107 protein-coding genes, 1 tRNA gene and 2 pseudogenes (1 of these 110 cut by a window edge) are annotated in these 115,343 nt (G+C 38.7%); 9 read left to right on the top strand and 101 right to left on the bottom strand.

Annotation, left to right across the window (positions count from 1 at the left end):
• The first annotated feature begins 52 nt into the window (after window positions 1-52).
• A tRNA-Sec gene (locus tag FIU87_RS09815) sits at window positions 53-149 on the top strand.
• Between the two features lie 75 nt (window positions 150-224).
• Window positions 225-1,478, top strand: a complete 1,254-nt coding sequence (locus FIU87_RS09810; RefSeq protein WP_172971012.1) for a M14 family metallopeptidase — start codon at window positions 225-227, stop codon at window positions 1,476-1,478.
• A 25-nt stretch (window positions 1,479-1,503) separates the two neighbouring features.
• Here FIU87_RS09810 and FIU87_RS09805 read toward each other — a convergent pair whose 3' ends face one another.
• The 9 genes from FIU87_RS09805 to FIU87_RS09765 form a co-directional block, all read right to left on the bottom strand.
• Window positions 1,504-1,863: a hypothetical protein gene (locus tag FIU87_RS09805; RefSeq protein ID WP_152444424.1), complete on the bottom strand. Its 360-nt coding sequence runs from the start codon at window positions 1,861-1,863 to the stop codon at window positions 1,504-1,506.
• 314 nt (window positions 1,864-2,177) lie between these two features.
• The gene (locus FIU87_RS09800; RefSeq protein WP_152444423.1) at window positions 2,178-2,684 is read right to left on the bottom strand and encodes a hypothetical protein; all 507 of its coding nucleotides are present in this window, start codon (window positions 2,682-2,684) and stop codon (window positions 2,178-2,180) included.
• 116 nt (window positions 2,685-2,800) lie between these two features.
• Complete coding sequence (locus tag FIU87_RS09795; RefSeq protein WP_152444422.1) at window positions 2,801-4,075, bottom strand: glutamate-5-semialdehyde dehydrogenase; 1,275 nt, start codon at window positions 4,073-4,075, stop codon at window positions 2,801-2,803.
• A 16-nt stretch (window positions 4,076-4,091) separates the two neighbouring features.
• A complete protein-coding gene (proB, locus tag FIU87_RS09790) occupies window positions 4,092-5,210 on the bottom strand; it encodes a glutamate 5-kinase (protein WP_152444421.1) in 1,119 nt (372 codons plus the stop codon).
• 33 nt (window positions 5,211-5,243) lie between these two features.
• Complete coding sequence (proC, locus tag FIU87_RS09785; protein WP_152444420.1) at window positions 5,244-6,086, bottom strand: pyrroline-5-carboxylate reductase; 843 nt, start codon at window positions 6,084-6,086, stop codon at window positions 5,244-5,246.
• A 287-nt stretch (window positions 6,087-6,373) separates the two neighbouring features.
• Complete coding sequence (locus FIU87_RS09780) at window positions 6,374-7,570, bottom strand: hypothetical protein (RefSeq protein WP_152444419.1); 1,197 nt, start codon at window positions 7,568-7,570, stop codon at window positions 6,374-6,376.
• Complete coding sequence (locus FIU87_RS09775) at window positions 7,563-8,726, bottom strand: DUF58 domain-containing protein (protein WP_152444418.1); 1,164 nt, start codon at window positions 8,724-8,726, stop codon at window positions 7,563-7,565. The genes FIU87_RS09780 and FIU87_RS09775 overlap by 8 nt, the downstream gene beginning before the upstream one ends.
• A 2-nt stretch (window positions 8,727-8,728) precedes the next feature.
• A complete protein-coding gene (locus tag FIU87_RS09770) occupies window positions 8,729-9,661 on the bottom strand; it encodes an AAA family ATPase (protein WP_152444417.1) in 933 nt (310 codons plus the stop codon).
• A gap of 143 nt (window positions 9,662-9,804) precedes the next feature.
• Window positions 9,805-10,596 carry an ATP-binding protein gene (locus tag FIU87_RS09765; protein WP_152444416.1) on the bottom strand — a complete coding sequence of 264 codons (792 nt, stop codon included), beginning with the start codon at window positions 10,594-10,596 and terminating at the stop codon, window positions 9,805-9,807.
• A 126-nt stretch (window positions 10,597-10,722) separates the two neighbouring features.
• On the opposite strand from FIU87_RS09765, the gene FIU87_RS09760 reads away from it, so the two are divergent.
• Window positions 10,723-11,148, top strand: a complete 426-nt coding sequence (locus tag FIU87_RS09760; protein ID WP_152444415.1) for a DUF2621 domain-containing protein — start codon at window positions 10,723-10,725, stop codon at window positions 11,146-11,148.
• Between the two features lie 34 nt (window positions 11,149-11,182).
• Here FIU87_RS09760 and FIU87_RS09755 read toward each other — a convergent pair whose 3' ends face one another.
• The 4 genes from FIU87_RS09755 to FIU87_RS09740 form a co-directional block, all read right to left on the bottom strand.
• The gene (locus FIU87_RS09755; RefSeq protein WP_152444414.1) at window positions 11,183-11,668 is read right to left on the bottom strand and encodes a CcdC family protein; all 486 of its coding nucleotides are present in this window, start codon (window positions 11,666-11,668) and stop codon (window positions 11,183-11,185) included.
• A 78-nt stretch (window positions 11,669-11,746) separates the two neighbouring features.
• Window positions 11,747-12,166 (bottom strand): hypothetical protein, encoded by a 420-nt coding sequence (locus FIU87_RS09750; RefSeq protein WP_152444413.1) that lies wholly within the window; start codon window positions 12,164-12,166, stop codon window positions 11,747-11,749.
• 55 nt (window positions 12,167-12,221) lie between these two features.
• Window positions 12,222-12,581 (bottom strand): response regulator, encoded by a 360-nt coding sequence (locus FIU87_RS09745; protein ID WP_152444412.1) that lies wholly within the window; start codon window positions 12,579-12,581, stop codon window positions 12,222-12,224.
• A 105-nt stretch (window positions 12,582-12,686) separates the two neighbouring features.
• Entirely contained in the window at window positions 12,687-13,397 is a 711-nt protein-coding gene (locus tag FIU87_RS09740) for a cytochrome c biogenesis CcdA family protein (RefSeq protein ID WP_152444411.1), read from the bottom strand.
• A 229-nt stretch (window positions 13,398-13,626) separates the two neighbouring features.
• On the opposite strand from FIU87_RS09740, the gene FIU87_RS09735 reads away from it, so the two are divergent.
• Complete coding sequence (locus tag FIU87_RS09735; protein WP_152444410.1) at window positions 13,627-13,788, top strand: aspartyl-phosphate phosphatase Spo0E family protein; 162 nt, start codon at window positions 13,627-13,629, stop codon at window positions 13,786-13,788.
• Between the two features lie 56 nt (window positions 13,789-13,844).
• Here the strand turns inward: FIU87_RS09735 and FIU87_RS09730 are convergent, their stop codons facing one another.
• The 7 genes from FIU87_RS09730 to FIU87_RS09700 all read right to left on the bottom strand — a co-directional run bounded on the left by FIU87_RS09730 (window position 13,845) and on the right by FIU87_RS09700 (window position 21,722).
• Entirely contained in the window at window positions 13,845-15,641 is a 1,797-nt protein-coding gene (locus tag FIU87_RS09730; protein ID WP_152444409.1) for an ABC transporter ATP-binding protein, read from the bottom strand.
• 6 nt (window positions 15,642-15,647) lie between these two features.
• Entirely contained in the window at window positions 15,648-17,396 is a 1,749-nt protein-coding gene (locus FIU87_RS09725; RefSeq protein ID WP_152444408.1) for an ABC transporter transmembrane domain-containing protein, read from the bottom strand.
• A 141-nt stretch (window positions 17,397-17,537) separates the two neighbouring features.
• Window positions 17,538-17,756: a YneF family protein gene (locus tag FIU87_RS09720; RefSeq protein WP_152446495.1), complete on the bottom strand. Its 219-nt coding sequence runs from the start codon at window positions 17,754-17,756 to the stop codon at window positions 17,538-17,540.
• A gap of 92 nt (window positions 17,757-17,848) precedes the next feature.
• Complete coding sequence (gene sirA, locus FIU87_RS09715; RefSeq protein WP_152444407.1) at window positions 17,849-18,274, bottom strand: sporulation inhibitor of replication protein SirA; 426 nt, start codon at window positions 18,272-18,274, stop codon at window positions 17,849-17,851.
• 402 nt (window positions 18,275-18,676) lie between these two features.
• Window positions 18,677-20,683, bottom strand: a complete 2,007-nt coding sequence (gene tkt, locus FIU87_RS09710) for a transketolase (RefSeq protein WP_152444406.1) — start codon at window positions 20,681-20,683, stop codon at window positions 18,677-18,679.
• An 89-nt stretch (window positions 20,684-20,772) separates the two neighbouring features.
• Window positions 20,773-21,003: a DUF896 domain-containing protein gene (locus FIU87_RS09705; protein WP_152444405.1), complete on the bottom strand. Its 231-nt coding sequence runs from the start codon at window positions 21,001-21,003 to the stop codon at window positions 20,773-20,775.
• 44 nt (window positions 21,004-21,047) lie between these two features.
• A complete protein-coding gene (locus FIU87_RS09700; protein WP_152444404.1) occupies window positions 21,048-21,722 on the bottom strand; it encodes a YneB family resolvase-like protein in 675 nt (224 codons plus the stop codon).
• A 135-nt stretch (window positions 21,723-21,857) separates the two neighbouring features.
• On the opposite strand from FIU87_RS09700, the gene lexA reads away from it, so the two are divergent.
• Window positions 21,858-22,469, top strand: coding sequence for a transcriptional repressor LexA (gene lexA, locus FIU87_RS09695; RefSeq protein ID WP_152444403.1), 612 nt, complete (start codon window positions 21,858-21,860; stop codon window positions 22,467-22,469).
• Window positions 22,470-22,650: 181 nt separating this feature from the next.
• Here lexA and FIU87_RS09690 read toward each other — a convergent pair whose 3' ends face one another.
• From FIU87_RS09690 to FIU87_RS09680, 3 genes are all read right to left on the bottom strand, one after another.
• On the bottom strand, window positions 22,651-22,899 hold the full coding sequence (locus tag FIU87_RS09690) for a phage holin (RefSeq protein ID WP_172971011.1): 249 nt from the start codon (window positions 22,897-22,899) through the stop codon (window positions 22,651-22,653).
• Between the two features lie 23 nt (window positions 22,900-22,922).
• Window positions 22,923-23,327: a hypothetical protein gene (locus FIU87_RS09685; RefSeq protein WP_152444401.1), complete on the bottom strand. Its 405-nt coding sequence runs from the start codon at window positions 23,325-23,327 to the stop codon at window positions 22,923-22,925.
• Window positions 23,328-23,483: 156 nt separating this feature from the next.
• Window positions 23,484-24,299, bottom strand: coding sequence for an N-acetylmuramoyl-L-alanine amidase (locus FIU87_RS09680; RefSeq protein WP_152444400.1), 816 nt, complete (start codon window positions 24,297-24,299; stop codon window positions 23,484-23,486).
• A gap of 301 nt (window positions 24,300-24,600) precedes the next feature.
• Between FIU87_RS09680 and FIU87_RS09675 the strand changes: the two genes are divergently transcribed.
• Window positions 24,601-24,930 (top strand): ABC transporter permease, encoded by a 330-nt coding sequence (locus FIU87_RS09675; protein WP_152444399.1) that lies wholly within the window; start codon window positions 24,601-24,603, stop codon window positions 24,928-24,930.
• Window positions 24,931-25,055: 125 nt separating this feature from the next.
• Here FIU87_RS09675 and FIU87_RS09670 read toward each other — a convergent pair whose 3' ends face one another.
• The 5 genes from FIU87_RS09670 to FIU87_RS09650 all read right to left on the bottom strand — a co-directional run bounded on the left by FIU87_RS09670 (window position 25,056) and on the right by FIU87_RS09650 (window position 29,621).
• Complete coding sequence (locus tag FIU87_RS09670) at window positions 25,056-25,865, bottom strand: alpha/beta fold hydrolase (protein WP_367643905.1); 810 nt, start codon at window positions 25,863-25,865, stop codon at window positions 25,056-25,058.
• Between the two features lie 215 nt (window positions 25,866-26,080).
• Window positions 26,081-26,743, bottom strand: a complete 663-nt coding sequence (locus FIU87_RS09665; RefSeq protein ID WP_172971010.1) for a DUF998 domain-containing protein — start codon at window positions 26,741-26,743, stop codon at window positions 26,081-26,083.
• A gap of 59 nt (window positions 26,744-26,802) precedes the next feature.
• Complete coding sequence (locus FIU87_RS09660; protein WP_152444397.1) at window positions 26,803-27,627, bottom strand: alpha/beta fold hydrolase; 825 nt, start codon at window positions 27,625-27,627, stop codon at window positions 26,803-26,805.
• A gap of 259 nt (window positions 27,628-27,886) precedes the next feature.
• Complete coding sequence (gene bla, locus FIU87_RS09655) at window positions 27,887-28,771, bottom strand: class A beta-lactamase (RefSeq protein ID WP_253905546.1); 885 nt, start codon at window positions 28,769-28,771, stop codon at window positions 27,887-27,889.
• A gap of 184 nt (window positions 28,772-28,955) precedes the next feature.
• A complete protein-coding gene (locus FIU87_RS09650) occupies window positions 28,956-29,621 on the bottom strand; it encodes a GNAT family N-acetyltransferase (protein ID WP_152444395.1) in 666 nt (221 codons plus the stop codon).
• Window positions 29,622-29,959: 338 nt separating this feature from the next.
• Here FIU87_RS09650 and FIU87_RS09645 point away from each other — a divergent pair, with 338 nt between their 5' ends.
• Window positions 29,960-30,148, top strand: coding sequence for a hypothetical protein (locus FIU87_RS09645; protein ID WP_152444394.1), 189 nt, complete (start codon window positions 29,960-29,962; stop codon window positions 30,146-30,148).
• Window positions 30,149-30,555: 407 nt separating this feature from the next.
• Here FIU87_RS09645 and glnA read toward each other — a convergent pair whose 3' ends face one another.
• The 4 genes from glnA to hflX form a co-directional block, all read right to left on the bottom strand.
• Complete coding sequence (gene glnA, locus FIU87_RS09635; protein ID WP_152444393.1) at window positions 30,556-31,890, bottom strand: type I glutamate--ammonia ligase; 1,335 nt, start codon at window positions 31,888-31,890, stop codon at window positions 30,556-30,558.
• Between the two features lie 66 nt (window positions 31,891-31,956).
• Window positions 31,957-32,349: a MerR family transcriptional regulator gene (locus tag FIU87_RS09630; protein WP_152444392.1), complete on the bottom strand. Its 393-nt coding sequence runs from the start codon at window positions 32,347-32,349 to the stop codon at window positions 31,957-31,959.
• 386 nt (window positions 32,350-32,735) lie between these two features.
• Window positions 32,736-34,004, bottom strand: a complete 1,269-nt coding sequence (locus FIU87_RS09625; protein WP_152444391.1) for a methionine gamma-lyase family protein — start codon at window positions 34,002-34,004, stop codon at window positions 32,736-32,738.
• 12 nt (window positions 34,005-34,016) lie between these two features.
• Complete coding sequence (gene hflX / locus FIU87_RS09620) at window positions 34,017-35,315, bottom strand: GTPase HflX (RefSeq protein WP_152444390.1); 1,299 nt, start codon at window positions 35,313-35,315, stop codon at window positions 34,017-34,019.
• A 128-nt stretch (window positions 35,316-35,443) separates the two neighbouring features.
• Here hflX and FIU87_RS09615 point away from each other — a divergent pair, with 128 nt between their 5' ends.
• On the top strand, window positions 35,444-36,052 hold the full coding sequence (locus FIU87_RS09615; protein WP_152444389.1) for a trimeric intracellular cation channel family protein: 609 nt from the start codon (window positions 35,444-35,446) through the stop codon (window positions 36,050-36,052).
• 158 nt (window positions 36,053-36,210) lie between these two features.
• Here FIU87_RS09615 and FIU87_RS09610 read toward each other — a convergent pair.
• Together FIU87_RS09610 and FIU87_RS09605 are read right to left on the bottom strand one after the other, a co-directional pair.
• A protein-coding gene (locus tag FIU87_RS09610; protein WP_152446459.1) for an IS1182 family transposase occupies window positions 36,211-37,568 on the bottom strand; the annotation gives its coding sequence in 2 pieces (ribosomal slippage) (window positions 36,211-36,995 and window positions 36,995-37,568; 1,359 coding nt in all).
• Between the two features lie 141 nt (window positions 37,569-37,709).
• Window positions 37,710-38,783: a glycosyltransferase family 2 protein gene (locus FIU87_RS09605; RefSeq protein ID WP_152444388.1), complete on the bottom strand. Its 1,074-nt coding sequence runs from the start codon at window positions 38,781-38,783 to the stop codon at window positions 37,710-37,712.
• A 120-nt stretch (window positions 38,784-38,903) separates the two neighbouring features.
• Between FIU87_RS09605 and FIU87_RS09600 the strand changes: the two genes are divergently transcribed.
• On the top strand, window positions 38,904-40,409 hold the full coding sequence (locus tag FIU87_RS09600; RefSeq protein ID WP_152444387.1) for a phytoene desaturase family protein: 1,506 nt from the start codon (window positions 38,904-38,906) through the stop codon (window positions 40,407-40,409).
• A gap of 42 nt (window positions 40,410-40,451) precedes the next feature.
• On the opposite strand, the gene spoVK is transcribed toward FIU87_RS09600, so the two are convergent.
• The 67 genes and pseudogenes from spoVK to FIU87_RS09260 form a co-directional block, all read right to left on the bottom strand.
• Entirely contained in the window at window positions 40,452-41,387 is a 936-nt protein-coding gene (gene spoVK, locus FIU87_RS09595) for a stage V sporulation protein K (RefSeq protein ID WP_152444386.1), read from the bottom strand.
• 287 nt (window positions 41,388-41,674) lie between these two features.
• Window positions 41,675-41,902 (bottom strand): RNA chaperone Hfq, encoded by a 228-nt coding sequence (gene hfq / locus FIU87_RS09590; RefSeq protein WP_047968550.1) that lies wholly within the window; start codon window positions 41,900-41,902, stop codon window positions 41,675-41,677.
• A gap of 30 nt (window positions 41,903-41,932) precedes the next feature.
• Window positions 41,933-42,883, bottom strand: coding sequence for a tRNA (adenosine(37)-N6)-dimethylallyltransferase MiaA (miaA, locus tag FIU87_RS09585; RefSeq protein WP_152444385.1), 951 nt, complete (start codon window positions 42,881-42,883; stop codon window positions 41,933-41,935).
• A 50-nt stretch (window positions 42,884-42,933) separates the two neighbouring features.
• Window positions 42,934-44,802 (bottom strand): DNA mismatch repair endonuclease MutL, encoded by a 1,869-nt coding sequence (mutL, locus tag FIU87_RS09580; RefSeq protein ID WP_152444384.1) that lies wholly within the window; start codon window positions 44,800-44,802, stop codon window positions 42,934-42,936.
• 18 nt (window positions 44,803-44,820) lie between these two features.
• Window positions 44,821-47,427 carry a DNA mismatch repair protein MutS gene (mutS, locus tag FIU87_RS09575; RefSeq protein ID WP_152444383.1) on the bottom strand — a complete coding sequence of 869 codons (2,607 nt, stop codon included), beginning with the start codon at window positions 47,425-47,427 and terminating at the stop codon, window positions 44,821-44,823.
• A gap of 133 nt (window positions 47,428-47,560) precedes the next feature.
• Entirely contained in the window at window positions 47,561-48,100 is a 540-nt protein-coding gene (locus FIU87_RS09570; RefSeq protein WP_152444382.1) for an outer spore coat protein CotE, read from the bottom strand.
• Between the two features lie 225 nt (window positions 48,101-48,325).
• Window positions 48,326-48,763: a YlbF/YmcA family competence regulator gene (locus tag FIU87_RS09565; RefSeq protein ID WP_152444381.1), complete on the bottom strand. Its 438-nt coding sequence runs from the start codon at window positions 48,761-48,763 to the stop codon at window positions 48,326-48,328.
• Between the two features lie 2 nt (window positions 48,764-48,765).
• Window positions 48,766-50,310 (bottom strand): tRNA (N6-isopentenyl adenosine(37)-C2)-methylthiotransferase MiaB, encoded by a 1,545-nt coding sequence (miaB, locus tag FIU87_RS09560; protein ID WP_152444380.1) that lies wholly within the window; start codon window positions 50,308-50,310, stop codon window positions 48,766-48,768.
• A 170-nt stretch (window positions 50,311-50,480) separates the two neighbouring features.
• Window positions 50,481-51,659: a glycine C-acetyltransferase gene (locus tag FIU87_RS09555; RefSeq protein WP_152444379.1), complete on the bottom strand. Its 1,179-nt coding sequence runs from the start codon at window positions 51,657-51,659 to the stop codon at window positions 50,481-50,483.
• Between the two features lie 22 nt (window positions 51,660-51,681).
• The gene (gene tdh, locus FIU87_RS09550; protein ID WP_172971008.1) at window positions 51,682-52,722 is read right to left on the bottom strand and encodes an L-threonine 3-dehydrogenase; all 1,041 of its coding nucleotides are present in this window, start codon (window positions 52,720-52,722) and stop codon (window positions 51,682-51,684) included.
• 272 nt (window positions 52,723-52,994) lie between these two features.
• Complete coding sequence (locus FIU87_RS09545; RefSeq protein ID WP_152444378.1) at window positions 52,995-53,861, bottom strand: 2-oxoacid:ferredoxin oxidoreductase subunit beta; 867 nt, start codon at window positions 53,859-53,861, stop codon at window positions 52,995-52,997.
• Window position 53,862: 1 nt separating this feature from the next.
• Window positions 53,863-55,596 carry a 2-oxoacid:acceptor oxidoreductase subunit alpha gene (locus tag FIU87_RS09540; RefSeq protein ID WP_152444377.1) on the bottom strand — a complete coding sequence of 578 codons (1,734 nt, stop codon included), beginning with the start codon at window positions 55,594-55,596 and terminating at the stop codon, window positions 53,863-53,865.
• A 228-nt stretch (window positions 55,597-55,824) separates the two neighbouring features.
• The gene (locus tag FIU87_RS09535; protein WP_152444376.1) at window positions 55,825-56,748 is read right to left on the bottom strand and encodes a dipeptidase; all 924 of its coding nucleotides are present in this window, start codon (window positions 56,746-56,748) and stop codon (window positions 55,825-55,827) included.
• Between the two features lie 289 nt (window positions 56,749-57,037).
• Window positions 57,038-57,298 carry a stage V sporulation protein SpoVS gene (spoVS, locus tag FIU87_RS09530; RefSeq protein WP_010193268.1) on the bottom strand — a complete coding sequence of 87 codons (261 nt, stop codon included), beginning with the start codon at window positions 57,296-57,298 and terminating at the stop codon, window positions 57,038-57,040.
• 150 nt (window positions 57,299-57,448) lie between these two features.
• Window positions 57,449-58,243, bottom strand: coding sequence for a TIGR00282 family metallophosphoesterase (locus tag FIU87_RS09525; protein ID WP_152446491.1), 795 nt, complete (start codon window positions 58,241-58,243; stop codon window positions 57,449-57,451).
• Between the two features lie 75 nt (window positions 58,244-58,318).
• Window positions 58,319-59,884, bottom strand: a complete 1,566-nt coding sequence (rny, locus tag FIU87_RS09520; protein WP_172971007.1) for a ribonuclease Y — start codon at window positions 59,882-59,884, stop codon at window positions 58,319-58,321.
• A gap of 356 nt (window positions 59,885-60,240) precedes the next feature.
• Window positions 60,241-61,284 (bottom strand): recombinase RecA, encoded by a 1,044-nt coding sequence (gene recA / locus FIU87_RS09515; protein ID WP_152444375.1) that lies wholly within the window; start codon window positions 61,282-61,284, stop codon window positions 60,241-60,243.
• Between the two features lie 408 nt (window positions 61,285-61,692).
• Window positions 61,693-62,937 carry a competence/damage-inducible protein A gene (locus FIU87_RS09510; protein ID WP_152444374.1) on the bottom strand — a complete coding sequence of 415 codons (1,245 nt, stop codon included), beginning with the start codon at window positions 62,935-62,937 and terminating at the stop codon, window positions 61,693-61,695.
• A 41-nt stretch (window positions 62,938-62,978) separates the two neighbouring features.
• Window positions 62,979-63,560 carry a CDP-diacylglycerol--glycerol-3-phosphate 3-phosphatidyltransferase gene (pgsA, locus tag FIU87_RS09505; RefSeq protein ID WP_152446489.1) on the bottom strand — a complete coding sequence of 194 codons (582 nt, stop codon included), beginning with the start codon at window positions 63,558-63,560 and terminating at the stop codon, window positions 62,979-62,981.
• Window positions 63,561-63,673: 113 nt separating this feature from the next.
• Window positions 63,674-64,561, bottom strand: coding sequence for a helix-turn-helix domain-containing protein (locus FIU87_RS09500; protein WP_152444373.1), 888 nt, complete (start codon window positions 64,559-64,561; stop codon window positions 63,674-63,676).
• Between the two features lie 20 nt (window positions 64,562-64,581).
• On the bottom strand, window positions 64,582-65,373 hold the full coding sequence (locus FIU87_RS09495) for a DUF3388 domain-containing protein (protein WP_152444372.1): 792 nt from the start codon (window positions 65,371-65,373) through the stop codon (window positions 64,582-64,584).
• Window positions 65,374-65,512: 139 nt separating this feature from the next.
• Window positions 65,513-65,770: a DUF3243 domain-containing protein gene (locus FIU87_RS09490; RefSeq protein ID WP_152444371.1), complete on the bottom strand. Its 258-nt coding sequence runs from the start codon at window positions 65,768-65,770 to the stop codon at window positions 65,513-65,515.
• Window positions 65,771-65,837: 67 nt separating this feature from the next.
• On the bottom strand, window positions 65,838-66,551 hold the full coding sequence (locus FIU87_RS09485) for an elongation factor P 5-aminopentanone reductase (protein ID WP_301538671.1): 714 nt from the start codon (window positions 66,549-66,551) through the stop codon (window positions 65,838-65,840).
• 65 nt (window positions 66,552-66,616) lie between these two features.
• Entirely contained in the window at window positions 66,617-67,900 is a 1,284-nt protein-coding gene (locus tag FIU87_RS09480) for an EF-P 5-aminopentanol modification-associated protein YfmH (RefSeq protein ID WP_152444369.1), read from the bottom strand.
• A gap of 3 nt (window positions 67,901-67,903) precedes the next feature.
• Window positions 67,904-69,208, bottom strand: a complete 1,305-nt coding sequence (locus tag FIU87_RS09475; RefSeq protein WP_152444368.1) for an EF-P 5-aminopentanol modification-associated protein YfmF — start codon at window positions 69,206-69,208, stop codon at window positions 67,904-67,906.
• Between the two features lie 361 nt (window positions 69,209-69,569).
• The gene (locus tag FIU87_RS09470; protein WP_152444367.1) at window positions 69,570-70,295 is read right to left on the bottom strand and encodes a GntR family transcriptional regulator; all 726 of its coding nucleotides are present in this window, start codon (window positions 70,293-70,295) and stop codon (window positions 69,570-69,572) included.
• 342 nt (window positions 70,296-70,637) lie between these two features.
• Entirely contained in the window at window positions 70,638-72,995 is a 2,358-nt protein-coding gene (locus FIU87_RS09465) for an FtsK/SpoIIIE family DNA translocase (protein ID WP_152444366.1), read from the bottom strand.
• 116 nt (window positions 72,996-73,111) lie between these two features.
• Window positions 73,112-73,324, bottom strand: a complete 213-nt coding sequence (locus FIU87_RS09460; RefSeq protein ID WP_152444365.1) for a YlzJ-like family protein — start codon at window positions 73,322-73,324, stop codon at window positions 73,112-73,114.
• Window positions 73,321-74,076 carry a ClpP family protease gene (locus FIU87_RS09455; RefSeq protein ID WP_152444364.1) on the bottom strand — a complete coding sequence of 252 codons (756 nt, stop codon included), beginning with the start codon at window positions 74,074-74,076 and terminating at the stop codon, window positions 73,321-73,323. The genes FIU87_RS09460 and FIU87_RS09455 overlap by 4 nt, the downstream gene beginning before the upstream one ends.
• A gap of 128 nt (window positions 74,077-74,204) precedes the next feature.
• A complete protein-coding gene (locus FIU87_RS09450) occupies window positions 74,205-75,869 on the bottom strand; it encodes a ribonuclease J (protein WP_152444363.1) in 1,665 nt (554 codons plus the stop codon).
• A 230-nt stretch (window positions 75,870-76,099) separates the two neighbouring features.
• The gene (gene dapA / locus FIU87_RS09445) at window positions 76,100-76,972 is read right to left on the bottom strand and encodes a 4-hydroxy-tetrahydrodipicolinate synthase (protein ID WP_152444362.1); all 873 of its coding nucleotides are present in this window, start codon (window positions 76,970-76,972) and stop codon (window positions 76,100-76,102) included.
• The gene (gene dapG, locus FIU87_RS09440; RefSeq protein ID WP_152444361.1) at window positions 76,965-78,236 is read right to left on the bottom strand and encodes an aspartate kinase; all 1,272 of its coding nucleotides are present in this window, start codon (window positions 78,234-78,236) and stop codon (window positions 76,965-76,967) included. Before dapG ends, dapA begins: the two co-directional genes overlap by 8 nt.
• 165 nt (window positions 78,237-78,401) lie before the next feature.
• A complete protein-coding gene (gene asd, locus FIU87_RS09435) occupies window positions 78,402-79,442 on the bottom strand; it encodes an aspartate-semialdehyde dehydrogenase (RefSeq protein WP_152444360.1) in 1,041 nt (346 codons plus the stop codon).
• 109 nt (window positions 79,443-79,551) lie between these two features.
• A complete protein-coding gene (locus FIU87_RS09430; protein ID WP_152444359.1) occupies window positions 79,552-80,151 on the bottom strand; it encodes a dipicolinate synthase subunit B in 600 nt (199 codons plus the stop codon).
• 2 nt (window positions 80,152-80,153) lie between these two features.
• Window positions 80,154-81,050, bottom strand: a complete 897-nt coding sequence (gene dpaA / locus FIU87_RS09425; RefSeq protein ID WP_152446488.1) for a dipicolinic acid synthetase subunit A — start codon at window positions 81,048-81,050, stop codon at window positions 80,154-80,156.
• 159 nt (window positions 81,051-81,209) lie between these two features.
• Entirely contained in the window at window positions 81,210-81,455 is a 246-nt protein-coding gene (locus FIU87_RS09420; RefSeq protein ID WP_152444358.1) for a YlmC/YmxH family sporulation protein, read from the bottom strand.
• Between the two features lie 90 nt (window positions 81,456-81,545).
• A complete protein-coding gene (locus tag FIU87_RS09415) occupies window positions 81,546-82,787 on the bottom strand; it encodes a M16 family metallopeptidase (RefSeq protein WP_152444357.1) in 1,242 nt (413 codons plus the stop codon).
• 29 nt (window positions 82,788-82,816) lie between these two features.
• Complete coding sequence (locus tag FIU87_RS09410) at window positions 82,817-83,782, bottom strand: polysaccharide deacetylase family protein (RefSeq protein ID WP_152444356.1); 966 nt, start codon at window positions 83,780-83,782, stop codon at window positions 82,817-82,819.
• 298 nt (window positions 83,783-84,080) lie between these two features.
• Complete coding sequence (pnp, locus tag FIU87_RS09405; RefSeq protein ID WP_152444355.1) at window positions 84,081-86,198, bottom strand: polyribonucleotide nucleotidyltransferase; 2,118 nt, start codon at window positions 86,196-86,198, stop codon at window positions 84,081-84,083.
• Between the two features lie 190 nt (window positions 86,199-86,388).
• Entirely contained in the window at window positions 86,389-86,658 is a 270-nt protein-coding gene (rpsO, locus tag FIU87_RS09400; RefSeq protein ID WP_152444354.1) for a 30S ribosomal protein S15, read from the bottom strand.
• Window positions 86,659-86,760: 102 nt separating this feature from the next.
• Entirely contained in the window at window positions 86,761-87,732 is a 972-nt protein-coding gene (gene ribF / locus FIU87_RS09395) for a bifunctional riboflavin kinase/FAD synthetase (protein ID WP_152444353.1), read from the bottom strand.
• A gap of 44 nt (window positions 87,733-87,776) precedes the next feature.
• Complete coding sequence (gene truB, locus FIU87_RS09390; protein WP_253905545.1) at window positions 87,777-88,691, bottom strand: tRNA pseudouridine(55) synthase TruB; 915 nt, start codon at window positions 88,689-88,691, stop codon at window positions 87,777-87,779.
• Between the two features lie 62 nt (window positions 88,692-88,753).
• On the bottom strand, window positions 88,754-89,116 hold the full coding sequence (gene rbfA, locus FIU87_RS09385; protein WP_152444352.1) for a 30S ribosome-binding factor RbfA: 363 nt from the start codon (window positions 89,114-89,116) through the stop codon (window positions 88,754-88,756).
• A gap of 14 nt (window positions 89,117-89,130) precedes the next feature.
• Window positions 89,131-89,412, bottom strand: coding sequence for a DUF503 domain-containing protein (locus tag FIU87_RS09380; protein WP_172971159.1), 282 nt, complete (start codon window positions 89,410-89,412; stop codon window positions 89,131-89,133).
• The gene (infB, locus tag FIU87_RS09375) at window positions 89,409-91,550 is read right to left on the bottom strand and encodes a translation initiation factor IF-2 (protein WP_152444350.1); all 2,142 of its coding nucleotides are present in this window, start codon (window positions 91,548-91,550) and stop codon (window positions 89,409-89,411) included. Before infB ends, FIU87_RS09380 begins: the two co-directional genes overlap by 4 nt.
• 17 nt (window positions 91,551-91,567) lie before the next feature.
• Window positions 91,568-91,867, bottom strand: coding sequence for a YlxQ family RNA-binding protein (locus tag FIU87_RS09370; RefSeq protein WP_152444349.1), 300 nt, complete (start codon window positions 91,865-91,867; stop codon window positions 91,568-91,570).
• Between the two features lie 5 nt (window positions 91,868-91,872).
• On the bottom strand, window positions 91,873-92,148 hold the full coding sequence (locus FIU87_RS09365; protein WP_152444348.1) for an RNase P modulator RnpM: 276 nt from the start codon (window positions 92,146-92,148) through the stop codon (window positions 91,873-91,875).
• A gap of 23 nt (window positions 92,149-92,171) precedes the next feature.
• The gene (gene nusA / locus FIU87_RS09360) at window positions 92,172-93,293 is read right to left on the bottom strand and encodes a transcription termination factor NusA (RefSeq protein ID WP_152444347.1); all 1,122 of its coding nucleotides are present in this window, start codon (window positions 93,291-93,293) and stop codon (window positions 92,172-92,174) included.
• Between the two features lie 86 nt (window positions 93,294-93,379).
• Complete coding sequence (rimP, locus tag FIU87_RS09355; protein WP_152446486.1) at window positions 93,380-93,850, bottom strand: ribosome maturation factor RimP; 471 nt, start codon at window positions 93,848-93,850, stop codon at window positions 93,380-93,382.
• Between the two features lie 289 nt (window positions 93,851-94,139).
• Window positions 94,140-95,543, bottom strand: a pseudogene (locus FIU87_RS09350) (PolC-type DNA polymerase III); the annotation flags it as partial.
• A 109-nt stretch (window positions 95,544-95,652) separates the two neighbouring features.
• Entirely contained in the window at window positions 95,653-97,479 is a 1,827-nt protein-coding gene (gene ltrA / locus FIU87_RS09345; protein ID WP_152444346.1) for a group II intron reverse transcriptase/maturase, read from the bottom strand.
• A 732-nt stretch (window positions 97,480-98,211) separates the two neighbouring features.
• Window positions 98,212-101,121, bottom strand: a pseudogene (locus FIU87_RS09335) (PolC-type DNA polymerase III); the annotation flags it as partial.
• Between the two features lie 294 nt (window positions 101,122-101,415).
• The gene (locus tag FIU87_RS09330; RefSeq protein ID WP_152444345.1) at window positions 101,416-103,110 is read right to left on the bottom strand and encodes a proline--tRNA ligase; all 1,695 of its coding nucleotides are present in this window, start codon (window positions 103,108-103,110) and stop codon (window positions 101,416-101,418) included.
• Between the two features lie 108 nt (window positions 103,111-103,218).
• Window positions 103,219-104,478, bottom strand: a complete 1,260-nt coding sequence (gene rseP / locus FIU87_RS09325; RefSeq protein ID WP_152444344.1) for an RIP metalloprotease RseP — start codon at window positions 104,476-104,478, stop codon at window positions 103,219-103,221.
• Between the two features lie 13 nt (window positions 104,479-104,491).
• Window positions 104,492-105,643: a 1-deoxy-D-xylulose-5-phosphate reductoisomerase gene (gene dxr, locus FIU87_RS09320; protein ID WP_152444343.1), complete on the bottom strand. Its 1,152-nt coding sequence runs from the start codon at window positions 105,641-105,643 to the stop codon at window positions 104,492-104,494.
• 38 nt (window positions 105,644-105,681) lie between these two features.
• Complete coding sequence (locus FIU87_RS09315; protein WP_152444342.1) at window positions 105,682-106,473, bottom strand: phosphatidate cytidylyltransferase; 792 nt, start codon at window positions 106,471-106,473, stop codon at window positions 105,682-105,684.
• Window positions 106,474-106,491: 18 nt separating this feature from the next.
• Entirely contained in the window at window positions 106,492-107,265 is a 774-nt protein-coding gene (locus FIU87_RS09310) for an undecaprenyl pyrophosphate synthase (protein ID WP_152444341.1), read from the bottom strand.
• Window positions 107,266-107,384: 119 nt separating this feature from the next.
• Window positions 107,385-107,942 (bottom strand): ribosome recycling factor, encoded by a 558-nt coding sequence (gene frr / locus FIU87_RS09305; RefSeq protein WP_152444340.1) that lies wholly within the window; start codon window positions 107,940-107,942, stop codon window positions 107,385-107,387.
• A 2-nt stretch (window positions 107,943-107,944) separates the two neighbouring features.
• The gene (pyrH, locus tag FIU87_RS09300; RefSeq protein ID WP_152444339.1) at window positions 107,945-108,667 is read right to left on the bottom strand and encodes a UMP kinase; all 723 of its coding nucleotides are present in this window, start codon (window positions 108,665-108,667) and stop codon (window positions 107,945-107,947) included.
• Between the two features lie 112 nt (window positions 108,668-108,779).
• Window positions 108,780-109,661, bottom strand: a complete 882-nt coding sequence (gene tsf / locus FIU87_RS09295) for a translation elongation factor Ts (protein WP_152444338.1) — start codon at window positions 109,659-109,661, stop codon at window positions 108,780-108,782.
• 105 nt (window positions 109,662-109,766) lie between these two features.
• Entirely contained in the window at window positions 109,767-110,474 is a 708-nt protein-coding gene (gene rpsB, locus FIU87_RS09290) for a 30S ribosomal protein S2 (protein ID WP_152444337.1), read from the bottom strand.
• A gap of 156 nt (window positions 110,475-110,630) precedes the next feature.
• The gene (locus tag FIU87_RS09285; protein WP_152444336.1) at window positions 110,631-111,116 is read right to left on the bottom strand and encodes a hypothetical protein; all 486 of its coding nucleotides are present in this window, start codon (window positions 111,114-111,116) and stop codon (window positions 110,631-110,633) included.
• A 21-nt stretch (window positions 111,117-111,137) separates the two neighbouring features.
• A complete protein-coding gene (locus FIU87_RS09280) occupies window positions 111,138-111,896 on the bottom strand; it encodes a FliA/WhiG family RNA polymerase sigma factor (protein WP_152444335.1) in 759 nt (252 codons plus the stop codon).
• Between the two features lie 38 nt (window positions 111,897-111,934).
• Window positions 111,935-112,435, bottom strand: coding sequence for a chemotaxis protein CheD (locus FIU87_RS09275; RefSeq protein ID WP_152444334.1), 501 nt, complete (start codon window positions 112,433-112,435; stop codon window positions 111,935-111,937).
• Window positions 112,435-113,064: a chemotaxis protein CheC gene (locus tag FIU87_RS09270; RefSeq protein WP_152444333.1), complete on the bottom strand. Its 630-nt coding sequence runs from the start codon at window positions 113,062-113,064 to the stop codon at window positions 112,435-112,437. The genes FIU87_RS09275 and FIU87_RS09270 overlap by 1 nt, the downstream gene beginning before the upstream one ends.
• Entirely contained in the window at window positions 113,054-113,518 is a 465-nt protein-coding gene (locus tag FIU87_RS09265) for a chemotaxis protein CheW (RefSeq protein ID WP_152444332.1), read from the bottom strand. The genes FIU87_RS09270 and FIU87_RS09265 overlap by 11 nt, the downstream gene beginning before the upstream one ends.
• 29 nt (window positions 113,519-113,547) lie before the next feature.
• Window positions 113,548-115,343, bottom strand: partial view of a chemotaxis protein CheA gene (locus FIU87_RS09260; protein ID WP_152444331.1) — the 3' portion only. Its footprint extends 232 nt past the window's final position; the window shows 1,796 of its 2,028 coding nt (coding positions 233-2,028); the start codon falls outside the window, past its right edge — the gene reads right to left on this strand; the stop codon is at window positions 113,548-113,550.

Raw genomic sequence — 115,343 nt, 5'->3', positions numbered from 1 at the left:
TTTCTCTTGTCTTTCTCTTTCAGTAAAAGTAAAATATAACTAGTCAATACTTGGGGCTGATTGCAATGCTGGTGCTTGTCATGGTCTTCAAAACCATTCGTGAGGCGCGTGCCGTCTCAGGTGGGTTCGATTCCCACGCAGTCCCGCCATAATTTTTCCTCACTAAAACCTCACCTCTGTATCTCATAAAGAAAAAAAGAAACGAAATACAGGAGGCTGATTCCTTGTCTGTTTTGAAAAAGAAACCCGTAAAATTCCTCTTCTTTATTTTTGTTTTCTTTCTTTTCCTTCATTTCATTCTTCCACTCATCATTCTAACGACACTTGAAACACCACCAGAAAGCTCCGATCATTTTATTAATTCCTATGAAGAATCAAAAAGCCGCTTTCTTCAATACGAAGAATCATTAACACAAACATGGAATGACGTTTCACATGAGGCCTATACAATTGAACAAGAAGCCACGATCGATCTTTGGTGGGCCAATGCAAATCAATCAAAAACGAATTTAATTGTTCTAACCTCAGGTGTACATGGTGTAGAAGGGTACGTTGGTTCGGCAATGATGGATGTCTTTTTACAGGATATATCCAGGCAATTACATGCCGAAAACACCGGAATTGTGCTCGTACATTCTATTAACCCGATCGGGATGAAAGAAATGCGCAGATATAACGAGAATAACGTAGACCTTAATAGGAATTTTATTTATGATTGGGATTCATTTGACAAAGATATGAATTCTGAATATGAGGACTTAAAAGGATTTTTACAGCCTGAAAAACCCGTTGGGAACATCGCATGGAGAGATGCAGGATTTTACGGAGAAATACTAAAGACAGTCATAACAGATGGAAGCGCAAAAATTGAAAAAGCTTTGCTAACAGGGCAATATACACAGCCTGAAGGCGTATATTATGGAGGCAATAGCGATGAGCCCTCCACCCAATATGTAAAAAAATTATTTCAAAACATTTTACAGAGTGAATACAAAAACATTATGCTTGTTGACCTTCATACCGGTTACGGGCCAAGGTATCAGATGAGCATTTTCAGCTCAGGTAAAGAAACCATGACACAGGAGGAAGCGCAAGAAGCTTTTCACTATCCGCTTGTTTTCACGCCAGACTCTGAAGAATTTTACACAACCAATGGTGATGTACCTGAATATTTTGTGCAGTTAAAAGAGGACATTGCTCCATCAAAAAACCTATTTGCAACAACCTTTGAGTTTGGAACGATGGGGGACGGATTACTCGCCTCCGTTGATTCGGTCAAAAGAACAATCATGGAAAATCAATTGGCTCAGCATGGCTCTAAAAACAAAACATCAACGAGAATTTTGAATAGCCGCTATCGTGAAATGTTCTACCCTTCGGAGCTAAAATGGAGAAACAAGGCAGTAGATGATTTTCTTCAGGCTTTTGAAGGAATCTTAAAGTACAATAAAATGATCGATGAAAAAAATGCCCAGTGAGCCCTGGGCATTTTTTCATACTTTTTTACACACGAGGTTTGCTTTCACTATCTGCTGAATTGGGATTGCGTCCAAACAATACATAGTCGGTGGAGATTGGAATGATATCGAGGATGCTATTAGTGTTCAATAGATTGTCATACAATGTTCCCCTAACAGTCACTAGTTGAGTTTTATTATAGATATCTCCGTTGAAGTTTGTTGATAATACAATTCCATTTAGAAAGGGATTTTCCTCACTTCCGTAAAAAATTGTTCTCGTTTGTCCAGGAGCTAAGGTAAAGTTTACTTCTCCAGCATAATTGGCTGGGTTTGATCCTTGACGCACAAGAAGTGTTACCTGCAAGCTCGCTGCACTACGGTTGTTAAACGTTTTTTCTGCCATTTTTACACCTCCTTTTCTAGGAGCTACTCTATACTATTCTAGTAATTCAAAATTGATAGGGTTAATATAATGGTCAAATCTATCATTTTGCAAATCTTTTTTCTAGATTATTGCTATTAACTAGGAATAGTCGGCTTTAAGACTTTTTCCAATGATTATGTAAAGTAAAATTGCCACATGTTTAACACTACCTCCACGAAAAGAGTACGACAGCAACATTGATTACGGGTATCTTAACTATAAAAAGTAGCAACAAAGTTTGTGAAAACAGCCTTTTGCAAATAGAGTTAAATAAAGAGACCTTGCACCAAAACTCACTGCAAGGTCTCTTTATTTGCTTCGTACCACGTTTGAAGATTAGATGGCCACTTTTCATTAGGGATTATTTTAGGTGTGAATCCACCCATTTCTACCAAGATACGTTCTTGATTGGTGACAATAATAAACCAATCTTCAAAAGGTGTAGCAAAAATTTTCTCGACAGATATATGGTTTGATTGGAGGAATTTTTTTATATCCTCTTCTTCCTTTGACCCTAGCGGATTAGCTTTTAGATTCTCTACATCCTCCTGTTTCGATGTTAATGAATTTAGACTGGTTTGTTTATACAGTGGATTTAGTTTTATGTAGATTAACTCCAGGTACTTAATGATTTCTGCAAGACCCAGTAGGACAAAACCAGAGATCAAAGAGGTCAAGATTGACGAAAAGAACAATGTAAAGCTTTGTGATTCTGTACCAATAATGAAAGCGATAATGATTCCTAAACTAATGACAGCTATTCCTAATATTCTAAGTGCCACTTCTATTTTATTTTGCATATTATCCCCCTTTCTATCATTAAACTTTCTACACATCGACAAGGAATTCCTTTTTTTAGCAAAAATCGTCTTTGTCTCACAAAAAAAGCCTGCCTTTAAAAGGCAAGCTTTTTTATTTATCTAATTTGTCCGTCACCAGTCATCTGGAATTTAACGGTTGTTAGGGCAGGCAATCCCATTGGTCCACGAGCATGTAGCTTTTGTGTGGAAATTCCAATTTCTGCGCCAAACCCTAATGCTCCGCCGTCAGTAAAACGAGTGGATGCATTGTGATAAACTGCTGCAGCATCGACTAATTTCATGAATCTTTCTGCAGTTTCTTTGCTTTCTGTGATAATGGATTCAGAGTGCTTTGTTCCGTACTGATCAATATGATCAATTGCCTCATCCACATCAGAAACTACTTTGATGGCGATATCTAGGCTCAAATATTCATTTGCCCAGTCTTCTTCTCCTGCAGGTTCAGCTCCTGGAAAGATTGCAACTGCTTTTTCATCACCATGAACGGTAATGTTTTGTGCTTTTAACTTATCGATTAAGGCTTCTTTGTTTTCCTTTAACCAAGCCTCATGCACAATCAGTGTTTCTGCTGCATTACACACAGCAGGACGATCGGTTTTCGCATTAACAATAATGGATAGTGCTTTCTCAACTTCAGCATCTTTATCCACATATAAGTGGCAGTTTCCAACGCCTGTTTCTAATACAGGGACCGTTGCATTTTCCACAACAGCATTGATGAGAGAGCCACCTCCACGTGGAATAAGCACATCAATATGCTCCTTCATGGTGAAAAGCTCTTGAGTAGCTTTCCGGTCCGTACTAGCAATAAATTGGACAGCTTCTTGTGGAATTGCGGTCGTTTTTAGAGCCTTATGAATGACCTCAACAATAGCTTGATTAGAGTTGATTGCAGAAGAACCACCTTTTAAAACAATGGCGTTTCCTGATTTCAATGCTAGTCCTGTTGCGTCGACTGTTACATTCGGACGAGCTTCATAAATCATGCCGATAACCCCAAGAGGAACTCTTACTTTCTCTACTTGCAGTCCATTTTCTAACGTCCAGTTAGATAAAATATCTCCAACAGGATCCTCTAACTCTGCAACCTCTCTTAAGCCATTTGCAAAGTCAGCAATGCGGTCTTCTGATAAGGCAAGACGATCCATATAAGCCTCGGTGTAGCCTTTTTCACGACCTTTTTCCAAATCTTTATTATTCGCTTCTAAAATATGAGAGACATTACCTTCTAACGTGTTGGCAACGTGTTTTAAAATATCGTTTTTTTCTGAAGTGGATAATAAGCTCACCACTTTTGCAGCTTTCTTTGCTTCAATCGCTTGTGCTTCAATCGCTTGTGCTTCAACATTTGTCTCTACTAATAAAGACATCCAATTCCTCCTTGAATTATATTCCTACTGGGATAGATGTTTCTAAATGACATACCATATTATCGTTTTTGACAACTTCTTCCGTAAACTCTTCTGGTGTGACATCATATTCTTTTAATTGCTCAGAGGAGTAGTTCACCACTCCAAGTCCGATTCTGTTGCCTTCGAAATCAAGAATTCTAACAACAGATCCTTCTTCGAAATCACCAATTACTTGGCTAATGTTTGAAGGCAATAAATGTTTTTTTCCAAGCATGGATAAATCTGCGCCTTCTGAAAGAATGACTTCTCCTTCTGGTCCGGAGTTAAAAGCAATCCATTGTTTCTTGTGATTGAGATTAATGCTCGTATCTTTTGATTCAAAGTACGTGCCTGTTGCCTGTTTTTCAACAGCTTGAAGTAAGATGTTTGGGACACCTGCTCTTCCAAGAAATGCTGGTATCCCAGAAGCCATCGCAATTTTCACTGCATCAATCTTAGATTTCATTCCGCCAGTTCCTACTGCGCTACCAGAATCTCCGGCAGCTGCCTCAATTTCTTGCGTTATCTCTTCGACTTTACGAAGTAGTGTAGCGTCTGGATCTTTTCTAGGATCTGCATCATATAGTCCGTCAATATCAGATAAAATGATTAAAAGGTCGGCATCCACTAATCCAGCCACTTTTGCTGAAAGTGTGTCGTTATCGCCAAACTTGAGTCTGTTTACCGTGACGGTGTCATTTTCATTGACGATCGGTACAATACCACGCTCTAGAAGAACATTTGCAGTATTACGCGCGTTATTGTAGCGATTTTCATCCGAAAAATCTTCTCTAGTAATTAATATTTGAGAGGCAACATAACCATTTGATAAAAACAGCTCGCTATATGCCTCCATCAGCAAGCCTTGGCCAATTGATGCTGCCGCTTGCTTTTCTGGTAAACTGGTTGGTCTATCAAGGCAGCCTAGCTTCCGATAGCCTGCTGCAACTGCTCCTGAGGATACTAATAATACCTCATAGCCTAAATCCTTCAATTGTGCCACTTCATCAACAAGACGCTCTAGCTTTCTTCTGCTGATTTCACCGTGAGAGCTTGTTAAGGAACTACTGCCAATTTTAATTACAACCCGTTTCGTATTTTTGTTCGGGGTCATTCAATCACTCCTGTTAAATCTAAGTTTGAAAGTTTACTGTAATACTAATTCTTTTTCTTTTTCCGCACTTATTTCTTTGGAACGTTCTGCTGCACCTTTAATGGCAGCTGAGATGGCTTTTCCTCCACCATTTTCACTTAACGCATCAAGGCCAGCTGCAGTTGTTCCATTTGGTGATGTTACTTTCTTGCGTAAGCTTGCTGGCTCTTCTTGTTTTTCCTGTAGCATTTTTGCAGCACCTAATATGGTTTGAGCAACCACATCACGGGTAACCTCTTCATCAAGGCCTGCTTCTTTTGCTGTTTTCTCCATGTGCTCCATTAAATAGTAGAAATATGCTGGACCGCTACCTGCAACCCCTGTAAACACATCCATTTGCTCTTCTTCAATGCTGTACACACGGCCAATTGTCTCTAGGATGACTTTTGTATCTACAATATGGTCCATGCCAACGTGTTTACCAGCTGAAATCGCAGTTGCCGATTCGCCAATCATACTAGAAGTGTTTGGCATCACTCTTATCACCGGCTGACCAGGATTCAAGCCATCCTCCATATAACCGGTTGTAATTCCGGCTAAAACGGAAAGTAATAGCTGTTTTGGTTGTAATTCATCTTTTAAAGAAGCTAATGCAACTTCTATGTCTTTCGGTTTCATGGCAAGGACGATGATATCCAACTCTTTCATATTTAGATTTGCCTTCGTTACGCCACGAATACCGTATTTATTTTCAAGTTCGATTAATCTCTCTTCATTTGATCTGTTACTAACAACAACATTTTTAGCAGGGATGATTTTACTTGCAACAATTCCTGAAATCATCGCTTCTGCCATAGATCCTGCTCCAATAAATCCAATAACTTTTTCTCTTAACATCTAATCGCCCCTCTGTCCGTTCGGTTTATAACAACGTTTATTATCGTAACATGTAGAGATTGTGATTCAAGGGGCTAGCTGCAATTAGTGTGTATGGCTCTCAGATAGTGAGTGTAAACGCTACCATTAATATCGACTTTCTTATAATTCCAACTCAAGGGGAAAAATCGTGAAATATGAGGAAATATGGCGGAATTTGATGTTTGGCATCTTCATTATCCAATTACATCAATGGATAACTGAAAAAAACAGTGGCCTTCTCGGCACACTGTTTTCTTCTACCACGATTAACTTGCTTTTTTCCATTGCTTCATGACCTCACGAATTTCCTTAGCCATGTGCTTACAAGCTTCTACTTCCTCAGGACTTAAACTCAATTCGCCATATCGAACTTTGGCATAGAGAGCAATAAAGTCTTTATTAAAGGTGGTCTCGCGTTTTATCCACTCTTCTAACGTTTCATTAGCAAATCGACCTCGATTTTTCTTAATCGCTAATTGCTCTAAATCAAACATTAACTTACGAACTTCATCTTCAGGAGGTTTTTGTCTTTTTCGAGTAGGAAACCAACTTCCTCCTATTTTAGACATTGTAGTTCGATATTGCTCTTCTGCTTGTTGCTCTGCTTTCTTTTTTATCACCTTTCGTTTGTTTAATAGAAGATAGAGAATGATTAGTGTAATAAACACAACTATTCCAATAAAGAGAGGGTTATCCATGTTTGGATCAACGTTTACTAGCTCAACCCCTTCTGTTTCACCGTCTGCTATCCCTCCTTCTTCAAGTTGTGCTTTGCTCTTTGGTGTCCAGTCATGCAAACCTAACAAGTAAAAAATGGGTCGTGAAAGAAAATTAAAAACCTGGCTCACACCTTGTCCAAAAAAGGATAAAACAAAGGTAATGACCCATTTTCCAAGAGTGGAAAAAAAGATAGCGGCTGCTAAAATACCTCCGACAACCATAGTAGTGGTTAGCATCACCCTTTTTTGCATATAAGCATTGCCTTTTAAATTCAATACAGCCGTTCCACTATATAACATCACTACTAACAGAAGCTGCATTCCAAACAGAACCATTAAAGTCAAACCGTGCGGATACTCCACTAACACCCCACCAGCATAAACAAATGGCATCCAAATGAAAGAGATGATTAATAAAACAAAGGTAGACAATGGTCTCTCCTCTACTATGTGCATAAAGCTCCTAAAGCTGATAAAAAAGCCAATAATAAGGGAAAGCCCTAAGCTATACGATGTGAGAAAGGGAAAAATTGCTAAAATAGGTCCGATAAGCATGATCGAAACATAGGTGCTTGGTAGTTTTCCTGATAGAAATTCAAAAATGAAAATCGAGATCGCAACAGGAAGTAATACACTAAGCATGGATGGTAATGTCCCTGAATCCAAATACATCAACAAAATAAAAAAGTAAAAAATGTTTACTTCAAGTAACAAATGAACCGTGTTTCGCCAGAGCTTAACCATTTGCAGCCTCCTTTCTCTCAAGTCTCTGCCAATAGCTTAGATTACAACGATCATCTAATATGTAGACGCTTGTTGAAGAAGGTAACTTCCAGCCATGCAGCCTTTCTTCGTCTGCACACAAAATAACATAAGGGGAGGTAAGTGCATGTTGATAAGCAACGCGCTCAAAACTTTTCATGCTAATGCTTATACTATTTCCCTGCAATCTTGCCAAAATAGTTAAGGCTGTTTGAAGATGCTGTTTACCACTTCCATACGGTAATTCAAAATAACTTGGTGTTCCCTTTTTCTTTATATTTATAAGGAAGGAAAACGGAATATGGTGTTTGGCTGCATGATTCAGAAGAAAGGTGACACCCTTTATTCTTTTTTCCAAATTAGCTGATCGCACATCAAACACAATTAGCCAAGAAAACTGCAAGGTTTTTTCATGCAATTTTGTCTGAAGCTGATTCATTCTTGCGGAAGCTTTCCAATGAATCTTGTTAAAAGAATCCCCGTTTACATAGTCCCTTGTCCCGACAATATTGGTGTGATCTTCAAATATGGAAGATCTTGAAGGGTATGACCCTTGATTACGTGGAAAAATCTTTTCAAGTCCATGAACAACTTGTTGCTCTGAATACACCAGGGCTTCAAACTTGGTTACATCACTCTTCTTTAAATACACTTTGCCACCATCAAGAAAATTAGCAATTTGGACTTCTATTTGGTGAAACCTTGCAATTCCTCTTGTTCTGGCAACAAAAGGCACTTCTATTTCAAGCTCACTTCTTCCCATTAAAGAGAAAGGAAGGTTAAGTTGACATACTCTTGTACGAATGTCTCCATTTTCAAACTGAATATTGTTATCCACTACTAAGTGGATTTTTCCATTAAAAATTGGAAGCCATGAATGCTGCTGAATGTTGATTTTCACCACTCCTGTTTCACCAGGAAAAACTTTGATCTTCTCCGTGACAATCGATAATTGCAGCTTTTCTCCCACTTTCTCCATATAAAAATAAGAAACAAGGAAATACATTAGATAAGCGGAACCAAGTAAAAAGAGAATTGTATGCCCGGTGAAGAAGCCGATGGCGATAATAACGAATGCACATGCTCGGAAATACACATGGTAGGAAAGGTTATCTACTTGTTGATTCCATTTTTTCATCCTTACTGTGCCGCCTCCACAGGAACAGCAATCAAGGAGAGCACTTCATTTACAATTTGTCGATTCGTTTTCTTTAAAGACCCTTCCATGGTAAGAACAATGCGATGACTTAATACATGTGGAGCCATCTTTTTCACATCTTCTGGTGTAATGAATTCTCTTCCATTAACGAAAGCTGCACCTTGGGCTGCTTTCATTAATGCTAACGTTCCCCTTGGACTTACTCCTAATTCTATTTCATCATGACTTCGAGTGGAATGAACAATTTCCAATATGTAATCTTGTAAAGTAGAAGAAACTTTCACCTGCTTCACCTGTTCCTGAAGCTCTATAATCTCTTGTTTGGACAAAAATGATCTCAATTGCTTAATCGGTTCATCTAAGCGGTATTTATTCATGATTTCCTTTTCTTCATCCTTTGTTGGATAGCCAAGGTCAATCATCATAAAAAAGCGATCCATCTGTGCTTCTGGTAATGGAAACGTTCCTTGCTGGGATTCGATTGGATTTTGGGTAGCTAACACCATAAAAGGACCAGGAATTGGGAGTGTTTCTCCGTCAATTGTGACTTGTCTTTCTTCCATGACCTCAAGCAAACTTGATTGTGTTCTTGGCGTAGCACGGTTAATTTCATCTGCTAATAGTACATTTGTCATAATAGGACCAGGACGGAGCTCAAAGCGTTGTTCTTTTGGATTGAAAAATTGAATTCCAGTCACATCACTCGGCAGAACATCAGGCGTAAATTGGATCCGCTTGAAATCTGCATCCATTGTTTTGGCGAAACTTTTTGCTAGCATTGTTTTCCCTGTGCCAGGTACACTTTCTAAAAGTACATGACCTTTATTTAAGAGCGATATAAATAATAGCTCTACCACATCATCTTTTCCTACCATAACATTTGCCATTTCTTTTTTAAGAAGTTGGATTTGCATTTCTTAAAGGCACCCCTATCTATATTTTATAAGAATAATTTTACCATTTATTCAAATGCAAAAATAGACAATTTTTTGAAAATTTGTCGACACAAATAAAAAACGCTTCTGAAAGAAGTTTTCTTTCTTAGAAGCGTTCTGTGCTATTCTTTAAACATTGTTAAATCCTTCGTTCGGAAGCTTTCTGGTGTCACGATAGAAATTAATTGATTTTGACTCATTTTGTTTTTAATACGATCTGCAATTCGCTCCCCATAACGTTTGGTCAAGTCCCCTGGGTGAATATTGGATGTGAACACAATACTCTTACCCTGTCTTTGATTAAGGATAGAATAAATCGTTTGGTCGACCCACTCGCTCACTCTTTCCACACCTAGGTCATCTAAAATTAAGACATCCACTTCCGCAATCGCCTTCATAAACTTACTTTCTGAATACCCGGAGTCACTATCCCATGATGCCACAATTGTATCCATTAGCTTTGGGACATCAAAAAACATTGCGGTAATATTGTTTTCTTTAAAGTACTTATACAGCCCAACAGCAAGATGTGTTTTACCCCGGCCCGTACGACCATAAAAATATAGGTTTTCCCTTCCAGTAAACTGATCAAAGTAATCCATCGTACTTGCCAGCGCTTCTTTCTGACTCGAATAACTTAGTTTAAAATTCTCCAACGTAGCATTCTCAAGCTCTCTTGGAATAATACAAAATTGCTCAAAGTATTTATGTTTTCTTCGCTTTTCTGCCTGTACGGTTTCTTCTGCAAGACGGCAATCGCATTCATTTTCATACTCTTGCCATTGACCTTTATTTTCCCCACCAATGATTTGCATTCGTACACGCTTTACTTCACGGTTGCACTTGGGACAAATTCTCTGAGAGAGTATTTCCGTTTTCCCCATGTTGCCAATTACTGCACCAATTTTTCTCAACGTTGCCACCTCCGTTTTTAATAAATGTTTATATGAATTAGGTTACATATTTGTTTTACTAGTGCAATTATAATAGTTTCGGGTATAATAATACAAGAATGTTAACGAGTTCGGAGGGAGTAGAACATGTTAACCGGATGGTTTTTATGGTTAATTTTATTTTGGGTTGTGACAATGGTCGGTCTTTTAGCAATTGGAGGATTCTTTATGTTCCGCAAATTTTTAAAAAGACTGCCAAAAGAAGATGGAAAGTCCGAGTTGGATTGGCAGGATTATTACTTAGAAAAAACACGCCACCTTTGGCCACAAGATTTAAAGCAATTACTCGAGGAATTGGTAGCTCCAGTACCTGAACTGTTTCGAGATATTGCCCGGCAAAAAATTGCAGGAAAAATTGGGGAACTCGCCTATAAAGAAAATGCCAATGAGATTACCCGCGAGCATGTTATTCGCGGGTATATACTAGCAACACCAAAGCGGGACCATAAGTTTCTTATCAAAAAGCTAGACAGTTTAAATATCGATCGCACACCCTATCAGCATTTATTCTAGAGAAAAACCTCGGTTTCTTATAACCGAGGTTTTTTTACATGGTAGTTTTCACAGAAGGCGAAAGCTCTCCACTTTCTAATTTCTTGTATTTAATGTACATGGCCACACGCCACGGAACAATCATACCAAATGCTAACAACCAAAACATTCCTGTTAACTCACCAATGTCGATGGAGGTACTTAAAACTAATTTTAAAATGATTCTAATTACTAAAAGCCCTAATAAGATGAAAACAAATGCTTTGGACCGTTTTAAATAAATATCATTGTCCTTCATTTCAAACTTAGAAGTTTTAATCAAGAATATCGAAAATATTGCTCCTACAGTAAGTGCCTCTATTATTTGAATAGGGGTAACCCGGAATTCTGGAAACAAAAACATTAATGCTCCTGTACTCATAAAGATAGGAGGCAGTACAATTTTCTTTACTGATGAGGGCTTTTTGGCAGCTTTCATTCGGATAACTATCACAAGTAAAGCCATACATATTGCAAAGATCGTTGATAGTGTTGTATTCACTTCTTATCATCCTCTTGTTTTCACAACTTTTAAACCCCTTACTATTATACCGAAAAACGAGAATTTTAAAAGGGAAAACTAGACTTTTTGTATCTGCTTAAGCTTATTCACTGTAAAGATAAACAAGAGAAGTACGAGAATGAGGATAGTAAAATCAGAAAATATTCCTTTTTTTACATAACTATCTATTTCAAAAAGAAGAGAAAGAAGAATAGTGATTAATGTAAAAATGATGCTAAGTGTAAAACTAATGATATAGGCACTAAGCATTACCTTACTGTATTTCGTATAATCATGATAAGTCCGGATAAACAGAAAAAGAATCATAGCAAGAATGAAATAAAAGCTCCATTCTTCCATAAATGTGGAGGAGTAGTAGCTTTTAACACCTTCTTCCATTATTAAAATACTTAAGATTTCTATTCCTGTGAATATGACAAAAACAGTAAAAAAATAAGTGATAGTAAGCCCTTCCATTATCTTAAAAATTGATTTCATATTTCCCCCTAAAAATAAATAATCGTGTACAGTAAGTATGTACACGATTGTTTACTTATCCTAAAACTCTCTTAATTGCTTCTTGCACCCTGCTCTCATCAAACGGTTTCACAATAAAATCTTTTGCCCCAGCCTCTATTGCATCCACGATTAATCGCTGCTGCCCCATAGCCGAACACATTATGATTTTTGCTTTTGGGAAGTCATTTAGGATGACCTTCACCGCATCAATTCCATTCATCTCTGGCATTGTGATATCCATCGTTACCAAATCTGGCTGTTCTTTGCGGTATAGAGCGACTGCCTCTTTCCCATTCTCTGCTTCACCGATCACAGTGTGGTTTGCTTTAGTTAAAATGTTTCCTAAAGTAAGCCTCATAAACTTTGCATCATCCACCACTAAAACCTTAGCCAACGCAGAGTCCTCCTTATGTCCTATAAAAAAGTTTTATTTTTCCTGTATTCCCAATTTTAACTTTACTCTTTTTGGACAAAGGAATCAACTAAAATATCAAACAATTTAAAATCCTTGGAATCCTCCAGTAATAGCAGTCAGCCAAATGATTATCTTTGTCAGCCAATTGAAAAACAGCATAACTCCCATAAAGATCATCGCATACCCGCCAATTTTCATGATTAACACATGGTTGCGCTTAATCCATTCCATTTTTCCTATGAAGAACGAAAGAATGAAGAATGGAACCCCAAACCCTAAGACATATGCGAGCATATAGTAAATTCCTGAGGATGGATTATTTAAAGACATTCCAATAACGGCTCCAAGAATCGGGCCAGAGCAAGGCGTCCACCCAGCTGCAAAGGCCATCCCAATTAATACCGTTCCTAAATAACCTGAAGGTCGATTTTTGAACGAAAACTTTTTATCTTGCATCAAGAATTTTGGTTGAAACACTCCTAGAATAACTAGCCCAAAAAAGATGATAAGAATGGCTCCAACCTGCCTGATTAAATCCTGGTACTGTACGAAAAAACGCCCTAAAAAGGATGTACCAAATCCTAATGCAATAAAAATAAGAGAAAAGCCGACTAAAAAGAATAATGTATGTAAAATACTTCTCTTTTGCAACATTCCTTTTTCTTCTTTTAATTCTCCAACGGATACTCCAGTAATATAGGAGAGAAAAGCCGGGTATATCGGCAAGGTACACGGAGATACAAAAGACAACACCCCTGCACCAAATGCTAAGAATAACGTGAGATCTCCAGACATAACTATCACTTCTCCTACAAAAATTATATCTTTAATAGTATCAAAAAAATGGCTGTAACAAACCGTATCTTTTTAACATTCTATGACGAAAACGTGACAGTATTCTGTAGTAATTTTTCACTAGTTTAACAATTATTAAAGTCCCATTAACTTGCAATTTTTCTTTGTATTGCCACCTAAAATTTAGTATAATAATGTTACGAATTGGAAGAAGGAAGGAATTTCAACATTGGCTACTAAACAAGAACTTATTCAACTAATTGAAAAAAAGCGAGCAGAGCTACTAGACATAGTCGCAAAATATGGATTGTCCTCTTCTAAAACGTTACAACTTAGTCAGGAGCTTGACACGCTTTTAAACCAGTATAACCATATCATTGTTCCTAAATAAAATTATACAAAAATTCGCATGAAAAAGCATGGTGAGTGTTCCTCACCATGCTTTCTTTATTGTGCTAAAACATCTTTCACTTTTTCTGTTTGCCCATTTTGAAGAAGGTACATTTTATGATATAGTCCCTCTTGATTTAAAAGCTCTTGATGATTTCCACGCTCCACAATTTCCCCTTGGTGCAAGACAAGAATTTGCTCGGCATCTTGAATTGTAGATAGTCTATGAGCAATAGCAATCGTCGTTCTTCCTTTGCGCATCCTCTCAAGAGCCGTTTGAATGGCCTCCTCTGTTTCTGTATCAATATTCGCTGTTGCTTCATCAAGCACTAGAATTTTCGGCTTGGTCGCAATCGTTCTGGCAAATGCAATAAGTTGGCGCTGTCCGCTTGAGAAAGTAGAGCCTCTTTCTACAACTAATTGTTCATACTGATCAGGAAGCTTTTGGATAAATGGGGCGGCTTGAACAAATTCAGCAGCATCTTTAATTTCCTCATCTGAAATAGCAGGATTATGCAGACGTATATTGTGATTGATGGAACCATAGAAAAGAAATGGATCCTGAAGGACAAGTCCCATTTTTGTTCGCAGTTCTTCTTCCTTACATTCTTTTAAAGAGAAATCATCAATTAATATGTCGCCTTGATTATATTCATAGAACCTCATTAACAGATTAATAATGGAGCTTTTTCCGCTTCCCGTATGGCCAACAAGTGCTACGGTCTCACCTGGATTTGCGGTAAAAGAAATATTTTTTAACACATCTCGTTTCCCGTCATAGGAGAATGTCACATTTTTAAACTCAATTTTTCCTGAAGTGACAGATGCTTCATTTGGTTTGTTTACAGCTGTCGGTGCAAGCTCTTTTTCGTCCAATAATTGAAAAACCCTTGATGCTGACACAATTGCTTGCTGATACATGGATAACCGCATCATCATTTGATTAACAGGTTCAAAAAATCTCCCTAAGTAATTGACAAAAGCATACAGTACCCCAATTTCTATCGTACTGCCTATAGACGATATGCCAAAATAACTTAACACTAAAATAAGGGACAATACATAAACAAAGTCAATCGCAGGTCTTAACAGTAAACCATCTAGCTTAATGTTTTTTACTCCTGCTTGATAATGGGCTTCGTTAATGTCTGCAAATTCTTTTCGAAGTCTGCGTTCTTGACGAAACACCTGAATGATCCCCATTCCTTGCAAAGATTCATTCAATTTCGCATTCAGCTGACTAAGCCTTTCTCGCATGTCTGCATAAAATCTCGAACTAAAATGACGATAGGTGGCCATTATCGCCAAGATAATCGGAATGATTAAAAGACAAAAGAATGCCAACTGTACATTAAGTAGAAACATAGCAATAAAAATCCCAATTAAAAATACGCCATTTTGTACAAAAGTAGAAATTACACTGACAAACATATCCTTTATCGCTTCTGTATCATTTGTAACCCTAGAAACAATACTTCCCCCAGGCGTCTTATCAAAAAACTTCAACCCAAGACTTTGTACCTTCGCAAAAATATCAATTCGCAGCTCTTGAATTATCTTTAATGAAATCTCTTGAAATTTTAATAACTGAAAGTAAGTAATGACTACTTTCGCGAGTAAAATACCAATATACAAACTTGCGAGAGTTACAATTGGGCCTGTATCCATTATTTGTGGAGTGAGATAATCATCGATAAAAATCTTTATAATTAAAGGACCCACAATTTCTCCAATGGTAGCCAGCACCAGCAGGCTAAATGCAAAAACAAATTGTTTTGTATGAGGCTTAGCATAACCAAGAAGACGTTTTAAAACGAGACGTTGTTCTTTTGCCGTAATTGTTTGGTTGTTCACTCTTCTCTAACCCCCATGCTCCACTAAAGATTCTAACTGCTGACGATGATACATGTCCTTATACCACCCAACTTCATTCATTAACTCTTCATGCGTTCCTCTTTGAACAATTTCCCCATCCTCTAGTACTAAAATAATTTGAGCGTGTTTGATTGCGCTTAATCGGTGCGAGGTAATAATCGTGGTTTTTCCTTGTCTGTTTTCTTTTAATGCATGTAAAATGCTTTCTTCTGTTTTCGCATCCACTGCTGATAAGGAATCATCTAAAATAAGAATTTCAGGATTCATCAGAAGTGCCCGTGCGATAGATAGCCTTTGCTTTTGTCCACCAGACAGAGAAACCCCTCTTTCTCCTACCATCGTTTGATAACCATCTGAAAATTGAATAATATCTTCGTGAATATTAGCGAGTTTTGCAGCCTGAATAATATCATCGAATGATGCATCAGGGACTGCAAAGGCAATATTATCGGCAATCGTTGCGGAAAATAGAAAATGATCCTGTGGAACATAGCCTATGACCTGCCTTAATGAATTTAGTGTGAGACTTTTTATAGGTATATCTCCTATACGGATATCTCCATTAACCCCATCGAATTCACGAATCAACATTTTTAACAATGTTGTTTTCCCACTTCCGGTTTTTCCAACAATACCAAGCGTTTCTCCTTGATGTAACTCAAAGTTGATATTCTTCATTAATGGCTGTTGTTCATTAGGATAGGTAAAGCCCTCTACCTGGTATCGAATGCTTCCTGTTGGAACCGTTGTGATGGAATGTTCCGTATCCTTTATGTCTACTTCTTCTTTAAGTAAGGCAGAGACACGATCATAGGAAGCACGTCCGCGCTCGACAATATTGAAAAGCCATCCAAATGCGAGCATCGGCCAGATTAGTAATCCTAAATAGGTTGTGAATGCAATTAATTCACCAATCGTCATTTCATTCAAAAGAACGTACCTTGAACCAAAAACAATCGCAAGGAAAAAGGAGATGCCGATAATCAACCCAATCGTTGGGTCAAACAGGGAGTCTATTTTCGCGACCGTTACATTCTTTTTCACTACATCCTCTGCTTGTTTTTCAAACTCCGTTATTTCTTCTTTTTCTTGGCCAAAGGTTTTAATTACTTTCACACCGTTTACACTTTCCTGTACTTTATCATTAAGAGAGGAGAATGCTGCCTGAGCTTTATGAAAGGTTTTGTGAAGTAGTGATCCATAATAACTTGTCGACAACGCCATAAACGGTAGAGGAATTAGACAAATTAAGGTAAGCTTCCAGCTGATGGTTGCCGCCATGGCGATTAATACAAATCCACCTGTCATCAAAGAATCAACGAGTGTCAATACACCAGCCCCTGCAGTTTGCTGAATGGCTTGCAGGTCATTTGTAGAATGTGCCATTAAGTCACCTACACGTTTACGTTGATAGAAGCTTTGCGACATTTTCGTGAAATGCTCATATAAATTATTTCGCAATAATCTTGACAAACGTACGGCTGGTCCAAAAATCAAGATTCTCCATAAATATCGAAACACATACACGAAAACAGCAGTACCGAGTAGTACGAGCATCAATGTAAGAATAGTACCCTCTGTAAGGGTTCCTTCGACGATATAATCGACTGTCATACCAACTATTCTGGGCGGAATTAATTCCAAAAAGGCAACAAAGGCAAGTAGAATTACACCAGGTATGTATGACCTTCTTTCCTGTTTGAAAAACCACCACAGATCCTTAAAAATACTCATTGTTTTTCCCCCGATTTATCATCTTTCTATATGTAACTATAATAGTTTAGCAAATATTCAAAAATTTAGAAAGATATTTTCTTCGTGCATAGAAAGAAAATCAAAAAGAAAAAGCACCCATTTACAGGAGTGCTCTCTCATTTATTTCATTTGTTTGCTCATCGCAGACATCATCTGATTAATTTTCTTTTGGGATGGTTTCATTCCCATTTGCATCATCATCACACGTAACATTTGCTCATTAATTGGCGGGTTTTTCTTTAGGTAAGTCATCATGTATTTACGGGCGATGAAAAATCCTAATGCTACTCCACCGATTAGGGCCAATACAATAAGCAAAATCGCAAGCCATAATTCCATCAAACATTTCCTCCTCAAAATCTAGGTCTACCCATGTAGTGTACTAAACCATATTTAATTATACAACATTTTCCGTCACATTTCTCCAACAATCAAACAAATTTTCTTTGTTTTATTGGTTGCAACCACCCATATCGTTTGGATTTAGTATCGATCGCGAGGAAATAAGGGGCTTGTTTGCGAATAACTTCAAAAAAGATCGCCTCCGCTTCAAAAGAGCCGGTGGAAATTAGTTTTAGATATTTTTCATAAATGATAAGATTTGCAGACGAATCTTCCTTTTCTACTTTATGGTGGAATGAGTGATAGTTATTCGTCAATTTAAGTGCTCTATTTAATGATTGCTGTAGTTGAATAGCAGGAATTGCTAAGGTAACATAGTCTACTTGTTGCTTTACAATGCTATGGAGTCTTTCATCTTGTTCATATTGTTGAAATAACTGAAACAATTTTATTTCATTGCCTGCATAGTGTTTCGCTATTTCTTCTTCTATTAAATAAATCATATACTCACGCATCTTGACACCTCCACATACCCTAGTCTATCTATTATAAGGGATGAAAGAGGAAAATTTTGTCTGATAGTGTAAAAAGACCTACACTTATTTTGTCAATTTTAGTCGAATGAAGAACAAAAGGGCAATGCGCCCGTTTTGCGACGTACAAACTTTGTCTAGTTGCAGCGGCTGAACGAGCCGCTTCACTTTTCGTGGCACTGAGCCGTATGAGATAAAGAAAACACGAAGAGCGGATGCTTTTTCGTGTTGCCTTATCGTAAGGAGGTGAGGGAAGTTTGCTAGTCGCTGGCGCATGGAGTGGACGCTGCTACTTTTGTTCACAGATATCCACAGACATATTTTTTATAATTTCCTAAACAACGAAAAAAGACTGCTCACCTTAGCGAGCAGTCTCGATACTTTTTACTTATCTAGCAAGGCTTTCACTCTTGCTACTACATTTTCAACAGTAAAGCCATACTCTTTCATAATTCTCTCTCCTGGAGCAGAGGCACCAAATGTGTTAATGGCTAGCACGTCCCCTTCGTCTCCAGTATAACGCTCCCAGCCTAGTGGAGTAGCCATTTCAATACCTAAGCGTTTCTTCACATCTTTTGGCAGGACGGAATTTTTGTATTCTTGGGATTGTTGCTCAAAACGATCCCATGCTGGCATGCTGACAACCGATACATGAATTCCTTCTTGTTGTAATGCTTTTTGAGCTTCCACAGCAAGTCCAACCTCAGACCCAGTAGCTAGCAATAAGGCATCGGCAATGTCTTTTCCAGACTCAGAAATGACATAGGCACCTTTTCTAACTCCTTCAAGTGCCGTTTGATCGGTTCCTTTGATTGTTGGCAGGTTTTGACGTGTTAACACTAATGCTGTTGGAGTTTTTTCTGATTCCATTGCAACCTTCCATGCTGCTGCTGTTTCGTTTCCATCTGCAGGACGAATCACAGAAAGATTTGGCATCGCACGCAAGGATGGAAGTTGTTCAATTGGCTCGTGAGTCGGGCCATCTTCTCCAACAGCAATGCTATCATGCGTAAACACAAATGTTACTGGAAGTTGCTGTAGCGCTGCAAGACGAATTGCTGGACGAAGATAGTCTGAGAATACGAAGAATGTTCCTCCATATACTTTTAAACCACCGTGTAAAGCCATCCCATTTAACGCTGCACCCATTGCAAATTCACGAACACCAAACCAAATGTTTCGTCCACTGTAATCTTCTGCAGTAAAGTCCGCTTCGTTTTTAATATTAGTTTTGTTGGAGCCCGCTAAGTCAGCAGATCCTCCAAAGAAATAAGGGACATTTTTAGCAATTGCATTTAGCACTTCACCAGAGGAAGCACGTGAAGCAAGGCTTTTTCCTTCTTCATATACAGGAAGGTCTTTATCCCAGCCTTCTGGAAGTTGACCAGCCATTGCTGATTCTAATTGATTTCCTAGTTCAGGATATTTTTCTTTATATTGTTGGAAAAGCTCGTTCCATTCTGCTTCAGCTTTTCCCCCTTTTTCCGCGACTGTTTGTTTAAAATGAGCATATACTTCTTCAGGTACATGGAAGTCACTTTCAAATGTCCATTTGTAATACTCTTTAGTAAGCTTCAGCTCATCAGAGCCAAGAGGAGCTCCGTGAACATCAGAAGTACCAGAGCGGTTAGGTGAGCCGTAACCAATCGTTGTTTTTACCTCAATTAGTGTTGGGCGGTTTACATCGCTACGGGCTTCTTCTACTGCTGCGGCAATTTCTTCAAGATTGTTTCCATCCTCTACACGAATGTATTGCCAGCCATATCCTTTGAAACGTAGCTCCACACTCTCAGAGAATGAGCGGTCTAAATCGCCATCAAGGGAAATGTCGTTGGAATCGTAAAGAACGATGAAGCGACCAAGCTTTAAGTGTGCAGCAAGGGATGCAGATTCACCAGAAATCCCTTCCATTAAGTCGCCATCACCACAAATGCTGTATGTATAGTGATTAACAAGCTCCATATCCTCTTTATTATAGGTTGCAGCTAAGTGTCTTTCTGCCATTGCCATTCCAACACCCATTGCAATACCTTGTCCAAGAGGACCAGTAGTAGCATCTACTCCAGGTGTGTGGCCAAACTCTGGGTGGCCTGGTGTTTTGCTACCCCATTGACGAAATTCTTTCAGGTCGTCCATGGAAACGTCGTACCCACCTAAATGCAGGAGACTGTAAAGTAACATCGAACCATGACCCGCAGAAAGAACAAAGCGGTCTCTGTTAAACCAATTAGGGTTGTTAGGGTTATGGTTCATAAATCTAGTCCATAACGAATAACCCATAGGTGCTGCACCCATCGGCATCCCTGGATGTCCGGAATTTGCCTTCTCAATTGCATCAATGGATAATGTACGAATTGTATTAATGGAAAGTTGATCTATCTGTTGTGTCATTTTTTCCATCCTTTCTCTTTCTCTTTATTCTCTTGGAAAGATTCTATTTTATCATAAATAGTATGTTCCAATGTTCTGAAAAATAGCGATTAATGCTTTAAATTCTTTTTGCTTTCTTTTAACTTTTCAGGAGTAACATCATTTCCCTCAGGGTCGACTATCGTTACCCCTTGCAACGTGTTTTCCATGGAAGCACGAAACGTCTTGATATACTCCTCGCGTAGCTTCTTTTGTTCTACTTCTTCTTCTTTTGTTAGCCCTGTTGTTTTTTTCTTTTTGGATAATGCATTAATTCGGGCAATCTTCTCTTTTGATAGCATGTAAATCTCCTTCTTTCTTTCAGGTGAAGATATGTTTTATCTTACTAAACGTCCTCTTTTTTTACAAGCAAACCGCTATCCATGGCTTCTTTGTATTCTCGGTAGCGCCTGTTTACTGTTGCTTTAGAAACAGAATAACCAAGACCTCTTAATGTCGCGGCTATTTCATGAAAGGTAAGTTTGTTATTTCTCAGTCTAATGATTTCTTCCACAGGGACCTCTATCTTCTCTCTACCAGGACTTTGGTGAATATTACGGAGGTTTTTTGCTGGATTGTAGCCATTATTTACTGCTCTTTTCATCCCCCTTTTTATTTTTAGGTTATGTAATTTTCTTTGATATTCTTCCACAATGGCGACAATATCCAACACCATGCTATCTGAATCTGAAAGAGACAGTTCCCCGTTGTCAGAAATCGAATAAATTTTCACTTCATGTTTCCGGAGCCAATGGAATAAAGCAATTTTCGCATTTCCCCTTCCTAGTCTTGTTTCATCCTGAATTAATAATGCATCTATTTCAGATGTAGAGATTTTTTCAATGATTTCAAAAACCCCTTCTCGTTCAAGCTCATAGCCGCTAGCTTGCTCTTCTACTATTTTTTCCACTTCAATTCCTAAAACCTTTGCTAAAGAAAGCAGTTCTTCCTTCTGTCTTTGCAATGATGTTTCCTGCGTTTCTTTTTTGGTGCTCACGCGGCAATATACGATTCCCTTCATCTTTTTACCCCCGTTACTTAAGTCACTTTCATTATTAAACGAACATATATTCTTGTCAATTATTCGAACTTATGTTTGTATCTAGTGGAAAATCATGCTATACTTGACATAATAAAAATGATAGAGGTGCGGTATATGAAACTATCAAAAAGACAACAGGACATCTTGGAGTATATAAAACAAGAAGTACAAGCAAAAGGCTATCCGCCTTCGGTTCGTGAAATTGGTGAAGCAGTTGGCCTTGCATCAAGTTCTACCGTTCATGGCCACTTAGCTAGACTAGAAAGCAAGGGATTAATACGTAGAGACCCTACAAAGCCTCGAGCGATTGAAATTATGGAGGATGAGCTAGTTCCTAAAATTTCAGCAGTCAATGTTCCTATCATAGGTAAAGTTACTGCAGGTCAGCCTATTACAGCTATTGAAAATGTGGAGGATTACTTCCCACTTCCTGACCGTTATGTCGCTCCAGATGAACAAGTGTTCATGCTTGAGGTAATGGGTGATAGTATGATCGAGGCTGGAATTTTAGATGGGGATTATGTCATTGTTCGACAGCAGCAATCTGCCAATAATGGTGATATTGTGGTTGCGATGACAGAAGAGGACGAGGCTACTGTTAAACGCTTCTTTAAAGAAAAGGATTATATCCGTTTGCAGCCAGAAAATTCTACCTTAGAACCAATTATTGTTCGCAATGTAAGTATTTTAGGTAAAGTAATTGGTGTATACCGTAATATCCATTAAAAAAGAGGTGTCAACGATCGTTGACACCTCTTTTCTTTCTTAGGAAAAAATTATGACTTTTCCCTATATTTAAGAAAAAAAAATGGGCATATATTTCATTCTCCCTCCAAGAAAAGAGCACGACAACAGGTAATATAGATATACGTAGAAACAAACTTTGGAAATACAGCTTTTGCCTAGTTTATTTGACTCTGCTTCTTGCTTTTACAGTCCAATCATTATCCTTCCACCAAGCATACAGCGCTGCCACACCAGTCCACACTGCTGTAACAAGCTCCTTTAATTCATCTTGCGTGATGGGTAGAGGTGACTTTCCATAGACCACCAACACTTGATTCACAAGCGCTAACGCGAGAAAAACAATCCGAAACCATGCACCCTTTGAAACCGGCCTTATCGTCACCTTATTTTCTTGTGAGTTCTCAGACATCTTTTCTCCCTCTTTTCCTATGTTTATCGTGGTGTTACTGGCTTTACAGAGATTGCTGTGGAAGAATTCGTCACTAAACATCCTTCTAGATCTTCTACCTTTATTAAATTTAACTGAATTGCAGCCTTTATTTTTGAATCATCAGGCTTACGAACCACTTGAATCAATTCTGTCATATTTAATTCATCTAATCGTTGCAGAGTTGGTTCATCCTTAAACTTTTCTGACTTACGCACTTGACGCTGAAGCTTAAAGCCACCCATGACAATTTCGGCTTTCTCATCCTTACCAAAGCTATTGTCAAAATAGAGATGGAACTTTTCCTTCAACTCTTCCATTTGACTCTCTAGCTCTTTTTTCTGCTTGTGGTATTCGTAATACTGTTGAATCATTTCAGCGGTAATGTTTGGTTGATGCGTCTTTGCCATGTACGCCTCCTCAATAATTGTGATAGTAAAGCATATTGTATAGATTAAGAGAATATGACAGGCATAAGAAAAAACCCTTTCGCAAGGAATGGGTTAGGAAACATTGCCCCCGTGGTCACGGAAGCATTTATGAAATTAACTTCATTTTACCCATACTTATCCGATATAGGCTTTTACTTTCGCTGCTGTCTCAAATCGATTTTCACCTGATAAAACAATAAAATTCGTTCCTTTTAATCCTGCTTGTGTACCACCTACAACGAAGATTTCTTTAGCAACTTGAGTTTCTTCTGCATTCTTCCGTGGATGAATCGGGCTTTTCAAAAACCTTGCTAAGAATTCAGCAACAGGATAATCAGCTGCTGAATTTATGACAATCGCTCGCTCTAACATAAATGGCTCCTCCTTTATTTTTGTTAAGTTATAAACCCCAACAATTGCTGCAGTGATGGCTTTAGCACAAGTCTTTCGATAGGTATCTGACTTGAGTAAAGCAAGGTCTTCTCTGTTTGTCATAAATCCACATTCCACAAGGGCTGCGGCGCGCTTAAATTCACGTAACATGTGGAAGTCTGCTTGTTTATGCCCTCGGTTGCTAGGGTGTTTGGTAAACTCCATCATTTTTCTTTGAATTTCAATGGCTAATCTATCACCATTTGGGGAGGGACCATTCCAAGAATACGTTTCAATTCCTCTAACATTATTAAAAGTTTTACCATCACCAAAAGCATTTGCATGGATGGAAACTAAAATATCTCCATCCCATTCGTTTGCTTTATTTGTTCTCTCCACTAAAGGTACATCCCGTCCATAATCATGAGTAAATAAGACTTGGACTCCTTCATAAGTTAATAGTTCTTCTCGTGTGTATTCTGCAACTTGAAAGTTGAACTGCGCCTCTCTTAGTGAGTCATCTGGTGCACGTTTTCCAGCTGTCTCAGGGTGATGCCCACCATCCAATACAATTTTCATACCATTATCACCTTCCATACAATAGTGTATTTTAACAGGAAATAAATGGTAACCATTTCACAGAAAATCAGTTTTATAGCCTAAAAGTTATTAAATAAAACGAACCCTCAACACTTTATGTAGAGGGTTCATTACCATGAGTTGATTTTAGCTAAGGCTGGATAAAGCTATGTTAACAGATGTGATCTATGCTAAACTTAGAACATCATAATTTTCCAAATTAGTAACAAAGCGGTATTCGAGTAAAGGGTAATATTGTTAAAAAAGGTTTATCCTAAAAATATCTGAAGGAGATACTTATATGAATGGCGATGGAATAATTTGGAGCGTATTATTTTTGAGTCTTATAGTGGTAAATTTCTTAGCAATAACTTTGTACAAGAAAAGGAAAATGCCTTTATGGGGGGCTGGTTTAATTATTGGAATTCTAGGTCCAATAATTGCTTTTATATCGGGTTTTGTTTTTGTGAAAATTGACCACAGTATGGGAGGAGACGGTGTAGGAGCAGCCTTTGGAGCTGCTTTCATAGGTATAGTCATCGTGAGCAACGGAATTCTCTATTTCATTATTGGTATCATTTTCTTGATTAAAAATTTCATTAAACAACGTAATTTAAACCATGGAAGATAAAAATACAAGGAGAGCAAATTTATTACTCCTTTTTAAAAATGTTTCAATTATCTGACTTTAATGAAACAAAGGAACTCCAAAACAACGGAGTTCCCTTTCTTTAAATCGATACTTCATATGAATCGTCATGATGATTCAAAAAAGAAGCTTGTCATCTCTTTGGCTAATAAGTCTGGGGCAAACATAACTGCAGAATGATCTTGACCTAAAAGAGTAAAGTATTTAGCTTGAGGCAACAATTCAACAAGGGACTTTGAAGCGGCATGAAAATATGATTCACTATTTTCTCCAACCATCACAGCTGTTGGAACCTTTACTTCCCATTTGTTAATAGGTAATGGTTTTCCTGATTGAGTCTCACCCATAATTAACCCATCATAAACAAGTGTATGAGCTATATTCTCCATTGACTTCCATGAAGGCTCTGCTTTGATAAAATTCAAAATTTCAGAAGGTATCCGAATCGCCTCACTCATAAAGTACTCAACTGCATCACTACGTTTCCCATCGCCAACCAATTTGTTCAAATGTGAAACATAATTTGGTGGAACACGTGGACGACTATCATCAATAACAAAAGGCGGTTCATACATAAATAGTTTCGTTACTTTTTCTTGAAGCTTGCTGGCTGTTTCAAGCGCTAATACGGCTCCTGAAGAACTTCCAAATAACATGCTTTTGCCACCAGCCTCATTTATTAGAACCTCGATGTCCTCCACTTCACGTTCAACAGCATACTCTGGAGAATCAGAGCTTTGACCTCTTCCACGACGATCATAATTATAAACCGTAAAATGTTTAGAAAGCTGTTCCGCTAGCTGTATAGCATCTTTATGGTCAGCTGCAGCAGATGCTACTAATACTAACGAAGGGCCAGTTCCTAGTTTTTCATAAGCTATTATAGTTCCATCTTTTGAGATTAAAGTTTTCATCATTTCCCTCCACTCATTGTGATTAGATATTCTTCCAGGCGATTAAAAGCATCCGTAAAGCCATCAACCATTCCTATTTCTTCAGCATTATTTAACTCCTCTACAGTATTGAATCGAGTAATGATCTTAAGTATAGAGCCTTCCTTTATCTTCAATCTTAACTAAAATCAGTATCGCTTCGTGATAATTTTGTCACCTGTAAGTTAAATCCCTCTGGCTCAATTGTAAGATACTTCAGTGTGCAATCTGGCGGCAAGAGCGGATACCCAGCCGAAAGCAACGATTCCAGCACACCCCATGATGATTCCGGTCCAACTGTTTATCACCATCCCTAAAAAAATCAGCAATGGCGGAAGAATTCCCGTTGCTATACAATAAATTTTCCACTTATGATGTCCTTGTGATGCAAACAGACGTGCAAAGATAATCGTTGCAACAATCAGGCAAATAAAGGAGATAAAGAAAGCCATAGAGTGGAGTGCAGCATGGACACTCATGGATGTAGGCATATTAGCAGGAGCACCTTCTGGAAAACCAAGACCGGGATCTGGGCGAAATAATCCAGCGACAATCATACCCATTCCATAAATTCCGACGAGTAAAGCTCCCCATGTGCCACCCCTACTGCCTCGTAATAACTTTTGTAACCCAATAGCCGCTAGAACTGAAAGCAACCCGGTAATAACGAAATTTGCACTTTGGATCCAGCCTAAGTCACCTAACATTAATGTACTGATAGCATGGCGTTTTATATCATATCCTGTACGTGTAAACGCTTGAACAATAGCCAATACGAAGAACAGTGGTGCAGAAACTATTCCACAAAGTAAAAGCCGTCTTATAAAACTTTCATTTTTCTTATTGATATAAGCAATCTGCATTAGTATTCTCCCTTTCTTGTTTCCCATTTTGGAATGTTTAAAGTAAAAGCATCACTCCATTACACTTCAACGTAGTGTTTGTTCTTAAAAAATGCCGAAAGCTCCGATGAAATGATTGTTGTATTCAGTTTCTTCGTATGGCCAAGTCCTTTTTTACTCAACAGTTTCGCATTGGGCAGCACTTTAACAAGTGCCTGCGCACCATGACGAAGACTTGTAGGGCTTTCGCTGCCTTCAAGCACTAGCGTCGGCATCGTGACTGAGCTCCACAATTTGGTAGGCAATGGTTTTCCATCCATATATCCATCCAACAAAGCAGCATCATAAGGAAGTGTGTGAGCAACAGCCATCAGGTTAGACCACATACCTGGCATCACGCTCATTAAGTGAACAATGAAAGAAGGTGCACCCATCCCCTTTGTCATAAAGTACTTAATGGTCTCAGCTCTGCGATTATCTTCTATCAACTTATGAACGTGCCGTTTAAAATCTTTTGGCGGCTTGTGACCCATATCATCGACAACGAATGGAGGTTCGTGTAGGGCTAATTTCGTAATGTTTGCCCCATTGGCAGCTGCCTGCAGGGCAAGAACTGCCCCCGATGACAATCCCCAAACATAAGCCTCGCCTCCTGCTTCATTAATGATTGCTTGAAGATCTTCAATCTCTCGTGTTATCGCATATTGTTGAGTGTCACCGCTATCTCCACGGCCACGGCGATCATAGTTATAAACCGTGAATTGTTCTGACAATAGATTAGCAATCTTCACTATTCCCGAAAATTTTCGGTAGCTGAACGCACCTCCCACCAGAATGAGAGGGGAGCCTTGCCCAAGTTTGTCATACACAATTCGTGTTCCGTCTTTAGAAATTACTGAGTTCATGGTATCTCTCCTTTGTTCAGATAAAATATTAGAATTGTTTAATTATCTGAAATTTACTTTCTTACTAAGACGACGAACAGATTTTGAAACAATCGACACATTCTCAAAAAAAAAAAACAAGTTTTACTTTTTTCTTCTGGATTATGTTAGTCTTAGAATTTTTGTGAATACCAATGCACCTTTTTTTCATTCTTTCTCCTATAAAACAAAAAGTCCTATACGTAAAGTACAGGACTCTGCATAAAAACTGAGAAATAAATCATTTTTCTTGCAGCTGTTTAACTGCCTCTTCTGTCGCTTTAGCAATGAGTTCATCGACATTCTCAGAGTTGGCTTTTTCATGACTAGATAGTACGACGAGGATAATGGGGGCACCATCCGGCAGCCATAAGATAGCGATATCATTGCGAATACCGTTTGCGCCTCCCGTTTTATCTCCCACTGTCCAGCCTTTAGGGACACCTGCACGAATTAAATTATCACCTGTTGTGTTCCGTTTCAGCCAATCAATTAACAGATTTCTCTTCGTCTCTGGAAGAACGCTGCCTAGTGTAAATGCTTGTAAGCTCTCAGCTAGTGCTTTAGGCGAGCTTGTATCTCTCGTTTCTCCAGGCTTTACATCATTCAGGTCCGGTTCCATTCTTTCAGGTTCTGTAACGTGATCACCCATTTTTCGAAGGGATTCCTTAAATCCTTTTGGACCTCCAATTGCTTCAAGTATAAGATTTCCTGCAGTATTATCACTGTAACGAATAGATGCATCACTTAACTCTTTTAAGGTCATCCCGTTTTCCACATGCTTCTCAGTAACTGGGTTATAGTTAACCAAATCCTCCTTCGTATACTTAATAGTTTCATTCAGTTCATCAATGGTTCTGTTCATCAGAAGTACTCCAACAGCCAGTACTTTGTGTGTAGATGCATAGGCGAAACGCTCATCGGCACGATAAGAAACCTTACGATTGCTACCCGTATCAAGTGCATATACACCAAGTTTTGCATCATATTCCTTCTCAAGTTCCTTGAAATAGATTTTTGTCTCTTGTTCCTTTTTTGGCTCTTTTTCAATCTCGTAATTTGAACAGCTCACAAGAATTAACGCGCCCACTGCCAACGTCCCTGCTATTTTCGTTAATAGTGTCATGAATCCTCCATTCATTTTTATCAACTTTAGGATTTTATGTTTTACTAGTTTATAATATTGGGAGTAAGAATTCATCGTCCAATCTGCTTGTTTACTTTGTATCCATTGACTAATTTTATCTTAGTGTGACATAGGTAATTCTACGTGTATTATGTAGAATCACAGCGAACTAATATTTTTGTACTTATATATCTTCATGTTTATTAAGTTTAAAATAATCCTCTTCTAGCATAGCTAAGCATATGTGATCTCGCCATTCCTCACCAACTTTTACGTTTTTTCTGGCGTAACCTTCCCTTACAAAACCAACCTTATCAAGTACCCTTAGAGATGCAATATTATGTGGATTGACTTCCGCAGTGACCCTATGGAAATACAACTCTTCAAAAGCTATTTTTAAAGCTGTTTTCAAGGACTTAGTCATATATCCATGTCCGTTAAATCTCTTTCCTATCATATAACCTAGAAAACAGCTTTGGAGGGGTCCTCTTACTACAGAGGTAAACTGAACTTCACCGATTAAAGTATGCGAAGAATTATCATTCAGATAAATCGCAAAATCGTACCTAATATCTTCGGAACGCTTTGCAATTAAATTGTTTATATTCTCTAGTTGTCCTTGTAAGGTGAAGAATTCTTCACTTCGTTTATATGGAGACCACTGTTGAAAATGATCTCTGTTTTCAATATGTAATTCTAATCTTTCTTCACAATCTTCCATACAAAATGGACGAACAACGATGTGCTCCAACATAAATCTCTCCTTTATATTTCTTATATCTAAAATTTTTCTTAAGGTTAGGTAAGGATGATTATCTTTCTTGTTCACTTCACATCCAAGCATATACATTTACGCCCGATTAAATCACATCTGTTCGTCCTTCCATTCGACTTCCGCTTGAAGGTTACTCTCCAAATTTTTGTGTTTGTCATTGGCGTCATTAAAACCTTTCCTCTACATGAAAAGCAACCTATTTAGTAAAATTGCTTTAGTTCAGGAAGAAAAAAGTGCTTGTCAAAACTTTTTCCTTTCCACTCTTCGCATGATTATTTAATCCAGCAGAATCAATAAGTAAATAATTTAAAAAGCTCTGTGGTACATTGTTTTCTTATTAACATTGTGAAAATTTATCATTAGTCTATAACCCAATCTTTAATACTGAATATAATGTTCAAGAGGTGGTAGATATGGAAATTGATATCATTGATGAAGGAGTCCTTCCTCTTCTTGACATAATTACAATATTATTAGTTGACGATAACCCAATTAACGGTATTGTTCTTTTAGCTCTACTAAAAATGGTAACCAAAGATAGACTGGTTAGAATTTCATTTACCTTATTGATAATAGTTTTGGGATCACTTAATTCTGAATAAAATTGTTGTTGCGTATTCTCGTGTATTAAAGTGTTACATATACGTAATGCGTACTTTTTACTTTTCCCCTTCCATATATTCTTAATTATTCTTCCTGATAGTGTCCTACCCATACTTTGAGAGATAGTCACGCAGTTTTACTAATTGAATCTGGAGAAAGTCTTGAATATGTCCAGAAAATATTAGGCCATAAAAAATGATCAAATTACGGTAGATAAGTACTCCCATATCTCAAAGAAAATTGAAGAAGATACGATGGAACTATTCAAATGTCACATGGGTTACATTCTTAGTAGTTCTATTTTTTACGGATACTTCATGGGTGTACCCATAATTCTATAATAAGCGCTTAAATATATAATATATATAAAAACCCCTGACACCAATGGTATCAGGGGTTTTTGATATTAATACATGCTCATATATTGGTCGCGTTCCCATGGGTGAACCTGGGTGCGGAACATATCCCACTCAATTTCTTTCGCTTCAATGAAGTGCTCGAGTAAGTGCTCACCTAGAGCTGCTTGAATAACTTCATCAGACTTAAGGTTCTCAAGTGCTGCAGCTAAAGTTGCAGGTAGGTCCACGATTCCAGCTGCGAGACGCTCTTGTTTGTTCATCACATAGATGTTTCTGTCAACTGGCTTTGGAGCTTCTAGTTTGTTTTTGATTCCGTCAAGACCAGCTTTTAGTAGGACAGCCATTGCAAGGTATGGGTTTGCAGCTGGATCCACACTACGTACCTCTACACGAGTAGAAATGCCACGGGATGCCGGAATACGGATTAGTGGACTACGGTTACGTGCAGACCATGCAACATAACATGGCGCTTCATAACCTGGCACTAAACGCTTGTAAGAGTTAACAGTTGGGTTTGTAACTGCTGTAAAGTTCGGTGCATGTTTAACGATACCTGCGATGAATTGACGAGCTGTCTCACTTAGCTCTAGATCTCCACTTGTATCATAGAATGCATTCTCACCATCTTTGAATAGGGATAAGTTACAGTGCATCCCAGATCCATTCACTCCGAACAAAGGTTTTGGCATGAACGTTGCATGCAATCCGTGCTTACGAGCAATCGTTTTAACCACAAGTTTAAATGTTTGGATATCATCACACGCAGTAAGTGCATCAGCGTATTTGAAATCAATTTCATGCTGACCAGGTGCAACCTCGTGGTGAGACGCTTCAATTTCAAAGCCCATTTCTTCTAGTTCTAGCACGATGTCACGACGGCAATTTTCCCCAAGGTCTGTTGGAGCTAGGTCAAAGTAACCGCCTTTATCATTCAATTCTAAAGTAGGTTCGCCTTTTTCATCTAATTTGAAGAGGAAGAACTCTGGCTCAGGTCCAAGGTTGAAATCAGAGAATCCCAAATCTTCCATTTCCTTCAGCATACGTTTTAAGTTTGCGCGTGGATCTCCGTCGAAAGGAGTGCCGTCTGGATTGTAAATATCACAGATGAAACGAGCAACTTTCCCTTTTTCAGATGTCCATGGGAATACAACGAATGTATTTAGGTCAGGGTAAAGATACATATCAGATTCTTCAATACGTACGAATCCTTCAATAGAAGATCCATCAAACATCATTTTGTTATCAAGGGCTTTTTCTAACTGACTTACAGGAATTTCTACGTTTTTGATTGTCCCCAAAATATCAGTGAATTGAAGACGGATGTACTTTACATTCTCCTCTTGAACAATACGTTTAATATCTTCTTGTGTGTACTTGGACATGCGAGTTCCTCCTCAGAATTTTAAGTATGATTGATTTTAAAATATTTCCTAAACTACTTAGAAGAATTAATGGAAAAACCTTGACATATCTCCCTGGCGGAGACTTGTTCGGTTAAATCTGCCTGCTTGCATCATTTCTGCGCGTAAAAGCTTACGCAATTCGTCATCTGAAAGCTCTGGTTTCACAACATCGGGTTGCTTTTCTGGTTCTGGTTGCTGCTTTACCGTCATTAATTGTTTAATTCCAGCTATATTAACTTTTTGTTCAATGAGATTCTTAATTTCCAGTAAGGTGTCTACATCATTGAACGAAAAAAGTCTACGGTTTCCTTCAGATCGTGCAGGGTAAATTAGTCCATTTTCTTCATAATAGCGGATTTGCCGAGCAGACAACTCCGTTAGTTGCATGACAATCCCTATTGGAAACAGGGGCATCGAACGTCTAATTTTGTCACTCACCACAAATCCTCCTTCCTCTATTACCTTGTGAAGTTATTTTCATTATATGTGATGTTAGATAATATGTCAAGGTCATGTGAGGTTTTCTAACATCAATTTTGAAAAGAAGAAAAAGGAAGCTTGTGAGAAGAGATTTTTATGTACCCATATATCTATAACCTTTCCTTTTCAAATAAAAACATGTATCTCCCTACTCATATGAATACCTCAAAAGAATCCCGTAAAATAATACAAAAAAAAAAAAAGAGGCTGGGACAAAACTTAAAAACACAAACAAAAAGACGAACAATATCAATACTAAAAAAACCGAACTGGTTTGATCAAACACTCCAACCAGTTCGGTTTTTACTTAGGCTAAAACATTTTTGCCCCAGCCTCTATAAGGATTATAGTTTCATTAGATTTTTTGTTATTAGTTGATCAACCGCTGAACAAACGGCAATTTTGACATGTGAATAAGTGAGTCCACCTTGAACATAAGCAACATATGGTGGACGTATAGGGCCATCTGCGGTCAACTCTATACTCGCTCCTTGAATAAAGGTACCTGCTGCCATAATCACATCATCTTCATAGCCAGGCATATAATTCGCATAAGGTGTGACATGAGAATTTACAGGAGAAGCATATTGAATAGCTTGGCAGAACGCAATCATTTTATCCTTGTCATCAAACTGAACGGACTGTATGAGATCGGTTCTGATAGAATCCCAGCTAGGAGACGTGTTCATGCCTAACTCTTCTAAAAACGCTGCTGTAAACATGGCTCCCTTTAAAGCTTGGCCAACCACATGAGGGGCCATGAAAAAGCCCTGATACATTTCTTGCAAACTATATAGGGACGCACCTGCTTCTGCACCAATGCCAGGTGAGGTCATTCGATACGAACATGCTTCCACTAATTCTTTTTTGCCTACAATATAGCCTCCGGTTTTCGCCAAACCACCACCAGGATTTTTAATCAATGAGCCAGCGATTAGGTCTGCTCCAACATGGCAAGGCTCAAGTTTTTCAACAAATTCTCCATAACAGTTGTCCACGAACACTACCACATCTGGCTTGATTTCCTTTACAAATCGAATCATTTCTTTTATTTCTTCGATGGTAAAAGAAGGACGTGTCGCATAGCCTTTAGAACGCTGGATACCAATCATTTTTGTACTAGAGGTAATACTATTACTTAGAGTTTCCCAATCAATTCCTTTATTGTTTTTTAGATCAATGGTTTTATAGCCGATGTTATACTCTTTCAGAGAGCCTACACCTGACCCACGAATTCCCACTATCTCTTCAAGCGTATCATAGGGCTTCCCTGTCATGTAAATGAGTTCATCTCCAGGACGGAGAACTCCAAAAAGCGCTATGGATATCGCATGAGTACCTGAAATAATTTGCGGACGAACAAGGCCTGCCTCCCCACCAAATACTTCTCCGTAGATTTTTTCTAACGCATCCCTTCCCATGTCATCATACCCATAGCCTGTTGATGGAATAAAATGAGCATCACTTACACGATGTTGTTGAAAGCTTTGCAATACCCTAAATTGGTTAGTCTCGACCAATGTGTCCACAAGCTGAAACTGCTCTTGTAATTTTCCTTCTATTTTAGATGCAACAGGCTTGATTGCTTCCCCATGCTGTAATAAATCAAACATCGTTTTTCTCCTCTACTTTTTCATTCTGCTCTCTATCTCTGAAGCTATTTTAGAACCTTCAAAATAAAAACCTTCTATTGCATAGTGCTCTCTTTCTTCATGAAAGGTTACCCTTTCAACAATCCCTTCCTGTTTGAGCATGGCAATAAGCTTTCCTTCTTCTGCAGGAACTTTGATAAAAAATGGACTCATTTCTTTCATGAGAAACTCTTCAACTTTTTTCCTAAGGGTAAGAATATCATTTTTATCTATTGCACTGATGTGTACCATTTCCTCTTGATAAGATGGTGTGAAGGCTTCTAGTACCATATCTTTTTTGTTATACACCGTTAGCATCGGAATGCCTTCCACACCAAGGTCCTTTAATAACTTCATTACTGTTTTTTCATGGTTTACATGGTCAGGACTCGAGCTGTCCACCACATGAAGTATCAAGTCTGCTTCTGTTACTTCCTCTAAAGTGGAACGGAATGCTGCAATTAATGCCGTTGGTAATTCTTGAATAAATCCTACTGTGTCTGTCAACAGGGCATGAAACCCCGAAGGAAGAGCAATCTTTCTAGTTGTCGGGTCAAGGGTTGCAAACAAGAGATTTTCCTCAAAGGTTCCCGCTTCCGTTAAACGATTAAAAATGGTGGACTTACCAGCGTTTGTATAACCAACCAACGAGATTTGAAACGCCTGGTTTCGCTTTCTTCTTTCACGGTAACGTTCACGGTGACTAACGATGGTCTCCAATTGCTTTTTGATGTCATCTATTCTTCTATTAATATGGCGACGGTCAGACTCAAGTTTTGTTTCCCCAGGTCCTCTCGTTCCAATTCCTCCACCAAGTCTTGATAATTCAATACCTTTGCCACCTAATCTTGGGAGCATATATTGCAACTGCGCCAATTCAACCTGAAGCTTTCCTTCCTTTGAGCGGGCACGCTGGGCAAAGATATCCAATATAAGCTGCGTCCGATCAATGATTCTCGCTTTTAATACTTTGGAAAGATTCCGGTTTTGACTTGGAGCTAATTCGCCATTGAAAATAATTAAATCTGGTTCCAACTCTTCCTCTAATGTAACAAGCTCCTCTAACTTACCCTTTCCAATATAGGTAGCCGGATGCAATCTTTCTCGTTTTTGGGTAATGGTGAGTACCACTTCTCCATCAGCTGTTTTTGTTAAAGAAGAGAGCTCTTCTAAGGAATATTGAAATGCATTGTCTTCCTCTTTTGATAGCTGACAGCCTACAAGAATGACGCGTTCTTTCTGTTTTTTATGTATCTCGTTCAAATTACATACCCCTTTAATAGTATTAAGCATAATTAGTTCATCTTATCATATCAAAATATTAACTTTTTCTCTAATATTTCATAGAAAACTCTTGCAAACCTGTCTACATCTTTATAAAATCAGGAAGGCTTTATTGTTTAATAGTATGGAGTGATAATATGACTTGGGAAGTGTTTAATATAATTGGCACGATTGCGTTTGCCGTTAGTGGTGCCATTGTGGCGATGGAAGAGGAATATGACATTCTTGGTGTCTATATTCTAGGCATTGTAACCGCCTTTGGAGGTGGAGCCGTACGAAATCTGCTTATAGGAGTACCCGTCTCCGCACTTTGGGAGCAAGGGGTATTGTTTCAGGTCGCTCTTTTCGCTATGACAGTGGTATTTATTTTCCCTAACAATCTGTTAAAACACTGGCGAAAATGGGGAAATTTTTTCGATGCCATTGGCCTAGCTGCCTTTGCAATTCAAGGAGCACTTTATGCCACAGGAATGAATCACCCTGTAAGCGCAATAATTGTTGCCGCCGTTTTAACAGGAAGCGGTGGAGGAATTATTCGCGACCTCCTCGCGGGAAGAAAACCGCTTGTTTTGAAATCTGAAATATATGCCGCCTGGGCAATCCTAGCAGGCCTTGCTATCGGCTTTGGACTAGCTAGTAATACGATCACGTTGTTTTTATTATTCATTTGCATCGTAACACTTCGAGTTCTTTCTTATACCTATAAATGGCGCTTACCTAACAGACCTCTAAAAGAGACGGGATAATTCAAATTCCCTTGTAATAGTAGGCGAGATAACAGAAGGGAGCATTCCCTTCTCAGCTTGTAGAGAAACCCTATGTTTTTCTCTACAAGCTTTTTTATTTTGGTGGACCATGTGATATTATCTTGCATCACACTTGAGAGAAAAAGGTTCCCACACACCTAGCCTAGCCGGGCTAGGTGTGTGGCAATCTTCTTCATGTTTTGGCAGGCTGCTGTGAGTAACACTTGTTCACTCACATTGCCTTCTCCCCTCAACCTACAGTAGCGAAGCCCATGCAGTTCTTTTGAATCTGCAAAGCTTCGCTCCACTTTTTCTTTCCTGTATTTATAAAGCATTTTTCCAGACTTAGAAAGCCTGTTTAATCGAACCTGTTCTTTATGATCTTCCCATACGTGACGGGTGACCACTTTTTGATGATTTTTGGATTGTGTACACTGATCAAGTAAAGGACAAACCTTACATTTCGAAGGATCCGATTTATACTCTCGATAGCCTTCGCGCGTGGTGGTTCGATAGGTTAAGACATCTCCGTTTGGGCAAATGTATTGATTGTTCTCTGGTTGATAGGTGAATTTCCATTTTGGAAAGAGACCTTTGATAGGGTGAAACCTTCTATGTGCGATTACTCCAAAGATGTTCCTATCCGATAATCCCTTACAAATGGGATTGGTAAGATAACCAGAGTCAAGTGCCACAGCTTCCACTTTAAATTCAAAGCGTTCCATTTGGCGGTCTATACGTGAGAGATAAGGAACAGAGTCATGAACGTTTCCAGGAGTCACAAAGGCATCAGTAATGATGTTAAATTTCATATCCGTCGTACGATGGTCAAGGTAACAGAACATTTCTTGCTTTTGATCTCGTGACATAAAGCCACAATCCGGATCCGTTAAACTTTTGCGGATTTCTTTGGTCTCTTTCACCTCCTCCCGTTCTTTTAGAGCTTTTTTCCGTTCTTTTCTCGATCCTCGCTGATAGCTTGATTTAATTCTTCTATGTATTCTCGTGTCTCTACTTCAACGGTTTTTCTTGTGAACTTATGCTTATTGGCGTTTGCTTTTAAATGGGTAGAATCCGTAAACAATACGCGTCCACCAACCATTTTGTGGTTCATGGCTTGAAGGACGATTTCATCGAATATCTCTTGGAAAATATTCGTCTTGTTAAAACGTTTGCGTCGATTCCAACTAATTGTGGAGTGGTGAGGAACAGGGTCGGTTAAACGTAATCCTAAAAACCAACGGTACGCGATGTTCATTTGAATTTCTTTTTCAAGTTGTCTTTCGGAGCGAATTCCATAAAAGTAGCCAATAAACATCATTTTGAAAAGTACGAGAGGGTCTAAAGAGGGACGTCCATTATCTTCAGAGTAGTAGGGGCGAACGCGTTCTAGGATGAAGGAAAAATCAATGTACTTATCAATTTTCCTGAGTAGATGATCTTGGGGAACGAGGTCTTCAATTGAGACAAACTCAACTTCATTTTGCGTTGTATTTCTTGTATTAAACAATAGAATCACCGCCTATATGTATTAACTATATTATAACATATTAACGCGGTAATTTGTTGAAGTTATTGAATATAAAAATGGCTGTCGAGACTTTCTCGACAGCCTGAGAAGGGAGCATTCCCTTCTGTTTTTTCTTGCATCTATATTCTAGATATCGATTTTTCTTCCCTTCCATGTAACATTTTTCTTCATAAACGTTTGAAAAAAAGAATAGATAAACAAAACAATGAAGAATAATAGATGGACAGGAAATAAGAGTGAGGTAAAAATTCCAAACCCTCCAATAACAGCAAGCGTTCTGCGTAAATGCAAAACAATCAAAAGATAGACAGCCACCCACTCAAACGCATACTCCAAATGAAAGTTAGTAACAAAAGTTACAAGCAAACTAAGCCACAAAATAGTGGCTATTAAATTTGTAATGGAAACTTTCGCAGCACCTGAAGCAAAGCTCTTACTCCACCCTTTGCAAAGAGACACAAATCCATCAGGGTACATTCTCATCGAAATGGCACCCTTGCCACTAAAACAAATTACCTTGCCCTTTTTTTGATGAATATGCATTCCAAAAGCCATATTATCCATCAGTTCATTCCAGACAGCCTTGTGCCCTCCATAGGTAAAATAATCATTCTTTCCAATTAGGAGACATGGACCGAAAGCTCCGTTCACCTTTTTCCAACCTTGAAACAAATGAAAAACTCCTAACGAGCCCATCACTACCAGATGGAAAAAAGCTGAGAATGATTCATACCATTTCTTTATAGAATGGTAAGGATGAACAGAAACAACTGTCCCACTACCCTGATACGCTGCCACTAACCTTTCAAGCCCCTCTTCTTCCACAACCGTATCAGCATCTATAAAAAGAAAAATATCTCCCTTTGCAGTATTCGCACCACTCCAGCACCCATATGACTTTCCGGCCCACTTCTTCGGTAAGTCATCTAGAATGACAAGGTTCATATCAAAAGCTCTTACTACCTCTTGTGTGTTATCCGTTGACTGATCATCCACAACAATAATCTCTTTGACTAGTTTTTTATAAGGAAGTAACGAGGAAAGCAATTTTGGAAGATTTCTCTCTTCATTTCTAGCAGGAATGATAATCGAAACTTTCTTCAAGAGAGCTACATTGGTTTGATGATTGGAAAAGGAAGGAATATAAAAAAAGAGCGCTCTTCCAAGTAAAATAGTAAATAGAGCCAAAAATAGAAACATAATTACCTCCAGGTGTGATTATTTTTTCAAAACGATTATGAAAAAAGGAAAGGAAGGGCAGAATGGAACATTATCAACAGTATAGTCATAACTTTAGATTTTCAAAAGGAGGAATATCATTTGAATAAAAAAGTTGTTGTTATTGGCGGTGGCTTAGGAGGACTCTCCGCTGCAATTAGGCTTTCGGCAGATGGGTACGATGTGAACATAGTTGAAAAAGGAGAAAGACTTGGCGGAAAGCTAAACATGCGATCTGGCAAAGGCTTTACCTTCGATACAGGACCATCCATTTTAACGATGCCCTGGGTGCTTGAGCAGCTGTTTGCAAGTACAGGGCGAAATATCCATGATTACCTAACCATTGAAAGAGTAGAGCCACAGTGGAGAACATTTTTTGAAGACGGCACGAAAATTGATGTGTCAAGTGACCTTCCTAACATGCTTCAACAAATACAAGCTCTATCTCCAAAGGACGCCAATGGCTTTTTTGAGTATTTAAATTACTGCAGTAAAATGTATGAGTATAGCATGAAAAGTTTTTACAAGAAAAGTCTTTCAGGCTTATCGGAGTTACGTGCGTTGCATAACTTAAAAGAATTAATTGGAATGGATCCGATGAAGTCAATGGATCAAATCACAAAAAAATACTTTGAGGATAAACATCTACAACAACTGTTTAACTTTATGATTATGTATATTGGCTCTTCCCCTTATCACGCTCCTGCTGTTTTATCCCAGCTAACACATGTACAGCTTGGGCTTGGCATTTACTACGTGAGGGGTGGGATGTATAAGATTGCCGAAGCAATGAAAGCTTTGTTAGAGGAAATGAACGTTGACTACCGCTTGAACACCTCCGTTCAAAAAATCATAACAAAAGACGGAAAAGCAACAGGTATTCTTTTAGAAAATGGAGAGGAAATCCTTGCAGACATTGTCGTTTCAAATCTTGAGGCAATACCGACCTATCAAATGCTACTCAATCACCATCCGCAATCTGAACATGCTGCAAAAGATTTAAAAAAGTATTCCCCAACCGTTTCTGGTCTTGTTCTGCTATTGGGGGTAAACAAGCAATACCCTGCACTTGCTCATCACAATTTCTTCTTCTCAAAAAATCAAGAAGAAGAGTTCAACACCATCTTTAATGAAGAAAAGCCTTCTCAAGATCCGACTATCTATATTGGCGTATCATCAAAATCTGACTCGTCACAAGCACCACAGGGTAAAGAGAATTTATTCGTTTTAACTCATGTTCCCCCATTAAAACCAGGCGAAACATGGGAGTCGTATAAGGATGAATATAAAAACATTGTTCTCACAAAGCTTGAGCGAATGGGACTTGAGGACTTAAGAACTTCTATTGAGTTTGAATATTGCTTTACACCAAATGACCTGCAAACTCTCTACGGTGCAAATGGAGGTTCTATTTATGGAGTGGTTACTGACAGAAAGAAAAATGGCGGCTTCAAAATTCCATGCCGAAGCAAAATTTTAACCAATCTATATTTTACAGGAGGCTCTACTCATCCTGGCGGTGGGGTACCAATGGTCACTTTATCAGGACAACTGACAGCTGATGTTATAAAAGAGGACCACCATATGGCAAAAGAGGATATCGGTTAACAAAGAGTCACCCACTTGTTGTATAGTGGGTGACTCTTTGTTTTACCATGATAGAACTAAGTCTACGGCTTCGAGCATCATTAAATCCTTTCGTTCATATTGCTCTTGAAGAAGCAATCTCATCGATTGTTTCCTAATGGTTTTCTCTAAAATATTTCGTATATAACGACCATTGCTAAATGCTGATGGCAATAGAGTATTTTTCATTTGAATGAGGTGCTCCCTTAGCTTCCACTCCGCTTCTTTACTTAATCTATATTCTCTTTCTTTAAGCATACGCATGCAAATTTCCATCAACTCTTCCACTGTATAATCAGGAAAATCTATAATAATGGGAAAGCGTGAAACCAACCCAGGATTTGTTCGCAAAAACTCCTCCATTTCCCGTTTATAACCTGCCAGAATTAAGATAAACTCATGCTGTTTATCTTCCATATGCTTAACAAGCGTATCGATGGCCTCTTTTCCAAAGTCCTTTTCGCCACCTCGCGCCAACGAATATGCCTCATCTACAAATAAAACACCACCAAGAGCTTTTTTCACTAAATCTCTTGTTTTTTGCGCAGTATGTCCAATATATTCCCCTACTAAATCCGCTCTTTCCGCTTCAATTAGATGGCCCTTTGAGAGAACATTCATTTCGCAAAACAGTTTCCCTACAAGTCTAGCTACTGTTGTTTTCCCTGTTCCAGGATTCCCTTTGAACATCATATGAAGCACTTGTCTTTCCGCTTTTAATCCAACTTCTTCCCGCTTTTTATTCACATAGATCCACGCATAGATTTCCTTCACTATTCGTTTCATTTCCTGAAGACCAACAAGTTCCCCTAGCTCCTTTTCAATATCTCGCAAAATAATATGAGTAGTGGTCTGGGAAATCTCTTCAAGAGGCTGAACATGTGTAACTTTTAACGGTTTTTTCTCTCTGTTTAGAACGATATTTATTTTCCCATTATTATTCGTTACCGATCGATCCATGAAGGCTCCACCTCATTTCCGTACCAAAATCCGACATATCTTGCTGCTTATCTTCCTCTTTTTGAATGGTTTAGTACTTCCATGCATTACATTTCGCTATTCTTCTACACGTTCTTTATTTTTTCTACAGGGTATTGACAAATATGTCAGAATATGCGCTTTCCCGAGAAATATTTCGCTATTTCTCTTTTTCCCGCAAAGAAGAAAGCTCCAATTATTATCTAAATATATGTAAAAACACTATTGATATGTTAAAGACAAAATAAAAAACCAGCTATTCGCTGGTTTTAGGCTTCCGTTTCAATTTGAACATTTTTTGATGGAGAAAAAGTAGAGATAGCATGTTTATAAATCAACTGTTGCTTCCCTTCTGTTTCAAGAAGTACAGTAAAGTTATCAAACCCTTTTATCAAGCCACGCAATTGAAATCCATTTAGCAGAAATACTGTCACACTAGTACCATCTTTTCTTAATTGATTTAGCACCTGATCTTGGATGTTGATTGTTTGCTTCATCTTTTCGTCCTCCTCTGTTCTCTATCTTTCTTACTTATTCGCTTCAAGTTGAAGCTTTCCTGCAACATATGAGAAAATTTCTGCTAACTTTTCTTTCTCATCTGCCTCTGTCATATCAAACCAGGTAACATCCATTTTATTTCGAAACCAAGTAAGTTGACGTTTTGCATACCTTCTGGAGTTTTGTTTTAAGTCCTCAATAGCTTCCTCCAATGACCGCTTTCCGTCTAAAAAGGCATAAAGCTCTTTGTATCCTATTGCCTGAATAGATTGGCATTCTCTGACGCCACTTTCATAAAGTGATGTCACTTCTTCCAGCAAGCCTTCTTTAAGCATGAGGTCTACTCTAAGGTTTATTCTTTTATACAACAATTCTCTGTCCATCGTCAAGCCAACTAGTGCAACATCGTATAAAAGGTCGGGTTGTTGTGATACTTGCACCTCTGATGGTGATTTCCCGGTTGTATAATAAACCTCTAGTGCCCTTACAACTCTACGTGTATTATTAGGATGCATTTGCTTTGCCGTTACTGGATCAATTTTTTCTAGTTCCTCATATAATGCATCTGGACCGATATCAATTGCTTTTTTCTCGAGTTCTTGTCTGATTCTCGTATCTTTCCCTTGATCTGAGAAGTGATAATCATATAGAACGGACTGAATATAAAGACCTGTTCCCCCGACGATAATGGGAATGGCACCTTTTTGGGCAATCGATTCTATTTTTTCTCTGACATCTCGTTGAAACTCAGCAACAGAGTAAGACTCCGTGGGCTCTTTAATGTCAATAAGATAGTGAGGAATTCCTTGCATCTCCTCATCAGTCACTTTAGCTGTCCCTATATTCATTTCTTTATAGATTTGCATCGAATCACCACTAATAATTTCGCCATGAAAGGTTTTGGCTAATTCAATGCTGGTTTTGGTCTTTCCTACAGCTGTTGGGCCGATGATGACAATTAGTTTTTGTTTTTCTGTCAAGCCAACTCACTCTTTCCTCATTCTTCATCACAAGTTTTCAGTATGCCCAATTACATCACCCTTTTAAACATTTTTTCCATCTCATAGGTAGTAAAATGAATAAGAATTGGTCTCCCATGCGGACAAGTAAATGGATTTTCTGACATTCTAAGGGTCTGAAGAAGTGCCATTATTTCATCTTGCCTTAAATGATGATTCGCTTTAATGGCAGCCTTACAGCTCATCATAATGGCTACTTCTTCTCTTAGCTGCGACAAGTTTACTTTCCTTTTTTCTTTTACATGTTGAATGATTTCATCGATTGTTTCTTGTTCTTTGCCTTTTGGAAACCATACAGGGTGTGATTTTATCACAAACGTTTGATGCCCGAACTCTTCTAGGAAGATACCTATTTCTTCAAAAACAGATTTATTCTCTTCTAAGAACAAATACTCCTCTAAGCTACATTCGATGGTTATTGGAACGATAAGATCTTGTACCGTTCTTTCTACCACTCCAAGCTTTTTCACATAAAACTCATAATTTATCCGCTCTTGTGCGGCATGTTGATCGATTAAATATAACCCCTGCTCATTTTGTGCAAGAATATACGTCCCATGCATTTGGCCGATAGGGTAAAGCTCAGGAATACGTGAATTCCCTTGTTGGATATGTTCCTCTACAATGATATCATCCAGCCCAACTTCAAATTCGATATCAGAATCATCAGGTTGGCCTTCATGCTGCATCATGTTTGTATGCTTCTCAAAAGGTTTCTCCAATAGGGAAACTGCCTCACTTTGTTCTTTTTCAAGTGAAGGGTAGGACGATTTCATCTCAGCAGCAGTGAAAGAATCCTGATGAAGTTTACGCTCAAATGCAAAGGATGGTTGCTCAGGTTTTCGCTCATCCACTTTCTGCGTTTGTGATAGATGATCATTTGTAGGAATCAGCGTTCTTTTGCCAAACGCCTCCTTTACACCTTCGGCAATAAGTTGATATAGTTCATCCTCCTTGCTTAATCTTACTTCAAGCTTTGCAGGATGGACATTTACATCCACAAGCAACGGGTCCATTTTCACTTCCAAAAAAGCAATAGGATATCTACCGATTGGAAGCAGGGTATGATAGCCTTCTTGTATCGCCTTCATAACCGTGTAGTTTTTTATATATCTCCCATTAATAATAGTAGATAGATAGTTTTTGGAAGCTCTAGTTATTTCTGGCATTGCAAGATATCCACTTACCTCAAAGTCTAGGGAGGAGAGTTGAATCGGAATCATCTTTTTCGCCACATTCATGCCGTAAATTGAGGCAAGCACATGCAAATGATCGCCTCTTCCATTTGTAGCAAGCATTCTTTTGCCATTATGGCTGAGACGAAAGGAAATAGAAGGGTGAGCAAGTGCTAAGCGGTTCACCAAATCAGAAATATTTCCTAGTTCCGTATGAATGGTCTTCATATATTTTAAGCGTGCAGGGGTATTGAAAAATAAATGCTGCACGACAATATCTGTTCCCTTTCGACTGCTAGAAGCTTCCTGGCTTTCTAGAATACCACCTTTAAAACGTAAATATGAGCCAGGAGAAGACCCTGTACATGTGGTCATTTCGAAAATGGAAACCGACGCAATACTTGGAAGTGCTTCGCCTCTGAAGCCAAGCGTGCGGATACGGAATAAATCATTTTCATTTTTTATTTTGCTTGTAGCATGCCGCAAAAAGGCTGTTAAGCAATCCTCTGCTTCAATTCCATCTCCATTATCAAGTACCCGTATCTTCGTTAATCCGGCTTCTTCGAGTTCTATTTCAATGATTGTGGAATTTGCATCTATTGCATTCTCCACAAGCTCTTTCACAACAGATGCAGGTCGCTCTACTACTTCACCAGCGGCAATTTTATTGGCTAAGCTCTCATCCAATTGCACTATCTTCCCCATTCTACATCCTCCTTTCTACTATTTCTTCGTTTTTAACTTCTTTTGTAATTCATACAGCACATTCATCGCTTCCAGTGGAGTGGTTTCTAGTAACTCCATCGATTTTAATTTCTCAAGTACTAGACTTTCAGATGAAGATCGTTTCTCACTTCCACTTTTCTTATCTGTTGTTTCAAAAAATGAGAGTTGCGTTAATGCATCGTCATCCTTTTCTTTTATCGTAGACGGAACCGGTGTAGGACTTTCCTGCGCATCATTTTCCAAATTATGCAAAATAACTTGTGCTCTTTTTATTAATTCTTCTGGTAAATCTGCAAGCTCTGCAACATGAATACCATAACTTTTATCTGCAGGCCCATCCTTCATCTTATGAAGAAAGACAACCTTGCCGTTTTGTTCCACCACACTTACATGAATATTTTTCAGCTTACTTAAATCCTCTGCTAGTGAAGTTAACTCATGGTAGTGTGTGGAGAACAATGTCTTGGCGCCAATTTTGTCGTGAATGTATTCAATCAACGCTTGTGCAAGAGCCATTCCATCATACGTAGAAGTACCTCGGCCTATTTCATCAAATAGAATAAGGCTGTTTTGTGTTGCATATACGATGGCATTTCTCGCTTCGAGCATTTCGACCATAAACGTACTTTGACCTGAGACGAGATCATCTGCTGCTCCAATTCTCGTGAATATTTGATCGAATATCGGAAGACTTGCTTCTTTAGCAGGTACAAAACAGCCAATCTGAGCTAGGATAGCAGTTAGAGCGACTTGGCGCATATACGTACTTTTACCGGACATATTTGGCCCAGTAATTAATAGCATCTCTTTTTCCTTGTCCATCCACGTATCATTGGGAACATATTCATTTGAATCCATTACTTTTTCCACAACAGGATGACGGCCTTCTGTTATATAAATTTTTCTTTCATCGTTGAACAACGGTCTAGTATAATGTCTGTCTTCGCTAATTGTTGCAAAGCATTGTAGGACATCCAGCTCGCTTACCGCTTTGGCTAGCTTTTGTAGGCGAGGAATAAATGCTTTTACCTCTTCTCTAAGCTTAAGAAACAGTTCATATTCAAGGGCAACAATCTTTTCTTCTGCTTCCAAAATTAGCGTTTCTTTTTCCTTTAATTCTTCGGTAATATAACGCTCCGCATTGGCAAGTGTTTGTTTTCGTTCATACCTTCCCTCTGGAAGAGCGGAAATGTTTGCTTTTGTTACTTCAATATAGTAGCCAAAAATTCGGTTATAGCCTATCTTTAACGATCGAATTCCTGTGAATTCTCGTTCCTTTTTCTCTAATTCTGCAATCCATGTCTTTCCATTCTTTCTCGCATCACGGTACTTATCAAGCTCCTCATGGAATCCATCCTTCATCATATTCCCTTCTTTTACGGAAATAGGAGGCTGCTCTATTAAGCTATCATGAAGTAAATCTGTGAGTTCAGTGCATTCATCTAACTTGTCATTGATTTGTGCAATCTCAACAGGTAATTTCTTCACCAACTCTTTTAATGCAGGAATTTGCGTTAGTGATTTTCTAAGCTGAACCAAGTCTCTTGCATTCACATTACCAAATGCCACTCTTCCTGCTAGTCTTTCAAGGTCATATACTTCCTTTAAATGCTCCCGTATATCCTGCCTTATAAAATATTCATTCATAAGCGTTTCTACAAACGAGTGCCTTAGTTCAATTTCTGAACGATTTACAAGGGGCCTGTCCACCCACTGTTTCAGCATCCTTCCGCCCATAGCGGTAACGGTTTGATCCAATAGCCATAGTAAAGATCCTTTTTTGCCTTTTGAGCGAATTGTTTCTGTTAGTTCCAAGTTTCGTTTAGAAAAAAGGTCTATTTTCATGGCACTTTCCAGCTCATAAAAACGAGCAGGCTGCAGGTGGTCAAGGCTGCGTTTTTGCGTACGCTTTAAGTAGTGCAAGAGACGTCCCACAGTGAAAAGAAGCTTTTCTTGTTCCAGGCCTTTGACAAGATCCTGATATTCGTGAGGTATGCTTGTCTCATTTTCATAAGAAGTAGTGACAACCATTCTTTCACGAACTAGTTGCAACAGTGCGGCTGGGAATTCTTCAGCAATGACCATTTCTTTTGACCCAATGGAGTATACTTCATTAACAATCTGCTGATGAACACCAGACAAAACAGTTGTGTGTACTTCTCCCGTAGTAAGGTCAGCATAAGCAAGGCCATATGTATCATCTTCAAAATATGATAAGGTGGTAAGAAAATTATTCTGTTTGTCGGTAAGGTTTTTTGCGTCCATAACGGTTCCTGGTGTAATAAGCTGAACCACTTCCCGCTTTACTACTCCTTTGGTATGTTTAGGATCCTCTACTTGTTCACAAATAGCCACCTTGTAGCCTCTATTAACCAGTTGCTCTATGTATGCTTGTGCCGAATGGTATGGAACGCCGCACATTGGAATTCTCTCTTTTCCACCACCATCACGGCTTGTTAATGTTATTTCTAATTCCTGCGATGCAGATAGGGCATCGTCAAAAAACATCTCGTAAAAATCACCAAGGCGAAAAAACAAAAAGGCATCCTGGTAATCTGCCTTTACTCGTAAATATTGCTGTATCATCGGCGTGTAAGAAGCCATGTTAATCCCCCAACTAATTCTCTATTTTGCTGCTTTATTATATCATACTTTTATTTTGGTTGCCTGAGATTGAAACGGAACAAACCTGCCCATATAAAAAAACCAGGAAGTATATACTCCCTAGTTTTCATGGTTATTCTTCGTATCCATCTACAATAAAATCAGGATTTAAATCCTCAAATTCATCCTCTTCGACATCCCAATCCCCATCGTCTGCTAAGGAATCCGGATGTACTTCTACCGTAATTTTTGTTTCACCAATAATTTCGGTTAAGAATTCGCGCTCCACTTGCACATCCACTCTTGATTCGTTACCAGCAATATTTGCTTCTAAGCAATTTGGTTGCTGTAGTACTCTTGCAATCACTTCATGATCGTCGCCGGTACTGTTTTCATCCTTATACCGTAATTTTACAACATCCTTATAAGAAACTGTTTCTGTAACAACCTCAGTCTTGGTATTATCGCTATGGGAGTACCATACGTTAATATCATAAGACCCCTTCACTTCTACCGTATCGTCCACTTTTTTCGCATCGTACTTATGGTTAATGACCCAGCATCCTAGAATGCTTGTAGGACGATGTTCGGGACTAATCGTATGTTTGGACTGTGTAAATTTTCTACCTTTACCGGTTACTGCTCTCGTGATAATTTCTCTGTATTCCGCCATTCGAGCATACACCCTCCTCATTACAATCTTCATTTCATCCTATGCGGGTTAAATGACAATTGTGTATTGTTTGAAATGACTACATAAATGATTTCTTACACATTGACGTATAGTTCATTCTATGCAGGCTTTTCTGGATATGTGCCTATTTTTTGAAAAAATCATACAAGATAAGAACCTTCTAAAAATAAAAAAACCAGCATGGATTTTCCATGCTGGGTACGATTAAGAAGAGCAACTTCCGCCATATTTTGTATTGGAAACATAAGACCCTGTTTCCCCACGGAGAACATCGCCGCCGGTAGAAACAATAATTTCATCTGTAACTGTTTTCGTAATATATGAAGAAACAAGTTGCAGAAGATCGTTTACGTCACTTTGGGAAGCTTTAAATTCTTGTACAATCGGAATCTCGTCCAATTCTTTAAGAATGTTATCTAGCTTCTCTTCTGTCTTTTTCAACGCTTCCGTTTTTCCGTAATGCTGGAAGTTTACTGCTTGCTTTTGCAAACTCTTTACACTTGCCACCATTTCTTTTACCTTTTGATTTTCATTGATTTGTGCTTCTGCACGCTTGAAGAATTCTACCTCTTCTGTACTTGCAATCATTGTCGCGAGCTCTTTTGCTCTTGACACAATCTCTTCTCTTGTATAATTAGCCATTTTTATACCTCCACTGCTTCTTCTGCAACTTCTTCAGCCAATTCGCCGTCTAGAGTCCACGTTTTAGCCTTAATCACTTTTACTTTAACAATCTTGCCAATAACAGATTTTGGTGCTCTAAAGTTAACTAGTTTACTTTTTTCTGTGTACCCTGCTAATACATCTGAGTTCTTTTTACTTTCCCCTTCTACTAGCACCTCAACTACCTTGCCTTCGTATTCTTTCAGTTTTTTCGCTGAAATTTCGTTAACAACTGCATTTAGGCGCTGCAAGCGTTCCTTTTTCACTTCCATAGGAACATTGTCTTCCATTTTCGCTGCAGGCGTACCTTCACGAGGAGAGTAGATAAACGTATAGGCCGTATCATATTCTACTTCACGATAAAGAGATAACGTTTCCTCGAACTGTTCCTCTGTTTCATTTGGGAATCCAACAATGATGTCGGTGGTTAACGTTGCGTTTGGCATCGCAGCCTTAATTTTCCCTACTAACTCGAGATAACGCTCTCTGTCATATTTTCTCGCCATAAGCTTTAATATTTCCGAGCTTCCTGACTGAACAGGAAGATGAATATGATCAAGCAGGTTACCACCCTTTGCAAGGACCTCTACAAGTCGATCATCAAAATCTCTCGGGTGACTAGTTGTAAAGCGAATACGAGGGATATCAATCTTGCTAATTTCATCCATTAAGTCACCAAGGCCATATGTTATATCCTCGAAGTCTTTTCCATACGCATTTACATTTTGTCCTAGTAAGGTGATTTCCTTATACCCTTGGGCGGCAAGGTGACGTACTTCTTGAATAATATCCTCTGGACGTCTTGAACGCTCTTTCCCACGTGTATAAGGCACAATACAGTACGTACAGAACTTATCACAGCCATACATAATGTTAACCCATGCCTTAATTTGACCTTTACGATTTTTAGGAAGGTTTTCAATAACATCCCCTTCTTTGGACCAAACCTCAATAACCATCTCTTTTGACATATAAGCCTCTTTAAGAATATGAGGAAGACGATGAATGTTATGGGTACCAAAGATCATATCCACTTGATTGTACGTTTTTAAGATTTTATTGACAACTGATTCCTCTTGAGACATACAACCGCATACGCCGATGAGCAGATTTGGATTTGATTTTTTTAATGTTTTCAAATGACCTAGCTCACCAAAAACCTTATTTTCAGCATTTTCTCTGATTGCACAGGTATTTAATAGAACAACATCGGTCTCCTGTACGTTATCTGTAATCTCATAACCTAAGCTTAAAAAGATACCTGCCATTACTTCTGTGTCATGCTCGTTCATTTGACAGCCATAGGTACGAATGTAAAACTTCTTCCCATTACCAAGACCTCTAAATTCTTCAGGAATTGCAAAGTCTTGATACGCAACATCCTCTTTGCCGCGTTTTTTTGCATCCTTTAAGGATGGAGGAGTATATACTGATTGAAAGTATTGGCTGTAATCCTTTTCGGATTTTTTGTCCGCTGGATTTCCAGTTGCTACTTGTGCGTTTTGTACTTTTTGTTTCTCGTTCATATTATAACTCCTTTCCAATAGTAGAGACGTATTTATCTATAAATCTCTACACATTATCATAGTATATAATTTTACAGCCTTTTAAACAATAATTATAGGGAAGATTACCGAAATCTCCATATTTCATAAAAAGAGAGACACTTTTGTAGTGTCTCCCTTTTAGTTATGGCTTATTGAATAATTCCTAGTTCTTTTCCGGCTTTTTCAAAAATGTCTAGCGCTTCTTGTAGCTCTTCTTTAGAATGTTGTGCTGTTACAATTGTACGAACACGTGCTAAGCCTTTTGCAACGGTTGGGAATGCAATACCTTGTGCAAATACTCCATATTCTAGTAGCTTGTCAGAGAATTTATGAGAAAGAGCCTCGTCTCCTACGATAACAGGTGTTACTGGAGTTTGGCTTTCACCAGTATTAAAGCCTAGTTCCTCTAGACCTTTCTTAAAGAACTTTGCATTATCCCAAAGTGTTTCAATTAATTCTGGTTCTTCAAGAAGAACTTGAATCGCCTCATCACAAGCCGCTGTTACTGCTGGCGGATGAGAAGTACTGAATAAGAACGGACGACCTTTATGAATAAGGTAGTCAATTAAGGAACGGGAGCTTGCTACATAGCCTCCGAGAACACCAATTGCTTTACTTAAGGTACCTACTTGAATGTGAACACGACCGTCAAGACCAAAGTGATTTACGGTACCTCGGCCGTTTTCCCCTAACACACCAGAAGCATGGGCATCGTCGACCATCACAAGCGCATCATACTTTTCTGCAAGCTCGACAATTTTATCAAGAGGAGCAATGTTACCATCCATAGAAAATACTCCATCCGTTACAATTAGGCGTTTGCGGTAATCTCCAGACTCTTTTAATGCGCGTTCTAAGTCTTCCATGTCCACATGCTTGTACACTTTTCTCGCAGCTTTCGTTAAACGAATACCATCAATAATAGAAGCATGATTTAAGGCATCGGAAATGACAACATCCTCAGGAGAAAGAATCGCTGAAAGTACTCCTTGGTTCGTTGTAAAACCAGATTGAAATACTAGTGCTGCTTCTGTGTGCTTGAACTTAGCTAGCTTTTCTTCTAATTCCTCATGCATAGAGAAGGTTCCAGCAATCGTACGAACAGAACCAGTTCCCGCTCCGTATTTTTCAACAGCTTCTAATGCTGCCCTGCGAAGGCGTGGGTGAGAAGTTAATCCTAAATAGTTGTTAGAGGAAAGCTGAATAACTTCTTTCCCATTAATGACAACCTTAGAACCTTGATCAGATTCAAGTGGAATAAGCTTTCTAAATGTACCTTGCTCTTTCATTTGATCTAATTCTTCTTGTAAGTATTCAAAACCTTTCATGAAAAACCCTCCTAATCATATGTTATGGGTGTAAAACTACTTTACCACATTGCCCTGAAATCATTAAATCGAAGCCTTTTTCAAAATCCTCAAGTGGGAAATGATGAGTAATCATTGGTTTCACGTCCACTTGACCAGACTTTAATAGACGAGACACCTGTTGCCATGTAGAGTACATTTTGCGCCCTGTGATTCCTTGGACTGTAACGCCTTTAAATACAATATCATTTGTTATATCAAGCTCAACTGGTCGAACCGGAAGACTTAATATCGATACTCGTCCTCCATTAGTCACCATTTTAAAGCCTTGATTCATCGCTACTGGATGTCCAGACATTTCACAAATAACATCCACACCATTACCTTCTGTTAATGTCATGACTTCTTCTACAGTGTTTGTTTCTTTAGCATTGATGACAGTGGTAGCACCCATTTTTGTTGCTAGATCTAAACGATATTCATTTAAATCGATTGCAATAACCTGAGAAGCTCCTGCTGCTTTTGCCACCCCAACCGCCATAATACCAATAGGGCCACAACCAATGACAGCCACTGTTTTCCCAGCAACATCACCTGCTAGTACTGTATGGACGGCATTTCCCATCGGCTCTTGAACAGATGCAACATCATAAGGCATGTCATTTGGATTTTTCCAAACATTTACCGCAGGAAGAGCGACATATTCCGCAAAGCAACCTTGTGTATCAACACCAATGATTTTCGTATCTTTACAAATGTGATAATCTCCTGTTAAGCATTGTGGGCATTTATAGCACACAATATGAGTCTCAGCTGAAACTTGATCGCCTAGCTGAACGTTTGTTACTTTGCTACCGACTTCCACAATTTCTCCAGCAAATTCATGCCCAAATGCATAAGGAGGATGGACACGGCTTTGAGACCATTCGTCCCATGTATAAATATGCACATCTGTACCACAGATAGAGGTTGCTTTTACTTTTATTAATACTTCATCTTCTTTAATTTTCGGAATATCGATCATTTGAAGTTCCGCACCATACCCACGGTGATGCTTCACCACTGCTTTCATTTTTCCATCCACAGAGAACACTCCCTCACTAAATAAAAACTTATAATCTAGTAAAAGTGTATCATCTATAAGAATTCATGTAAACAGCACTGTCCACCACGAGCGGACATTTGATTTCCTGTGATATAAAATTTATTTTTATGAAAAGTGCTTTGTTAAACTACGCTGTTGATTTCCGCAAATTGGCTCAAACAACAGCTAGAAACTCATTTTATCAACACTCTTCTTTCACACAGCCAAGAAAAAAGTCCAAGCGTTTAATAAGCGCTTGGACTTTTAGGTTATTACATAAACTCTTTTACGAGCTGATTGAATTGTTCTTCATCAAGTTCTAGGTTAGCTTTCGCTAATGGTTCTTGACTGAAGTTTGGTATAAGTTCTTGATAGGAAGGCTGTTCTTTATTTTGGTAAATCAGCCCTGTCACAAGTCCATTATGCTCCATCAACGTTTGCATAGCGGATACCTTATTATGAGGGTCATACCCTTCAATGTCAGCTAGCTTTGTCAGGTTCTCTTTAAACCAATCGTATGTGTTGACTTTGTTATAAGTCACACATGGGCTGAACACGTTGATGAGGGAAAATCCTTTATGATTAATGCCTTGTTCTATCAATGCTGTTAGATCTTTTAAGTCTGTTGAGAAACTTTGTGCAACAAAGGTTGCACCAGCTGTTAAAGCCATTTCCATCACAGATAAAGAAGATTCAATGGATCCCTGTGGTGTTGATTTTGTTTTAAAACCAACCTCACTTCGAGGGGATGTTTGACCTTTTGTTAAACCGTAAATTTGGTTATCCATGACGATATAGGTAACATCAATATTACGGCGAATCGCATGAATGGTATGTCCTAGTCCGATGGCGAATCCATCTCCGTCTCCACCAGATGCGATTACTGTAAGGTCTTTATTGGCCATTTTCACACCTTGCGCAATTGGAAGGGAACGACCATGAATTCCGTGAAATCCATAGGAATTAATGTAACCAGAAATACGACCTGAACATCCGATTCCCGAAACCACTGCAAGATTCTCAGGGTCCAATCCTACATTAGCAGCTGCACGCTGAATGGCTGCTTGTACGGAAAAGTCACCACAGCCAGGACACCAGTTTGGTTTTACATTATTACGAAAATCTTTAAACGTTGCCATCTTATAACAACTCCTTGCATTTTGAGTGGATTTCTTTCGGTAAGAACGGATCTCCGTCATACTTCAAGAGACTGCTGAACTTTTCGTGTTGACCAACATTCATTTTCATGATGTTTGACAATTGTCCAGTAGCGTTATATTCCACTACAATTACTTTTTTCGCTGCATGAACAAGAGGGGCAATATCTTCTGTTGGGAACGGGTGAATAAGACGAACCTGGGCATGGTTAGCTTTGATTCCATCTAGTTCTAGCCTTTCCATTGCTTCCTCAATGGTTCCTCGTGTAGAGTTGAATCCAACAAGCAATACGTCCGGATTTTCATGCTTTGCGTTAACATGAACAGGCGTATTAAATTGAAGATTAGTCAATTTTCGTAATCGTTTGTCCATTTGCGCCTGACGGTTTGCAGCTACCTCAGAAGGTTTACCAGTTTGCTCATGCTCTACCCCAGTTACGTGGTGTATTCCATTTTTCATACCCGGAAGCACACGAGGAGAAACGCCATCTTCTGTCACTTCATAACGTTTAAAATAAGCTTTATCATCAGTTGCTGGAATGTCTTCGGAAACAAGTTTTCCACGTCTAATTTCAATATTATTATAATCTAATGGTTCCACAGATTGTTTACCTAAGGATAATTGAAGGTCAGTTAGTAATATAACTGGAACTTGATATTCCTCAGCAATGTTAAACGCTTCAATAGTATCATAGAATGCTTCTTGAACGGTACTTGGAGCCATAACAACCTTTGGAATTTCTCCATGCGTTCCATATATCATTGCCATTAAGTCTGATTGCTCAATTTTCGTTGGCAGACCAGTACTCGGACCTCCACGCTGGGTATCAACTACCACTAATGGAGTTTCTGTCATTCCTGAAAGACCAATCGCTTCCATCATGAGCGATAGACCTGGTCCGGCAGAAGCCGTTAAGGTACGAACACCTGCATAGTTAGCCCCAATCGCCATAGTACACGCAGCAATTTCATCCTCTGTTTGGATAACGGTTCCACCAAATTTAGGAAGCTTTTTAATTAAGTATTCCATAATTTCTGATGCTGGTGTAATAGGATAGGCAGGCATAAAGCGAGATCCTGCAGCAATCGCACCAAGAGCTATTGCATCGTTTCCAATCATAAATAAACGTTTTTTACCATCCGCTTTTGCAAGCTGCATGGTTTCGACGTTTTCTCCTTGCTCTTTAATAAATTGTACACCTGCTCGGATTGCTTCCATGTTCTTTTCAACAATAGATTCGCCTTTTCGACCAAAAATTTCTTGAACTACTTCGCGAAAGGACTCTGAATCAAGATCTAAAATGGCGCTCGAAGCTCCGACTGCCACCATGTTCTTCATTAAAGATGTTCCTAGCTCTGAAGCAATTTCTGTGAAGGGAACCGAATATAGCGTTGCTTTCCCATCTTCAGGAATAGTTGGCTTAAACTTTGCATCAGCAAGAACCACTCCACCTTGACGAAGCTCGTGATAGTTTACGTCAATGGTTTCCTGGTCAAATGCTACTAATATATCAAGGTCGTCTGAAATAGAACGAACCTGCGTCGTGCTTACACGAATTTTATTGTTCGTGTGTCCTCCTTTTATCCGTGAGGAGAAATGACGGTAACCATATAAATAATACCCTAACCGGTTTAAAGCAATAGAAAAGATTTCTCCAGTACTCTCGATACCTTCCCCTTGCTGTCCTCCAACTTTCCAGGAAAGTTGTTCGATCATGTGCCTTACACCCCTTTAATCGCGTTCATTGTCAGAATATACTGTACAGGATTTATTGTAGCATTATTCCAATCAATTAACTAGAATTCTCAGTAACATTCCTTATTTCGCGCAAAATCGCAGTATATGTACTAAACGCTTCCATTGTAGTCCTATTTTTTTAAAAATACAAGCCTTTGTATAAATTATTTCTAAAAATTTGGATATCTTCCCACTGTTAATTTTTCCTTATCTTGGGTATCTAGTATAGAAATTATCAAATAAAAATCCATTCACTTCTGATTCCGAATAATGCTTTTGAAGCAAGTTAATCAGGTTTTGGAAATCTTGATAATACTGAAGTTTTTCCACGTATTGATCAATTCCGTCAAAGTCAGAACCAAACCCAATATTACTCACCGCACCAAGTGAGCATAAATGCTCTACATGCCTTAGAACATCTCCTATGTTACAGCTCTTACCTTCTGTAAGAAAGGGTGGAAAAAAGGTCACACCAATCGCAGCGTCTTTTTGAATGAGTGCTTTAATTTGTTCATCACTAAGGTTCCTAGCATTTGAGCAAAGCGATTTACAATTGGAATGAGAGGCAATAATATAGTCACCAATCTCCATAACATCCCAAAATCCTTTTACAGATAAATGGGAAACATCTGTCCATACTAAATGATGGTTGTTCTCAAGCACGACCTTTTTGCCAAAAGAGCTTAATCCAGCTCCACGTTCTTCAAGAATTCCATCAGCCACTGCGTTTCCATAATTCCAAGTAAGTCCTACAGAGGTAACACCAAGTCTATATAAGTTTCGAAGCTTCGAAATATCTGATCCTATGGCATCACAGCCTTCCAACGTTAAAATTGCCCCTATCTCCCAATCTCTTAACTTTTGGATATCTTGTTTTGAAGAGACAAGCTTTAAGCTTGGGAAACGTGCAAGAATTCTTTCATAAAAAATATCCACCATCTCTAAAGCAACATCATAAGCAGCTTCCTTTTTCACTTTCTCTGGTACATAAATGGCAAAGCATTGGACTTTCGCACTTGTCATTTTTAATCCTTCCCATGTTACTTGTAACTGCTTGTCGTCTTTAAAAGAAATGTTGGGGTTTTCCCACATTTTCCATAGCACGTCACAATGAGCATCGAAAATCCTCATATTGATTTGCCTCCTTCCTTTCATGTAAAGCTGTTTTCGTAAACTTTGTTGCTACTTCGTATAGTTAAGCATCTCGTGATAAACGTTGCTGTCGTGCTTTTTTGTGGAGGAAGTTTTAAACATGTAGCAATTTTTCTTCGAATTCTGACTGAAAAAAGTCTTGATGCCGACTTTTTCCTAGTTTATAGCAAACGATCTTTTAGAAAAGAGCTTTATGTAAAAAACATACCTTCCTATAAAATAAACAAACCTGTTTGCTTTAACAAGCAAACAGGCTTTACATCGGTAATTATCTTGGCTCCACGATGAGTTTAATTGCGGTTCGTTCTTCCCCATCAATTAATATATCTGTAAAGGCAGGAATACAAATTAAATCAACACCACTTGGAGCAACAAATCCTCTTGCAATCGCGACTGCTTTTACTGCCTGATTAAGGGCTCCTGCACCGATTGCTTGAATTTCCGCACCACCACGTTCTCTCAAAACACCTGCTAAAGCCCCTGCTACTGAGTTTGGGTTAGACTTGGCTGAAACCTTTAATATCTCCATTTCTAGCTCCTCCTTAACATTTACAATATATGGTGTAAGATCCATAGATGAATGAATGCAATAATTTCATTCCTACTATATTCAGGAGGAGAGCCATGTATTCCTAATCGCTTTCGTTAAGTGTTTAAATTTTCAAACAATTGTTCACTATCAGTCAAAATACGGGTGATCATCATTGATGATAATGGGTTTTATTTTTTTTGCTCTTCCAGTTTTCATATCGACATCTACGATTACACCGTTAAGCTGTGCTCTGCCTGTAGTAACCTCGAATCTTACTGGCAGCGCAGTCTGAAAACGTTTTAATACCGCTTCTCTTTCCACTCCTAATATCCCATCATATGGTCCTGTCATTCCAACGTCTGTCATATAGGCAGTTCCTTGTGGGAGGATACGGTAATCATTCGTTTGAACATGAGTATGTGTGCCAACAACTCCTGTTACCCTTCCATCTAAATACCAACCAATTGCTTGCTTTTCACTAGTCGCCTCTGCATGAAAATCAACAAAAATGTAGGGTGTTCGTTTCTTAGCCTCTTCTACTAATTCATCTGCTTTTGAAAAAGGACAGTCGATTGGTGGAAGGAACGTTCTTCCTTGCAGGTTGATTACAGCAAGTTCTTTTCCTTCAAATGGCAGGTAAGCAATGCCTTTTCCAGGATTAGACGCAGGAAAATTCGCTGGGCGAATCATATACTTTGCAGATTCAATAAATTCAAAGATTTCCCTGTTATCCCATGTATGATTGCCTAGTGTGACAAGATTTGCTCCAGCTTTTAAGAAACCTTGATAAATTTTTTCTGTAATCCCTTTTCCCCCTGCTGCATTTTCTCCATTAACGATTGTTACTGCTGGCCGGTATTTACTTTTTAATTTCGGAAGATACTCCTCTACCATGTTCCTCCCCGGTGAACCGACAACATCTCCAATAAATAAGATTCTCAATTTAAAAATTCCCTTCATTCTTCTTCATCTAGTTAATAGTATTACCAAAAAAAATAAAGTGGTGCAAGCACCACTTTATTTTGCGTATTCAACGGCTCTCGTTTCTCTGATTACCGTCACTTTAATGTGTCCTGGATAATCCAACTCTTCTTCGATTCGTTTTCTGATATCTCGGGCAAGACGGTGCGCTTCCAAGTCATCAATCGTATCAGGTTTAACCATGATACGCACTTCTCTTCCGGCTTGAATGGCAAAGGATTTTTCTACACCTTCATAGCTTTCAGAAATTTCTTCAAGCTTTTCAAGTCTTCTGATGTAGTTTTCCAATGTCTCACTTCTTGCTCCAGGTCTAGCAGCAGACAGCGCATCAGCAGCAGCTACTAGCACAGCAATAATCGAAGTAGGTTCTGTATCACCATGGTGGGAAGCAATACTATTGATAACAACAGGGTGCTCTTTGTATTTTGTAGCAAGCTCTACCCCAATTTCTACATGGCTTCCTTCCACTTCATGATCCACTGCTTTACCAATGTCATGCAATAAACCTGCACGTTTTGCCAGCGTTTCATCCTCTCCTAATTCAGCTGCCATTAAGCCAGCCAAGAAAGCGACCTCCATGGAGTGCTTTAAGACGTTTTGACCATAGCTTGTACGGAATTTCAAACGTCCTAAGATCTTAATAAGATCAGGATGAAGACCGTGAACACCAACTTCGAATGTCGTTTGCTCTCCCATTTCACGAATATATTCATCCACTTCACGTCTTGATTTTTCAACCATTTCCTCAATACGTGCTGGATGGATTCTTCCGTCTTGGACTAGCTTATCTAACGCGATACGAGCAGTTTCACGTCGAATTGGATCAAAGCCTGATAAAATAACTGCTTCTGGAGTATCGTCAATAATCAGATCAATACCTGTAAGCGTTTCAAGAGTACGAATGTTACGTCCTTCACGTCCAATGATTCGACCTTTCATCTCATCATTTGGTAAGTTAACGACGGATACAGTTGTTTCTGCTACATGATCTGCAGCACAACGTTGAACAGCTAAGGATAAAATCTCTCTAGCCTTTTTATCCGCATCTTCTTTTGCTCTGTTTTCACTTTCCTTTACCATCAGAGCAATATCGTGGGACAATTCACTTTCAACACGATCGAGAATAATGTTTTTCGCTTCTTCTCTCGTCAATGCTGAAATACGTTCCAGCTCTTCCTGCTGTTTACGCACCATTTCATCCACTTTGCTTTCTAATTCTTCAATATGCTGTTGTCTATCGTTTAAAGAATCTTCACGCCTTTCTAATGCTACTTCACGTTTATCAAGCGATTCATCTTTTCGATCAAGATTCTCCTCTTTTTGCATTAAACGATTTTCTTGTTTTTGCAGTTCGCTTCTACGATCTCGAATATCACGTTCTGCTTCAGTGCGCAGCTTGTGAATTTCATCCTTTGCTTCTAAAAGGGCTTCTTTTTTCAGTGATTCGGCTTCTCTTTTTGCATCTTCCACAATTTGGTCAGCCGCACTTCTTGCGCCTTGGATCTTTTGTTCGGCAATGGATTTACGAACATAAAAGCCAACAACTACACCGACGATTAGGGCAAGCAAAGCGGAGATAATGATTTGCATAGTTTCCATCATTACACCTCCTCTTGCTATGAACTTGTTCTTGCTAGATTTCATTGTCGGCATGTACATTGCCTTCATTCTTGTCAACATACAGCTCAATGGCTTTTGCTTTTTTATAGCTTTAAAATTCTAACAAAATGTAAAATATACATACTAATTGTAAATCTGTGAAAAATTATTGTCAAGCCTGTCCTAGTAAGGAGTTGGCCATTTTGGTAAAGTAATCCTATTTTTCTGGATTTTTTGAGAAAAATTACTCATAAATTCGATGCAGTGGGTGGTACATCGCTGATGATTTCAATAATTACCTTTTCAAAAATATAAAAAAAAGACCTTGTGTTTTCACAAAGTCTTTTTTTCTCCTTTATTTAGAAGTCTAACTCCGCTTGGTCATCTTGATTTTCTTCAGGTGGAGCAGTTACTTCTTTGTCTAGTCCGTGATGATCACGAATTTGCTGATGAATTTCTTTTAGTACATCCTTATTTTCTTTAAGGAATTGTTTCGCATTTTCGCGTCCTTGTCCTAATCTTTCCTCATTATAGGAATACCAAGATCCGCTCTTTTGAACGATATCTAAATCAGATGCCATGTCGATGACTTCCCCTTCTTTAGATATACCTTCTCCATACATAATATCAACTTCTGCAACTTTAAATGGAGGAGCAATTTTATTTTTCACAACTTTAATTTTTGTTTTGTTACCGACAATATCGTGGCCCTGCTTTAATTGCTCTGCACGACGTACTTCTAGGCGAACAGAAGAATAGAATTTTAGAGCGCGCCCACCAGGTGTTGTTTCAGGATTACCGAACATAACACCCACTTTTTCACGAATTTGGTTAATGAAAATCGCAATAGTTTTAGACTTATTGATGGCACCTGAAAGCTTTCTTAATGCTTGAGACATTAAACGCGCTTGAAGACCAACATGGGAGTCACCCATTTCGCCTTCAATTTCCGCTTTCGGTACTAATGCTGCTACAGAGTCGACTACGATAATATCAACTGCACCACTTCGAACAAGAGCTTCCGCTATTTCAAGTGCCTGTTCTCCAGTATCAGGCTGGGATAGTAAGAGTTCATCAATATTAACTCCTAATTTTTGAGCATATACTGGATCAAGCGCATGCTCTGCATCAATAAATGCGGCCTGTCCACCATTTTGCTGAACCTCAGCAATGGCATGGAGAGCAACCGTTGTTTTACCGGAAGATTCAGGACCATAGATTTCAATTACTCTTCCACGTGGATACCCACCAGCTCCTAATGCAACATCCAATGCTAAGGAGCCGCTTGGTACGGTTGAAATTTTTCGTTCTGCCTGTTCCCCGAGCTTCATAATAGAACCTTTACCAAATTGCTTTTCTATCTGTTTTAACGCCATATCTAATGCAGCTTTACGATCACCCACAGAATTTCCTCCTCTTTTCTATGAAACTAATGAATATGTATCAACTACTATTACTATACCTTTTTTTCGTTCGTTTGGCAACAAAAAAACGAACACCCATTCGGTTTTTTATAAAGAGATTCTTTTTCAAATTTCTTTTTTCTTATAAGAGAAAACCTTGAATTGAACTTTGTACTAGTCTCAAAACATTTTTTTGAAGTTTATTTAATAACAGGCTGTAGGTGTAAACTTTGTTGCTACTGCGTTTAAATAACACATCCGTAATAAACGTTGGTGTCGTGCTCTTTTCGTGGAAGAAGATTCTGAAAAAGTCTTAAAGCCGACTTTTTCCTAGTTTATAGCAACAATCTTTTAGAAAAGAGCTTTTAGAAAAGAGCCTATTAAAAAAATAGCTGAAACTAAGTTCAACTATTTGAAGAGTTCTTTTAATAGTAAATGGCAACCAGATTTAGCTGTTCTGTGTTTGATGGATTCTCTACTCCCTGCAAGTTGGAGCTTATGAACAATGGTCTCTTTATTGGGGAGAGCTATCCCAATAAATACGGTACCAACGGGTTGATTGTCCAGCTTCTCGGGACCAGCTACACCTGTAAAGCTAACGCCAATATCAGTTTTCATCATAGTCTTTACTGATTCGGCCATTTCCAAGGCGCATTTTCTGCTTACAGCACCTTCTTGCTCAAGCGTTTCCTTTGAAACACCAAGCACGTTTTCTTTAACATCATTTGTGTAGCATACTAAAGCACCTTTGATAACGTTGGAAGCTCCAGGAAAGCTGGTCATTTTCTCAGCAAATAAGCCTCCTGTTAAACTTTCTGCGCTTGCTAGGGTGTATTGAGACTCTTTAATATTCTGAAATAAAACAGAGTAAATAGTGTCTTCATCATATCCGAAAAGATATTCTCCAACTCTGTTTCTTATCTCACTCTCTGTCAAGTCAATCAACCTGTTTGCCTCCGCTAAAGACTGATGCTTAGCCGTAAGCCGAAGTGTTACCTCATGATCACCAGCTAGAGGAGCGATGGTTGGGTTCGTTTGCTTATCAATTAAATCTTCAATATCAGCTTCAAGCTGAGATTCACCAATACCATAGAAACGAAGTACCTTTGAGACTATTTGTTCCTTCATACCGAGTCTTTCTAATAAATAGTCTCTTGCAAATTGTAGAAACATTGGCTGCAGTTCCTTTGGTGGTCCAGGCAAAAGCATATAAGTAATGTCACTATCAAGTAACGCCATTCCTGGAGCCATACCGGTCGTGTTTGGGAGGATGGTAGAGCCATCCAAAACCAATGCCTGCTTCTTATTATTTTCACTCATGCTCCGATTTACTTTTTTGAAATAAGCCTGTATATCAGTAAGAGCGTCGTCGTCCATGGTTAGCTTTTTTCCTAGGGCATCCGCAATTGTCTCTTTAGTAAGATCATCCTTCGTTGGCCCTAGTCCCCCTGTGAAAATGAGTAAATTAGAACGATTCTGTGCGGTGAGTATTGCTTCACGCAGCCTTTTAGGGTTATCGCCAACCACCGTATGATAATATACGTCAATGCCAAGTTCAGCTAATTGTTTGGACAAAAACTGGGCGTTTGTGTTACAAATTTGACCTAGTAATAGTTCGGAGCCAACCGCAATTATCTCCGCTTTCCATGCCATTTTGTTCTCCCCTTTGTCTTTCTGTAGATAGCTATTTCTACTTATTTTGATTGAAGTATTGCATGCCTGTTTTTATAAAAATAGTCCCAACCAGAGACGATTGTAAAAATCATCGCCACCCATAATGAAATTGTGTCGAATGGAAAATTCACCAATTCAAATGGGATATTATGTAGTAATAATGCAGATACGGCGATAATCTGTGCCCAGGTTTTTATTTTCCCTAGCATATTTGCAGCAACCACTTCACCTTCCCCTGCGAGGACAAGTCGAAGCCCAGTTACGGCAAATTCCCTGCTTATGATTACGATCACAATCCATGCCGGTGCCGCTTGCAATTGAACTAATGCGATTAGAGCCGCTGATACTAGTAGCTTGTCTGCAAGTGGATCTAAAAACTTTCCAAGGTTGGTAACTAGGTTAAGCTTTCGCGCATAATAACCATCTACCCAATCTGTAATAGATGCGATAATAAAAATGATAGCAGCGGACAGATGGGTAATCGGAATAGATGCCTCTCCTATGCGAAGAATTCCAAAGTCAATAGGTGCAAGCAATAGGACCATAAAGACAGGAATTAAAAGTATTCTTGAAACCGTTATTTTGTTAGGTAAGTTCACAATTATTCCTCCAGCATTCAATATTGCTTTTTCACTATACATAAAATATATTAGTTTGTCTATTGATTGGCTATTGTTGGCTATAGTATACAAAAAAAGCCATCAACCTGATGACTTTATTGTTCTCCATTTGGTAAAAATTTAATAGTAATCTTTTGAGTGGTTTTGTCATCCTTTGGAAATGGAAACTCTAGCACTTCTCCATTTATCTTAATTTCCGTATCAGGAACCCAACCAATATTGAATGTAATCTCCTCTTGATCAGAAAAATCAAAGGATTCTGATTGGCCTTCTCCCAGCTCTTTGCTTAAAAAGGTTTCACCATCGGGATTAGTTACACCGACCCAAGTGTTACCATTTGATAAAATCTCTACTTCAAATTTGTCTGTTTCTGTTAATTCTAATGTTGCCGTTTGACCACTCTTAGAAACCTCTGTTAAGGTACCATTTTCAGGAGGGGCTTCTTCCTGTGTTTCCTCTGGTTCCTCTTCAGGAGGGGCTTCTTCTTCCTCTTCCTTTTCTTCTGGTGGGGACTCTTCTTCACTACCTTGTGCCGAATCAATCACAACGCCGCTATTGTTTCCTTCAGGCGAAGCGGAGGAATTACCGACTCCCCATTTTTGAACTAGAACATAAATAATTGCCACAATGGCAACTAAAGCAAGAAAAAGCAAAACCTTAGGAAGAAAATTAAACAGCTTATTACTTTTAGCTGGTACCTGTTTTCTTGTTTTAACCCTTGAAAGTTGTGGCATGTCGTCTTTTTCATTATTGGGGATATCATTTTTGTATTGTTCAAAAACCTCATCAGGATCTAACCCGACGGCTTCGGAATACTGTCTGATAAAGGCTCTAGCATAAAATTGACCTGGCATAATCACATAATTGCCTTCTTCTATTCCGATTAGGTACCGTTTTTGTATTTTTGTAGCAGTTTGTAAATCTTCAAGTGACATTCCCTTTTCTTCACGAGCCTGTTTTAATCTATTGCCTAATTCAGTCAATAATTACACCTTCCAACATATTAAAAATCAAATCCCCCAAAAGGGTTATCTTCAAACATATTATTTTGTTGCACTACTTCATACGTTATTTCTTCATCTTCACTATTTCGAAGCTCAATAATGTAATCAAAATCATCGAGTTTATATTCGGTATTTTGAACGAAGATATCTGGGTGCTCTACAACCTTCACTGCTGAAAGTCGCATAATTTCTCTAATAAGCTGCCAATGCTTTTCATTCGCACGCTTTGTTGAAACAATACCATCTATTATAAATAAATTGTCAACATGATATTCATCTTCAATCAATTGACTGCGAATGGTTTGCTTTAGTAACGTGCTGGATACAAACAACCAGCGTTTGTTGGCACAAACACTTGACGCAACAATGGATTCGGTTTTACCAACTCTAGGCATGCCTCTTATGCCAATAAGCTTATGACCGTCTTGTTTAAAAAGCTCTGCCATAAAATCAACCAAAAGGCCGAGTTCATCTCTGACAAAACGAAATGTTTTCTTGTCATCCGCATCTCTTTGTATATATCGTCCATGTCTTACCGCTAAACGATCTCTTAACTTTGGCTCTCTAAGCTTTGTAACAGTTATATTATCCATTGTATTTAAAATAGATTCAAGACGGACTATTTGCTCATTTGAATCGCTTAGTAAGAGCATTCCTCGCCTCGCATCTTCTACACCATTAATCGTCACGATGTTAATGGATAGCATTCCTAGCAAAGAAGCAATATCCCCGAGCAACCCTGGCCTGTTAATATGTATTTCGTATTCTAAATACCACTCTTTCTTTTCCATCAAACCCCTCCATCCCATCAAAACGTTTCGAACATTACCTTGTTACTTCTATAATAGCCAATATACCGTTAATATGAAAGTAATACTTGTCCATTCTTTTATATTTGGACAAATAAAAAAAGAGAGGATCAGGCCTCTCTTAGTGCGTTCCATCATTTTGAACTAATTTTACCATCATGTTAGCAATGGCATGCTGCTCTTCAGGGCTTGCAACTTTCCACAGATCAGCCAACACTCTTTCCTGTGGATTTTTTGCTTCCACTTCCTTGGCTAAATAATCCCCAATTTCGTATGCTAGCTGAGAAATCGCTTGATGATCCATCCCTTCATGCTCAGCATGATTTAGGCGATCTCCTAAAAAGCCTTTCCACTGTTCCCAGTTTTCAAGTACGGACATTACATTTCCTCCTTCCACATAAGTTCATCCTTTAGTATGCGAAGGGAGGAAAGTTTTATGCATCTCATTAATTCCAGCCGCCATTTACTCCTAATACTTGTCCAGTAATATAACTTGATTGCTCTGAAAGCAAAAATCCTACTGCATCTGCCACCTCTTTTGGACGCGCAAGTCTTCCCATTGGTATTTCGTTAGTTAATTCGGTCATTTCTTCGTCAGAAAAAGAATGTAGCATTTTGGTGGAAACTGCTCCTGGAGCAATGCTATTAACTCTTATGCCGTTTAACGCAACTTCTTTTGCCAATGATTTTACAAACGCGATTTGAGCTCCCTTAGTCATGGAGTAAAGCACTTCACATGCCGCTCCTTTTTCTCCCCAAATCGAGGAAATCACAATAATATTCCCGTCCTGATTTTTTATCATGTTTGGTAGTAGATACTGAACAGTTGAATATAATGATGTTATGTTAAGTTGAATCATATCATCCTTCAAAGGTTCTTCTATATCAGTCATTAGGCCATAAAAGGTAGCCCCTGCATTAAAGATCACCACATCTACTGGAGTAAACAAAGCCTCTTTTAACTTTTTGACACCATCTTTATTGCTTAAATCTGCTTGAATACTTGAGAGTCGTTCATTACCATGCTTTGCTATCAGTTTGTTGATGGAAGCAGAATCCTTATTATAGTGCAAATATGTATAATAACCTTTACTCCATACCTCATCAGCTATTTCCATGCCGATGTCTCCGCTCGCGCCGATAATTAAAGCTCTTTTCATCATGTATGTTTCTCCCCTTTTAATAAAACAGGAGGCCGGCTCCAATGAATGCCGGACCTCCTTCGTTATTTTGGCACAACCTGACACACAGCGAAAGCCTCTTTTTTAATGAACTTTTCTGCGACTACTTTGACATCATCAAGTGTGATTTTTTCTAACTGCGGTGTTACCTCAAACAAGTCCATTTCATTAAATGCATACCTTGTGAATTGATTTGCTATAAATTCTGGAGAGTTTAACGCCCGGAGAAAAGAACCGATTTTTTTCTTCTTGATGCGCTCTAACTCTTCTTCCGTTACGGCGGAAGGATCAAAGTTCAAAAGGATTTCCTTTACTTTATCTGCAAGTTCATCTGGCTTTGCTGTATCTCCGCCTAGCATAGCAAAACCAAAGCCGTTTTCTCCAGTATAATCATAGGCAAATGTTTCATCAATCAAGCCTTCTTCATATAGATTCTGATAGTGTTCGGAGCTCTTTCCAAAAAGCAAATCAAGGATGATATTGACTGTCAGCTCATGCTTTAAAAGTTCCTCTCCCTGTTTTACTGGTTCAGATTCTTTAATACCGACCATAAGTTTCGACGTATGCACATTCATTTTTAAAACTTTCTTTTCTTCCTTAACAGAAACTGGTTCCTCTTCGAATTTACGCTTAATTTCTTGCTGGGGTTCAAAGCTTTTATTGGCTTGATTTTGTTTAATAAAGGCCATCATTTCGCTTGTATCCATTGGTCCAACCACAAACAAGAGCATATTACTTGGATGATAGAAGGTTTCATAACACGTATAAAGAAGATCTTTAGTTATCTTTGAGATTGACTCCACCGTACCTGCGATATCAATTTTGACAGGATGGTGAGCAAACATACTTTCAATCAAACCAAAGTAGGCTCTCCAGTCGGCATTATCTTCATACATCGTAATTTCTTGTCCGATGATGCCTTTTTCCTTTTCGACTGTTTTTTCTGTAAAATACGGTGCTTGCACAAAATCCATTAATGTTTCTAGATTCTTTTGTACATTGGAAGTGCTCGAAAAAAGATACGCAGTCCGAGTAAAGGACGTAAAAGCGTTTGCTGAAGCACCTTGCTTGCTGAAATCCTGAAACACATCCCCATGCTCTTTTTCAAATAATTTATGCTCTAAAAAATGGGCAATCCCATCTGGTACCGTTGTGAAATCATCACTCCCTAGTGGAACAAAATGATTATCAATGGAGCCATATTTAGTCGTAAATGTAGCATAGGTTTTATGGAAGCCATCTTTTGGAAGTAAGTATACCTCCAGTCCATTATCTAACGTCTCGTGATACAATGCTTCTGATAATTGATTGAATTCAATTTTCTCCATGAATTATGCCTCCTTTCCAGTTAAGAAATAAACGGTATCCAACTCTATTTTTTCTGCTGCTGCAATTATGTCTTCTTTTGTCACCTGTTCAATGCCGTCTAAAAAGACATCTACAGGTTTATCAACTTCAGAAACTTCATTATTATATAGGATTTCAATCATGCCTCGTGCAGTATCAAGGGTTTCTAAAATTTGATTTTTTATCACAGCCTTGGTTTGAGAAATTTCATTTTCATTGAATTTCCCTTGCTTCATTGCTTCAAGTTGCTCATTTATAATCGTTACCGCTTTTTCAAAGTTAGAAAAATCTATTCCTGACATCACTAGAAGAAGTCCCTTATGACTTTCTACTCTTGATGCTGCATAGTAAGCAAGGCTTTCTTTTTCTCGCACATTCATGAATAGTTTAGAATGCGAGAAGCCACCGAATATTCCATTAAATACTTGAAGGGCAAAGTATAAGTCATCTTTAAACAAAATGTTGGTGCGGTATCCTATGTTAAGCTTACCTTGTTTAATATCCTGTTTTTCTATTACCTCATTTGGTTCATGACTCTCTCTATTGGGCTGTGTGACAGAAGACGATACCTTGTTTTCTTGACTTGGTAGCTCGAAAAATTTTTTTATATAACCATCTACTTCTTCACTATGAATATCTCCCACAACATAAAGGTGGATATCATTTGTTTTTAGAAGCTCTTGATAATACTGATACAAAGTTTCTGCTGTTATGGCATCCACTTGGTCTTTTAAGCCGTTAGCTGGAAGCCTGTATGGTTCATCTGCACACATTTCTTCGACCAGTCTTTGGCTCGCATATCGCATTTTATCGTCATAAACAGATTGAATTCGCTGTTTTAAAGCGTTTTTTTCTTTTTCCACCGTACTTTTGGCAAAAGAATTACCTTCTGTATGAGGATGTAAAAACACTTCGCTCAATAACTGGACGCCCTTTTCAAGCAAAGGGGTGGAATCCTTAAGGAATTTCTCATTGGCAATTTCGATCTTAATCGTAATGATGTGGTCTTCTCCTTTTTTACTAAGATCCACACCCAAACTTGCTCCATATAAATCATCAAGATATGCTCGAAATTGGGAGGAACGTGGGTAGGAGGCTGTTCCATTTTGCAAAACGTACGGAAGTAGAGCCCTCAACGTTATGTCCTCTTCTGATAATGGTGCCTTTACTTTGAGCACCAATGAGTTGGTTTTGAATTTGTCTGTTGGGACAGTATGTACGGTTATCCCATTTAGCATGTAGGTTCTTTCATCAACTAACTTCAAAAAAATCTCCTCCTTCACGTCCATCTTGCTTTTGTTTGCAAACCTTTAGTTAAGCGTATAACAAAAAAGATAGTACTATTCTTTCTTTATTGAACAGAAAATAGTCTTGATTCCAATATAACGTTTAAAAGGTAAGTTTTTCAAGTTGTAGCTCTTCAAACAGTTAACATAATTATATTATAATAAACTTATATTTGCGCTGTTGATTTTTGCAAAATGGCTTCCCATTTGTTAACCTCCTTGGCTACGCCTGTGAGGCCTCCAATCTATCGCTTCATTCCCGAGAAGAGTTTACGCCTTTTGCTCCAATCAACAGCTAGGATTACTACAAATTTAGGAAAGTAATCCTCAAAATAAAAAACCCACCTTTATTTGGTGGGTTTCGTTATAGACGTTTTCTTAGGACATGGAAGCTGAATTTGTCTGCACGGAAGTAGTTAAGTGAATATAGGATTGGCTCGTCATTTTGGTCATAATGCATTTGTTTTAGAACAAGCAATGCCGTTTCAGGCTCGCATTCTAAGATTGGCGATATTTTATCATGGTACCCAATTGGTTCGATGTGTGTGACTGCATAGGAGATATATCTACCCGCTTGTTCCTCTAATAGGTCCAGCAAGGACTCATTTTTATAAGATTGATAGTCTTCCACAATCGTAGTAGGGATTTTATCAATGCAATATACCACAGGTAATTCATTTGCTGTACGGACTCGTTCAAAGTGTAGGACCTCTTTGATCTCTTCATTTCCAAACTTGCTTAACTCTTCTTCAGATGGTTTTTCGATGGTTGATGTTAAAAATACTGTCCCAGGTTTCATTCCTGCTTGAGATATCATATCAGTTACAGAATTTAACTGTTCAATACCAGAGGAAAAAACTGGTTTAGAATTAACAAAAGTACCTACACCATGTCTTCTAACAACAATATTTTCTTCTTCTAATACTCTAAGCGCTTCTCGAAGTGTTGCTCTACTTACTCCTAGTCTTCTTGACAATTCGAATTCTGAAGGCAGCTTTTCTTTTTCTTTATATAATTTTTGTTCAATATCTTGTTTTAGTCTATCTACTACAAGTAAATACAAATGTCTGCTATCTGATCGAATCGACATAAAACTGATCCCCCAATTAACCGTTTACAAAACCTATTTTACGTTTTCCTATTAATCCAAAATAATATACCACTTTTCAACATTAAAATAAATAGAAAATTGATTTTTTTGCTTTTTTTGACAAGGACTGTGTTAAACACCGCTGTTAATTTCCACAAAATGGATTCGCTTCCGTGAGGCTAATGTTAAAACCTCATCGGCTATGCCTGTGGAGTCACAAGTCTTTTACGTCGTTCCCGAGATGAGTATCCCCTTTTGCTCCAATCAACAATAAAAATACTTTTTAAATTTACACTTATTCTTTATTGACAAGCGGAAAAAAGGATAGCAAAACTGCTATCCTCATGAACCTACATCTTCGTTTTTGTTAGAAATAAGGACATTACGTGGTTTACTTCCTTCATATGGGCCTACTACGCCTCTGACTTCCATGGCATCTATGAGTCTTGCTGCACGAGTATACCCAATTCTGAAGCGACGTTGAAGCATGGATACGGATGCTGATTGCATTTCTAGGATAAGCTGGACAGCATCATCGTAGAGTTCATCATCCACTTCTGCCACTTCTTCGGTCACATCTTGCGGAATCATCTCCTCTTGGTATTGAGCCTTTTGCTGTTCAATAACAAAGTCCACAACTCGCTCTACCTCTTCATCTGATAGGAATGCTCCCTGTACACGAATAGGTTTAGACGCACCGACTGGTAAAAAGAGCATATCCCCACGGCCTAGAAGTTTTTCTGCCCCACCCATGTCTAGAATGGTTCTGGAATCCGTTTGAGAAGACACACTAAATGCGATTCTTGATGGAATATTTGCCTTGATAACCCCAGTAATAACATCAACAGATGGTCGTTGTGTAGCAATTATTAAGTGGATGCCAGCAGCACGGGCCATTTGAGCAAGTCTGGTGATACAATCTTCCACATCAGAAGAAGCTACCATCATTAAGTCTGCAAGCTCGTCCACAATCACAACGATATAAGGAAGAGAAGGCTGTTTTGCTTCTTCATCCTGATTATGTCTTTTGATGTAATCATTGTAGCCTTCGATATTTCTAGTTCCTGTGTGAGAAAAAAGCTCATAACGTCTTTCCATTTCATTGACGACTTTTTTTAATGCTTGTGATGCTTTTTTAGGATCTGTCACAACAGGCGCTAATAAATGGGGCACTCCATTGTACATATTCAGTTCTACCATTTTCGGATCTATCATCATCATTTTCACTTCATGAGGCTTTGCCCGGACTAAAATACTCGTGATGATCCCATTGATACAAACACTTTTCCCGCTTCCTGTTGCTCCTGCAACAAGTAAGTGTGGCATTTTATTTAGTTCAGCTACAACAGAATCACCTGAAATATCACGTCCAAGACCAATTAATAGCTTAGAATCAGGCTTGTCTGCGAGTTTGTTATCAAGTACCTCACGTAAAGAAACCATCGCCACTTCATTGTTTGGCACTTCAATACCAATCGCGGATTTTCCAGGGATAGGCGCTTCAATTCGAATATCCTTTGCTGCGAGCGCAAGTGCTAAATCATCACTTAAATTAACAATTTTACTAACCTTTACTCCAACATCCGGATACACTTCATACTTTGTTACAGCTGGTCCTAAGTGAACCTTAGTTACCTTTGCTTTTACTCCAAAGCTTGCAAAGGTTTTTTCCAATTTTCTTGCGTTTTGATAAATATTTTCATGCTCAGTTGTTTGATGATTCGTGATTGGTTTGTTTAATAAATCTAAAGATGGTAAGACATATTCCTTGTTTTCCACTTCCGTAAACGCCATTGGACTTGGCACTAAATCACCTGTATTGCCTTTTTCTGCTGTTGTATTGGTAGAGGTCGCAACCTCTTTGGTGTTTTTCTTTTCTTCATATGGAAGACTTTCTTCACGGTCATTAAAGGAAGATATAATGGGAGGTGCCAATACTTCTTCCCCATTTGTCTCATGCTCTCCTAGAACAATAACCTCTTCTTCTTTTTCCACTTTATCTTTACCCTTTTTCTTGTCTTCCTCTTTCTTTTGCTTTTTCTTTTTCGTGCTATCTTCTCTCCAGCCTCTCATATCATCGATAAAAGCAAGCCACTGCGTTTTCAAAAAGTGGAAGATTCCAAGCACAATCTTAATTACCGTGTCATTTAGCGATTTTCCAGTCACTAATAGAATTCCAATGACGATGAAAATCATAGCAATCCACCTAGCACCCGTTGCATCAAAAAGCAGATGAAATAATGCAAAAAGGACGGCTCCAATCATTCCTCCTCCAAGCTCTGGGGTGCTGATTTCTCCATTCACTTCCTGCCAAAAAAAATCCCAAGTGTTCCCTATAACCGATGGATTCGCAAACCCACCACCTCTTGATAGTGTTCGAAATAGTGCTTCATGATTAATCAATAATATAGACATCACAATCACATATATTCCCACTAGTTGTCTTGAAAAGAAGGTAGGTAGATCTCTTTTCCAAATAATGTAACAAGAAAGAATTAATAAGCCTAGAAGCATCAGCATGTACCATTCTCCACTAAAAAATCGGAAAACTAATACAAATGCATGTCCGACCATCCCAAGCTTTGCAATTGCAATACAGGAAAGTGCCAATAAAAGTAGCCCTATTACTTCAAAGGTAACGGTCCGTTTCCATTCATCTCTGTTCTTAGATTTACGTTGTCTTTTTTTACGTTTTGACATATTTCTCACCTATCTTATCCTGCAAATAATAAGAAGAAGAAAGCAGCCATTATAAACTGGCTGCTTTTTCCTCTGTTGCTAGTATTATATCATAAGCTCATGCTCAAAAATGCTTGTTACTTAAAATTAATCGTTTGACCTGGAGCGTAATTACTATTGAGATAATGTGATGGATCTGTACTTAAATTTCGAACAATTTGATATGTGTTCATTTCTGTTTGCTGAACCACAAGTGATACACCATTGTAGTCAATGATTCTTGTTTTGTCATACTCACTGTTTTCAACAGGAAAAATTAACTCCTGAGGCATGGTTGTATAGAGAATCATTGAAGCATCTTCCCTTCCTCGTTTTTCTTTTCATTTCCCTCGACGAGTTCGTTTAATTTTTTTATGGCACTACCAACTCCGCCAACCTCGTTAATCAATCCGTATTCCACTGCATCTGCTCCTACGACATTTGTTCCGATGTCTCTTGTTAGGTTTCCTTTTGAAAGCATTAACTCTTTGAATTTTTCTTCAGAGATATTAGAATTTTTTGTTACAAAATTAATCACTCTATCCTGCATTTTATCTAAATATTCGAAGGTTTGAGGAACACCAATGACGAGCCCGGTTAGTCTTACAGGATGAATGGTCATCGTAGCCGTTTCTGCTATAAAGGAATAATCACAAGAAACAGCGATTGGTACTCCAATGGAATGTCCTCCTCCTAGCACTAATGAAACGGAAGGCTTAGAGAGTGATGCGAGCATTTCAGATATTGCCAATCCTGCTTCTACATCTCCCCCAACCGTGTTCAAAATAACAAGGAGTCCTTCTATATTTGGGTTCTGTTCAATTGCCACGATTTGCGGGATAACATGCTCATATTTTGTTGTTTTATTTTGAGGAGGTAGTTGAACATGGCCTTCTATTTGGCCTACAATGGTCAAGCAATGTATCTTTGAATCTGATGGCATTTGAGCAACATTCGTTTGCCCTAGCTGCTGTATTTTATTTACAAGAGAATCTTTTCCTGCATCTTGTTTATTTGGCTCTTGATTTGGTTGTTCTGATGATTGATATGTATATTCGGACATGAAATAATCCCCTTCCATCCCTTTAAAAATAGGTTTCTTTCTTTAGTATTGACGCTAATTTATATTTCATTCGGTGGATAGGAAAAGCCGTAGCTAGAAATCTCCAGCTACGGCTTTTGTTTATAAGATTATACTTCCATAATAATGGGAAGAATCATCGGTCTTCGTCTAGTTTTTTCATATAACTGCTGATTTAAGGATTCTCTTATCTTCAGCTTTAAACTTGACCACTCGAATATTTGCTCTTTCATGGCATCTTCTAAAATGTTTGTTACGATAAAATTTGCTTTTTCTAGCAGTTCTTCTGATTCTCTGACATAGACAAATCCTCTAGAAATTAACTCTGGACCTGCGATCACTTTTTTCTGAGCTTTATTAATGGATACTACTACAATTAATATACCATCCTGTGAAAGTAATCTTCTGTCTCTAAGGACGATATTACCAATATCTCCAACACCAAGCCCGTCCACAAGGATATTTCCTGCATAAACCTTCCCTGCATACTTTCCTTCGCCTTTAGAGAATTCAATTACTTCTCCTTTATTCAACAAAAATATATTATCCTTAGCAATGCCCACACTCTCCGCCACTTTCGAGAGGGCTCTTTGCATTTTAAACTCCCCTTGTATAGGTATTACATAACGGGGCTTGAGAAGATTTAGCATGAGCTTTAACTCTTCTTGACATCCATGTCCGGAAGAATGAATTTTCTTTTGGCTATGAAGTACGTTTGCACCAGTTCGAAATAGCTTATCAATTACTTTACCTACCGTTATTTCAGTGCCTGGAGTTGGGGAAGCACAAATCATAACTGTATCTTGAGAATTTACACTTACATGTTTATGAGCACCTTTTGCCATTTTTAATAACGCTGCCATTAAATGTGAATGTGTGCCGATTGTAAGGACGACCAAATTGCTGCTGTCTAAATTATTCAACTCATTCACAGAAACAATTAAATCCTCCGGTATATTGATGTAGCCAAGCTCCTTGGCTATATCAAAATTATTGTCTGCTGGATGAGAAATAACTACAAGCTTCCGTTGGTTCGTAACAGTTGCCTCAATTACCTGTTGGATTCGCCCAACATTCGTAGACAGACATGCTGCAAGCACACGGCCTTTTGCATTATAGACAACATCTGAAATTTCCTGTTTAACTATTGATTCTGATAAGGTATAGCCAGGTTTTTCAGCATTGGTACTATCATTTAATACGCACAACACGCCTTGGTTTCCAATCTGTGCGATTTTACCTAAATCGGAATTTTGCGACAGTTGAGACTGGTCAAATTTAAAATCCCCTGTATGCACGATAGCTCCTTGTGAGGTGTGAAAGCATAAGCCAACGGAATCAGGGATGCTGTGATGTGTACGAAAAAACGTAACTGTTAGATTTTTTAAAGTAAGGACCGTGTTTTCATCAATTTCGGTAAACGTTACTCGCTTGCTTGCACCTGTTCTGTTTACTAGTTCTTTAGCAAGAGCAATGGTCAGCTTTGTGCCATAAACAGGGGCTGAAATTTTTCTTAGCATGTAACCTAACCCGCCAATATGCTCTTCATGACCATGTGTGAGGAATATCCCCTCAATTTTTTCTTTATTTTCCTCAAGATAGGTAATATCAGGGATCACCATATCGATCCCGAGCATCCCATCTTCTGGAATCATTACTCCAGTGTCCATTATATAAATGGACTGATCCGCTTCTATGACATACATATTTTTACCGATTTCTCCGATTCCCCCAAGGGCAAATACCTTAAGCTTCTCTATCTGTGGTGTATTCACTTTTTAACCTCCTATTTTTAGGCTCAAGAAAATTATGACGAGTTGCATTCTTTGCATTCAGGGATAGATCAAAGGGTCTGCTAGAAAACACTAAATGAATATCCGCTCCATGTCATTTGAAAATATTATAACGTATGCAAGAATTGGAATACAAGAAATATTATTACTGTACATTTCTGGTGCAAAATCAAAAAAGGATCAAAACCAACTATGGTTTTGATCCTGAAAAATTATAGGGATTGTAGAAGATTAGTGAGCGCAACTCTTTCATCTTCTGTTAGAGGTACAAGTGGAAGTCTTACTCCTCCTACGTCCATTCCTTTAAGCTGTAGAGCCGTCTTCACTGGTGTTGGGCTTGGCGCACTGAACAAGCCTTTCATCACTGGAAGTAAGGTTTGATGACGCTTAGCTGCTGATTGGACATCGCCTGAAATGAAAGTACTAATCATCTCTTGCATTTCATTTCCAATTATATGAGAAGCAACTGATACCACTCCTGCTCCTCCAATCGAAAGAACTGGGAGTGTCAAGCCATCATCTCCGCTGTAAAGTAGAAAATCTTCTGAAGTATTTGCAATAATCTCCGTCATAAGATCAAGGTTGCCACTAGCTTCTTTTACTGCAACAATGTTAGGTTCATGAGAAAGCTTTACGACCGTTGTTAGATCCATATTGACGATCGAGCGTCCTGGAATATTATAAAGCATGACAGGCAAGGAAGTTTCAGCTGCAATTGCTTTAAAATGCTGATATAAGCCCTCTTGATTTGGTTTATTATAATATGGAGCGACAAGCATAATGGCATCTACACCAACTGCTTCTGCCTTTTTTGTCAAATCAATGGATGCATGTGTATTATTACTGCCAGTGCCCGCTATTACAGGAATTCTCCCTGCTACTGCCTTTACTGTATGTTCAAACAATGCGATTTTTTCTTCATTAGATAACGTTGGAGATTCACCTGTAGTTCCGGCCACTACTAACGAGTCCGTACCGTTTGCTATTAAATAATCAATTAATTGCGTGGTTTTTTCGAAATCAATGTTTCCTTTATTGTCAAACGGTGTCACCATTGCTGTTGACACTTTTCCAAAATTAATCATTTACTTTCGTCTCTCCTTCTCCCACTGCTGGATGTATTACAGTAACTTGCTTTCTTGCCAAATCGAAAACATGATGCAATGCATTCACTGCTTTGATCATATCTTCTTGTTTCACTAGTACCCAGATGGTGGTGTGACTATCTGCAGATTGAAGGATTTGAATACCTTGTTCAGATAAGGCTGTCACAATTTTAGATGTTACGCCTGGGACTCCACTCATGCCCGCTCCTACTGTGGCAACCTTCGCACAATGGCGATTCACCTTTGGCTCGTAGCCAAGATGTTGCAGGACAGAAATGGCCTTATCACTCATCTCATCAGAAACCGTATAGACAACACTGGTTGGAGAAATGTTGAAAAAATCGACACTAATTTGCTCGTTTGCCATTGCTCGGAAAACTTCGGTTTGAATGCCGTAATCTCCTTCTTTAGCAAATACTTTTATTTGGGTAACATGTGGAACATGTGCAATGCCAGTGATGATTCTTTCTTTAATATCTGATCCTTTACCAGTCTTATCAAGAGATGTTACTAAAGTTCCTGTTGAATTGGAATAGGTCGAACGGATGCGGATGGGGATTTTTGCTTGCATGGCAATCTCCACTGCGCGAGGATGGATGACTTTCGCTCCTTGATAGGCCATGTTGCAAATTTCATTGTACGTTACAACAGGCAAAGGAGAGGCGTCTTTGACAATCCTCGGGTCAGCTGTCATCACACCTTCCACATCTGTAAAAATATCAATCCATTCTGCTTTAAGTGCTGCACCAAGCGCCGCTGCAGAAGTATCACTCCCACCTCTACCTATGGTACATATATCCCCACTTTTAGATTCTCCTTGAAAGCCTGCTACCACAACTACTTGAAATAATTTTAACATGTCAAGAAGCTTTTCGCATTTCATTTCCACAATACGTGCATTCGTGTGTTCATTGTTCGTCCGAAAACCTGCTTGCGGACCATTCAATGCTGTCGCGTTTATTCCTTCATTTATTAAGAGATTACTAAAAATCACCGAGGAGATGATTTCTCCGCATGATAAAAGCAAATCCACTTCCCGTTTACTGACCCGTTTGGTTCCTTCATCAATTAAGCTTAATAGAGTGTCGGTCGCATAGGGTTCTCCTTTTCTACCCATTGCAGACACCACGACGACTACCTTGTATCCTTCGCTTACTGCCTTTTTAATATGCTTGAGCGCAAAACGTCTGCTACGATCGTCTCTTACTGACGTCCCACCAAATTTTTGAACAACTATTTTCATATTTTGACACCTCATCACGGTATAAAAAACTTCCATAATACTTACGAAAGATGTGGTCAAAATAGTACCATTTCAAAAGAATGGCCTATTCATTGTTCAAGAACAGACGGTGTATAAGTAGGCAGAAAAGAAAAGGCCTTTTGGAGACCTTTCTTCCTAAAATACTTATTTAACTACTCCAAGCCTTACCAGACTCTCAGCAATTTGTACGGAATTCCAAGCAGCTCCTTTTAAGAGATTATCAGAGACAATCCAAAGGTGGAATCCAGTTTTATTATCAAGGTCCTGTCTGATGCGTCCAACAAAAACATCGTTGGAACCTACGCAATTTGCTGGCATTGGGTACAGTTGTTCTTCGGGCTTATCTTGAAGAACAACACCAGGAGAGCTTTCGAGCAACCCTCTAAGTTCTTGAACAGTCACATTTTCGTCTTCTATTTCAATATATACACTCTCAGAATGTCCTGTTACAACTGGAAGGCGCACGCAAGTTGCAGCAACCTGGAGCTGTTGATCATGCATGATTTTTTTTGTTTCGTTTATCATTTTTAGCTCTTCAAAAGTGAAGCCATTTTCTTCAAATTTATCAATTTGGGGAATGGCATTGAATGCAATTTGATAATGATTTTTATCTCCTTTTACAGGAAGGATGGATGGTGTAAATTCTTCTTTATTTAAAATAGATTGCATTTGAGTCTCTAGCTCTTCAATTGCCGCAGCACCTGCACCTGATACGGCCTGGTACGTACTTACAATCACTTTCTTTAAACCATATAACTTTCTGATTGGTTCTAGTGCAACCACCATTTGAATGGTAGAACAATTAGGATTGGCAATAATTCCATTATGCTTCAGGATATCTTCTTCATTGACCTCCGGAACGACAAGTGGAACGTTTGGATCCATTCTAAAATAGCTTGTGTTGTCCACCACGATTGCTCCTCTTTTTGCTGCCTCTGGAGCTAGTAATTTTGATACATTTCCTCCAGCACTAAATAAAGCGATGTGTACGCCTTCAAATTTCTCTGGTGTCGCAACTTCAACAATATATTCCTTGCCTTTAAATGAAACTTTTTTACCAGCTGAACGTTCAGATGATAATAATGTGAGCTTGTTAATAGGAAAATCTCTTGTTTCCAGTGTGTGTAACATTTGTTGCCCTACTGCGCCCGTTGCTCCTACTACTGCTACGTGAAAACCATTCATCTATTAATCCACCTCTTCGAATATATTGATTTATAATTCTTTATTTTAACATATTACTGAAATAAAGAAGAGAAGAAATATTTACTTTTCTTCTCTTCTGGCAATAATATTATTGATCATCCTTGTATCTTTCTACTATAACAGGTTGAATTTGTTTATGCTCCAGTGCATCAAGAACGGTTGGAAGAAGCATACTCATTCTAGCTACCATAGAGTTAGGTTTTTTCTCAGGAGCATCTTGCCCATAAGGAATAAAGTAAATGTTTTTCGTGGACATCAGTCTCATCAGATTTAATCCATTCAACCCAAGCGCATCATTTGTGGAGATTCCAAGAACAACTGGTCGATGATTTCGCAGAGTGGCTTTTGCTGCCATTAGTACAGGGGATTCTGTAATGGCATTAGCCAGCTTGCTCATCGAATTCCCAGTAAGAGGGGCAATAATCATGCAATCCAATGGAAGTTTAGGACCTAATGGTTCTGCTTTTACGATAGAATCAATGATCTTATTTCCAGTCATGTCTTCAATCCGCTTTATCCAGTCCTCTCCTTGACCAAACCTAGTCGTTGTATTCTGAACAGTAGAGGTAACGACAGGTATGATTTCTGCCCCTTCATCTAAGAGCTTTTGAATCTCTGGTACTACCGCATCATACGTACAATGTGAGCCTGTTAAGCCAAACCCTAATCGTTTTCCTTTAAGCTGCATGGTTAATTCTCCTTTCTCCCATCCCAGTCTTCTTTAAGTAAATGAGCTAAAACATTTGCCACAATCTGACCAGCTGTTTTGGGAGCGACTATTCCTGGAAGCCCTGGAGCAAGCAACGCTTTTATTCCTCTTTTTTCTGCATACCGAAAATCAGTACCACCAGGCTTTGAAGCTAAGTCAATAATTAATGTATTGGCAGGCATTTTGGAAATCACATCTGAGGTGACAATTAAATGCGGAATAGTATTAATACAAACATCCACATCTGTTACATTTTCTGACAGCTCTTTTAGATGAAAGGGGGTTAATCCCATTTCAAAAATGCGGGCAATATGCTCAGATTTTCTAGCACCAACCCGAACATCCGCACCTAAAGCAGAAAAAGTACGCGCAACAGTCGTACCAACCCTTCCAAGCCCGAGTACCGCCACTTTGGAATTGTGTATCGTAATGTCTGTATGTTGAATCACCATCATAATGGTTCCTTCAACTGTAGGAATGGCATTGTAAATTGCCACGTCATCCCTTTCAAACAACTGTACAAGGTTCCTATTCGTGTTTGCGATAAGCTGGTTTAGATAAGCGTTGGTTATTCCAGAGAAAATCGTACAATTTTTCGGTGTTTCATTTACTATTTCTTCGGTCAGGACAATTTTTTCATTCGAAAAAATACTGTCTACCTGACCTTCTAAATTTGTACCTGGTACAGGAAGGATGATGGCATCAACAGTAGAAAAATCCACTTCATTTAACTGCTCTTTAGACGCTCCTGTAAACCCATGATCCAATTGATCAAACCCTACAAGTGAAAGCTTTGCGTCCAGCTCTATTAGCTTACGTATCACTTCCAGCTGCCTTGCATCACCGCCAATGACAGCTATGTGCATACCGGTCAGCATATTTTGGTCACCTTCTTTTACTTCGTGAAAGTTTGTAATTCTGTTCATGATTTTCTTACTTACACATCTTATGTACGCTGAAGATAATCTGTGCTTGAATAGCTAGAGAAAGGTCTGTTGCCTCCAAAATAAAAACAGCCTGGCATAGGCCACGCTGCATTATTCCTCTTCTTCAGGAATATCAATGATTATCATATCTGTCCCAATTTTTTTTATATGATTCCAGGGTACGCGAATATCCCGCCCCTCTTTCTTCAATCCAAACCATCTTAAAGAAGGGATGATTAAAGACCTGATTTCTCCTGTGTTTTCATTAATCTCCAGATCAGTATGTCCTAAAATCCCTAATCTCTCTGCTCTTTTTACATCTACAATTTCCTTGCCACTCATCTCGCTCAATCGCAAATGACCACCTCCTACTTCATATATATTAGAGGCTTCCTATAGAAAATACCTGCCAATTCAAATTTGGCAGGTATTTAAAGGTAAAGATTTTTATTCTTTTATGGAGTTTGGCATTTCTCCATTCGGACTAATGAGCGCCACGGAATAATCATCTGTAAAGATCCGTTTAGTAAGACTATTTACAGACTCTTGTGTGATGCTATTAATTCGCTCTAATATATCATCAAGAGAGCGGTGTCTGCCTAGGAGTAATTCATTTTTACCATTTCTGCTCATTCTACTATTTGTACTCTCAAGGCTTAACATAAGACTTCCTTTTATTTGCTCTTTACTATTCGTTAACTCTTTTTCTGTTATTCCTTCCGTTTTTAACGTACTCAACGTTTGTTGAATGGTATCAAACAGCATATCAAGCTGGTTGCTGCCTGTCCCACCATAGATGGTTAGCATACCATTATCCTGAAAAGTGGAATGGTAGGAATAAACAGAATAGGCAAGCCCTCTCTCTTCCCTAACGTCTTGGAAAAGACGGCTGCTCATACTTCCTCCAAGCACGTTATTTAAAACAATAAGATTATAGATATCCTTATCGCCAATAGGAAGCCCATTATACCCAATGCAAAGATGAGCTTGTTCTGTTGTTTTCTTTTTTGCAATTCGACCGGTTTCAAACGCTGGCTTCACATAATCACTTTTGGAATATCCCGTTTCATAGCTGCCAAACATGTCTTCTATTTCTTTAATAAAGCTATCATTAATGTTCCCTGCAACGGAGATCACCACATTATCAGGCGTATAGGTTTCTTTCATGTATGATCTTAATGTATCGCCATCAAATTTTGAAAGCGTTCCTTCTGTCCCAAGAATTGGGTATCCAAGAGGATGGTTTCCATAACAAGCTCTTGCAAGCACATCATGAACGATATCATCTGGTGCATCTTCGTACATTTTAATTTCTTCGTAAACAACGTTTTTCTCTTTCTTCAGCTCTTCTTCATCGAAGATAGAATGAAAAAACATATCTGCTAAAACACCCAAAGCATAAGAGGAATGCTCATCCATAACCTTCGCATAATAACAGGTATATTCCTTGGATGTGAACGCATTCACTTGGCCTCCAATGGAATCAAATGCTTCTGCGATTTCACGGGCATTTTTTGTTTTGGTTCCTTTAAAAAACATATGCTCAAGGAAATGAGATACTCCATTGTTTCGTTGATCTTCGTTCCTCGAACCAGTTCCAATCCATACTCCAATTGCAACGGAGCGGACATGTGGGATGTTCTCTAATACAATTCTTACTCCATTTGAACATGTATGTTTTGTTAACAAAGATTATCCTCCTATTCCGTTTGCAGGTTCTAGTTGTGATGTATAATTCTTTCCTCATCCAACAGGGCCGTTACACTTCCAAGCTCTAACCCTTTTTCCTTGATAGAAACGATCATCGTTTCTAAGCTTTGTTCCGTAGATGGTGTAGGATGCATCAATATCATTGCACCAGGATGTATTTTTTTCATTACACGATTCACTAAAACATCAGGTGCAGGTTTTTGCCAATCAATTGTGTCCACACTCCACATAATTGTCTTTAAATTTAACTCGTGAGCAATGGAGACCACTTCATCTCGATAGCTGCCACTTGGTGGAGCAAACCACTCTACTTTATTTCCAGAAATCGCCTCAATCACTTCGTTCGTTTTCATCAATTGATCACGCACGGCACTGCTGCCAAGAGTTTTCATGTTAGGATGTGTATACGAATGGTTACCAACTTCATGTCCAGCATCTATAATCATTTTTGCCATAGATGGATTTTCTTTCACCCATCTGCCTTCAAGAAAAAACGTCGCCTTCACGTCGTGTTTTTTTAAGGTTTCTAGCATCCCTGGGATATGGTCATTGCCCCAAGCTACATTTATGAGAAAAGCTACCATCTGTTTTTCCGGATGACCTCTATAAATGGGAGAAGGGGGAAGATCAGCTAAGTGAACTTTTGGTGGAACTTGTTCAAATACTAGCTTGGCTTCATCAAACATGCCCGTTTTTTTCATTTTTTTATAAGAAGCTTCTACATCCACTTTTAAACCGTTTAAGCCGGGCTGTGCTTTCCAAACCTTATCAATTTTCGCATCCTGAGGCGACACTTCAAATGCTGAAGCCTTTTCCATCACTTCTAGCATGAGAGGGTCCTGTTTTTTTGATACCTGCTCAAAGTCATTGACTATATGACCTGAAATATCACTGGGAAACGGATGATTCACCGTTTTATATGTAAATAAAGCAATGACGATAAATGCAAAGATTTGTAAGGTTCTTCTTTTCATTCTACCCCTCTCCTTTCTACTTAGAATTTATGTAGAAAAAGGACAAGGTAGAACAAAGAATGGAGTAAAGGTTGCTCCTTTAGCCGCTGTTGATTTGTGCAAAATGGCTCCGCGTCCTGCGGGCGATGGAGGAGACTACTCAGGCTTCGCCCTTTGGGGTCTCCTGTCAATCGCTTCATTCCCGCGGAGTCTCCGCATTTGCTTCAATCACATGCTTGAAAAATCTTCATCATAATTCACTTTGAATAATTAATAATAAAGTAGGCAAAAAGCCCGGTGCTAAGCCAGGCTATTTACATTATGACATTTGTTCATTTTTTTCTTTCTTTTCTTTAAGAAGCACTTTTCTAGAAAGGTTTACTCTTCCTTGTTTATCAATTTCCATTACTTTTACAAGTACTTCTTCACCAAGCTTCACAATATCTTCCACTTGCTTTACTCTCTCTTCTGCAAGCTCCGAAATATGCACAAGACCATCTTTGCCGCTGAACAGTTCAACAAAGGCACCGAACTTTTCAATACGTTTTACTTTTCCAAGGTAGATTTCTCCAACTTGTACTTCACGCACGATATCTTCGATGATTTTCTTTGCTTTCTCGTTCATTTCCATATCTATGGAAGAAATGAATACTGTACCGTCTTGTTCGATATCAATTTTCACTCCGGTCTCTTCAATAATCTTATTAATTTGTTTTCCACTTGGTCCGATTACATCGCGAATCTTATCTGGATTAATGCTCATCATCAAGATTTTAGGAGCATAAGGAGAAAGTTCCTTGCGCGATTCTGCTAAGGTTGCAAGCATAGAATCGAGAATTTGAATTCTACCGATTTTCGCTTGTTGAAGTGCCTCTTCCAAGATGTCACGAGACAAGCCTTCAATTTTGATGTCCATTTGCAGCGCCGTTACTCCTTTTGATGTACCAGCAACTTTGAAGTCCATATCCCCTAAGTGATCTTCCATTCCTTGAATATCTGTAAGAACAGTATAGTGCTCACCTTTTTTGATAAGTCCCATCGCAATACCTGCTACAGGTGCTTTGATTGGTACCCCTGCATCCATCATCGCCAGCGTACTAGCACAAATACTTGCCTGTGAAGTAGAACCATTAGATTCAAGTACTTCTGAAACTAGTCTTACTGTATATGGAAAGTCTTTTTCAGAAGGGATAACAGGTTCTAGAGCTCTTTCACCTAGTGCACCATGCCCAATTTCACGTCGACCAGGACCTCTCATCGGTCCTGTTTCACCTACGCTAAATAGCGGGAAGTTATAATGATGCATAAAGCGTTTTTCCTCTTCAATTCCTAAACCATCTAGGATTTGAACATCTCCAAGTGCACCTAAGGTACAAATACTTAACGCTTGGGTTTGTCCTCGAGTAAATAAACCTGAACCATGTGTACGCGGTAGAAGTCCTACCTCAGATGATAGAGGACGGATTTCGTCACTCTTACGACCATCTGGACGTACTTTATCTTCCGTAATAAGACGACGCACTTCTTCTTTTACAAGCATGCTTAAAATTTCATTTACTTGTTTTAATACGTCAGCTTCTAACTCTTGTTCTTCATAACGTGCGATAACTTCTTCTTTTACTTCTTTAATTGCCGCTTCACGTGCATGCTTTTCGTGAACCTGCACAGCTTTGGTCATTTTCTCTTCAGCAAGTGCACGAATTTCAAGCTCAAGCGTTTTATCTACTTCATATAATTTTATTTCTGTCTTCTCTTTTCCAATAGCTTGAACAATTTCTTCTTGGAAAGCGATTAAGCGCTTGATTTCCTCATGACCGAACATGATTGCTTCTAACATCACTTCTTCTGGCACTTCATCTGCACCAGCTTCTACCATGTTGATGGCATCTTTTGTTCCGGCTACTACAAGGTTAATGTCGCTCTTTTCCAGTTGCTCTACATTTGGGTTAATGACAAACTCGTTGTCAATTCTTCCTACTGTTACCCCAGCAATTGGCCCTTCAAAAGGAATGTCAGAAACAGACAGAGCAAGGGAAGATCCAAACATTGCTGCCATTTCAGAAGAACAGTTTTGATCTACACTCATAACAATGCTGATGACTTGTACTTCATTACGAAATCCGTCAGCAAACAATGGACGAATTGGTCGATCGATTAAGCGACTTGCAAGAATTGCTTTTTCACTTGGACGGCCTTCTCGTTTAATAAAACCACCTGGAATTTTCCCTACCGCGTAAAGTCTTTCTTCGTAGTTTACAGTTAATGGAAAGAAATCTAATTTTTTTGGCTCTTTTGAAGCTGTTGCGGTGCTAAGTACAGCGGTGTCTCCGTAACGTACCATTACAGCACCGTTTGCTTGTTTGGCTAATTGTCCTATTTCTACTGAAAGTTCTCTGCCAGCCCAATCAATAGAAAAGACTTGTTTATCTTGTCCCATGAGTTTCCAAAACCCCTCTCTTGCATTTCATATGTATTATTAAATCATCAATTATTTATGTAAAAATACTATGCATACTTTCCTGTTATGTCTAGTATGGACGAAACTACCGTTACATATCAATAGAAAACCATATGATAAAGAAAAAAACTAACAAAAAAGCGGGAATTCTCCCGCTTTTCTGAAATACTTATCGACGTAGACCTAATTTGTTAATTAGTTCACGGTAACGAGTAACGTCTTTGTTACGTAGGTAAGTTAGTAAGTTACGACGTTTACCAACCATTTTCAAAAGACCACGACGTGAATGGTGATCCTTTTTGTGCGTACGTAAATGATCGTTCAAGTTGTTAATTTGTTCTGTTAGGACAGCGATCTGTACTTCTGGAGATCCAGTGTCAGATTCGTGAGTTCTGAACTCATTAATTAGTTCTTGTTTACGCTCTTGTGTAATAGCCATCCTATTCACCTCCTTAATATTAAAAACCCCTATTACCGAGCAAGCGTTGGTGATTCGACTTGCCAAGCAATGGTTTTGGTACGTTTTATAGCATACATCTTTTTACCGTAAAAAGCAAGTATCATGCGGTTTTTTTTGAAAATACTCCTCTGCTTGAGACTTGTCCTTTTTTATTTGGTCGACAAGTGCATCAACACCAGAAAATTTCTTTTCGTCTCGAAGCTTTTGATGCCATTCAATTACTACTTCTTCCTCATAAATCACATCATGGAAATCGAGGAGATGTACCTCTATTGAAGGTGGTGCGTCTTCTTTCTTATGATGAAAAGTCGGTTTATAGCCGATATTACATACCCCGTTCTGCCAATTCCCTTTAACTCGCATTTGAACGGCATATACTCCAGTCTTTGGAATAATATATTCGTCGTTGAGAACTACATTGGCGGTTGGAAACCCAATGGTACGTCCCCTTTTCTCGCCGTGTCCAACGATTCCTCTTACCTGATACAACCGCCCAAGGGTCTGAGGAAGCTCGTGAACCACTCCATCCTTTAATTGCTCTCGGATAAAAGTAGAGCTCACCTTTAAGTTGTTAGTTGTATATTTTTGAATGATGGTTTGTTCAAACTGATCTCTTGAGTGAAAAGGAAGAGTTTCCATCGTTCCTTTTCCAAGACTTCCATAAGAATAGTCAAACCCTGCAACCACATGCTTAATGTTTAAACCGATGATATATTGATCGACAAAATCCTGCGGTACTAGAGAAGCAAAATGCAAGTCAAACTTGACTACATATAACGTGTCTACACCGAGTGATGTGAGCAATCTGATTTTCTCTTTAAGAGGGGTTATGTATCGAATATGCTGAACCTCTCTACGTAAAACAACAGAAGGGTGGGGGTCTAACGTCATGACGGCACATTCGAGGCCCATTTCTTCCGCTTTTCTCTTGGCACCAGCAATCACCTTCTGATGCCCAAGATGGATTCCGTCAAAAAAACCGAGTGCAACAACAGATGGGGCACATGCTTCTTTTTTCCTCGTGTGTGGGTGCTCTAAATAGATTACGTTCATTGTTATCACCTAAATCATTATAGTAAAACTGTAAGAATGAAGTGTTATAGATGGAAGACTTTCTTTGGCTTCATTAGCCCTGTCTTCTCCGGGTGTTTCATGTAAACAGCTAAGCATTTTCCATGATGAAAAATAGTAAACAACTCCTCATCATGAATAAAATCGTCTGGAAGTGGCAGTACCGCACCATTTTTCACTTTCTCTGCTACTTTATCACTAATTTCCAGCTTAGGCAATGAGATTAATGCGTGTTCCATTGGAAGCAAAATCTCTTCTACTCTTTCTTCTTCTTTAAGAGCTTGCAAATCTTCTAGAGATATCGCTTGAGCTAAGGTGAAATTTCCAGATGATACTCGTTGTAAAGAGGACATATGAGCAGGATAGCCAAGCATTTCCCCTATTTGTACGGCAAGCGTTCTCACATATGTTCCCTTGCTGCATCTTACTTGAAATGAAAAAGTGACCTCTTTGGATTCTTTTTTGTACTCCATTTCACTTGTGAGAAAAATATCATGAATGGTTATTTTTCTTGTAGGCCTATCAATTATTTTGCCTTCACGAGCATATTCATAGAGTTTTTTTCCATTAATCTTTACTGCAGAATACATTGGTGGCGTCTGCTCAATTTCACCAGTCAATCTATTAAGTACTGCTAAAATTTCTTCGTTGGAAAATGGTTTTTCTACTCTCTTCTCTTCTACGATATCACCAGTTTGGTCTTCTGTTGTAGTCGAGGTCCCAATCGTTACTTCGGCTATGTATGTTTTTTCCTCTGCCGTTAAAAATTCGACCACCTTGGTGGCTCTTCCGATACAAATAGGCAAAACGCCAGTTACTTCAGGATCCAAGGTGCCAGTATGGCCCACTTTTTTTGTTTTTAATATTTTTCTAACCTTAAAAACACAATCATGAGAGGTTAGTCCTCTTGGTTTGTTCAAGATGAGAATTCCATCCACCATTAAGACACTCCTTTTCCTTAATCTCAAGAAAAAGGATAGACAATAATTGCCTATCCTTTTCTTTACTCTTCGTTATTCTCAGAGTCCTTTTTATTTAACTCATGAATCAGACTCTCAATTCGATTACCATAATCAATCGATTCATCAAACTCAAAGAAAAGCTCTGGAGTTTTTCTCAAACGGATTCTACGGCCAATCTCACTGCGGATAAAGCCTTTCGCTTTCGCAAGACCGATAAGTGTATCCTGTCTTTTTTCATCGTCACCTAAAACAGAAATAAACACTTTAGCCTGTTGAAGATCCCCCGTTACTTGTACATCTGTAACTGTTACAAAGCCAACACGGGGGTCCTTTATTTTACGACCAATAATATCTGAGAGTTCTTTTTTCATCTGCTCTCCGACACGGTTTGATCTTAGTGTCATCACTATTCACCTCTTTAAAGCCATTCAAGCGAAGTTTCTGCCCTCTCAATTTCTGGAAAGGAATCCAGATAATCGAGGACTTTTTGTAATTCTTTTTCCGTGATGGATTTAGAGGAAGATAGGGATACAATTCCTATCTTCGTCCGCTGCCATACATCCTGATGTCCTATTTCTGAAATGGAAATATTAAACCGTTGCTTTAGCCGAGTAATAATACGCTGCAACACTGCTCTTTTTTCCTTCAAAGATTGAGCATCGTAGATAAGACAATCGCACTCTAAATATCCGATCATTATCTTGCGATTTCTTGCATGACATAGGCTTCAATAACGTCGCCTTCTTTAATGTCATTAAAGTTCTTAATCGTCACACCACACTCATAGTTTGTTGCAACTTCCTTCACATCATCCTTAAAGCGTTTGAGTGTGTCTAATTCACCTTCAAAAATAACAATGCCGTCACGAATGAGGCGAATGCTAGAGTCACGCGTAACCTTACCATCTGTCACATACGCCCCCGCAATAGTACCTACTTTCGATACCTTGAACGTTTGGCGAACTTCCAGTTGACCGATTACTTTTTCTTCAAACTCAGGGTCAAGCATCCCTTTCATCGCTGCTTCGATTTCTTCGATGGCTTTGTAAATGATGCGGTGCAAGCGAATATCAACATTTTCCACGTCAGCTGTACGTTTTGCTCCAGCATCAGGACGAACGTTAAATCCGATAATAATCGCATTAGATGCAGATGCAAGAATCACGTCCGACTCTGTGATTGCACCTACTCCTGTGTGAATGATTTTCACTTTAGCTCCTTCTACATCAATCTTTTGAAGAGAAGCAGCCATTGCTTCAACAGAACCTTGAACGTCAGCTTTGACAATCAGGTTAATTTCTTTAATATCACCTTGTTTAATTTGCTCGAAAAGATCATCAAGCGTCACACGTGTTTTTTCACTACGCTGTTCTTGCAATTGCTTTTGAGCTCTTGCTTCCCCAACGTTTCTTGCAGTTTTTTCATCAGCGAATACCATAAAGTTGTCCCCAGCTTGTGGAACATCGTTCAGTCCGGTAATTTCTACTGGTGTAGAAGGTCCTGCCTCTTTCACACGGCGACCAAGGTCATTTACCATTGCACGAACACGTCCAAAGGTATTACCAACCACAATTGGGTCACCCACACGTAATGTACCTTTTTGTACAAGCAAGGTAGCAACTGAACCTCTTCCTTTGTCAAGCTGAGCTTCAATTACTGTTCCAGCAGCCGCACGCTTAGAGTTCGCCTTGTATTCTTCCACTTCAGATACGAGTAGAATCATTTCAAGTAATGTGTCAATACCTTCACCGCTTAAAGCAGAAAGTGGAACAAAAATAGTATCTCCGCCCCATGCTTCAGAAACTAAGCCATGCTCTGTTAATTCCTGCATCACACGATCTGGATTTGCTCCTTCTTTGTCCATCTTATTGACTGCCACAATAATTGGAACTTCTGCTGCTTTTGCGTGGTTGATTGCTTCTACAGTCTGAGGCATAACACCATCATCTGCTGCTACAACAAGAATGGTGATGTCTGTTACTTGAGCACCACGAGAACGCATCGTTGTAAATGCGGCGTGTCCTGGTGTGTCTAGGAAGGTGATTTTTTTGCCTTGTTCTACCTGTACTTGGTAGGCACCGATATGCTGAGTAATTCCACCTGCTTCGCCCGCAGTCACTTTTGTATTACGGATAGAGTCAAGAAGGGTCGTTTTACCGTGGTCTACGTGACCCATGATTGTCACAACTGGAGGACGCTCTTCTAGTACTTCTTCTTTATCATCTGATTCATAGCCTTCAAAGTCAGTAACTTCAAATACAATTTCCTCTTCTACTTCTACGTTGTATTCTCCAGCTATTAATTCGATGGAATCTTTATCAAGATCCTGATTAATGGTAGCCATTACACCAAGCATCAATAGCTTTTTAATAATTTCAGATGGCTCTTTGTTGAGTATATTTGCTAATTCGCCTACTGTTAATGAGCCTGTAAACGTAATTTTAGAAGGTGTTTCTTTTTTCTTTGCAGGTTGAACAGGTGCCTGTTGTTGTCCGCGATTTTGTTTATTATTTGGTCTTTTCTTACCCTTGTTTTGGTTGTTGCTGTTGTTATGGTTATTGCTGAAATCAGCTTTTTTACCAGAAGAAGGTTTGTTCTTCGGTTTGCCTTGACCAGCGTTTGGTTGATGGTTTTGTTGTTTTTTCGCAGATTGGTTCTTTTCTGTTGCTTTCTTTGGTGCTTCTTTTTTATCTGAGCCGTTCAATTTTTTAATAGTGTCGTCGTCTAATGTTGCCATATGGTTTGATACCTCAATATTCATTTCTTTTAGTTTTGTGATGACATCTTTACTTGATACGTTCTTTTGTTTAGCGTATTCGTAAACGCGTAATTTAGTCATACATTCACCCCCAAAGATTAATCGAGCAAGGATAGGAGTTTTTTCGCAAACCCTTCATCTAAAATGGCGACAGATACTCTTGCATCTTTACCAATCGCTCGACCTAGTTCGTACCGATTTTCTACCGTTCTAATTGGTACATGATAGTACGCACATTTATCTGTTAGTTTTTTCATGGTATTGGCGGAAGCATCTCCAGCAACTAAGACCAGTTTTGCTTTTTTAGTCCGCACTTCTTTTATAACAAACTCTTCCCCTGTAATCGTTTTTCTTGCTCTAGTTGCAAGTCCAACTATTGATAGCCATTGATTATTCATTTTATTTAATCTTGCTCCGTTTCTACCAGCTGAAGTAATTCATCATACAATGAATCGTCAATCGCTACATCAAGGTGTCGGGAGAGAATATCCTTTTTCTTAGCAAGCAGGATGCTCTCTTTATTTCTGGCAAGATATGCTCCCCTGCCGGATTTTTTCCCGGTCATGTCAATGGAAACGTCGCCTTCTTTGGAACGTACAATGCGAATTAGTTCTTTTTTCGGCTTCATTTCCTGACTTGCCACACATTTTCGCATAGGAATTTTTTTGCGACTGTTCACCTGGCTTCACCCTCTTTTACTCTTTATTCTTCTGTGGAATCTTCATCATAGAAATCGTCCATGTCCTCAGAATCGGTCTTGGACAATGACAAGCTAGGATAAATTCCTAATTCTTCCGCTTCGGACTCGCTTTTAATATCAATCTTCCAGCCAGTCAATTTCGCAGCAAGGCGGGCATTTTGACCGCGTTTCCCAATTGCAAGAGAAAGCTGATAATCAGGCACAACAACAGTTGTAGCCTTGTCTTCTTCATTCACCTGCACTTCCAATACTTTGGAAGGGCTGAGAGCATTTGCAACAAACTCGACAGGATCTTTCGACCATCTGACGATATCTATTTTCTCGCCTTTTAACTCATTTACAATTGCCTGTACTCTTTGCCCTTTAGGTCCTACACAAGCACCTACTGGATCAACTTCAGGATTGTCACAGTGTACGGAGATTTTCGAACGATCTCCCGCTTCTCGAGCTACCGATTTAATTTCCACCGTACCATCATATATTTCTGGTACTTCTAGCTCAAATAAGCGTTTTAGTAATCCAGGGTGTGATCTGGAAACAAAAATTTGTGGACCCTTCGTTGTTTTTTCTACTTTTGTTAAGAATACCTTTATTCTATCATGAGGCTTGTAATGTTCATTAGGCATTTGCTCATTAATTGGCAGAAGTGCCTCTATTTTCCCAAGGCTCACATAGATAAATTTCGAATCAAGACGTTGTACAATACCCGTCATGATATCTTCTTCACGCTCAATGTATTCAGAGTAAATAACTCCTCTTTCTGCTTCACGAACGCGCTGAGTGACCACTTGTTTCGCAGTTTGGGCAGCAATGCGTCCGAAATCTTTTGGCGTTACTTCAATTTCCACCACGTCGTTTTCTTGGTAGTTCGGATTCATTTGACGCGCCTCATCTACAGAGATTTCAAGACGGGAATCAAACACCTCTTCTACAACATCTTTTCTTGCAAACACGCGCATTGTACCTGTTTCAAGATTCATATCCACTCGAACATTTTGCGCTTGATTAAAATTACGTTTATACGCAGAAATAAGCGCAGCTTCAATTGCTTCAATAATTACATCTTTACTAATGCCTTTTTCCTTTTCCATCAGGGTTAAAGCATCAAATAACTCGCTGCTCATACAACCATGTCCCCCTTAAAATCCTATTCTTTCGTTTTATTCAGCCTCTAAATGGACAGAATTTCATCTATTAAGGAAGTGTATCCTTAAAATTTTACAGCCAATCTGGCCTTTGCAACTTTTTGATATGGAATGGACACTTCTTTTTTGCGTGTTTTAATAGTCAATAAGAGTTTCACAGTTTCTCCATCAAACTCCACTAGGTCACCCTCAAAGGACTTTAATCCATCAATTGGTTCATATGTTTTGATGTTGACATACTTCCCTACTGCCTTTTCCACGTCTTCTTTTTTCTTAAGAGGACGCTCTGCTCCAGGTGATGACACTTCAAGGAAATAGTTGTGAGGAATTGGGTCGATTTCATCAAGCTTTTCGCTTAATTTTTCACTCACATTCCCACATTCTTCAATGTCAATGCCACCTTCTTTATCGACATATACACGCAAGAACCATGAAGATCCTTCTTTCACATATTCAATATCCACTAATTCAACATTCATCTGCTGAACGATTGGAAGTACTAGCTCTTCCACCGTTTCTGTTACATTTTTGCTCATCATTTCCCTCCTTCGCAGATGCGAGACGATGTTTATAAAATCTGAACAAAAGACCCTGCTAAAAAGCAGGGCATCTTAAACAAGCAAGCTATGTACAACTGCTGCGTAAACTAAACAAGACAAGAAGCCAAAAGAAAGCTGAGCATACAATACGAAAGAGTGGGTTGCCCCACTCTCTGCTAGTTACTTGTATATAGCATTTCCAATGTCAATATATCATATCCCCAAACAATATGCAAATCTTTCTAATTATCATCATGCTTCACATAAGGATTCTATCATGTGTTTTCTAAAATAACGACAATTGATTTTGATCTGGAAGGCCTGTGAGACAACCATGATTATCTAAATATTCTAGAATTGTTTTTGATATGCGACCTCGTTGCTGCAAGTCTTCTTTAGAAAGGAATTCACCATCCTCTCTTGCTTTCACAATATTAAGTGCTGCGTTCGTGCCGAGTCCAGGTATGGAGTTGAAAGGAGGTATTAGACTGTTTCCTTCAATAATAAAGTCCGTTGCACTCGATTTATACAAATCTACTTTTTGAAAGCTAAAGCCACGTTCGGTCATTTCCAGCGCAAGTTCTAGTACAGTAAGCAAGGATTTTTCCTTTGGTGCTGCATCTAAACCTTTTGCATTTATTTCCTCCACCTTTTTCCTAATCGCAGCGGAACCTTTGACCATATTGTCCACATCAAAATCATCTGCTCGGACGGTAAAATAAGCCGCATAATACATCAGTGGGAAATGCACTTTAAAATAGGCAATCCGAACGGCCATCAAAACATAAGCAGCAGCATGAGCCTTAGGGAACATATATTTGATCTTTAAACATGAATCAATGTACCACGGTGGAACATCATTCTTAATCATTTCTTCCTTAAACTCGTCTGAGAGTCCTTTTCCTTTTCGGACAGATTCCATGATTTTAAACGCCATAGACGGCTCAAGCCCTTTATAAATTAGATAAACCATAATATCATCACGACAGCCAATTACTTCACTTAATGTACACGTTTTGTTATGAATAAGCTCTTGTGCATTTCCAAGCCATACATCTGTACCGTGAGATAGTCCAGAAATTTGAACTAATTCAGAGAAGGTAGACGGCTTCGTATCCTCAAGCATCTGGCGAACAAACCTTGTTCCAAACTCCGGAATACCTAGAGTCCCTGTTTTACACATGATCTGTTCTTCTGTTACGCCAAGTGATGCTGTTCCGCTAAATATTTTCATTACCTCAGGGTCGTCGGTTGGGATCGTCTTCGGATCAATTCCACTTAAATCCTGCAGCATTCTAATAACAGTTGGATCATCATGCCCAAGTATATCAAGCTTTAACAAATTATCATGGATAGAGTGAAAATCAAAATGGGTCGTCTTCCATTCTGAGCTCTGATCATCCGCGGGATACTGAATCGGTGAAAAATCAAATATATCCATATAATCAGGAACAACGATAATACCACCAGGATGCTGTCCTGTAGTTCTTTTCACTCCTGTACAGCCGGAGGAAAGACGATCAATTTCAGCACCTCTTAAAATTAAGTTGCGGTCATTGGCATAGCCCTTGACATACCCGTAGGCAGTCTTATCAGCAACCGTACCAATGGTACCTGCACGGAATACATACTCTTCCCCAAAGAGTACCTTCGTGTAATTATGGGCCCTAGGCTGATATTCACCAGAAAAATATAGTGATAGGTAAGCCTTTGAAATTATCTCTGGCTTTTCCCCCACTCCACACCGTACGTGACCCTTTCGGAGTCATACGGCGTTCCATCGTTAACATTGTCGAAGTTTAGAAGCTAAGTTTTGGATTTCCTACTTCCGTTCTTAGCTTGTTTAATTTGTTTAAGGCCTTCGTTTCAAACTTGGCTAATATTTTTTTATAATCATTATTTAAAAGTGGGTCTTTATTATGAATAATCATATGATATTTCTTGTTTATTATCATCAAGTTTTCATAGTCATCTTTTCCGCCTTGAGCTGTAGATCTTATATGGTGACATATGGCATTGTGGGGAGTCAGTCGTTCTCCTGTAATACCACAGCAACCTTTTTGAGCTACATATTTACTCAAACGGTTATTTTCGTACAAAACACTTTTAGCTTTAAATATTCCTTTACGAAACATTTCAATTTCACGAACAGACACATTCTTAATTAACTTATGAATTGATGCCCTATCCTTTTTCTTATAAACAGAGAAGTTAGGGTCTCTTTGACCTCGTATATCATGTCGAATTGCTTCAATAGGATAGACCAGTAATCCATTACTTTTAAATCTTTGACAATTGTAATCTCCATAGAATTTATCAATGATGTTATTCGTTTCCTTTGTGTAAATAAAAATATTTCTAAACATCAACGATTTAATATTCCGATGAATTTTATGTCGTATCTCATTAAATTCTTGAGCTATCCTCGTTGCAACTTTGTAATAGTTGTGTAAACCGAGGATGTTGGCATTGAAATTCATCACTTTTTCTGGAGTGGGACTTTTTCTCATCTTTATGAGCTGGTGGCGAATAACACCTAATACCTTCTCTTTTGCCTTGGGGTCCATTTTTGAGTTTACAATATAACCTGTTTTGGCATTTCCTTTGCGAACCGCTCTAAACCGTACTCCTAAAAAGTCTGTACCGTTTTTGCGTAAGTTAGTGATTTTGCTTTTATCTTCACTAATTTCAAGGCCTAATCTTTCTCTGAGCCATTTCTCTACAGCCATTTTAATCTTCCTAGCATTAGAGTAGGAATTCGTGAAGATTTTAAAATCATCTGCATATCTTACTAGATACATTGGTTTTAACTTTGTCTTTTTAAGAGCGTCCGTTTTATTACGTTTCAATTTATATGGAACTCTTGTTGGCTTTGTTTCCCATTGATTTGAAATCCACCAGTCAAGTTCGTTTAACACCACATTGGCTAGTAATGGGGATAATATGCCGCCTTGAGGAGTTCCTTTAACAGGTATACCTTTACCCTTTATTTCTGCCTTTAGCATCATTTTGATGATAGATAAAACTTTTTTGTCCCGTATTCCTATTGTCCATAGTTGCCTCATTAGCTTTTTATGATTGACATTATCGAAGAAACCTTTAATATCTATATCCACCACAAAATGTTGATGACTGTGATTGACCATATGATAGCACCTTGCTAAAGCATCATGAGTGCTTCTTTTTGGTCTAAAACCATAGCTCTGCGAATGAAACTTACCTTCAACAATCGGCTCAAGAACCTGTAAAAACATTTGTTGTATTAATCTGTCCTCAATTGTTGGAATTCCTAAAGGTCTCATTGTTCCGTTAGGCTTTGGTATTAGCACACGCCTTACTGCATGTGGATTATAGTTATCCAGTCTCTTTTTTGTTAATCCAATCAGCTTGAGAGCATCTATTTTATTAAGATGTTTTATTGTGTGACCGTTCGTACCTTTCGTTTTGCTCCCAATATTACTTTTTATGTTTCGAAAGGCTAATTGAATGTTCTCTTCAGAAATAATAAGCTGAAAAATGTTTTTAAAATATCGACCCTTTTTGCTTTCCTCATAAAGATTATCAAAAGTTGATTGTAAGCCAAAATATTCGTTGTTTCTTAGCTTTTGAATCATTAAGTCAGCCAACTAATCACTTCCTTATGAAGCTTTCGTTTTTCTTTAGTCATACGCGAATCTGACTTTTTGTAGGTTTTTGTTTCGACGTTAACGACTTGTGCCCTTCCCTCTGAAATGTTTTATCCTCCGACCTATTTGTTATTCAGTCATCATCAGCATTTCTTCAACAGTACTACGGCACTACTGCCACTCCTGTAAAGTATGTTATAGCTATACGCCTTTCCATACACCATTGTCATAGAAGTGCAACCTTCTCTTACGTCAGGAGCTTCACACGTTCCACTATTCCTATCTTTATTTTATTCCCTTAGGTTCCCCCTAAATTCCGCTGAGCTTGCCTGTGCCTGTAACACAGGATGGATTTTCATAACCAAACGCTTACTCATCCACACTCAGAAGTCCTCTTAGGACCCCACAACATTTCTGCTGCGTGACATTCACGAAAAGTCAATCGAGGGTTCGTCCCAGTGATTTTACTGATTCTAACCATAGGAATTTTATAGACACCAGACCTATCATTCACAGAAGATTAATATCTCCCTTTCCTCATCCTAAAATGTTAGGGTGAACTTCAGCCTACTTTAACGGGCTTCAAACGATGTTGATGTTTGCATTATCGCATTCGCTTGCCGTAGCTTTAGTGTGTGTGTTTCAGGACGTTACCCCATCATTCCACACATTGGAATAGCAGTTCTACTAGACAATGCTAGTGCTTAACCTTTTCAGTTAAGAACGTGTCGCACTCAAATCAATATCCGGCACCTTATCTCCTTTAAAGCCAAGGAAGGTCTCAAAGGGGATATCGTGGCCATCTTTTTTAAACGCTTCGCCACATTTAGGGCAATCTTTATCAGGCAAATCGAACCCTGAGCCTACCGAACCATCATCAAAAAACTCCGAATGCTGGCAGGATGGACACACATAATGTGGAGGCAATGGGTTTACTTCCGTAATCTCTGTCATGGTGGCAACAAAAGACGATCCAACAGACCCTCGAGACCCTACCAGATAGCCATCATCTAGAGATTTCTTAACAAGCTTATGAGAAATTAGATAAATAACGGCAAACCCATGTCCGATAATACTTTTTAGTTCCTTTTCAATTCGTTTTTCCACAATCTCAGGCAAGTTGTCTCCGTAAATTCTTCTAGCCATAGAATAGCTCATATCACGAATCTCATCATCGGCACCTTCGATTTTTGGTGTGTATAGATCATCTTTTATTGGCTTGATTTCCTCAATCATGCTCGCTACTTTTTGAGTGTTAAAAACGACAATTTCCTTCGCTTTTTCTTCTCCTAGAAACGAAAATTGTGCTAGCATCTCATCTGTTGTTCTGAAATGTACATCCGGAAGCTTATGTCTGTTTAACGGATTGGCACCCGATTGAGATCGTACCAATATTTCACGGTGTATCTTATCTTCTTCTTTTAAATAGTGAACATTTCCAGTTGCTACTACTGGTTTTTCTAGTTTGTCACCTAGTTTCACAATGTTTGAAATGATTTCTTTTAATGCTTTATGATCTCTGACAAGCTCTAGTTCTATTAAGTGCTCATAGTTACTTGGTGGCTGCACCTCAATATAGTCATAGAATTCTGCAATTGCTTCTACTTCGTCAGGTGCCTTTTGCATCATCCCCTCAAACACTTCTCCCTTATCACAGGCTGTACCGACAATAATTCCTTCTCTGTACTTTTGCAGCTGTGATCTTGGGATTCTTGGCACGCGATAAAAATAGTTCATATGGGAGATGGATACAATTTTATAGATATTTTTTAAGCCTATGTCATTTACAGCAAGAAGCGTCACATGGGATGGCCTTGCTCTTTTAAAGGCGTCTGTTGTACCGGAGTGCTCGTTTAATTCATCATGGTAAACGATGCCTTTCTCTAGTGCGTCCTTTAACATTTTCACCAGCAAATACCCTGTTGCCTCTGCATCGTAAATGGCTCGATGGTGTTGAGTTAGCTCTATATCAAACTTTTTACACAACGTATTAAGGCGGTGGTTCTTTAAATCAGGAAACAAAAGTCTACCTAGCTCAAGGGTGTCAATTACCGGATTTTTAGTTTTACCTAACCCGATTCGTTGAAAACCGATATTTAAAAAGCCCATATCAAAGCTAGCGTTATGCGCTACTAAAATATCCTCCTGCATCCATTGAGAGAAATCTCTTAGCACATCTTCTACTTCCGGAGCATCTCTTACCATGTCATCGGTAATTCCAGTTAAATTTATTGTTGTTGCCGAAAGGGGATGATGAGGGTTTGCAAATGATTCAAAACGATCAATTATTTCCCCACCCCTTATCTTAACAGCGGCAAGCTCAATGATGGTGTCATACATGGCAGATAAACCGGTAGTCTCTACGTCAAACACTACATACGTTTCTTCAGCCAGGTTGCGGTGTGCAGAATTATAGGCAATTGGAACCCCATCATCTACTAAATTTGCTTCCAATCCATATAAGATTTTGACTCCATTTTTCTTACCTGCCGAATACGCTTCAGGGTAGCCTTGTGCGACTGCATGATCGGTAATGGCAATTGCTTTATGACCCCATTTTTTTGCCTGAGCAACCAAGGAGGAAATGGAGCTAATTCCATCCATCGTACTCATAGGAGAATGCACGTGCAGCTCGACTCTTTTCTCGTCCTCTGGTGCGGTATCAATGATTTCTTTCCCTTTAAATTCGTTGATATCATTGGCCATCATGACTAGATCACGTACAAATGTATCGTTTTGCACACTTCCCCTCACCTTAAGCCACATTCCTTTTTTTACAGCCTGTAAAAGCGGGACATCTTCTTTGTCACGGGAAAACATTTTTACCATAATGGAGTTGGTATAGTCTGTAATTTTAAAGGTTAAAAGCGTTCTTCCACTTCTAAGTTCCTTGGTTTCCGCATCAAAAACATACCCTTGAACGGCAACCCTTCGTTCTTCTTCGACAATTTCGTCTAATGTTTTTATCTCCACATCATCTTTGATGTTATAACCTATCATGACAGGACCACTAACCGTGTTGTCATCTTTTGCGGATTCCTTCTTTTGCATTTCTGTTACGGCAGCAAGTGCTTTTTGTTTATCCTCTTGCTGTTTTTGCTCAACAAATTGTTGATATTCTTCATCAGATTGCGAAAGGCTTGTATCTAAAAGAAAGGCTGGAAACCCAAAACTTTCATACGTACTGCCAATGGTATGGGCTAGCTTCTTCTTAAGCGCAATCGCTTCTGCCTCGTTTCTCGCCGACAACATTAACTTGTTTCCTTGGAGTGTTGGTGTTTGACCTTGTAATAGCATTAAAAGAGGAGGCGAGCAGCCGTCCAATTCCTTTAAACAAAGTGGCCAGTAATCACGTATAGAAGACTCTTCAAATGTTCTTTCTTGAACCGTAATGTTAAAAGAAACATTTGCGATATGAGAAAAGCTTTTCGTTAGCCTTTCATAAAAAAGGTGATAGACATTTACAGGTAAGACCTTTTGTAGTATGAAATGAAAATGCCATCGTTTGTTTGTTTTTTCAACGGTTAGCCTTTCTATTGCTCCATTTGAAAAATAAGGAAAAATATCATCACTTGATAATTCAAGCTGTTGAAGCAGAAGACGAAATCTATCTATTTTTTCTTGTGATATCTCTTCTAGCAATGTATGGACTCCTTTCCCCTTTGTTTCTAAATTAAGGCTGTTTTCGTAAACTTTGTTGCTACTGCGTATAGTTAAGCAACACGCAATCGACGTTGATGTCGTGCTCTTTTCGTGGAGATAGTTTTAGGTATATGGCAACTTTTCTACTATTAATGACTGGAAAAAGTCTTAAAGCCGACTTTTGCCTAGTTTGTAGCAACAATCTTTTAGAAAAGAGCTAAATTAAAAGATAACTGACATAATGGAAGGTACCTCAAAGTGGAGGTACCTTCTCTTAGATTCTATTTTATTGTACTATTTTTTTTGCATTGTTTGAATTAATTCTTCTACAGTCATTTCTTCCATTTCACCAGTTGCTCTCCATTTAACCTCAACCATGTTTTCTTCTGCCTTTTTCCCAACAGTAATGCGCACAGGTAAGCCGATGAGATCTGCATCTGCAAATTTTACACCAGGACGTTCTTGCCTGTCATCAAATAGAACATCTTTACCTGAATCCTTGAGCTTTTGGTAAATTTCTTCTGCTAAGTTTAGTTGCGTTTCATTTTTGGCATTTACAGGGATAACATGTGCATGGTAAGGAGTTACAGCTTTTGGCCACACAATCCCATTATCATCATGGTACTGTTCTACAACTGCTGCAAGGACACGGGACACTCCAATTCCGTAACAGCCCATAATCATTGGCTGGCTTCGGCCGTTGTCATCAAGGAACGTGGCTCCCATTGCTTCACTGTATCTCGTTCCAAGCTTAAAGATATGGCCGACTTCAATTCCTTTAGCAAACTGAATGATTCCTTGTCCATCTGGTGAAGGATCTCCCTCTTTGATGAAGCGTAAGTCTGTGAATTGAGAAACACTAAAATCACGTGAAGGATTGACATGCTGATAATGAACGCCCTCTTCATTTGCTCCACAGACTGCATTAACCATATACTCTACTGCGGTATCAGCGACAATTTCTAACTCCTCCGCTACAGATATTGGACCAACAGAGCCAATGCTTGCTCCCATTACTTTTTGGACGTCTTCACTGCTAGCTACTTCGACAACAGATGCTTGATACAGATTCTTTAGTTTCACATCATTAATTTCATGGTCGCCTCTTGCTAATGTCAAAACAAACTTGTCGTCCACCTTAAAGAGGATGGATTTAATTAAATCTACTTTCTCCATATTCAAATAAGCCGCTACTTCTTCTATCGTTTTTTGATTAGGAGTAGATACCTTTTGAAGCTCTTTTTCAGCTTCTGCTTTCTTTTCATATGAGACAACAACTGGTGCCATTTCGATATTTGCCGCAAAGGAAGAATCAGATGAATAGGCAATTGTGTCCTCGCCAATTTCAGATAGGACCATAAACTCATGTGTATCTTTCCCACCCATCGCACCAGAATCTGCGATAACAGCGCGGAAGTTCAAACCAAGGCGACTAAAGATGTTAGAGTATGCTGTGTACATTTTTTCATATACTTCATCCAAACTCTCTTGGTTTGCGTGGAAGGAATATGCATCCTTCATTAAAAATTCTCGTCCCCTTAACAACCCAAAACGCGGACGCTTTTCATCACGAAATTTAGTTTGAATTTGATAGAGAGATAATGGAAGTTTTTTGTAGGATTTCACTTCGTCTCTTACAATTGTTGTAATTACTTCTTCATGTGTAGCTCCAAGTGCAAACTCACGGTCATGTCTATCTCTTAGTCGCATCAATTCCGGTCCATAAGAGTACCATCTTCCTGACTCTTGCCACAATTCTGCTGCTTGCATTGCCGGCATTAGTAATTCCACAGCACCAGAGCGGTCCATTTCTTCTCTAATAATATCCTCTACGTTTTTCAATGCTTTTTTTCCAAGTGGAAGAAAGCTATAAATTCCGCTCGTGTTTTGACGGATGAAGCCTGCCCTTAATAAAAGCTGATGACTTTTCACTTCTGCATCCGCTGGCACTTCCCTTAACGTTGGAATAAGTGTCATGCTTTGTCTCATTTCATACACCTCTTAAGTAAATATGTAAGTATCATCTAATAAACTCTGTAAAAGAAAGAGAACTTGCACCACATGAATGATGCAAGTCTGTGTGTTCTATCATTTATTTTACAGGAAAAACTTCTGGATGTCATTCCATGTTACCACTAGCATTAACAGCATCAAGAGAGCAAAGCCGATAAAATGGACAAGACCTTCCTTATGACGATCTACTGGTTTACCTCTGACCGCTTCTGCTGCAAAGAACATCAGTCTTCCACCATCTAGTGCAGGAATTGGTAGGAGATTGATAATCCCTAGATTGATACTAAGAACGGCTGCCCATCTCATCAACATAATCACGCCTGATTCAGCAACAACTTCTGTTGATTTATATATACCAACAGGACCAGAGAGCATATCTAATGAAAACTGACCTGTGATGAGCTTACCTAATCCAACTACAATCTCTTTAGACCAATTAAAGGTCTCTGTTGCTGCTTTTGGAAACGAGCCTAGGAATGATTTTTCCATTGGCATATAAACGCCAATGATCCCGATACTTTTGTCTTCTACTGTTTCTGCTTTTGGGGTAACAGGGATAGAGAGACTTTCTCCATCTCGCGTGATATTAAATTCTAGCTCTTTATTTGGATTTGCTTGAATGACACTCACTAGTTCTTCCCAAGAAGCAACAGATGAGTCATCAATGGCCACTACTTTATCTCCTTGACGAAGGCCCGCGTCTTGAGCAGCTCCATCTTCTGTCAATTGGCCAATCACAGCATCATTCACTGGATACCCATGTACAATTCCGAGAAAGGCGAAAATGACAAATGCCAAAATAAAGTTCATCATCGGACCAGCAAAAATGGCCATCGTGCGCTGCCATAAAGTTTTAGAGCCAAACTGTCTGTTATATGGAGCATTTTGAATTTCTTGACCATCCATGACAAAGTATGCTTCCTCTGCAACCTTGTATTCACGGAGAGTTTCTTCATCACTTAATTCGAACCCTCTGATGACTAGCTCTTTTTCTAAATCTGCATGTTCCACTTCAAGCATTTTTGCTTCTGGAAATTTCTCTTTATTATTAACTATGACTTTGTTCACTTCTCCAGCAGAATTAAACAGGAGACCAACATGATAGCCAGGCTTTAATTCGATGGTTTCAGGATCTTCTCCTGCCATACGAACGAATCCACCGATTGGCAGAAGCCTGATAGTATAGACAGTTTCATTCTTTTTAAATGTAAACACTTTCGGTCCAAAGCCTATCGCGAACTCTCTGCATAGTATACCTGCTCTTTTTGCAAAAACTAGATGTCCGAGCTCGTGAACAAACACGAGGACTCCAAAAATAATGATAAATGCGATAACTGTATTCACCAGTTTTCCACCTCTAATCGATTAGTGAACGAACATATTGCCTTGTTTCCATGTCCACTTCTTTAATTGTGTCCAAGTCAGGGTTTTTCTGAAGCGTATGTCTAGTCATAGCAGACTCAATTAACGATTCAATTGTTAGAAATTCTATTTTATTCTCTAAAAATGCACTTACTGCAATTTCATTGGCTGCATTTAAAACAGTTGGCATAGTACCACCCGCACGACCGGCATCATACGCATATTGTAAGCATCGGAATCGATTCATATCCATTTTTTCAAAATGAAGCTTGCCAATTTCCATGAAGTTTATTCTTTTACCTGTAGGATGCGGCAATCTGTCTGGAAAGGTGAGCGCATATTGAATGGGCACTCTCATATCCGGTGTCCCAAGCTGAGCAATGATACTCGTATCATGAAATTCTACCATCGAGTGAATGACACTTTCACGGTGCATGACAACTTGAATATTTTCATAAGCAATATCAAAGAGCCAATGCGCTTCAATCACTTCTAAGCCCTTGTTCATCATGGTCGCAGAATCAATCGTGATTTTAGCACCCATTGACCAGTTAGGGTGATTTAGCGCTTCATCTCTAGTGACACCTTGTAGGTCCTCACGTGAGCGGTCGCGAAAACTCCCCCCTGATGCAGTCAGAATGATTGATTCAATGTTTTTTTCTTTTTCCCCTTGCAAACATTGATATATGGCCGAATGTTCACTGTCAACTGGCAAGATTGGTACACCATATTTTCTGGCAGCTTCCATCACAATGTGTCCTGCGGTAACAAGCGTTTCCTTATTCGCTAGTGCAATGACCTTTCTTTGTTGAATGGCATGCAGGGTAGGTAAAAGTCCCACACTTCCCATAACTGCATTAACTAAGACATCCGCACTCGGGATACCAGCTACTTCCATTAATCCCTCTTCACCATAAACAAAACGCACATCTCTTGAACCGTATTGAAGCGTCAGTTTTTCACAATCTTCTTTGGTCTGAACAGATACAAGATTAGGTGAAAAATCAGCAAGGATTCTCTCTACTACTTCAATATTTTTCCCCACACTAAATGCAACTAATTGAAACTGTTCTTTGTGTGTTTTTATCACATCTAGGGTTTGTAATCCGATAGATCCTGATGCCCCTAGTAAACTAATTTTCCTCACCAACACTCACCTCTTTTTAACCTTCTTTTTTTCTCGTGTTAGAAAAGAAAGATATGTATAAAGTGCAACAGTGGCAGTACAAAAAGAAGGCTATCAAAGCGATCCAAAATCCCACCATGTCCTGGTAAAATACTTCCAGAATCTTTTATCTGATAATGTCTTTTTAAAGCTGATTCAACAAGGTCACCTATTTGTCCAAAAACAGACAACAGTGCAGCCACGATGATAGTAGTAAAGATAGAATAATCAAATCCAACTACTATTTGGAAGATTATTGCGACGATAATAGCGCATACCACACCTCCAATGGAGCCTTCAACTGTTTTATTTGGACTAATATGTGGCCATAATTTTGTTTTCCCCATGCTCTTCCCAATAAAGTATGCTCCAGAATCCGTTGTCCAGATGACAAATAACGCGAAGAATACGTATGCCAGCGCAAGCTCACGGATTTCGATAAAATAATAAAACCCTAAGCCAACATAAATAGTGGAAAGCAAAGTAAAGCCCACATCATCAAAATTAAATTTGTTCTTTGAAAGTACCGTGTATGCCAGTAACAAAAGGACAATCAAAAGTAAAAATTCCATTTTAGAAAGCAAAAATCTCTCTACTGAAAAAAAATCTGATGGCATCATGAGAAACCACAATAAAGCCAAAGATAAAATTCCAGGAATACTTAGAACGGATAGCTTTTTCATTCTAAGCGCTTCAAATAGACCAACTGACGCCAATAAGTAAATCATAAGTACAAATGGTAAATTGCCATAAATGACAACAGGCAAAAAAATGGCTGCTGCTATCAGGGCAGTAATGATTCTCTGTTTCATTGTATGTCCAACACCTTCTTATATACCACCAAATCTTCGTCCACGTGTTTGGAAACTGTTGATGGCCTCATAGAGGTTTTGTTCATCAAAGTCAGGCCATAACACGTCTGTGAAATAAAATTCAGCATAGGCTAATTGCCACAGCATAAAATTACTTAATCTTATTTCACCGCTTGTACGAATTAAGAGATCTGGGTCTGGTAATAAATTGCTGAAAAGATATTCACCGAACATCTCTTCCGTTAGTTGATCAGAGGAGATTTTCCCTTCCTTCAAATCAACTGCTACATCTTTTACAGCACGGAGTATTTCATCGCGTGCTCCATAATTTAACGCAAAGTTTAAAATAAGGCCTGTATTGTCTTTCGTTTTTTCCATGGCATTTTCTACAGCCCTAAGTGTGTGTTCTGGCAGATCGTTTTTGTTTCCCATTAATCTTACTTGGACATTTTCCTCCATTAATTCTGGTAGGAATGTTCCTAAAAATTCTTCGGGAAGCTTCATCAGAAAATCGACTTCAAGCTTGGGCCTCTTCCAGTTCTCTGTGGAAAAAGCATACATTGTCAGAACTTTAACACCTAAGCTATTTGCCGCCTTCGTTACTTTTCGAACAGTTTTCATGCCCTCGTGATGTCCAGCTACTCTAGGAAGTGCACGCTTTTTTGCCCATCTCCCGTTTCCATCCATAATTATTGCAATATGTTCGGGGATAGGGTGCTTCAGAATCTCTTCTTTTAAGCTAAATGATTTAGAGGTTTCTTTGCCTCTCCACTCTTGTATTTTCTTCAGCATAAAAATCCTCCATTAGAGATAAATAGACAAGCGTCCATTTATAGTAACAGTATTAACAAAAAAACCCCCTGTAAACATTAGAGGGTCTTTTCTATCTTTCTATTTTACATGGAAATTGCTTATACTTCCATTATTTCTTTTTCTTTTTCTTTCGTTACAGTATCTACCTTTGCAATGAAAGAATCTGTTTGCTTTTGAATGTCATCGGTATATCCGCGTAATTCATCTTCTGTGATCTCGCCATTCTTCTCAGCCTTCTTAAGATCATCGTTTCCATCACGACGAATATTACGAATTGCTACTTTAGCATCCTCAGAGGATTTTTTCACTTGTTTCACTAATTCTTTACGTCTCTCTTCCGTTAATGCAGGAATGCTAATGCGGATGACTGTCCCATCATTCGTTGGATTTAGACCTAAATCAGCTTTAATGATTGCTTTTTCAATATCACCTAAAGAAGATTTGTCATAAGGCTGAACAACTAATAGACGCGCTTCTGGCACGTTTAATGATGCTAGTTGATTCACCGGAGTTGGCGCACCATAATAATCAACTGTTACTTTATCTAGAAGTGCAGCACTTGCACGACCAGCACGAATGCTCGCCAATTCTCTAGAATAAGCTTGTACTGCTTTTTCCATTTTTTCTTTTACTGCGTTAATAATTTGAGCTGCCATGTCTATTTCCCCCTTACAATCGTTCCGATATTTTCACCAAGAACCACTCGTTTAATATTTCCTTCCTCCATAATGGAGAAAACAATAATAGGAATATCATTATCCATGCACAAGGATGACGCTGTTGAATCCATTACAGCTAGGCCTTCACGAAGTACATCTAAGTAGGATAACGTATCATATTTTGTTGCTGACGCATCAACAGTAGGATCTGCACTGTATACGCCATCTACATTATTTTTAGCCATTAAAATAACATCAGCTTCAATTTCTGCAGCTCTTAATGCTGCTGTTGTATCAGTTGAGAAATACGGATTTCCTGTACCCGCTGCAAAAATAACAACACGTTTCTTTTCAAGGTGGCGAATTGCTTTTCTTCTAATATAAGGCTCTGCTACCTGACGCATTTCAATGGATGTTTGCACTCTCGTTTGTACGCCAGAATTTTCAAGGCTGTCTTGAAGAGCTAAAGAATTCATTACTGTTGCTAACATACCCATATAGTCAGCAGAAGCACGGTCCATACCCATTTCACTGCCTACTTTTCCACGCCAGATATTGCCACCGCCAACAACAACCGCTACTTCCACGCCAAGTTCTGTTAGCTCTTTTACTTGTTTTGAAACGGATTTGATGACAGTTGGATTAATTCCGAAGCCTTGTTCACCTGCAAGCGCTTCTCCACTTAATTTTAATACAATACGCTGATATTTTGCTTGAGCCATAATAACCTCCAGTTAATAAAAGGATTCGAAATTTTCAACAAGTGAACAAAGAATATCGTTTTCCTAAAAAGAGGAACACAAAAGTGTTCCTCTCTATACATCGTTGTTCCTCTTATTTTTTAACTTGGCTCATTACTTCCTCAGCAAAGTTGTCTTGACGCTTTTCAATACCTTCGCCCACTTCATAACGAACGAAAGATTTCACTGTAGCGCCTTTGCTTTCCACAAACTGACGTACTTTCATGTCAGGGTTTTTAACGAAAGATTGATCAAGTAGGCAGATATCTTCGAAGTATTTTCCAAGACGACCTTCTACCATTTTTGCCACAATGTTTTCAGGCTTGCCTTCGTTTAGTGCTTGCTCCGTTAATACTTTACGCTCACGCTCCGTTTCTTCAGCAGAAACCTCGTCACGAGATACATATTTAGGATTGATTGCTGCGATGTGCATTGCAACATCTTTCGCCGCAGCTTCATCCGTAGTACCTTCAAGTAGAGTTAGAACTCCGATACGTCCACCCATGTGAAGGTAGCCACCAAATGCATCAGCATCTGTTTTTGTAACAACTGTAAAACGACGAAGCGTTAATTTTTCCCCAATTTTAGCAATTGCAGAATTGATATGTTCTGTTACAGTAGATCCGTTAGACATCTTTGTTTCTAAAGCAACTTCAACAGACTCAGGCTTGTTCGCAAGAAGGAATTCACCTAGCTCACTTACAAGTGTTTTGAAGCCTTCGTTTTTCGCAACAAAGTCAGTTTCAGAGTTTACTTCAAAGATTACTGCATCGTTACCGTTTGTCGCGATTGCAGTTAATCCTTCTGCAGCGATACGATCTGTTTTCTTAGCAGCTTTAGCGATTCCTTTTTCACGTAGGAAATCAATTGCTTTTTCCATATCTCCGTTTGTTTCTGTTAACGCTTTTTTGCAGTCCATCATACCTGCGCCAGTTTTTTCGCGTAGTTCTTTTACCATTTGAGCAGTTACAGCCATGTTTTTCGTCCTCCTTAGGGTATGTAAAAAGTTTCATTTAAGCTTATTTCCAAAAAAAGGTGATAAAAGGCTTACCCCCCTTATCACCTTTTCTAAAACATCAAATTATGCAGTAGTTGTAGCAGTTTCTTCGCCTTGTTTTGCTTCAAGGATAGCGTCTGCCATTTTACCTGTTAATAGTTTAACCGCGCGGATTGCATCGTCGTTTGCAGGGATAACAACATCAATTTCGTCTGGATCACAGTTAGTGTCTACAATACCAACGATAGGGATGTTTAATTTTCTAGCTTCCGCAACAGCGATACGCTCTTTACGTGGGTCAATGATGAACAATGCATCAGGAAGACCTTTCATGTCCTTGATTCCGCCTAAGAATTTCTCAAGACGCTCAAGCTCTTTATTTAACATAACAACTTCTTTTTTAGGAAGTACTTCAAACGTACCGTCTTCTTGCATTTTTTCAATAGCTTTTAGACGAGAAATACGCTTTTGGATTGTTTCAAAGTTAGTTAGTGTTCCACCTAACCAGCGTTGGTTAACATAATACATTCCAGAACGTTCTGCTTCTTCTTTCACAGAATCTTGTGCTTGCTTTTTCGTACCAACGAACAATACTGTTCCGCCGTTACCAGCTAGCTCTTTTACAAAGTTGTATGCTTCTTCAACCTTTTTTACTGTTTTTTGAAGGTCGATGATGTAGATACCGTTACGCTCCGTGAAGATAAATTTCTTCATTTTTGGGTTCCAACGGCGAGTTTGGTGTCCGAAATGTACACCAGCTTCTAATAATTGCTTCATAGAAATTACTGACATGTTTTTTCCTCCTAATGGTTTTTTGTCCTCCGTTTACGTCATCTCTAAGCAAAACTGAAATTCAGCACCATTGCTCAAATCGGTAAACGTGTGTATTTATAACACCGAAAATAAATATATCACAATCACTTTTTACAATCAAGTTATAAATGCAACTCAGTGCTGAAATTTCAATAAAAGCTCGATTTCTGTTTTTCCCTTGTTTAACTTTCTTGCTGTTTCTTCAATAGAATAGCCTCTTTCACGTAACAGAATTGCCTGTTCCTTTAGACTTAATTCCTCAAATGACATTTCTTTTGGTTCTTTATTTAACTCATTATTGTTTTCTGAAAGTAGCTCCGTAACATCCGTTAGGGTAAGATTCTCTTCTATTTCATGGAAGTGTTGAGAAGTGTTTTTTTCATTGGACACTTCTCGTTCACCGTTTTTGTTCGTCATATTTTTTAAAAAGCGGTCATTTTCTTCCTTTAACTCCATGATAAATCCAGATATCGACTCTTCTGCTTCTGACAACAGCTGTCGGTATTCTTGTTCAAGTCGTTGAACATTCGAAAATTTACTATAGAGAATAATGGTGAACAAGATGACAAGTAGTATTAATATGAAGTTTATAATGGTAAAAATAATCACTGTTTCTATCACACCTTTATTGATGCATTTCTTCTACCATACTGGTTCAAGTTGCTTCCTTAACTTAAAGATCGCCTTGGAGTGAATCTGAGAAATCCTTGAAGTAGTCAAACCTAGAACTTGACCAATTTCAGTAAGTGTTAATTCTTCTTTATAAAAAAGACTAACCACAAGCTTTTCATTTTCAGAGAGAGATTCTATTTCTTGCACAAGCTGATGAACTGCTTCTGATTTAATTGCTTCTTCTTCGGGGGATAATGTTTTTTCATCCTTTAGGATGTAAGTGCCGTGGTGTGATTCTTCTTGATCCTTAGGCATGTCATCCATGGATAACACATTCGCATAAAATACTTCATGAATCACGGTTGAAACTTCATCTTGTGGCATGGAAACTTGTTTAGAAACCTCCTCTAAGGTAGCATTTCGCATCAACTCTTGTTCCAGCTCTTCCATTGCCGCTTCAATTTTTTTGGCTTTTTCCCGCACGCTTCTAGGAAGCCAATCCTCTTTTCTTAGGCCATCAATAATGGCACCCCTAATTCGAAAGGAAGCATATGTATCAAACTTTAAATCTCTTGTCGGGTCGAATTTTTCAATGGCATCAAATAACCCTACAAAGGCTAAGCTTTTAATTTCTTCTCTTTTTACAGTTTTAGGAAGCCCTACAGCTATCCGTTGCACATGATATTGTACAAGTGGCATATATTTTCTCACAAGGAAATCACCAGCGTCTGCATCTTTTTTTGTTTTCCATAAGCTCCAATAGTAGGACTCGTTCGTTGTAGTAGTCATGGCTTTCCTCCTTATATATTCCTAAAACCTAAAAATGATTAGATATAGCTAATGCCTTTATTGACGGTTTTAATCATAAGAACACCGCTGTCAGGATTAAACTCTATCGTTCTTCCATTATTTCCACCACAGTCCTCACTAAGCAATGGAATTTGTAGCTCCGCTAGTTTGGTTTTTACAGCTTCTACATTTCTAGGTCCAATTCTCATTAAATCATTGCTTGCTCCTTTAAATTGGAACATTTGTGCGCCACCGGCAATTTTTGCTCTTAAGCTAGTCATTTTGGTTCCAGTCCTTATCAACTTTTGAACCAATTGCACCACTCCAGTGTCCGCATATTTATATTGATTAAAGGAAGACATTCTTGCTAGCTTCGAATCTGGCAACATGACATGCACCATTCCCGCAATTTTTACTGTATTATCATAAATCACTACACCCACACAAGAGCCGAGGCCGGATGTACGAATCAACTGTGGCTCTTTAATGACCTCACACTCAGCAATACCAACCTTAACGACTGTTCCCATCTCTAACATTATACCGCTCCTAATGAGGCTAAGATTTTCTCAAAGGAATCTGGATAAGGAATGAGAAAAAAATGTCCTTTTGCTTTTTCCGTATATTCCGCGGTCGTTTCTGTTAGCTCTGTATCAATAAAGATGACCTGCTCGCTTGCTTCCGAAATTTCAAGAAGTGCAGTCACGACGATCGCACCAACCATATCAATAGTTACCTCTGGAACAGATGGAGTGACCATTATTCCAATACAATCTGAAAGCGCCGTCAAATAATGTGCGGATATAATATTTCCTAATTCCTGGAGAGCAGATAGCCCAAGTTCATGATTTGCCAGGTTCTCAACCTTCATCTCTTTATCTGGGATCAGTTGATTAATAAGTTTCGTGGCATCATCAATGGAAAGAACAAAAAACAAGCTTCCGGAGAGCTCTCCTTCCATTCTAAGAAAAACAGCCGCAACAGGCCTGTCTGATCCACCCATAAGTTCCATCATTTCGTTAAAATTAACAACCTTTGCCTGAGGAACATTCATGGTCACTTCTTTATTAAGAAGTTGGGAAAGGGCTGTTGCTGCATTTCCTGACCCTATATTGCCTAATTCCTTTAAAAGATCTAATTCTACTAAATTCTCTGACTTATTTTTCATTATCGCTACCTTTAGGGTAATTCATTTGCAAAATTTCGGATAAGTCCAAACACACGAACAGCCTTTTGTTCACATTCACAACACCTTGTACATACTTTTTGGCAACTGTCCCCACTACTTCTGGTGAAGGTTCGATATCTTCTTCTGTAATATCTACCACATCATTTGCTGCATCTACAATAAAACCAACTTCAATATCATCTACTACTGTAATAATTATCCTAGAAGAATGGGAAGGAGGACTCTCCTCCATTTCCAATCTACTTTTAAGGTCAATGATGGGGGTAATCACACCTCGAAGATTTATTACACCTTTTATAAAAGCAGGCACATTGGGAACTCTGGTAAATTTCATTAACTTTTCAATAGACCTTACCTGATGAACAGGAATGGCATATTCTTCGTCACCTAGTTCAAATACGATTAGTTTTAACATTTGAGCGGTATCCTGCATGATTCATTGCCTCCCATTCTCTTTTTAACTTATTTTATCAAGGCATTACAATCGAGAATGAGCGCAACTTGTCCATCCCCTAAAATCGTAGCTCCACTTATGGCAAAGGTAGTGCTTAAGTATTGCCCTAAAGATTTAAGTACAACTTCTTGCTGGCCAATGAACGAATCCACAACCAGCGCTGCCGTTTTTTCTCCTTTTTTTACAAGAACAAGAGAATAATAATCCTCATTCAGGTCGCTTGCCTGTTCCACCTGAAACACTTCATTTAAATAGATTACAGGAACAATTTTCCCTCTAAAATCAATAACCTTCTGATTGTGCGCAGTCACAATTTCTTCTTTTTTAATAATAGATGTCTCTATAATAGAGGAAAGTGGTATGGCATATTTTTCCGTTCCGACTTCCGTTAATAAAACAGAAATAATGGACAATGTTAAAGGCAATTGAATGGAAAATGTCGTTCCATGCCCTTCTGTTGAAGTAATCGTTATATTGCCTCCAAGTGATTCAATGGTGTTTTTCACAACATCCAGGCCGACACCTCTACCAGAAATATCAGAAATTACTTCTGCAGTAGAGAATCCAGAGGACATGATAAGCTGATACACTTCTAGATCAGACATTCTGTCGGCATCTTGCTGGGATATTACCCCATTTCCAATCGCTTTTTTTAGCACTTTATCACGGGAAATACCTGCCCCATTATCAATAATTTCAATGAATACATGGTTTCCGCTATGGTAGGCTTTTAGAATAATGGTACCTTCCTCTTGCTTTCCGTTCTTCACACGTACTTCAGGTTTTTCTATCCCATGATCAATGGCATTACGTAGTAGATGGACTAAAGGATCTCCAATCTCATCCATCACAGTCCGATCTAGCTCTGTTTCTGCCCCTTCAATCTCAATTTCGACCTTTTTTCCAAGGTCCCTTGCTAATTGTCGTACCATCCGTGGGAAACGATTGAAGACTGTTTCAATTGGCACCATCCGCATATTTAAGATAATGTTTTGCAAATCATTAGAGATTCTAGACATCCTCTCTACGGTTTCCAATAACTCTCCTTCATTTAAATCTTTGGAGATCTGCTCCAATCTGCCTCTGTCAATGACAAGCTCTTCGAAAAGATTCATCAAAGCGTCCAAACGGTCGATACTGACTCTTATAGTTTTATTCCCAGCTGCTACTTTTGAGGTTGCTGTTTTTTCTTCCTTAGCAGGGACTGCTGTGGTAGCAACCTCCGTGTTGGCAGCAACAGCTTCAGAAATGGCACTTTCTGAATCGAAATTGTCTGAATCCTTCTCTGTCAAAGTGGCAACATCTAGTTTATGAATGTTTACACTTTCTAGCTCAGACACCTTCATTATTTTTGCTTTCAATGAATCTGTATCTTCTTTCGTCACGATCGTTACCTGAAAGCTTTGCTCAAACTTTTCTTCTTCCAGCATGTCAACAGAAGGATGGGATTTTATCACCTCACCTAAACCTTCTAACACTTCAAACACCATAAATACTCTTGCAGCTTTTAATAAGCAGTCCTTGCGAAGTGTAATGGTAAGTTCATACGGCGAATATCCTTGTTCTTCTGATTGTTGTAAAATAGTTAGTTCGTAGGAATCATAAGAGTGTTCTGCATTTTCACTTTTTTTAGGAGTGCTTGAAGCGCTAATAGCATCACCTTTTTCAATTTTTACAAGGAGTGATACAACCTCTTTCACATCTTTTTTCCCATCTCCACCCTGTGAAATGGACAGTACCATCTCTTCAAGAAGCTCTACAGATTGAAAAATAACATCAATCAAGTCAGAAGTAACCGTTAGTT

Origin of the sequence: Bacillus sp. THAF10, assembly GCF_009363695.1 — a bacterium.
In the GTDB taxonomy this organism is placed as follows: Bacteria; Bacillota; Bacilli; order Bacillales; family Bacillaceae_I; genus Sutcliffiella_A.
This window is presented reverse-complemented; position numbering and strand designations above follow the sequence as displayed.

Bases quoted from the DNA above. Each gene is read 5' to 3' on its own strand.
- dapA (WP_152444362.1), bottom strand. From the start codon at position 76,972: ATGATTAATTTTGGAAAAGTGTCAACAGCAATGGTGACACCGTTTGAC.
- FIU87_RS09480 (WP_152444369.1), bottom strand. From the start codon at position 67,900: ATGGAGAAAATTGAATTCAATCAATTATCAGAAGCATTGTATCACGAG.
- FIU87_RS09270 (WP_152444333.1), bottom strand. From the start codon at position 113,064: ATGAAAAATAAGTCAGAGAATTTAGTAGAATTAGATCTTTTAAAGGAA.
- FIU87_RS09740 (WP_152444411.1), bottom strand. From the start codon at position 13,397: ATGTCTGGAGATCTCACGTTATTCTTAGCATTTGGTGCAGGGGTGTTG.
- rny (WP_172971007.1), bottom strand. From the start codon at position 59,884: ATGATGGAAACTATGCAAATCATTATCTCCGCTTTGCTTGCCCTAATC.
- FIU87_RS09675 (WP_152444399.1), top strand. From the start codon at position 24,601: ATGAATGGCGATGGAATAATTTGGAGCGTATTATTTTTGAGTCTTATA.
- FIU87_RS09685 (WP_152444401.1), bottom strand. From the start codon at position 23,327: ATGGCAAAGACGCATCAACCAAACATTACCGCTGAAATGATTCAACAG.
- FIU87_RS09605 (WP_152444388.1), bottom strand. From the start codon at position 38,783: ATGTTTCTATTTTTGGCTCTATTTACTATTTTACTTGGAAGAGCGCTC.
- mutL (WP_152444384.1), bottom strand. From the start codon at position 44,802: ATGGGGAAGATAGTGCAATTGGATGAGAGCTTAGCCAATAAAATTGCC.
- FIU87_RS09775 (WP_152444418.1), bottom strand. From the start codon at position 8,726: ATGAAAAAATGGAATCAACAAGTAGATAACCTTTCCTACCATGTGTAT.
- FIU87_RS09410 (WP_152444356.1), bottom strand. From the start codon at position 83,782: ATGAAAAGAAGAACCTTACAAATCTTTGCATTTATCGTCATTGCTTTA.
- FIU87_RS09615 (WP_152444389.1), top strand. From the start codon at position 35,444: ATGACTTGGGAAGTGTTTAATATAATTGGCACGATTGCGTTTGCCGTT.
- rpsB (WP_152444337.1), bottom strand. From the start codon at position 110,474: ATGTCAGTAATTTCTATGAAGCAATTATTAGAAGCTGGTGTACATTTC.
- pnp (WP_152444355.1), bottom strand. From the start codon at position 86,198: ATGGGACAAGATAAACAAGTCTTTTCTATTGATTGGGCTGGCAGAGAA.
- frr (WP_152444340.1), bottom strand. From the start codon at position 107,942: ATGGCAGCTCAAATTATTAACGCAGTAAAAGAAAAAATGGAAAAAGCA.
- hfq (WP_047968550.1), bottom strand. From the start codon at position 41,902: ATGAAGCAAACAATCAACATCCAAGATCAGGTGCTAAATCAATTAAGA.
- FIU87_RS09780 (WP_152444419.1), bottom strand. From the start codon at position 7,570: ATGGTTAAGCTCTGGCGAAACACGGTTCATTTGTTACTTGAAGTAAAC.
- glnA (WP_152444393.1), bottom strand. From the start codon at position 31,890: ATGTCCAAGTACACACAAGAAGATATTAAACGTATTGTTCAAGAGGAG.
- FIU87_RS09430 (WP_152444359.1), bottom strand. From the start codon at position 80,151: ATGCAGCTTAAAGGAAAACGATTAGGGTTTGGCTTAACAGGCTCACAT.
- FIU87_RS09760 (WP_152444415.1), top strand. From the start codon at position 10,723: ATGTTAACCGGATGGTTTTTATGGTTAATTTTATTTTGGGTTGTGACA.
- proB (WP_152444421.1), bottom strand. From the start codon at position 5,210: ATGACCCCGAACAAAAATACGAAACGGGTTGTAATTAAAATTGGCAGT.
- FIU87_RS09275 (WP_152444334.1), bottom strand. From the start codon at position 112,435: ATGTTAGAGATGGGAACAGTCGTTAAGGTTGGTATTGCTGAGTGTGAG.
- miaB (WP_152444380.1), bottom strand. From the start codon at position 50,310: ATGAACGAGAAACAAAAAGTACAAAACGCACAAGTAGCAACTGGAAAT.
- bla (WP_253905546.1), bottom strand. From the start codon at position 28,771: ATGACACTATTAACGAAAATAGCAGGGACGTTGGCAGTGGGCGCGTTA.
- FIU87_RS09680 (WP_152444400.1), bottom strand. From the start codon at position 24,299: ATGAAAATTGTATTGGATGGTGGGCATCACCCTGAGACAGCTGGAAAA.
- FIU87_RS09800 (WP_152444423.1), bottom strand. From the start codon at position 2,684: ATGCAAAATAAAATAGAAGTGGCACTTAGAATATTAGGAATAGCTGTC.
- FIU87_RS09700 (WP_152444404.1), bottom strand. From the start codon at position 21,722: ATGAAGGGAATCGTATATTGCCGCGTGAGCACCAAAAAAGAAACGCAG.
- spoVK (WP_152444386.1), bottom strand. From the start codon at position 41,387: ATGGATCGATCGGTAACGAATAATAATGGGAAAATAAATATCGTTCTA.
- FIU87_RS09665 (WP_172971010.1), bottom strand. From the start codon at position 26,743: ATGCAGATTGCTTATATCAATAAGAAAAATGAAAGTTTTATAAGACGG.
- FIU87_RS09310 (WP_152444341.1), bottom strand. From the start codon at position 107,265: ATGCTGAAGAAAATACAAGAGTGGAGAGGCAAAGAAACCTCTAAATCA.
- FIU87_RS09625 (WP_152444391.1), bottom strand. From the start codon at position 34,004: ATGTTTGATTTATTACAGCATGGGGAAGCAATCAAGCCTGTTGCATCT.
- tkt (WP_152444406.1), bottom strand. From the start codon at position 20,683: ATGACACAACAGATAGATCAACTTTCCATTAATACAATTCGTACATTA.
- FIU87_RS09645 (WP_152444394.1), top strand. From the start codon at position 29,960: ATGGAAATTGATATCATTGATGAAGGAGTCCTTCCTCTTCTTGACATA.
- dpaA (WP_152446488.1), bottom strand. From the start codon at position 81,050: ATGCTGACCGGTATGCACATAGCTGTCATTGGCGGTGATGCAAGGCAG.
- FIU87_RS09795 (WP_152444422.1), bottom strand. From the start codon at position 4,075: ATGTCTTTATTAGTAGAGACAAATGTTGAAGCACAAGCGATTGAAGCA.
- pyrH (WP_152444339.1), bottom strand. From the start codon at position 108,667: ATGGCTCAAGCAAAATATCAGCGTATTGTATTAAAATTAAGTGGAGAA.
- FIU87_RS09330 (WP_152444345.1), bottom strand. From the start codon at position 103,110: ATGAGACAAAGCATGACACTTATTCCAACGTTAAGGGAAGTGCCAGCG.
- FIU87_RS09485 (WP_301538671.1), bottom strand. From the start codon at position 66,551: ATGAAAAGAGCTTTAATTATCGGCGCGAGCGGAGACATCGGCATGGAA.
- FIU87_RS09470 (WP_152444367.1), bottom strand. From the start codon at position 70,295: ATGTCGATTCGATCAGATAGCAGACATTTGTATTTACTTGTAGTAGAT.
- FIU87_RS09770 (WP_152444417.1), bottom strand. From the start codon at position 9,661: ATGCAAATCCAACTTCTTAAAAAAGAAATGGCAAATGTTATGGTAGGA.
- FIU87_RS09465 (WP_152444366.1), bottom strand. From the start codon at position 72,995: ATGTCAAAACGTAAAAAAAGACAACGTAAATCTAAGAACAGAGATGAA.
- dapG (WP_152444361.1), bottom strand. From the start codon at position 78,236: ATGAAAATAGTTGTTCAAAAATTTGGTGGGACGTCAGTAAGAGACGAT.
- FIU87_RS09690 (WP_172971011.1), bottom strand. From the start codon at position 22,899: ATGTCTGAGAACTCACAAGAAAATAAGGTGACGATAAGGCCGGTTTCA.
- mutS (WP_152444383.1), bottom strand. From the start codon at position 47,427: ATGGCTTCTTACACGCCGATGATACAGCAATATTTACGAGTAAAGGCA.
- FIU87_RS09555 (WP_152444379.1), bottom strand. From the start codon at position 51,659: ATGAAAGGTTTTGAATACTTACAAGAAGAATTAGATCAAATGAAAGAG.
- truB (WP_253905545.1), bottom strand. From the start codon at position 88,691: ATGGTGGATGGAATTCTCATCTTGAACAAACCAAGAGGACTAACCTCT.
- FIU87_RS09280 (WP_152444335.1), bottom strand. From the start codon at position 111,896: ATGACTACTACAACGAACGAGTCCTACTATTGGAGCTTATGGAAAACA.
- rbfA (WP_152444352.1), bottom strand. From the start codon at position 89,116: ATGACACTAAGATCAAACCGTGTCGGAGAGCAGATGAAAAAAGAACTC.
- FIU87_RS09265 (WP_152444332.1), bottom strand. From the start codon at position 113,518: ATGCAGGATACCGCTCAAATGTTAAAACTAATCGTATTTGAACTAGGT.
- FIU87_RS09535 (WP_152444376.1), bottom strand. From the start codon at position 56,748: ATGAGGATTTTCGATGCTCATTGTGACGTGCTATGGAAAATGTGGGAA.
- FIU87_RS09670 (WP_367643905.1), bottom strand. From the start codon at position 25,865: ATGATGAAAACTTTAATCTCAAAAGATGGAACTATAATAGCTTATGAA.
- FIU87_RS09510 (WP_152444374.1), bottom strand. From the start codon at position 62,937: ATGGCATGGAAAGCGGAGATAATTGCGGTTGGCTCCGAACTATTACTA.
- FIU87_RS09490 (WP_152444371.1), bottom strand. From the start codon at position 65,770: ATGTCCGTACTTGAAAACTGGGAACAGTGGAAAGGCTTTTTAGGAGAT.
- FIU87_RS09750 (WP_152444413.1), bottom strand. From the start codon at position 12,166: ATGAAATCAATTTTTAAGATAATGGAAGGGCTTACTATCACTTATTTT.
- rimP (WP_152446486.1), bottom strand. From the start codon at position 93,850: ATGAGCAAAAATGTAACAGAAACGGTGGAAGAGCTAGTACTTCCAATC.
- FIU87_RS09705 (WP_152444405.1), bottom strand. From the start codon at position 21,003: ATGCTATCAAAAGAGAAGATTGCCCGAATTAATGCATTATCCAAAAAG.
- nusA (WP_152444347.1), bottom strand. From the start codon at position 93,293: ATGAGCAGCGAGTTATTTGATGCTTTAACCCTGATGGAAAAGGAAAAA.
- FIU87_RS09650 (WP_152444395.1), bottom strand. From the start codon at position 29,621: ATGTATATGCTTGGATGTGAAGTGAACAAGAAAGATAATCATCCTTAC.
- FIU87_RS09315 (WP_152444342.1), bottom strand. From the start codon at position 106,473: ATGAAACAGAGAATCATTACTGCCCTGATAGCAGCAGCCATTTTTTTG.
- rpsO (WP_152444354.1), bottom strand. From the start codon at position 86,658: ATGGCTATTACACAAGAGCGTAAACAAGAACTAATTAATGAGTTCAGA.
- proC (WP_152444420.1), bottom strand. From the start codon at position 6,086: ATGTTAAGAGAAAAAGTTATTGGATTTATTGGAGCAGGATCTATGGCA.
- lexA (WP_152444403.1), top strand. From the start codon at position 21,858: ATGAAACTATCAAAAAGACAACAGGACATCTTGGAGTATATAAAACAA.
- FIU87_RS09475 (WP_152444368.1), bottom strand. From the start codon at position 69,208: ATGGACGTGAAGGAGGAGATTTTTTTGAAGTTAGTTGATGAAAGAACC.
- FIU87_RS09540 (WP_152444377.1), bottom strand. From the start codon at position 55,596: ATGATCGAACAACTTTCCTGGAAAGTTGGAGGACAGCAAGGGGAAGGT.
- FIU87_RS09455 (WP_152444364.1), bottom strand. From the start codon at position 74,076: ATGTCCGAATATACATATCAATCATCAGAACAACCAAATCAAGAGCCA.
- FIU87_RS09570 (WP_152444382.1), bottom strand. From the start codon at position 48,100: ATGGCGGAATACAGAGAAATTATCACGAGAGCAGTAACCGGTAAAGGT.
- FIU87_RS09725 (WP_152444408.1), bottom strand. From the start codon at position 17,396: ATGAGTATTTTTAAGGATCTGTGGTGGTTTTTCAAACAGGAAAGAAGG.
- FIU87_RS09370 (WP_152444349.1), bottom strand. From the start codon at position 91,867: ATGAATAATCAATGGCTATCAATAGTTGGACTTGCAACTAGAGCAAGA.
- sirA (WP_152444407.1), bottom strand. From the start codon at position 18,274: ATGCGTGAGTATATGATTTATTTAATAGAAGAAGAAATAGCGAAACAC.
- hflX (WP_152444390.1), bottom strand. From the start codon at position 35,315: ATGCTTAATACTATTAAAGGGGTATGTAATTTGAACGAGATACATAAA.
- ribF (WP_152444353.1), bottom strand. From the start codon at position 87,732: ATGAACGTAATCTATTTAGAGCACCCACACACGAGGAAAAAAGAAGCA.
- FIU87_RS09545 (WP_152444378.1), bottom strand. From the start codon at position 53,861: ATGGCAACGTTTAAAGATTTTCGTAATAATGTAAAACCAAACTGGTGT.
- infB (WP_152444350.1), bottom strand. From the start codon at position 91,550: ATGACTAAATTACGCGTTTACGAATACGCTAAACAAAAGAACGTATCA.
- FIU87_RS09660 (WP_152444397.1), bottom strand. From the start codon at position 27,627: ATGAACTCAGTAATTTCTAAAGACGGAACACGAATTGTGTATGACAAA.
- asd (WP_152444360.1), bottom strand. From the start codon at position 79,442: ATGAATGGTTTTCACGTAGCAGTAGTAGGAGCAACGGGCGCAGTAGGG.
- FIU87_RS09495 (WP_152444372.1), bottom strand. From the start codon at position 65,373: ATGGAAAAGAAAGAGTGGTATTTAGAATACGAAATACATATTAACAGG.
- FIU87_RS09720 (WP_152446495.1), bottom strand. From the start codon at position 17,756: ATGGAATTATGGCTTGCGATTTTGCTTATTGTATTGGCCCTAATCGGT.
- FIU87_RS09805 (WP_152444424.1), bottom strand. From the start codon at position 1,863: ATGGCAGAAAAAACGTTTAACAACCGTAGTGCAGCGAGCTTGCAGGTA.
- FIU87_RS09565 (WP_152444381.1), bottom strand. From the start codon at position 48,763: ATGGCTAATTATACAAGAGAAGAGATTGTGTCAAGAGCAAAAGAGCTC.
- spoVS (WP_010193268.1), bottom strand. From the start codon at position 57,298: ATGGAGATATTAAAGGTTTCAGCCAAGTCTAACCCAAACTCAGTAGCA.
- FIU87_RS09460 (WP_152444365.1), bottom strand. From the start codon at position 73,324: ATGATTCTCTATACAACCATGCCTCAGGAGTTAATTTTTCCTGTTGAA.
- tsf (WP_152444338.1), bottom strand. From the start codon at position 109,661: ATGGCTGTAACTGCTCAAATGGTAAAAGAACTACGCGAAAAAACTGGC.